General features: G+C 50.9%; 111 protein-coding genes, 4 tRNA genes and 1 pseudogene (2 of these 116 cut by a window edge). 73 read left to right on the forward strand and 43 right to left on the reverse strand.

The features are described 5' to 3' along the window. The 3 genes in view from RHOLA_RS00290 to RHOLA_RS00300 are tightly spaced (at most 34 nt apart) and all read left to right on the forward strand, a layout consistent with a single transcriptional unit that may run on beyond the window. Positions 1-314 carry the final stretch of a tripartite tricarboxylate transporter permease gene (locus RHOLA_RS00290; protein ID WP_038501546.1) on the forward strand. The gene continues 1180 nt to the left of window position 1, outside the view, so 314 of the gene's 1494 nt are visible here — the last part of the coding sequence; the start codon falls outside the window, past its left edge; it ends in the stop codon at positions 312-314. Between the two features lie 9 nt (positions 315-323). Continuing rightward, the gene (locus RHOLA_RS00295) at positions 324-1502 is read left to right on the forward strand and encodes an MFS transporter (RefSeq protein ID WP_038501548.1); all 1179 of its coding nucleotides are present in this window, start codon (positions 324-326) and stop codon (positions 1500-1502) included. A gap of 34 nt (positions 1503-1536) precedes the next feature. Then, complete coding sequence (locus RHOLA_RS00300) at positions 1537-2391, forward strand: DNA-methyltransferase (RefSeq protein ID WP_038501550.1); 855 nt, start codon at positions 1537-1539, stop codon at positions 2389-2391. On the opposite strand, the gene RHOLA_RS00305 is transcribed toward RHOLA_RS00300, so the two are convergent. From RHOLA_RS00305 to RHOLA_RS00315, 3 genes are all read right to left on the reverse strand, one after another. Further along, positions 2330-3970: an ABC transporter permease gene (locus RHOLA_RS00305; RefSeq protein ID WP_038501552.1), complete on the reverse strand. Its 1641-nt coding sequence runs from the start codon at positions 3968-3970 to the stop codon at positions 2330-2332. The two genes, RHOLA_RS00300 and RHOLA_RS00305, sit on opposite strands and share 62 nt — an antisense overlap. A gap of 19 nt (positions 3971-3989) precedes the next feature. Beyond that, on the reverse strand, positions 3990-5006 hold the full coding sequence (locus RHOLA_RS00310; protein WP_038501555.1) for a thiamine ABC transporter substrate-binding protein: 1017 nt from the start codon (positions 5004-5006) through the stop codon (positions 3990-3992). Between the two features lie 168 nt (positions 5007-5174). Further along, positions 5175-6842: an MDR family MFS transporter gene (locus tag RHOLA_RS00315; RefSeq protein WP_051636126.1), complete on the reverse strand. Its 1668-nt coding sequence runs from the start codon at positions 6840-6842 to the stop codon at positions 5175-5177. 50 nt (positions 6843-6892) lie between these two features. On the opposite strand from RHOLA_RS00315, the gene RHOLA_RS00320 reads away from it, so the two are divergent. Continuing rightward, entirely contained in the window at positions 6893-7666 is a 774-nt protein-coding gene (locus RHOLA_RS00320) for a M15 family metallopeptidase (RefSeq protein ID WP_051636127.1), read from the forward strand. Between the two features lie 73 nt (positions 7667-7739). Here RHOLA_RS00320 and pgm read toward each other — a convergent pair whose 3' ends face one another. After that, positions 7740-9362 carry a phosphoglucomutase (alpha-D-glucose-1,6-bisphosphate-dependent) gene (gene pgm, locus RHOLA_RS00325; RefSeq protein WP_038501557.1) on the reverse strand — a complete coding sequence of 541 codons (1623 nt, stop codon included), beginning with the start codon at positions 9360-9362 and terminating at the stop codon, positions 7740-7742. A 28-nt stretch (positions 9363-9390) separates the two neighbouring features. Between pgm and pheA the strand changes: the two genes are divergently transcribed. Continuing rightward, positions 9391-10344 carry a prephenate dehydratase gene (gene pheA / locus RHOLA_RS00330; protein WP_038501559.1) on the forward strand — a complete coding sequence of 318 codons (954 nt, stop codon included), beginning with the start codon at positions 9391-9393 and terminating at the stop codon, positions 10342-10344. Here the strand turns inward: pheA and RHOLA_RS00335 are convergent. Then, the gene (locus tag RHOLA_RS00335) at positions 10341-11318 is read right to left on the reverse strand and encodes a diacylglycerol/lipid kinase family protein (protein WP_038501561.1); all 978 of its coding nucleotides are present in this window, start codon (positions 11316-11318) and stop codon (positions 10341-10343) included. The genes pheA and RHOLA_RS00335 overlap by 4 nt on opposite strands. 96 nt (positions 11319-11414) lie before the next feature. On the opposite strand from RHOLA_RS00335, the gene RHOLA_RS07400 reads away from it, so the two are divergent. From RHOLA_RS07400 to RHOLA_RS00375, 8 genes are all read left to right on the forward strand, one after another. Continuing rightward, complete coding sequence (locus tag RHOLA_RS07400; protein ID WP_038501563.1) at positions 11415-11621, forward strand: hypothetical protein; 207 nt, start codon at positions 11415-11417, stop codon at positions 11619-11621. Continuing rightward, positions 11621-11992, forward strand: coding sequence for a type II toxin-antitoxin system death-on-curing family toxin (locus RHOLA_RS00345; RefSeq protein ID WP_038501565.1), 372 nt, complete (start codon positions 11621-11623; stop codon positions 11990-11992). Before RHOLA_RS07400 ends, RHOLA_RS00345 begins: the two co-directional genes overlap by 1 nt. 34 nt (positions 11993-12026) lie before the next feature. Then, positions 12027-13301, forward strand: coding sequence for a serine--tRNA ligase (gene serS, locus RHOLA_RS00350; protein WP_038501567.1), 1275 nt, complete (start codon positions 12027-12029; stop codon positions 13299-13301). A gap of 9 nt (positions 13302-13310) precedes the next feature. Then, on the forward strand, positions 13311-14153 hold the full coding sequence (locus tag RHOLA_RS00355; protein WP_038501569.1) for a Cof-type HAD-IIB family hydrolase: 843 nt from the start codon (positions 13311-13313) through the stop codon (positions 14151-14153). A gap of 65 nt (positions 14154-14218) precedes the next feature. Then, positions 14219-14307, forward strand: a tRNA-Ser gene (locus tag RHOLA_RS00360). A gap of 259 nt (positions 14308-14566) precedes the next feature. After that, positions 14567-15796, forward strand: coding sequence for an LCP family protein (locus tag RHOLA_RS00365; RefSeq protein ID WP_038501571.1), 1230 nt, complete (start codon positions 14567-14569; stop codon positions 15794-15796). Between the two features lie 53 nt (positions 15797-15849). Then, positions 15850-16671, forward strand: coding sequence for an HpcH/HpaI aldolase/citrate lyase family protein (locus RHOLA_RS00370; protein ID WP_227818781.1), 822 nt, complete (start codon positions 15850-15852; stop codon positions 16669-16671). Continuing rightward, entirely contained in the window at positions 16671-17597 is a 927-nt protein-coding gene (locus tag RHOLA_RS00375; protein ID WP_038501575.1) for a DMT family transporter, read from the forward strand. Before RHOLA_RS00370 ends, RHOLA_RS00375 begins: the two co-directional genes overlap by 1 nt. 24 nt (positions 17598-17621) lie before the next feature. Here the strand turns inward: RHOLA_RS00375 and RHOLA_RS00380 are convergent, their stop codons facing one another. Beyond that, positions 17622-18488 carry an IclR family transcriptional regulator gene (locus RHOLA_RS00380; RefSeq protein ID WP_038501576.1) on the reverse strand — a complete coding sequence of 289 codons (867 nt, stop codon included), beginning with the start codon at positions 18486-18488 and terminating at the stop codon, positions 17622-17624. Positions 18489-18647: 159 nt separating this feature from the next. Between RHOLA_RS00380 and RHOLA_RS00385 the strand changes: the two genes are divergently transcribed. Genes RHOLA_RS00385 through RHOLA_RS00430 form a run of 10 tightly spaced genes read left to right on the forward strand, consistent with a single transcriptional unit; the run spans position 18648 to position 28918 of the window. Next, a complete protein-coding gene (locus RHOLA_RS00385) occupies positions 18648-19310 on the forward strand; it encodes an ABC transporter permease (protein WP_038501578.1) in 663 nt (220 codons plus the stop codon). Then, positions 19303-20298 carry an ABC transporter ATP-binding protein gene (locus tag RHOLA_RS00390; RefSeq protein ID WP_038501581.1) on the forward strand — a complete coding sequence of 332 codons (996 nt, stop codon included), beginning with the start codon at positions 19303-19305 and terminating at the stop codon, positions 20296-20298. Before RHOLA_RS00385 ends, RHOLA_RS00390 begins: the two co-directional genes overlap by 8 nt. 2 nt (positions 20299-20300) lie before the next feature. Further along, entirely contained in the window at positions 20301-21089 is a 789-nt protein-coding gene (locus tag RHOLA_RS00395; RefSeq protein ID WP_038501583.1) for an ABC transporter permease, read from the forward strand. A 51-nt stretch (positions 21090-21140) separates the two neighbouring features. Continuing rightward, complete coding sequence (locus tag RHOLA_RS00400) at positions 21141-22070, forward strand: glycine betaine ABC transporter substrate-binding protein (protein ID WP_038501585.1); 930 nt, start codon at positions 21141-21143, stop codon at positions 22068-22070. Positions 22071-22116: 46 nt separating this feature from the next. Then, entirely contained in the window at positions 22117-22626 is a 510-nt protein-coding gene (gene fae / locus RHOLA_RS00405) for a formaldehyde-activating enzyme (protein WP_038501587.1), read from the forward strand. A gap of 32 nt (positions 22627-22658) precedes the next feature. After that, positions 22659-23762, forward strand: coding sequence for a mandelate racemase/muconate lactonizing enzyme family protein (locus RHOLA_RS00410; protein WP_038501589.1), 1104 nt, complete (start codon positions 22659-22661; stop codon positions 23760-23762). Positions 23763-23794: 32 nt separating this feature from the next. Further along, positions 23795-25303 (forward strand): aldehyde dehydrogenase, encoded by a 1509-nt coding sequence (locus tag RHOLA_RS00415; protein WP_038501591.1) that lies wholly within the window; start codon positions 23795-23797, stop codon positions 25301-25303. 14 nt (positions 25304-25317) lie between these two features. Beyond that, the gene (locus RHOLA_RS00420) at positions 25318-26232 is read left to right on the forward strand and encodes an NAD(P)-dependent oxidoreductase (RefSeq protein ID WP_038501593.1); all 915 of its coding nucleotides are present in this window, start codon (positions 25318-25320) and stop codon (positions 26230-26232) included. Positions 26233-26264: 32 nt separating this feature from the next. Beyond that, complete coding sequence (locus RHOLA_RS00425; protein WP_038501595.1) at positions 26265-27440, forward strand: iron-containing alcohol dehydrogenase; 1176 nt, start codon at positions 26265-26267, stop codon at positions 27438-27440. Next, the gene (locus RHOLA_RS00430) at positions 27437-28918 is read left to right on the forward strand and encodes an NAD-dependent succinate-semialdehyde dehydrogenase (protein WP_038501597.1); all 1482 of its coding nucleotides are present in this window, start codon (positions 27437-27439) and stop codon (positions 28916-28918) included. The genes RHOLA_RS00425 and RHOLA_RS00430 overlap by 4 nt, the downstream gene beginning before the upstream one ends. A gap of 9 nt (positions 28919-28927) precedes the next feature. Here the strand turns inward: RHOLA_RS00430 and RHOLA_RS00435 are convergent, their stop codons facing one another. After that, positions 28928-30349, reverse strand: coding sequence for a phytoene desaturase family protein (locus RHOLA_RS00435; RefSeq protein WP_038501599.1), 1422 nt, complete (start codon positions 30347-30349; stop codon positions 28928-28930). After that, complete coding sequence (locus RHOLA_RS00440) at positions 30349-31188, reverse strand: UbiA family prenyltransferase (RefSeq protein WP_038501601.1); 840 nt, start codon at positions 31186-31188, stop codon at positions 30349-30351. Before RHOLA_RS00440 ends, RHOLA_RS00435 begins: the two co-directional genes overlap by 1 nt. Positions 31189-31250: 62 nt before the next feature. Here RHOLA_RS00440 and RHOLA_RS00445 point away from each other — a divergent pair, with 62 nt between their 5' ends. Beyond that, positions 31251-32639, forward strand: coding sequence for an aspartate ammonia-lyase (locus RHOLA_RS00445; RefSeq protein ID WP_038501603.1), 1389 nt, complete (start codon positions 31251-31253; stop codon positions 32637-32639). A 51-nt stretch (positions 32640-32690) separates the two neighbouring features. Here RHOLA_RS00445 and RHOLA_RS00450 read toward each other — a convergent pair whose 3' ends face one another. The 4 genes from RHOLA_RS00450 to RHOLA_RS07000 form a co-directional block, all read right to left on the reverse strand. Beyond that, on the reverse strand, positions 32691-35294 hold the full coding sequence (locus tag RHOLA_RS00450) for a fibronectin type III domain-containing protein (protein WP_084321289.1): 2604 nt from the start codon (positions 35292-35294) through the stop codon (positions 32691-32693). A gap of 139 nt (positions 35295-35433) precedes the next feature. Beyond that, positions 35434-36528, reverse strand: a complete 1095-nt coding sequence (locus RHOLA_RS00455; protein ID WP_038501607.1) for a sensor histidine kinase — start codon at positions 36526-36528, stop codon at positions 35434-35436. Next, entirely contained in the window at positions 36529-37194 is a 666-nt protein-coding gene (locus tag RHOLA_RS00460) for a response regulator (RefSeq protein WP_038501609.1), read from the reverse strand. A gap of 70 nt (positions 37195-37264) precedes the next feature. Further along, a complete protein-coding gene (locus RHOLA_RS07000; RefSeq protein ID WP_144239010.1) occupies positions 37265-40060 on the reverse strand; it encodes an InlB B-repeat-containing protein in 2796 nt (931 codons plus the stop codon). A 101-nt stretch (positions 40061-40161) separates the two neighbouring features. Between RHOLA_RS07000 and RHOLA_RS00470 the strand changes: the two genes are divergently transcribed. Beyond that, positions 40162-40887 carry a dienelactone hydrolase family protein gene (locus tag RHOLA_RS00470; RefSeq protein WP_051636130.1) on the forward strand — a complete coding sequence of 242 codons (726 nt, stop codon included), beginning with the start codon at positions 40162-40164 and terminating at the stop codon, positions 40885-40887. 6 nt (positions 40888-40893) lie between these two features. Here RHOLA_RS00470 and RHOLA_RS00475 read toward each other — a convergent pair whose 3' ends face one another. After that, complete coding sequence (locus tag RHOLA_RS00475; RefSeq protein WP_051636131.1) at positions 40894-42087, reverse strand: ROK family transcriptional regulator; 1194 nt, start codon at positions 42085-42087, stop codon at positions 40894-40896. A 148-nt stretch (positions 42088-42235) separates the two neighbouring features. On the opposite strand from RHOLA_RS00475, the gene RHOLA_RS00480 reads away from it, so the two are divergent. From RHOLA_RS00480 to RHOLA_RS00520, 9 genes are all read left to right on the forward strand, one after another. After that, positions 42236-43057 carry a sugar phosphate isomerase/epimerase family protein gene (locus RHOLA_RS00480; RefSeq protein WP_038501611.1) on the forward strand — a complete coding sequence of 274 codons (822 nt, stop codon included), beginning with the start codon at positions 42236-42238 and terminating at the stop codon, positions 43055-43057. A 40-nt stretch (positions 43058-43097) separates the two neighbouring features. Next, positions 43098-44255, forward strand: coding sequence for a substrate-binding domain-containing protein (locus tag RHOLA_RS00485; RefSeq protein ID WP_038501613.1), 1158 nt, complete (start codon positions 43098-43100; stop codon positions 44253-44255). A gap of 104 nt (positions 44256-44359) precedes the next feature. Next, positions 44360-45928 (forward strand): sugar ABC transporter ATP-binding protein, encoded by a 1569-nt coding sequence (locus tag RHOLA_RS00490; RefSeq protein WP_051636132.1) that lies wholly within the window; start codon positions 44360-44362, stop codon positions 45926-45928. Continuing rightward, entirely contained in the window at positions 45906-46880 is a 975-nt protein-coding gene (locus RHOLA_RS00495) for an ABC transporter permease (protein ID WP_038501615.1), read from the forward strand. The genes RHOLA_RS00490 and RHOLA_RS00495 overlap by 23 nt, the downstream gene beginning before the upstream one ends. 23 nt (positions 46881-46903) lie before the next feature. Beyond that, positions 46904-48034, forward strand: a complete 1131-nt coding sequence (locus tag RHOLA_RS00500; RefSeq protein WP_038501617.1) for a hypothetical protein — start codon at positions 46904-46906, stop codon at positions 48032-48034. 129 nt (positions 48035-48163) lie between these two features. After that, positions 48164-49354 carry a levoglucosan dehydrogenase gene (locus RHOLA_RS00505; protein ID WP_038501619.1) on the forward strand — a complete coding sequence of 397 codons (1191 nt, stop codon included), beginning with the start codon at positions 48164-48166 and terminating at the stop codon, positions 49352-49354. A 64-nt stretch (positions 49355-49418) separates the two neighbouring features. Next, the gene (locus RHOLA_RS00510) at positions 49419-50519 is read left to right on the forward strand and encodes a Gfo/Idh/MocA family protein (RefSeq protein WP_038501621.1); all 1101 of its coding nucleotides are present in this window, start codon (positions 49419-49421) and stop codon (positions 50517-50519) included. A 24-nt stretch (positions 50520-50543) separates the two neighbouring features. Further along, positions 50544-51557 (forward strand): sugar phosphate isomerase/epimerase family protein, encoded by a 1014-nt coding sequence (locus RHOLA_RS00515; RefSeq protein WP_038501623.1) that lies wholly within the window; start codon positions 50544-50546, stop codon positions 51555-51557. A 1-nt stretch (position 51558) separates the two neighbouring features. Continuing rightward, complete coding sequence (locus RHOLA_RS00520) at positions 51559-51891, forward strand: putative quinol monooxygenase (protein WP_038501625.1); 333 nt, start codon at positions 51559-51561, stop codon at positions 51889-51891. A gap of 2 nt (positions 51892-51893) precedes the next feature. On the opposite strand, the gene RHOLA_RS07005 is transcribed toward RHOLA_RS00520, so the two are convergent. After that, complete coding sequence (locus tag RHOLA_RS07005) at positions 51894-52571, reverse strand: hypothetical protein (RefSeq protein ID WP_144239011.1); 678 nt, start codon at positions 52569-52571, stop codon at positions 51894-51896. Between RHOLA_RS07005 and RHOLA_RS00530 the strand changes: the two genes are divergently transcribed. Both RHOLA_RS00530 and RHOLA_RS07475 read left to right on the forward strand, forming a co-directional pair. Beyond that, complete coding sequence (locus tag RHOLA_RS00530) at positions 52553-52846, forward strand: dienelactone hydrolase family protein (RefSeq protein ID WP_038501626.1); 294 nt, start codon at positions 52553-52555, stop codon at positions 52844-52846. The two genes, RHOLA_RS07005 and RHOLA_RS00530, sit on opposite strands and share 19 nt — an antisense overlap. A gap of 77 nt (positions 52847-52923) precedes the next feature. After that, positions 52924-54984 carry a fibronectin type III domain-containing protein gene (locus RHOLA_RS07475; RefSeq protein WP_038501628.1) on the forward strand — a complete coding sequence of 687 codons (2061 nt, stop codon included), beginning with the start codon at positions 52924-52926 and terminating at the stop codon, positions 54982-54984. Here RHOLA_RS07475 and RHOLA_RS07010 read toward each other — a convergent pair. Beyond that, positions 54981-55670 carry a hypothetical protein gene (locus RHOLA_RS07010; protein WP_051636134.1) on the reverse strand — a complete coding sequence of 230 codons (690 nt, stop codon included), beginning with the start codon at positions 55668-55670 and terminating at the stop codon, positions 54981-54983. The genes RHOLA_RS07475 and RHOLA_RS07010 overlap by 4 nt on opposite strands. 94 nt (positions 55671-55764) lie before the next feature. Next, positions 55765-56877, reverse strand: coding sequence for a hypothetical protein (locus tag RHOLA_RS00545; RefSeq protein ID WP_038501630.1), 1113 nt, complete (start codon positions 56875-56877; stop codon positions 55765-55767). Positions 56878-56964: 87 nt separating this feature from the next. On the opposite strand from RHOLA_RS00545, the gene RHOLA_RS00550 reads away from it, so the two are divergent. Both RHOLA_RS00550 and RHOLA_RS00555 read left to right on the forward strand, forming a co-directional pair. Continuing rightward, the gene (locus tag RHOLA_RS00550; RefSeq protein ID WP_038501632.1) at positions 56965-57186 is read left to right on the forward strand and encodes a dienelactone hydrolase family protein; all 222 of its coding nucleotides are present in this window, start codon (positions 56965-56967) and stop codon (positions 57184-57186) included. A 134-nt stretch (positions 57187-57320) separates the two neighbouring features. Then, complete coding sequence (locus RHOLA_RS00555) at positions 57321-57953, forward strand: NYN domain-containing protein (RefSeq protein WP_038501634.1); 633 nt, start codon at positions 57321-57323, stop codon at positions 57951-57953. On the opposite strand, the gene RHOLA_RS00560 is transcribed toward RHOLA_RS00555, so the two are convergent. Both RHOLA_RS00560 and RHOLA_RS00565 read right to left on the reverse strand, forming a co-directional pair. After that, positions 57950-58375, reverse strand: coding sequence for a hypothetical protein (locus RHOLA_RS00560; RefSeq protein WP_038501636.1), 426 nt, complete (start codon positions 58373-58375; stop codon positions 57950-57952). The two genes, RHOLA_RS00555 and RHOLA_RS00560, sit on opposite strands and share 4 nt — an antisense overlap. Positions 58376-58396: 21 nt before the next feature. Then, positions 58397-59074 (reverse strand): hypothetical protein, encoded by a 678-nt coding sequence (locus RHOLA_RS00565; protein ID WP_038501638.1) that lies wholly within the window; start codon positions 59072-59074, stop codon positions 58397-58399. A 213-nt stretch (positions 59075-59287) separates the two neighbouring features. On the opposite strand from RHOLA_RS00565, the gene RHOLA_RS00570 reads away from it, so the two are divergent. The 5 genes from RHOLA_RS00570 to RHOLA_RS00590 are packed head-to-tail and all read left to right on the forward strand — an operon-like array spanning position 59288 to position 66011. Then, entirely contained in the window at positions 59288-60850 is a 1563-nt protein-coding gene (locus tag RHOLA_RS00570; RefSeq protein WP_038501640.1) for a type I restriction-modification system subunit M, read from the forward strand. Continuing rightward, positions 60847-61335, forward strand: a complete 489-nt coding sequence (locus RHOLA_RS00575) for a hypothetical protein (protein WP_038501642.1) — start codon at positions 60847-60849, stop codon at positions 61333-61335. The genes RHOLA_RS00570 and RHOLA_RS00575 overlap by 4 nt, the downstream gene beginning before the upstream one ends. Continuing rightward, on the forward strand, positions 61332-62450 hold the full coding sequence (locus RHOLA_RS00580; protein WP_038501644.1) for a restriction endonuclease subunit S: 1119 nt from the start codon (positions 61332-61334) through the stop codon (positions 62448-62450). The genes RHOLA_RS00575 and RHOLA_RS00580 overlap by 4 nt, the downstream gene beginning before the upstream one ends. Continuing rightward, complete coding sequence (locus RHOLA_RS00585; protein ID WP_038501646.1) at positions 62450-65467, forward strand: type I restriction endonuclease subunit R; 3018 nt, start codon at positions 62450-62452, stop codon at positions 65465-65467. The genes RHOLA_RS00580 and RHOLA_RS00585 overlap by 1 nt, the downstream gene beginning before the upstream one ends. A gap of 13 nt (positions 65468-65480) precedes the next feature. Then, positions 65481-66011, forward strand: coding sequence for a hypothetical protein (locus RHOLA_RS00590; RefSeq protein WP_144239012.1), 531 nt, complete (start codon positions 65481-65483; stop codon positions 66009-66011). An 11-nt stretch (positions 66012-66022) separates the two neighbouring features. On the opposite strand, the pseudogene RHOLA_RS00595 reads toward RHOLA_RS00590, so the two are convergent. Beyond that, positions 66023-66244 (reverse strand): annotated as a pseudogene (locus RHOLA_RS00595) (hypothetical protein); the annotation flags it as partial. A 163-nt stretch (positions 66245-66407) separates the two neighbouring features. On the opposite strand from RHOLA_RS00595, the gene RHOLA_RS00600 reads away from it, so the two are divergent. Both RHOLA_RS00600 and RHOLA_RS00605 read left to right on the forward strand, forming a co-directional pair. Next, positions 66408-67517, forward strand: a complete 1110-nt coding sequence (locus RHOLA_RS00600) for a hypothetical protein (protein WP_051636135.1) — start codon at positions 66408-66410, stop codon at positions 67515-67517. Further along, positions 67489-68349: a GSU2403 family nucleotidyltransferase fold protein gene (locus tag RHOLA_RS00605; protein ID WP_051636136.1), complete on the forward strand. Its 861-nt coding sequence runs from the start codon at positions 67489-67491 to the stop codon at positions 68347-68349. The genes RHOLA_RS00600 and RHOLA_RS00605 overlap by 29 nt, the downstream gene beginning before the upstream one ends. Positions 68350-68701: 352 nt before the next feature. On the opposite strand, the gene RHOLA_RS00610 is transcribed toward RHOLA_RS00605, so the two are convergent. Genes RHOLA_RS00610 through purS form a run of 4 tightly spaced genes read right to left on the reverse strand, consistent with a single transcriptional unit; the run spans position 68702 to position 73734 of the window. Continuing rightward, the gene (locus RHOLA_RS00610) at positions 68702-70435 is read right to left on the reverse strand and encodes a hypothetical protein (protein ID WP_038501651.1); all 1734 of its coding nucleotides are present in this window, start codon (positions 70433-70435) and stop codon (positions 68702-68704) included. Positions 70436-70465: 30 nt separating this feature from the next. Continuing rightward, the gene (gene purL / locus RHOLA_RS00615; protein ID WP_051636137.1) at positions 70466-72778 is read right to left on the reverse strand and encodes a phosphoribosylformylglycinamidine synthase subunit PurL; all 2313 of its coding nucleotides are present in this window, start codon (positions 72776-72778) and stop codon (positions 70466-70468) included. Beyond that, complete coding sequence (gene purQ / locus RHOLA_RS00620) at positions 72778-73473, reverse strand: phosphoribosylformylglycinamidine synthase subunit PurQ (RefSeq protein WP_038501653.1); 696 nt, start codon at positions 73471-73473, stop codon at positions 72778-72780. The genes purL and purQ overlap by 1 nt, the downstream gene beginning before the upstream one ends. A 12-nt stretch (positions 73474-73485) precedes the next feature. Beyond that, positions 73486-73734, reverse strand: coding sequence for a phosphoribosylformylglycinamidine synthase subunit PurS (purS, locus tag RHOLA_RS00625; protein WP_038501655.1), 249 nt, complete (start codon positions 73732-73734; stop codon positions 73486-73488). A gap of 159 nt (positions 73735-73893) precedes the next feature. Between purS and RHOLA_RS00630 the strand changes: the two genes are divergently transcribed. The 3 genes from RHOLA_RS00630 to RHOLA_RS00640 all read left to right on the forward strand — a co-directional run bounded on the left by RHOLA_RS00630 (position 73894) and on the right by RHOLA_RS00640 (position 75037). After that, on the forward strand, positions 73894-74193 hold the full coding sequence (locus RHOLA_RS00630; RefSeq protein ID WP_038503549.1) for a type II toxin-antitoxin system Phd/YefM family antitoxin: 300 nt from the start codon (positions 73894-73896) through the stop codon (positions 74191-74193). Beyond that, entirely contained in the window at positions 74180-74467 is a 288-nt protein-coding gene (locus RHOLA_RS00635) for a type II toxin-antitoxin system RelE family toxin (protein ID WP_227818782.1), read from the forward strand. The genes RHOLA_RS00630 and RHOLA_RS00635 overlap by 14 nt, the downstream gene beginning before the upstream one ends. An 84-nt stretch (positions 74468-74551) precedes the next feature. Beyond that, positions 74552-75037, forward strand: a complete 486-nt coding sequence (locus RHOLA_RS00640) for a hypothetical protein (RefSeq protein WP_038501659.1) — start codon at positions 74552-74554, stop codon at positions 75035-75037. A gap of 72 nt (positions 75038-75109) precedes the next feature. Here the strand turns inward: RHOLA_RS00640 and RHOLA_RS00645 are convergent, their stop codons facing one another. From RHOLA_RS00645 to RHOLA_RS00655, 3 genes are read right to left on the reverse strand one after another with little or no spacing between them, the layout of a single operon-like run. After that, on the reverse strand, positions 75110-76393 hold the full coding sequence (locus RHOLA_RS00645; protein ID WP_038501661.1) for an ATP-binding protein: 1284 nt from the start codon (positions 76391-76393) through the stop codon (positions 75110-75112). A gap of 32 nt (positions 76394-76425) precedes the next feature. After that, on the reverse strand, positions 76426-78060 hold the full coding sequence (locus RHOLA_RS00650; protein WP_038501663.1) for an FAD-dependent oxidoreductase: 1635 nt from the start codon (positions 78058-78060) through the stop codon (positions 76426-76428). A 2-nt stretch (positions 78061-78062) separates the two neighbouring features. Beyond that, positions 78063-78320 carry a metal-sensitive transcriptional regulator gene (locus RHOLA_RS00655; protein WP_038501665.1) on the reverse strand — a complete coding sequence of 86 codons (258 nt, stop codon included), beginning with the start codon at positions 78318-78320 and terminating at the stop codon, positions 78063-78065. A 43-nt stretch (positions 78321-78363) separates the two neighbouring features. Here RHOLA_RS00655 and RHOLA_RS00660 point away from each other — a divergent pair, with 43 nt between their 5' ends. The 3 genes from RHOLA_RS00660 (at position 78364) to RHOLA_RS07505 (ending at position 82407) form a co-directional block, all read left to right on the forward strand. After that, the gene (locus RHOLA_RS00660; protein WP_038501667.1) at positions 78364-78735 is read left to right on the forward strand and encodes a rhodanese-like domain-containing protein; all 372 of its coding nucleotides are present in this window, start codon (positions 78364-78366) and stop codon (positions 78733-78735) included. A gap of 11 nt (positions 78736-78746) precedes the next feature. After that, positions 78747-78914 carry a hypothetical protein gene (locus tag RHOLA_RS07385; protein WP_096334814.1) on the forward strand — a complete coding sequence of 56 codons (168 nt, stop codon included), beginning with the start codon at positions 78747-78749 and terminating at the stop codon, positions 78912-78914. A 292-nt stretch (positions 78915-79206) separates the two neighbouring features. After that, positions 79207-82407: a phosphoenolpyruvate carboxykinase (GTP) gene (locus RHOLA_RS07505; protein ID WP_084321295.1), complete on the forward strand. Its 3201-nt coding sequence runs from the start codon at positions 79207-79209 to the stop codon at positions 82405-82407. 13 nt (positions 82408-82420) lie between these two features. Here RHOLA_RS07505 and RHOLA_RS00670 read toward each other — a convergent pair whose 3' ends face one another. Then, the gene (locus RHOLA_RS00670) at positions 82421-83281 is read right to left on the reverse strand and encodes a phosphoribosylaminoimidazolesuccinocarboxamide synthase (protein WP_038501669.1); all 861 of its coding nucleotides are present in this window, start codon (positions 83279-83281) and stop codon (positions 82421-82423) included. Then, entirely contained in the window at positions 83281-84546 is a 1266-nt protein-coding gene (purD, locus tag RHOLA_RS00675; RefSeq protein ID WP_038501671.1) for a phosphoribosylamine--glycine ligase, read from the reverse strand. Before purD ends, RHOLA_RS00670 begins: the two co-directional genes overlap by 1 nt. A gap of 54 nt (positions 84547-84600) precedes the next feature. Here purD and RHOLA_RS00680 point away from each other — a divergent pair, with 54 nt between their 5' ends. The 5 genes from RHOLA_RS00680 to purM are packed head-to-tail and all read left to right on the forward strand — an operon-like array spanning position 84601 to position 88526. Then, the gene (locus RHOLA_RS00680; RefSeq protein ID WP_051636139.1) at positions 84601-85194 is read left to right on the forward strand and encodes a DUF305 domain-containing protein; all 594 of its coding nucleotides are present in this window, start codon (positions 84601-84603) and stop codon (positions 85192-85194) included. A 29-nt stretch (positions 85195-85223) separates the two neighbouring features. Beyond that, entirely contained in the window at positions 85224-85586 is a 363-nt protein-coding gene (locus RHOLA_RS00685; protein WP_038501673.1) for a sterol carrier family protein, read from the forward strand. A gap of 14 nt (positions 85587-85600) precedes the next feature. Beyond that, entirely contained in the window at positions 85601-85894 is a 294-nt protein-coding gene (locus RHOLA_RS00690; RefSeq protein WP_038501675.1) for a hypothetical protein, read from the forward strand. A 33-nt stretch (positions 85895-85927) separates the two neighbouring features. Beyond that, positions 85928-87436 (forward strand): amidophosphoribosyltransferase, encoded by a 1509-nt coding sequence (gene purF, locus RHOLA_RS00695; RefSeq protein ID WP_038501677.1) that lies wholly within the window; start codon positions 85928-85930, stop codon positions 87434-87436. After that, positions 87429-88526: a phosphoribosylformylglycinamidine cyclo-ligase gene (gene purM / locus RHOLA_RS00700; protein WP_038501679.1), complete on the forward strand. Its 1098-nt coding sequence runs from the start codon at positions 87429-87431 to the stop codon at positions 88524-88526. Before purF ends, purM begins: the two co-directional genes overlap by 8 nt. A gap of 23 nt (positions 88527-88549) precedes the next feature. On the opposite strand, the gene RHOLA_RS00705 is transcribed toward purM, so the two are convergent. The 4 genes from RHOLA_RS00705 to RHOLA_RS00720 all read right to left on the reverse strand — a co-directional run bounded on the left by RHOLA_RS00705 (position 88550) and on the right by RHOLA_RS00720 (position 93023). Beyond that, the gene (locus RHOLA_RS00705; protein ID WP_051636140.1) at positions 88550-89578 is read right to left on the reverse strand and encodes an ABC transporter ATP-binding protein; all 1029 of its coding nucleotides are present in this window, start codon (positions 89576-89578) and stop codon (positions 88550-88552) included. Then, positions 89578-91089: an ABC transporter permease gene (locus tag RHOLA_RS00710; RefSeq protein WP_051636141.1), complete on the reverse strand. Its 1512-nt coding sequence runs from the start codon at positions 91087-91089 to the stop codon at positions 89578-89580. The genes RHOLA_RS00705 and RHOLA_RS00710 overlap by 1 nt, the downstream gene beginning before the upstream one ends. Positions 91090-91138: 49 nt before the next feature. Continuing rightward, positions 91139-92170 carry an iron ABC transporter substrate-binding protein gene (locus tag RHOLA_RS00715; protein ID WP_038501681.1) on the reverse strand — a complete coding sequence of 344 codons (1032 nt, stop codon included), beginning with the start codon at positions 92168-92170 and terminating at the stop codon, positions 91139-91141. Between the two features lie 103 nt (positions 92171-92273). Continuing rightward, positions 92274-93023: a polyprenol monophosphomannose synthase gene (locus RHOLA_RS00720; protein WP_038501683.1), complete on the reverse strand. Its 750-nt coding sequence runs from the start codon at positions 93021-93023 to the stop codon at positions 92274-92276. Positions 93024-93107: 84 nt separating this feature from the next. Here RHOLA_RS00720 and RHOLA_RS00725 point away from each other — a divergent pair, with 84 nt between their 5' ends. Then, positions 93108-94472 carry an FAD-dependent oxidoreductase gene (locus RHOLA_RS00725; RefSeq protein ID WP_038503559.1) on the forward strand — a complete coding sequence of 455 codons (1365 nt, stop codon included), beginning with the start codon at positions 93108-93110 and terminating at the stop codon, positions 94470-94472. A 15-nt stretch (positions 94473-94487) separates the two neighbouring features. On the opposite strand, the gene RHOLA_RS00730 is transcribed toward RHOLA_RS00725, so the two are convergent. The 10 genes from RHOLA_RS00730 to RHOLA_RS00775 all read right to left on the reverse strand — a co-directional run bounded on the left by RHOLA_RS00730 (position 94488) and on the right by RHOLA_RS00775 (position 100008). Continuing rightward, complete coding sequence (locus RHOLA_RS00730) at positions 94488-94937, reverse strand: GNAT family N-acetyltransferase (RefSeq protein WP_038501685.1); 450 nt, start codon at positions 94935-94937, stop codon at positions 94488-94490. Then, on the reverse strand, positions 94903-95130 hold the full coding sequence (locus RHOLA_RS00735; RefSeq protein WP_038501687.1) for a DUF3073 domain-containing protein: 228 nt from the start codon (positions 95128-95130) through the stop codon (positions 94903-94905). The genes RHOLA_RS00730 and RHOLA_RS00735 overlap by 35 nt, the downstream gene beginning before the upstream one ends. Before the next feature lie 75 nt (positions 95131-95205). Beyond that, the gene (locus RHOLA_RS00740; RefSeq protein ID WP_051636143.1) at positions 95206-95556 is read right to left on the reverse strand and encodes a fluoride efflux transporter FluC; all 351 of its coding nucleotides are present in this window, start codon (positions 95554-95556) and stop codon (positions 95206-95208) included. Continuing rightward, the gene (locus RHOLA_RS07015; protein ID WP_051636144.1) at positions 95553-95933 is read right to left on the reverse strand and encodes a fluoride efflux transporter FluC; all 381 of its coding nucleotides are present in this window, start codon (positions 95931-95933) and stop codon (positions 95553-95555) included. The genes RHOLA_RS00740 and RHOLA_RS07015 overlap by 4 nt, the downstream gene beginning before the upstream one ends. A 2-nt stretch (positions 95934-95935) precedes the next feature. Next, the gene (locus RHOLA_RS00750; RefSeq protein WP_038501689.1) at positions 95936-97624 is read right to left on the reverse strand and encodes an MFS transporter; all 1689 of its coding nucleotides are present in this window, start codon (positions 97622-97624) and stop codon (positions 95936-95938) included. 32 nt (positions 97625-97656) lie between these two features. Further along, positions 97657-98553: an EamA family transporter gene (locus tag RHOLA_RS00755; RefSeq protein ID WP_038501692.1), complete on the reverse strand. Its 897-nt coding sequence runs from the start codon at positions 98551-98553 to the stop codon at positions 97657-97659. Between the two features lie 11 nt (positions 98554-98564). Further along, positions 98565-99614, reverse strand: coding sequence for an NAD(P)-dependent alcohol dehydrogenase (locus RHOLA_RS00760; RefSeq protein WP_038501694.1), 1050 nt, complete (start codon positions 99612-99614; stop codon positions 98565-98567). 92 nt (positions 99615-99706) lie between these two features. Further along, positions 99707-99779, reverse strand: a tRNA-Phe gene (locus RHOLA_RS00765). A 58-nt stretch (positions 99780-99837) separates the two neighbouring features. After that, positions 99838-99911, reverse strand: a tRNA-Asp gene (locus tag RHOLA_RS00770). Positions 99912-99932: 21 nt separating this feature from the next. Further along, positions 99933-100008, reverse strand: a tRNA-Glu gene (locus tag RHOLA_RS00775). Positions 100009-100133: 125 nt separating this feature from the next. Between RHOLA_RS00775 and RHOLA_RS00780 the strand changes: the two genes are divergently transcribed. Beyond that, entirely contained in the window at positions 100134-101339 is a 1206-nt protein-coding gene (locus RHOLA_RS00780; protein ID WP_038501696.1) for a C40 family peptidase, read from the forward strand. A 104-nt stretch (positions 101340-101443) separates the two neighbouring features. On the opposite strand, the gene RHOLA_RS00785 is transcribed toward RHOLA_RS00780, so the two are convergent. Further along, positions 101444-101929, reverse strand: a complete 486-nt coding sequence (locus tag RHOLA_RS00785; RefSeq protein WP_038501698.1) for an inorganic diphosphatase — start codon at positions 101927-101929, stop codon at positions 101444-101446. A 69-nt stretch (positions 101930-101998) separates the two neighbouring features. On the opposite strand from RHOLA_RS00785, the gene tilS reads away from it, so the two are divergent. The 15 genes from tilS to nrdE form a co-directional block, all read left to right on the forward strand. After that, a complete protein-coding gene (gene tilS / locus RHOLA_RS00790) occupies positions 101999-103039 on the forward strand; it encodes a tRNA lysidine(34) synthetase TilS (RefSeq protein WP_051636145.1) in 1041 nt (346 codons plus the stop codon). Next, positions 103040-103591 (forward strand): hypoxanthine phosphoribosyltransferase, encoded by a 552-nt coding sequence (gene hpt, locus RHOLA_RS00795; protein ID WP_038501700.1) that lies wholly within the window; start codon positions 103040-103042, stop codon positions 103589-103591. It abuts the gene before it with no gap. A 26-nt stretch (positions 103592-103617) separates the two neighbouring features. Then, positions 103618-105666 (forward strand): ATP-dependent zinc metalloprotease FtsH, encoded by a 2049-nt coding sequence (ftsH, locus tag RHOLA_RS00800; RefSeq protein WP_051636146.1) that lies wholly within the window; start codon positions 103618-103620, stop codon positions 105664-105666. Continuing rightward, positions 105663-106217 carry a GTP cyclohydrolase I FolE gene (gene folE, locus RHOLA_RS00805; protein WP_038501702.1) on the forward strand — a complete coding sequence of 185 codons (555 nt, stop codon included), beginning with the start codon at positions 105663-105665 and terminating at the stop codon, positions 106215-106217. Before ftsH ends, folE begins: the two co-directional genes overlap by 4 nt. 2 nt (positions 106218-106219) lie before the next feature. Then, entirely contained in the window at positions 106220-107086 is an 867-nt protein-coding gene (gene folP / locus RHOLA_RS00810) for a dihydropteroate synthase (RefSeq protein WP_227818783.1), read from the forward strand. 9 nt (positions 107087-107095) lie between these two features. Next, on the forward strand, positions 107096-107503 hold the full coding sequence (folB, locus tag RHOLA_RS00815; protein WP_038501704.1) for a dihydroneopterin aldolase: 408 nt from the start codon (positions 107096-107098) through the stop codon (positions 107501-107503). After that, complete coding sequence (gene folK / locus RHOLA_RS00820) at positions 107503-108000, forward strand: 2-amino-4-hydroxy-6-hydroxymethyldihydropteridine diphosphokinase (RefSeq protein WP_038501706.1); 498 nt, start codon at positions 107503-107505, stop codon at positions 107998-108000. Before folB ends, folK begins: the two co-directional genes overlap by 1 nt. 25 nt (positions 108001-108025) lie before the next feature. After that, positions 108026-108523, forward strand: a complete 498-nt coding sequence (locus tag RHOLA_RS07020) for a DUF3180 domain-containing protein (protein WP_051636147.1) — start codon at positions 108026-108028, stop codon at positions 108521-108523. After that, positions 108516-109223, forward strand: a complete 708-nt coding sequence (locus RHOLA_RS00830; protein ID WP_227818784.1) for a Rossmann-like and DUF2520 domain-containing protein — start codon at positions 108516-108518, stop codon at positions 109221-109223. Before RHOLA_RS07020 ends, RHOLA_RS00830 begins: the two co-directional genes overlap by 8 nt. Beyond that, positions 109223-110071: a pantoate--beta-alanine ligase gene (gene panC, locus RHOLA_RS00835; RefSeq protein ID WP_038501708.1), complete on the forward strand. Its 849-nt coding sequence runs from the start codon at positions 109223-109225 to the stop codon at positions 110069-110071. The genes RHOLA_RS00830 and panC overlap by 1 nt, the downstream gene beginning before the upstream one ends. A 10-nt stretch (positions 110072-110081) precedes the next feature. Further along, positions 110082-111602: a lysine--tRNA ligase gene (gene lysS / locus RHOLA_RS00840; protein WP_038501709.1), complete on the forward strand. Its 1521-nt coding sequence runs from the start codon at positions 110082-110084 to the stop codon at positions 111600-111602. A 36-nt stretch (positions 111603-111638) separates the two neighbouring features. Beyond that, positions 111639-111872 (forward strand): hypothetical protein, encoded by a 234-nt coding sequence (locus RHOLA_RS00845; protein WP_038501711.1) that lies wholly within the window; start codon positions 111639-111641, stop codon positions 111870-111872. Between the two features lie 186 nt (positions 111873-112058). Next, positions 112059-112286 (forward strand): glutaredoxin-like protein NrdH, encoded by a 228-nt coding sequence (nrdH, locus tag RHOLA_RS00850; RefSeq protein WP_038501713.1) that lies wholly within the window; start codon positions 112059-112061, stop codon positions 112284-112286. Between the two features lie 65 nt (positions 112287-112351). Beyond that, a complete protein-coding gene (gene nrdI / locus RHOLA_RS00855; RefSeq protein WP_038501715.1) occupies positions 112352-112753 on the forward strand; it encodes a class Ib ribonucleoside-diphosphate reductase assembly flavoprotein NrdI in 402 nt (133 codons plus the stop codon). Continuing rightward, a protein-coding gene (gene nrdE / locus RHOLA_RS00860) for a class 1b ribonucleoside-diphosphate reductase subunit alpha (protein ID WP_038501717.1) crosses the window boundary here: on the forward strand, positions 112753-113950 show its 5' portion. Its footprint extends 929 nt past the window's final position; the window shows 1198 of its 2127 coding nt (coding positions 1-1198); its start codon is at positions 112753-112755; its stop codon lies beyond the right edge, outside the window. Before nrdI ends, nrdE begins: the two co-directional genes overlap by 1 nt.

Consider the following 113950-nt stretch of genomic DNA (forward strand, 5'->3'; position numbering starts at 1 on the left):
GAATTCTGGTATTTGCCATGGTTGGTGCCTACTCGATCAAGAATTCAACTTTTGATCTTTTGGTTGCAATTGGTATTGGTGCGCTCGGAATGATTCTGCGCAGGTTTGGCTACCCAATTACTCCACTGATTCTTGGTGCGATTCTTGGGCCAATGGCCGAGACGCAATTCCGCCGGTCAATGCAATTGAGCCAAGGTGACCCAGGAATCTTCATCAGCACACCGTTCACGATTATTACTTACCTGCTGATGTTGGTTGCCCTTGGTTGGCCGTGGATCAATAAAGCAATCAAGAATTCTCGCGTAAAGAACTAGGCTCAACTAATGAGCAGCAAGACAACGAGTGGTGGCCATTGGCTGCCACTCGTTGTTTTCAACTCCCTGATGATTCAGGGGGGCATTTATGTGGTGCGCCCAATTGTTTCTTACAAAGCACTTGAGCTGGGCGCTGATGCGGCGATGGTTGGAATCATCGGTGCCACTTTTGCTCTGGCGCCCCTAATTTTTGCAATTAGATTCGGCCGGGCCGTGGATAAGGGCAAATCCGGATTGGCAATGTTGTTTGGATCAATCATCTTGGCACTCACATCTTTTGGTTTGCTTTTTGTGGATTCAATACCGTTGCTAATGATTGCAATGCCGTTACTTGGAATCGGTCACCTGCTCTGTATGGTTGGTGGTCAAACCATGATTGCTAATAGGTCCCAATCCAAACTCTATGAACGAAACTTTGGACTCTTTACTTTTTACGCTTCGCTTGGCCACGCTTTTGGCCCGCTAATTGGTGGTTGGCTGGCTGACTCTGGAGAGCAGCGTGTGAATGCAAATGCCGCATTCACATTTGCAATCGTGATTTTTATTCTTGCCGCAATAAGCGTCTTGAAACTTTCTACTCGGCGAGAGAACCAGCCAGTTCCAGAAAAGACCAGCGCAAAGATTACGGCGCGAGAGGTGCTGAGCGTGCCAACTTTCAAGTCAGCCATCTTTGTGGCCAGCGCAACAACTGCCGTCGTTGACGTGCTGCTGATCTTTTTGCCTTTGCTTGGGCGGGAGCTGGGCATTGGTGTGACAGAGGTTGGAATCTTGCTGGCGATCAGATCCGTTGCGTCAATGGCAGTGCGTGTGTTGCTGGGGCAGATTACCAATTGGCTTGGTTTGCGAAAGATCTTGATCTGGGGAGCATCTGTAACTCTGGTAAGCATGCTGGCTCTTGCCCTCACCGATAATTTCTGGGTGATTGCCTTGATTATGGTGGTCTCTGGCTTTGCGATGGGCATTGGACAACCGGCTACCATGGCCTGGGTCTCGCGGATTTCATCGGCCGACAGCCGCGGGCTGGCGATTGCAATTCGCCTGACTGCAAATCGTTTTGGCCAGGTGGCCATGCCGGCAGTTGCTGGTTTGATTGCGGTCGGCGGGGTTGCATCGGTGTTTTACATGTTGGCATTGGTTCAAGCAGGATCAATCTTGGCAACCGCCCGCGCGTTAAAGTCGGAAGATTAGTCGCTGGTTTAAATCGGCGATTAAGATTGGGCTCATGCCTAGCAATCAGCCAAAGACTAATCAGCTTCACTTTGGCGACAACCTAGGGATCCTTCGAAAGTTGCCCAGCGAGTCAGTTCAGCTGATCTACATTGATCCGCCGTTCAACACTGGGCGCACTCAGACTCGCGGCACCACAACAACAACCCGCACCGATGCCGGTAATCGCGTGGGCTTCAAAGGTAAGCGCTACGACGTGGTGCGTGAAACTGTGCTCTCTTACGACGATGAGTTTGAAGATTTCTGGTCATTCTTGGAGCCTCGCCTTGAAGAGGCCTGGCGCCTGCTAAACGAAACCGGAACGCTTTACCTGCACCTTGATTACCGCGAGGCGCACTATGCCAAAGTCTTGCTGGATGCGCTGTTTGGTCGAGAGTGTTTTTTGAATGAAATTATTTGGGCGTACGACTACGGCGGCAAAAGCAAAAATAAGTGGCCGTCAAAGCACGACACCATTTTGGTTTACGTGAAGAATCCGGCAAAGTATTTCTTCAATTCCTCAGAGGTTGATCGTGAGCCATACATGGCACCGGGGTTGGTGACTCCGGAAAAAGTTGAAAAAGGAAAACTACCAACCGATGTTTGGTGGCACACAATTGTTTCGCCAACCGGAAAAGAAAAAACTGGCTACCCAACTCAAAAGCCAAAGGGAATTTTGCGCCGCGTGATTCAGGCATCTTCTGAGCCAGGCGATTTGGTTTTGGATTTCTTCGCGGGTTCTGGAACAACCGGTGCGGTAGCGGCCGAGCTTGGTCGTAAATTTATTCTGATTGATCAGAATCCGGAATCTATCGGTGTGATTTCAAAGCGATTGAACGACGCCGGCGTGGAATTCGAGCTGAAGAGCTAAACACCAAAACAAAAGTCAGCACAATCATGATTGCCGACACCGCCATGGCCATGCCATAGTTGGTGGAACCCGGTCGCGAAATCAAAGCGTAGAGAACCGTTGGCAGAGTTGCTTGATCACCAAAGGCCAGCAGCGATGCCGCACCAAATTCACCAATTCCGGCAATGAGCGCAAAACCAATCGCGGTGAGAATCACATGCCGAATGATCCCAGACTCAATGTGCCACCAAGTTTGTCGTGAGTTGGCACCGGCAAGCGCCGCGGCCTCGCGATGATCGGCACCAATTGAAATAAGCGCCGGGTAGATCAGGCGAATCACCAGTGGCAGCGCCATCAGCGCTTGAACGATTGGCACGACCAACCAGCTGGCACGAATCGGCAGCGGCCCATCGCCAAAGGTAATCAGGTAGCCAAAACCAAGCACCACCGATGAAATTCCAATTGGGATCAGGAACAACAGATCAATGGTGCGATTTGAGAATCGAGCGCGGCGACTGCGGTGAGTGCGAGACAGCAGGTATGAAACCAGCGAACCAAGCACAACCGCAATGCTTGCCGAGATGGCAACGTTTCGCAGGGTATTCAGGGTGGCCTGCCAAACCGAGATATTTAGTAGTTCGCGATCACCACGACCGGCCAGGTTCATGAAGTTCTGCAGGCTTAGGCCACCGTCAAAGGTGAAGGCCTTGGCCAGCAACACAAGCATTGGTATGCCAATCATGCCGATTACAGCCAGAGCCGTGATGGCAACTGCTGGCCAATCTCGGGCATCCACCGCCGGCTTGCGAGTGCTCTCGTCAACCTGTTCGATGCCGATTGGGTGCTTGGCGATCGCCTCAGAGATACTGAAGGCAACCACCGTAATTAAGGTTTGCAATAGCGCCAGGGCCGCGGCCTTATTTAGGTCAAGAAATTGCAGGGCTGCGGTTGCAATTTGAGTCTCCACCGATTGCACCTGGCCGCCGCCCAGAATCAAGATTATGCCGTAGCTGCTGGAGCAAAACAAAAAGGTAAGCGCCGATGCCGAGACAATCGCGGGCTTTAGCTGTGGCAGGGTGATCAGCAACGTTGTGCGCAGTCGCCCGGCTCCGGCCAGGGCCGCGGCTTCCTCTGTTTCGTTGTCCATGGTGGCCCAGACTCCGCCGAGTGTGCGTACCACCAGTGAGTAATTCACAAAAACGTGCGCCGCGATTATCCAGTAGATGGAATTCTCAAAGAAGAACCCCAAACCAATCTGCTCGTAGATTTTGTGTTCTGCCCTGAATGACGAAAAGACAATGGCAACGACGATGGTCGGTAAAACCAGCGGCACAGTAATCAGCGCACGAATGAAGCGCTGACCAAAGAACCGCTTGCGATACAAAACGTAGGCGCCAGGTATGCCAATCACAAGTGCAATCAAGGTTGAAAGACCTGCCTGCCAAATGGTGAACCAAATTGCCTTTAGCGTGGCTGGTTCAAAATAAATTTCAAACCAATTGCTAGATAAACCAAGCCCAATAATCTTTAGCAATGGCCAGTAGAACAACACCGCAATAAAAAGCAGCGGGATTACCCAAAGCCAAAGTCGTTTAGACATTTTGAGTCATCACAAGTTTTTAGTTGACTGCGAAAATTTCAGACCACTTGTCTAACCAGGTCTTGCGGTTCTTTGCAATGTCTAGTGTGGCACCAACATGTTTTGTTGCCGCTGGGGCAAAGTCGGCCCAGGCTTTAGGTAATTCAACCGTGGCAAGAATTGGGTAGACGTACATGTTGTCGGCCAGAGTTTTTTGGAAGGCTTCAGTCAACATAAAATCGGCAAGCTTTTTTGCAGCCGCTGGGTTCTTGGCATTTTTCAAGACGCCAACGTATTCGGTTTGGCGGAAGCAGCCATCAAGAATGCTTGCGGTTTGAGATTCCCCGGCGTACTCACCGGAGTCGCGAACCTCAAATGCGGGTGATGAGGAGTAGCTCAGCACGATTGGGTAATCACCCTTGCCAGAGGATCCGCTGAACTCAGTAAAGTAAGCGTCTTCCCAACCGGCCGCAATCTTTACATCATTTGCTTTCAACGCGGTCCAGTACTGTTCCCAACCACTTTCGCCAAATACCTCAACGGTTGTGGCCAAGAAGGCTAGCCCCGGTGATGAAGTAGTTGGATTACTCAAAACGGTTAGCCCCTTGAAAGCTGGTTTGGTTAGGTCCTTGATTGAGGTTGGAGCAGGTTGCTCGTTGTTTGCAAACCAAGCTTTGTCGTAGTTAAAACAAACATCACCAAAGTTCACCGCGGCCAACTCGCCGTCGATGATGCCATTTTCAATTGCCACACCACTGAAGGTGTTGTCGATTCCGTAAACAGCATCGGCAATTGGAGAATCTTTAGTAAGAACCAATTTGTTAGTCATGGCTCCGGTGTCGCCGGCCTTGATCTGCTTAATGGTGATGCCGGTTTGCGCCTTGAATTCAGCAATTACCTCTTTGGTAAAGACGGCTGAGTCGTGAGTTGCAATGGTGACCTCAGTTGGGGTTGCATCGCCCGCCGGTGCACAGCCGGTTAGTGAAAAAGTAGCCAGGGTGATAGCCGCTAGGGTTGCGGCGGCGCGCATCGGTGTGAATTTATTGAAGTTAAACATTTAAAGTTCCTTCCTTCGCTGGCATTACCCAGACAGGTTCTACGGTCGAAGACTGGATGTCTTCCTCTCAGCTGGGTTTACCCGGCTCCCGTGTTCGCATGATTGCGTACCCCCTAAGGATAAGCGAAAACCCCCACCGATAGGCAGGGGTCCTCGGATTGCTTGGAATTAGTGCATGCTGGCCAATTTGGCTTCCTCTTCGGCTTTTGCTGCCACGCCAGACATCTGGCGAAGCGGAACTTCTTTGACGAACCATGTCAGCACGAAACCAACAAAGATGACCGCAGCGGCAGCCGAGAACACGGTAACTCCGGCCTCGGTGAAGGCAATCAGAATCGGCTTTGAGATCTCTGGTGAAATGCTCTGCAAGAACGACGAGTCAGTTGCCACCATGTCGGCGATGCCACCGGGCTGAGTGTTTTTCAAAATCGAGTTTTCAGGCAGGGTCAAAAGTTCTGGCTTGGCCATCAACACCGATTTAATCTGCTCGCCAATCCAAGAGCCCTTATCAGCCAAGGTTGCAAACAGAATCGAAAGGAATACTGCAACACCACCGGTTCCACCCATCTGGCGGAAGAAGGTTGATGAAGAAGTTGCCACACCAATGTCACGTGCATCAACAGCATTTTGTGCCGCGATGGTTAGTGTCTGCATTAGCTGACCCAAACCAAGACCCATCACAACCATGCCGATTGAGATCTGCCAGATCTCCCAGTCGTACTTCATTTGCGCGAAGTAAACGTATGAGAGGGTCATCATCGCGGTGCCCAGCACCATAAAGATTTTGTATTTACCGGTTCGCCCGGTGATGATTCCGGAACCCATTGATGCGGTCATCATTCCAATGGTCATTGGAATCATTAGCAGGCCAGCCTCGGTAGGCGAAGCACCCTTCACGATTTGCAAGATCAACGGCAGGGTCATCATGCCACCAAACATTCCAACACCAACAATCACACCAATACCGGTGCTCATTGAGAAGGTGCGTGACTTAAATAGCTTGAGCGGCAAGATTGCGTCGTCACCCATTTTGCGTTCGATAAACAGGAACGAAATAATTCCAATCGCTCCGGTCACATACATCGTGATGGCAAGTGAGCTGTTCCAACCCCAGTCGCGACCTGACTCAGCAACCAGCAACAGTGGCACAACCGCAACGATAATCGCAGCCGAACCAAGCCAGTCAATTTTTGATTTGCGTGGAGTGTGCGGCACGTGCAAGAACGAAACCACCATCAACATGGCAGCAATTCCAATTGGCAAGTTGATTAGGAAGATCCAGCGCCAGCCTTCAACAAATAAGAAGGTATCGATGTCGGCAAACAAACCACCGATAAGCGGACCAAGAACTGAGGATGTGCCGAACACCGCCATGAACATGCCCTGGTAACGAGCGCGCTCTCGTGGCGGCACGATATCGGCAAGGATTGTTAGCGAGAGTGTAAACAAACCACCGGCACCAATTCCTTGGAATGCACGCCAGGCAGCAAGCTCATACATTGAGTTAGAAAACGCAGCCGTGACAGAGCCGATTACAAAAACCGCGATTGCAAAAATAAACAAACGGCGACGACCAAAAATGTCACCGAGCTTTCCATATAAAGGAGTGGTCACGGTTGAGGTAATTAGGTAGGCGGTGGTTGCCCAGGCCTGAAGTTCAAGACCCTGCAGGTCATCGGCAATGGTGCGCATTGCGCTACCAACCACTGATTGGTCAAGTGCCGAGAGAAACATGCCGCTCATCAAGCCGACAAGTACCAACATGATCTGGCGGTGAGTCATCACACCGGTTTTGGCAGATTCTTCTGCTGCTGCTTTTCTGTCGGCGCGCGCCATGGGACTCGATTCGTTCGAATTATTTTTGAGGGGAAAGTTAGGCTGGGTCTATGCGTTTCCCGCGAGAGTTCAAGCCTAAGCCCACAAATTGGAAAGTAGTTCTAACTACTGCAATTGCTCTCGCTGCGCTGTTATTCCCTATTGGTGTGGCCGCTATGCCCGCTGGCGCCGTGGTTTCAACCGGAGACGTGCCCCGCGGAACCAGCGAAGTTGAGCGCAATACCAGCGATGTGCCGCGTACCTCTTTATACAACACCGATGCCGCCAGCTCGCTGCAGGTTGTGGTGAATAAGAAGCGTCCCCTGAACCCAATCGATTACCTACCAAAGGGCAAGGTTCAGATTGGTTATGCCTGGGTGGCCAAGCCTGCGGCCGAGGCCTACGCCAAGTTGAAGGCGGCGGTTAGCGCCAAAAAGCTGGGAACCCTGTGCATCAACAGCGGCTACCGCAGTTTCGCCAGCCAAAAGATTATCCACGCGGCTAAGGTGGCCCAGCTGGGTAAGGCCGCGGGCGAGCGACTTGCGGCCCGCCCCGGTCACTCGGAACACCAAACCGGTTTGGCCATTGACGTCTCAACCACCCAGCTTGGTTGCCGGATTGGCCCTTTTGGTTCCAGCCGAGCCTCAAAGTGGATTGCCCAAAACGCCTGGCAGTACGGATTCATCGTGCGCTATCCAAGCAATGCCAAAACATCGATAACTGGATACGTCTGGGAACCCTGGCACCTACGTTTTGTTGGCGTTGAACTTGCCACAGATATGAGATCTAAGAAGATCACAACCCTTGAAGAATTCTTTGGATTGCCGGCTGCGCCAAGATACTGAGCACCCTTAACCGGGTTGGCTAAGCCCATTTTCACGGAGAGTTAGAAAAAACGCTCCTAGCCCGCGTTTTTTACTAGGCCAGCACGTTGTCTACAAGAAGCTTTGCTTCAGATTGCACAGACTCCAGATGTTGCTGACCTAGAAAACTCTCCGCATAAATCTTGTAAACATTTTCAGTACCCGATGGCCTAGCGGCGAACCAAGCGTTTTCAGTTTCAACCTTGAGCCCACCAAGGGCTGCGCCGTTGCCTGGAGCGTGGGTGAGAATTGCGGTGATTTTTTCACCGGCAAGTTCGCTGGCGGTAACCGCATCGGCAGAGAGTTTTCCAAGCTTTGCTTTTTGCTCAAGGGTTGCCGGTGCATCGATGCGTTCGTAGGCCGGAGCACCAAACTCGGCGGTCAACTCTGCGTAACGCTGAGAAGGTGTCTTGCCGGTTACCGCGGTGATCTCGGCTGCTAGCAGAGCAAGAATTAATCCGTCTTTATCGGTGCTCCAGGCAGAACCATCAAGTCGCAAGAAAGAAGCACCCGCAGATTCTTCACCACCAAAACCAACAGAGCCATCAATCAGACCTGGCACAAACCATTTAAAACCAACCGGCACCTCAATTAATTTGCGGCCAAGTTTTTCAACCACGCGATTGATGATGCTTGAAGACACCATGGTTTTACCAACCGCAGCATCGGTACGCCACTGCGGACGATTGCGGTAAAGGTAATCAATGCACACCGCAAGAAAATGATTTGGATTCATCAAACCGTGATCACGAGTCACGATGCCATGTCGGTCGGCATCGGCATCGTTGCCGGTAGAAATATCAAACTTGTTGCGGTCTTCAATCAGTGAAGCCATTGCAAAAGGCGACGAGCAATCCATGCGAATTTTTTCATCCCAGTCCAGGGTCATGAAACCAAATTGAAAATCAACCGCAGGATTTACCACGGTGAGGTTCAAGTTATATTCCTCACCAATTGCGCCCCAGTAATCAACCGATGCACCGCCCATAGGGTCAGCACCAATTGACACGTTGCTGTCGCGAATGGCATCAAGGTTTAGAACATCGCCGAGCTGTGAAATGTAGTTCTCACGGAAGTGAAACTTGGTTGGCTTTGGCGCCGAACGCTTTACCCCTCGCATTCCGCCAAGAATAATTTCGTTGGCGCGGGCGGCAATCCAATTGGTGGCATCGCTGTCGGCGGGTCCGCCGTGTGGAGGGTTGTATTTGAATCCGCCATCGGTGGGTGGATTGTGACTTGGGGTGATCACCAGCCCATCGGCCAAGTGTGAATCGCCGGCCGGCTTGCCCTCATTGTGATTGATGATGGCCACCGATACCGATGGCGTTGGCACATAGCGGCCCTCGGCATCAACCATGGTGATTACATCGTTTCCGGAAAGAACCTCAAGAGCGGTTTGCTCGGCCGGTCCGCTCAACGCGTGGGTATCTTTACCCACGTAGATTGGCCCGTGAATATTTTGAGCGCGACGGTATTCCACGATGGCCTGGGTTATGGCGGCAATGTGATCCTCGTTGAACGAGCCGTTCAGACTGGTGCCACGGTGACCCGATGTTCCAAAAGCCACCTTTTGTTCCGCGGTCGTGACATCGGGGTGGATTTCAAAATAGGCCGCAAGCAGCTTCTCAATGTTGACTAAGTCAGATTGTTGGGCTTTTTTGCCGGCTCGCTCGCTCATAGACCTATTTTGCTCGTAACCTTGACCTATGTCATCTGCATCTCGTAACGGTTCTACAAAGAAGACCTACTCGTTCCTTGGCCCAATCGGCACCTTCACCGAGCTTGCTCTGGCCCAGGTAGCCGAGGCCAAGGGTGCCATCGCGCACCCGGTTAGCCACGTGCAGGATGCGATTGATGACGTGATTGCCGGCCGTGCGTTTCGCGCGATTATTCCGGTAGAGAATTCGGTTGAGGGTGGAGTCACCGCAACCAGTGATGCGCTGGCGGCCAACCCAAACATTCGCATCTACGGCGAGTACCTGGTGCCAGTGAAATTTGATTTAGTTGCGCGCCCCGGGGTTGCGCTAACTGATGTTCGCGTTGTGGCCACTCACCCGGTTGCTTACGCGCAGACCCGCGCTTGGTTGAGTGCCAATATAAAGAAGCACACTTACCTGCAGTCAACCTCAACCGCTGCCGCTGCCGCAGATCTTCTAGACACCGATGGTGATCACTCGATTGCCGACGCAGCGGTTGCTGCATCAACCATCACCAAGCACTACAAGCTAAAGGTGTTGGCAAAAAATATTGGTGACAACAAAAACGCACAAACCCGTTTCTTGCAAATTGGTTTAGCAAAGGGTGCCGCGCCAAAGGCCACTGGTAAAGATAAGACATCGGTAATTGTTGAATTGCCGAATGATCGCCCCGGTGCACTGCTAGAAATGTTGGAGCAGTTTGCTGCCCGCGGAGTTAACCTTTCACGAATTGAGTCACGTCCGATTGGTGACCAGCTTGGTCGCTACCGTTTCAACATCGATATTGAAGGCCACGTTGAAGACGCCGCGGTGGCAGAGGCGCTAAAGGGATTGCACCGCTTTAGTCCAAAAGTTATTTTCCTAGGTTCTTATCCACGCGCAGATAAAAAGAAGTCCGTGCATCAGGGCAACAACACAAACGCCGCGTTCGCCGCGGCCGAAAAGTGGATCGCGAAACTTTAGACGCGAACTGTAATTGCCTTCGGCACCACCACGAATTCAACTTCGCTAACCATGCCAAGCACATCACCATCTAACTGCAGGTGAACTGGTCGTTCCGGCTGCACGCGAATTCTGGCACCGGCAAGGTTTTCTATCGTTTTCACGTTTGCGGTGGCATCCATAAGTTGGCGGCCAAATTTATTTGGGCGAATGTTTTGATTGGCAAAACCAACCCGGCCCCAAAAATCAATCCAGTTCCAAAATCTGCGCGGACCAATAAATGCAAGGTCAAGTAAGCCGTCGTCCAGTCTGGCATCAGGCATTAGCGAAAGGTTTCCGGGTAACCAGCCGGCGTTGCCAATCAAAAGGGAAACCAGTTTTAGTTTTCGCGGTTCGCGATTATCAACGGTCACGTGCATGCGCTCAAACAAAGTTGGAATCGATCTGATTCCACCCTCAAAGTAGGCAACCCAACCAATTGCCTTTTTTAGTTTTGGATTGGTGTTTTGCATGATCTTGGCATCAAGACCCATGCCACCCATGACTGAAAAGTAGAACTCGGCCCGTTCACCGTCTGGGCGAATAGCCTTTGCCAAACCAAGATCAATTTCGTGACGGTTCCCCAGCAGTCCGCGCTTGACCGCAACGTTGATATTGCTTAGCTCCAACTTTAGGTTTCTGGCAAGTGCATTGCCGGTGCCGATTGGAATAATGCCAATGGTGACCCCGGTGATTTCTTCGCGGGCCAGGGCATCAAGCACTGATCGCACGGTTCCATCGCCGCCGGCAATAAGTAGGTGGGTGGCATTTTGAGCAACTGCGCGAAGGGCCTGTTGGCCGCCGGTTTCATCGGGGTTAGTGGGTAGCCACAGTGTGGGCTCCCAGCTCAGCGATGACAGGGTGAGGCTTACCGCGGCGTCAAGTTTTTTGCGGTCGATCCGGCCCGGAAAGTAGATGATGGCGGCTCGTTTGTGCTTGCCCCCGGTTGTGCTCATGAGCCCAGACTAACCGCGACCCCGATAATTGGCGAGGCCCGGGTTTTCCACAGAATTGAATCTTGACTCGTGGTACCAGATTGGTACCATTACGGTATGGCTATGACACTTAGATTGACTGAAGAGCAGGACGCAAAGTTAACCGAATATGCCGAGCGGGCCGGACTATCAAAGCAGCGCGCTATCGAGGTTTTGATTGAGACTGCCGACTACCAGGCGGACCGCGAGGCTCGCTTGAAGCAGATTTTTGACAAGGTGATGACAAGAGATGCCAGGCTCATGGAGCGCTTGGCAGATGCCTAATGGACTTCCTCACTTTAGAGGATGCGCTCTTTCAGATTGCGCTCTTGGGTTTTTATGTAAAAGATCCTGGGCTACTGGATAGTGCCCTGAGCCGCCCGAAAACGAGTGTTTTTGGTGAGTTTGCTTACCCATCGGTTGAAACCATGGCAGCGGCTATGCACCAATCTCTAGTCAAGAATCACCCTCTTGTTGACGGCAATAAGCGCACTTCCTGGATGCTGCTAAACACTTTTCTTGAACTCAACGGGTACGAGTTGGTCATGACTGACGACGAAGGCATGGACTTTACGCTTGGTGTGGCCGAGAGTCGGTACGACCTAGAGGCGTCCGCAAAAATCATCAAAGCACACCTGATCCCAGCCGGCGAATAGGCCCAAGCCATAGTTGGCAAGGTAACCTAGAGGGGTGATTGACCCAAACCTGCTCCGTGAAAACCCAGACGCCATCAAGGCCAGCCAGCGCGCTCGTGGAAACGATGAATCGCTAGTAGACCAGGCCGTTGCTGCCGACGCCGCTTGGCGCAAGGCCCTGCAGGAATTTGAGTCACTGCGTGCCGAGCAGAATGCAGCTGCCAAGGCAGTGGGAACAGCCAGTAAAGAGGAACGACCAGCGCTAATTGCTGCCGGTCAGGTAATGGCCGAAAAGGTAAAGGCCGCCAACGAGATTGCCGATGCAGCCCAGAAGCACCTTGACCAGATCATCTGGAAAATAGAGAACGTTGTCATTGATGGAGTACCTGCCGGTGGTGAAGAAAACTTCACCGTAGTTAAAGAGGTAGGCACCAAGCCAAAGTTTGATTTTGAGGCCCAGGATCACGTGGCCCTTGGTGAATCACTAGACATTATTGATATTGAGCGCGGCACCAAGATCGCCGGATCACGCTTTTACTTCTTGAAGGGCTGGGGTGCACGCCTAGAACTGGCCCTGATGAACATGGCGCTTGACTACGCCAGCAAAAATGATTTCACCGCGCTGATTACACCAACCTTGGTGCGTCCAGAGGTGATGGCCGGCACCGGGTTCCTAGGTGAGCACGCAGATGAGATTTACTACCTACCGGCAGATGATCTTTACCTGACAGGAACTTCAGAGGTTGCGCTCGCCGGATATCACCGCGACGAAATCATTGATCTTTCAAATGGACCACTGCGTTACGCCGGTTGGTCAACCTGTTACCGCCGCGAGGCTGGCAGCGCTGGCCGAGACACCCGCGGAATTCTGCGCGTGCACCAGTTCAACAAGCTTGAAATGTTCTCTTACATTGATCCTGCCGATTCAGAAGCAGAGCACGCAAAGTTGCTTGCGTTCCAAGAGGCAATGCTGCAGGCCTGCGAACTTCCTTACCGAGTGATTGACACCGCAGCCGGTGACCTTGGTTCATCTGCAGCGCGCAAGTTTGATGCCGAAGCCTGGGTGCCAACCCAAGAGACTTACCGCGAACTCACTTCAACTTCTAACTGCACCACCTATCAGGCACGCCGCTTGAACGTTCGCTTTAGAAATGCAGATGGTAAGACTCAAACCGCGGCAACCCTAAACGGAACACTTGCCACCACCCGATGGTTGGTTGCGATTCTTGAAAACCACCAGCAGGCTGATGGTTCGGTAAAGATTCCTGCGGCTCTGCGCCCGTACCTTGGTGGCCAGGAATTCATTACTGCGCCAAAGTCACGCGCCTAAGAAAAACTTATGACAATTGCAACCGGAGATGACCGCTGGCTCATTGCCATAGATATTGACGGCACACTTGTCACCGATGATGGTTTTCTCTCTGAACAAGTAACCGCAGAAGTAGCGCGCGTGCGCTCACTGGGTCACGAAATTATTGTTGCTACTGGCCGCAGCGCCGCCAATGCTTTTCCGGTGATCAAAGATATTGGAATTCAAACTGGGTACGCGGTTTGCTCAAACGGTGCGGTAACAATTGAATTACACGAATCTCACGAGCGCGGATTCAAGCCGCACGAGGTAATCACTTTTGATCCTGCCCCGGTACTTGGCGAACTTATCAAGGCCTTGCCAAACGCTCACTTTGCGGTTGAAGATGTTGATGGCACCTACCGATTCCACCGCGAGTTCCCTGCCTACGCGCTTGGTGATCTGAACCGTGAGACTCCGCTTGAAGAACTAACCTCACACCCGGTTAGCCGAGTTGTGGTTCTTTCTCCTGAGCACGACGCCGAAGAATTTGGCAACATGATTGACCGCCTTGGTTTGCACTCGGTTACCTATGCAATTGGCTACACCGCATGGTTGGACATTGCGCCAAGTGGAGTCAGCAAGGCTTCGGCACTTGAAAAGCAGCGCGCTGTACTTGGCATTAAGCCTTCGCAGGTAATCACCATCGGTGATGGTCGAAACGATATTCAGATGTTTGAGTGGGCACGTGAGCTAGGCGGATACGCATTTGCAATGGGTCAGGCTCCAGAAGAAGTCAAAGAAGCTGCCACCGCGGTAACCGCTGCGGTAGAAGATCACGGTGTTGCCCAGGTGCTTGCCGGCTTTGAAGGCATCGTTTACACGCTCAAGTAAGCAGATCAGTGGCTCTTGGCCTCGGGTGGCAATGCCGGCCAGTCTCGGGTAAAGTAGTCGGGTACGGAAGCGTGCCGGAGCGGCCGAACGGAACAGTCTTGAAAACTGTCGTCGTTAATAGCGACCGTGGGTTCAAATCCCACCGCTTCCTCCACAAATGACTAAACCCAGCGAATGCTGGGTTTAGTCATTTAAGGAACCGGCGGTGTTTCCACCTCCCGCATTCTTTGCAGTAATTAGGGCCTTGGCTAGTCTCGCCTAGCAGCAGCGATAACTTCGCTGCTAAACGCTAGGCTCCGGGTTCAAATCCCACCGCTTCCTCCACTTGAGACCCCAGTCATTGACTGGGGTTTTCTGTTTAACAAGAAATCCACAGGCAGCGAGGCCCGGTTTCTCGCTTAAACTAGAGGTTCATGGAAAACCAGACCCCAACCCCCAAACAAAGCAAACGCCAGGCTAAGAAATCGCGCGCTTTTGCTCGCCACGGTCGCATCAGAGTGCAGACCAAAGCCAGCGCAATCTGGGGCATCTTCTTCAAGGTTGTTGGTTTAGTTCTTGGCGCTGCCGTGGCCGTATCGGGCATTGCAATCGCCGATCTTTCAAACACCATCCGCACCAACGGAATCGTTCTTGCCGGGTCAACCAAACTTTCACCAGAGGACATCGCCGGCCCAATCAACATGCTCTTGGTTGGTAGCGATACTCGCGAGGGTCAGGGCGAGGGGTACGGCAACGAAACATCGGTGTTGGCTGACGTAATTATTCTTTTGCACGTTTCGGCAGACCGTAAAAGCGCCACCGCGCTGAGCTTTCCGCGCGACCTACTAGTACCGTGGCCAGCTTGCCCAAGCACTTCAATTCCGCCGGGCCCGGGCTACCTGCCGCAGTCACTTGGCCAAATTAACGCCACCATCGCCAACGGCGGGCCGGGCTGTACTTTGCTGACCGTTGAGGCGCTGACCGGGCTGAAGATTCCGCACCTGGCGATGATTGACTTCAAGGGCGTTATTGAAATGTCTAACGCGATTGGCGGAGTTGAAGTTTGTTTGACCAAGCCAATCAAGGACCAGTACACCTTCTTGAACCTGGCCGCCGGCAAGCACGTGTTGCAGGGCAAGGATGCGCTTAAGTTTTTGAGAACCCGCCACGGTGTTGGCGATGGCTCTGACCTATCGCGAATTTCAAATCAGCAGGTATTCCTAACCTCACTGGTGCGCAAGGTGAAAAGCGCCGGTGTGCTTGGAAACCCGATATACCTATACTCGCTTGCCTCGGCTGCGGCCCGCAACATGAAGTTGAGTGAAAGCCTGACTGATGTGAACGTAATGGTGGCAATGGCCGGTGCGCTAAAAGATGTTGAGCTAGACAAAATGGTTTTCTTGCAGGTTCCTAGCCGCGGTGGATTGCCTGCGCCTTATTCGGGACGCGTTGCACCAATCTACGAAAAAGCAAACATAATTTTTGAAAAACTGCGCAACGATGAGCCGCTAGTTTTGGCCGAGGCTAATGCTGGCCAAGGTGCGGTAATTGCGGAGTCACCGGCACCAAGTTCCAGCCCAAACCCAAGCGCAAGCCCAAATCCATCGGCGCTACCTGAGGGAATTCTTGGCACAACCGCCGACACCAAGACCTGCTCAAACTAAAAACAATTAGGCTGAAACCAAACGGTTCAAAGGTGAACCAGATTGGATTTGAATTGAACAGCAATTCAGAGATTTCACGTTCGTGGCTGCTAGTCAATGCAATGCGCGAAGAGCAGTTTGATGCTGCAGCAAAGAGTCGTGCCGACGAAATTATTCTTGACGTCGAAGACGCAGTGGACCCCAAGTTCAAGGGTGAGGCGCTGCAAAAAGTTATCGCTTGGTTAAACGGCGGCGGCAGTGCGTGGGTTCGCATCAATGACTACACCACAGATTTTTGGCGCCAAGATCTTGACGGCCTAAAAGGAGTCAGTGGACTCAAAGGTGTGATGCTCGCCAAGACTGAAACCGCAAGTCAAGTAACAGAAACCTATGCCGCTCTTGGTTCAACGCTGCCGGTGATTGCACTGGTTGAATCTGCGCTTGGCATTGAAGACTCGCGCGAGATTGCTTCGGCGAAGGGCGCGTATCGGTTGGCTTTTGGTAGCGGTGATTACCGCCGCGATACCGGTACCAGCGTTGATGATTTAGCGATGGCATATCCGCGTTCAAAGCTGGTTGTGGCCAGCCGCATTGGTAATCTGCCCGGACCGATTGACGGCCCTACCGTAGGATCCAACCACGCAGTCTTGAAAGAAAAGAGCGAGTTAGCGGTTGCACTTGGCATGACCGGAAAGCTTTGTCTTGATACCAATCAGCTAGCCGTGATCAACGAAACCATTTGCCCAACGGTTGCTGATGTGACCTGGGCTCACGATTTCATCACCGATTTTGAGGCTCGTGGTCGAGTGATTCGTGACGGTTCAGACTTGCCACGACTTGGTCGCGCTGAGAAGATCATGAAGCTCGCTAACGCTTTCAACATTTCGCCCAGGTAATGTCTAACACTAAGAAAAGCCAGAGCTGGCTTGGCCAGTACATTGCGCTTGGGTTAATTTGGGGCGCATCATTTCTGTTCATTGAGATGGGCCTACTGGCCTTTCCACCAGCCGGGGTAACCTTTTGGCGCTGCTTACTGGGCGCTATTACCCTGTGGGTTTTTGTGAAGGCAAAAGGCCTAGACACGAAAATCGATGGCAAGTTCAAGCTGAAAATTTTATTTGTGGCACTGGTTATGAACGCCATCCCGGGAACGCTTTTTGCGTTTGCTCAAGAGCACGTGAGTACAGTGATTGCCAGCATCATCAATACCGCAAATCCAATTACAACTTTAATTGTGATGCTGATTGCATTTAGAGATGAGAAACCAACGGTTCGCCAGGTAACTGGAATTTTTGTTGGTTTGATTGGTGCACTTTGGGCACTTGGAATTTCAAACGGAGACATCGGTGACAACGACCCCGTTGGCGTAGCCGCAATTGTATTGGCGGTTTTTTGCTACGGAGTCGCGATTCCTTTTTCACACAAGTATCTACTGGGTCAGGGCAGACGTTCAGAAGTGATTGCAACTTGGCAGGTAACTTTTGCTTCGGCGGCACTACTTCCTGCCTACCTTTTTGCAAATTTAATTCTTGGTCAAGAGTTAATTCGCAGCGCATTAACTTTTGAAATTATTGCGTCAATGGTTGTGATGGGTGCAATTGGTAGCGGTATGGCATACATCTGGAATCTGCAGTTGATTGATCGCGCCGGCAGTGCTATTGCAAGTTCGGCAAGCTACCCAACGCTGTTAGTTTCTTTGTTTATTGGTTGGCTGGTACTTGGTGAGCCATTCAGTTGGAATCTTCCGATTGGCGCGGTGTTGGTTGCAGTTGGTTCTGCAATTACTCAGATGAAATCAAAAACCGGAGAGCAAACCATTTAGTTGAGGGCTATTTTCTGCGGCCGTTTAGTAAGTAATTTTTGAGGCGCCAAGATAAAGCGAAAACTCCAAACCAACCTTGGCAATAATTTCACCAACCTGATCCAGATGTGAGCCGATTCTGGTTTTAGGTGCGCTGACATTCATCACACCGATAATTCGATTGGACTGATCGCGAATCGGCGCCGAGGCACCAACCAACCCCCACTCAAACTCTTCATCAACTTTGGCGTAGCCAACTTTACGAATCAGAGCGAGTTCCTTTTTCAAGTCCTCAACATTTTTAATTTTTCCAAGTCGTCGACTCTTATCTACCTGGGGCAACGCGCCTTCGTCTTGAAGTGAAGCACCAATGGTTGGACGAATAATCAAAGTGTCTTGTGCGTGCTCTGCGTACCACTCGTCAATCTCGGCATCGTTCCAGTCACTGAGTAGAGCACGACCAGATGAAGTACTGAGCGCAGCAACGCTGACTCCCTCCCAGCCCACGCCTCTAAATGCGTGAGTTGAAAGCTCACTCTTAAGCGTCAACACATTGCCGCCGCGAAGAACGCAAAGGTGAGTGGTTTCGTGGGTGAGGTTGACCACCTTGCGCAGAAAGCGACCAGCCTCTTCAACAAAGCGGGCTTCGGCAGTTCTTGAGGCAAGTGAGTAGAGCTGGAAACCAAGTCGATACTTGCCGGTGGCGCGATCGCGATCAACAAAGCCGGCGTCGGCCAGGGTGGCCAGGGTGCGCGAGATTTGTCCCTTGTCTCTGGCGGTGAGCTCGGCAACCCGGTTGACCCCAAGACCGTGGTTGCGCAGCGCCTCTGGAGTGCCCAGAACCTCAAGCACCTCTAGGTCGCGGCTTAGCCCGGCGGCGTTTCGGCGCTGGGTTGGCTTGGCCTCAGCCATAGGTTCCTCCTGACGAACACTGGGGGCGATTCCCTGTTTATCTGATTGTTATCGTATTTGGTTGACATACTACCAACTCTCGTTGCGGTATACACAACACATTTCTAGTTTGGAGTTAGCGCTAAAAAGCGCTGATTAGCTCTCAACGAGGAGGCCGGCATGGATTATGACCTTAGTTTGGTCCTGCCATTTCTAATCAAGAAAGCCGATGAAATTCTTGAGCTTTCGATCGAGCACATCACCGTGGTGCTGATTTCCCTGGTGATCGCGGCAATTATCGGTGTTGGCACCGGGCTTTTGGTCTGGGAGAAGCCAGTGGCTCGCTCCGCCGCCGTGGCTACCGCCGGAGTGATTTTGACCATTCCGTCGATGGCTCTGTTGACCATTCTGATTCCAATCATGGGACTTGGCTGGGCATCAACCGTATTTGCTCTGAGCATCTACTCGCTGCTACCGATTGTGCGAAACACCGTGGTTGGGCTTCGCGAGGTAGACGCGGCGGTAATTGAATCGGCCCGCGGAATGGGAATGAGCAAGACTGCCGTGCTTATGAAAATTCAGTTTCCAATTGCCTGGCCAGTAATTCTCACCGGCCTTCGCGTTGCGGCTCAGCTCTCTGTAGGTATTGCAGCAATTGCGGCATACGTGGCAGGTCCTGGAATGGGTGCCTACATCTTCAAGGGACTTTCAATGTTGGGTGCCGCCAACGCACTGAACTTTGCACTAACCGGCACAGTCGTGATTGTGATTATCGCGCTGAGCTTTGACGCAGTTTTTATTTTGATCAACCGACTAACAACCTCGAGAGGCATCCGTGTCTAAGTCAACCAGCGGCGCAAGCATTGAGCTAAGCAATGTAACTAAGTCGTATCCAAACCAGCCACAAGCGGCTGTTGAAAATTTCTCGATGAGCATCAACCCCGGTGAGCTAATTATGTTGGTTGGCCCATCTGGTTGCGGTAAGACCACCACCATGAAGATGATCAACCGCATCATCGAACCAACATCGGGTTCCATCAAGATTGACGGCGAAGACATTCTTTCGCTAGATCAAAACACTTTGCGTCGCCGCATCGGTTACGTGATTCAGCAAATTGGTTTGTTCCCACACATGACAATTGCCGAGAACGTATCGGTTGTTCCAAAGCTTTTGGGTTGGGACAAAGCAAAAACCGCAGCGCGCGTTGATGAACTACTTTCACTTGTTGATCTAGACCCAGCAAAATTTGCAAACCGATACCCAAAGCAGTTATCCGGTGGACAGCAGCAGCGCATTGGTGTTGCCCGTGCACTTGCCGCAGACCCACCGGTAATGCTGATGGACGAACCGTTTGGCGCAACTGACCCAATCACTCGCGAAAAACTGCAGGACGAATTTTTGAGACTGCAGGCAACAATTGGAAAAACAATTGTGTTTGTGACTCACGACTTTGACGAGGCCATCAAACTTGGTGACCGCATTGCAGTGCTTAGCGAGCGCTCACAGATTGAGCAGTTTGATACCCCGGCAAATATCTTGGCCAACCCAGCCAGTGATTACGTTTCATCTTTCATTGGTGAGGGTGCAGCGCTAAAGCGATTGGCGCTAATTCCAATTTCGTCGGCAAAGCTTGGTGCCGCTACAGCAAGTGGACCAGCCGTGATGGTGACTGAAAATCTTCGCGAGGCCCTAGACCACATCGTGCTAAACGGTGGTTCACCGGTGCCAGTAACTGACGCCAAGGGAAAGACCGTTGGCAGCATTTCTGTCAAAGAGATTTCAAATGCCCTGGGCGCAGATGCCTCAGCCCTTGGAATCAAAAAAGGCTAATCATGAGTATTCAAGCCGCATCAGATGTAAGCACCTCTTACAGTCAGCCATCTGACCGCAAGGGCCGCTTCTTCACAGCCAAGCGCTGGGGCACCCCGCTGCTGATCTTGGTGGCACTAACCGGTCTACTGGTTTTTCTAACCGTGCGCGGTGAGCCAGACAAGATTGAATCCTTTGCACTCAACTGGCCATACATGCTGGCCAAGGTTGATGAGCACATTCGTCTTTCAATCGCCGCAGCGCTACTGGTTGCAGCTATTGCCATTCCAGCGGGAATCTTGGTTAGTCGCTCAAAGTCAAAGATTGTGCGCGGCACCATTGTGGGAATCGGAAACGTTGGCCAGGCAACACCTGCCGTTGGTGTGATCATCTTGCTTGCTTTGATTCTTGGCATTGGATGGTCAACCGCAATCATCGCGTTGGTGTTCTACGGTTTGCTACCGGTGATTCGCAACACCATGGTTGGTATTTCACAAATCAACCCATCAATCATTGAGTCTGCAAAAGGTATGGGCATGACCGGTGGACAGATTCTTCGCAAGATCGAACTGCCGCTAGCAGTTCCAGTAATTTTGGCGGGGTTTAGAACAACCCTCGTCTTCAGTGTTGGTGTGGCAACAATTGCCACATTCATCAACGCCGGTGGTTTGGGGGAGGTGCTCGTGGTTGGTCTAAAGCTTTCACGAGAGGCCGTCACGCTGACGGGTGCAGTAGTGGTTTCATGTATCGCCTTGGGCATGGACTGGCTTGCCGGTCTGGTCGAAGACCTACTGAAGCCCAAGGGAGTATGAGTTCAAAGCTGAACTCAGCTGATTAATCGATTAATTAATAAGGAGCAGTAAATGAAAACCAGTCTAAAGACTGTACTGGCTGCAGTCGCCGTTGTCGGCAGCCTAACACTGACAGGTTGTGCACCTGCCGCAGAAGAAGCAACAAGCGATAACACAGCACTTGCTGGTCTAACCGGCGTTGTTGGTGCGAAGGACTTCTCTGAGCAGTACATCCTAGGAAACATGGTTAGCCAGCTACTAAACGCTAACGGTGCAGAGACTACCTACCAGACCATCGTTGGTTCTGCGAACGTACGTACCGCACTTGAGTCAGATGAATTCATGGGCTACTGGGAGTACACCGGTACCTCATGGTTGGCATACCTAGGTAACGACAAGCCGGTTCCAGGAGTTCAGGCTCAGTACGACGCAGTTAAGGCTGCAGACGCTGAAAAGGGTATTGCTTGGCTAGACGGTGCAGCGGTTAACAACACCTATGCATTCGCAATTCGTTCAGAGAAGGCAGCCGAGCTAGGCATCAAGACTCTGTCAGATGTAGCAAAGCTTCCAGCTTCAGAGCAGACCTTCTGTGTTGAGTCAGAGTTTGCTTCACGTCCAGATGGTTGGGAAGGCCTGAAGAAGACTTATGGCCTTACTGGCAAGACTGTAACTCTTGACACCGGTGCTATCTACTCAGTAACCGACAAGGGTGACGACTGTAACTTTGGTGAAGTATTCGCTACTGACGGGCGCATCAAGGCTCTTGACCTAGTGGTTATGGCTGACGACAAGGAATACTTCCCTGTTTACCAGGTTGGTTTCACCTTGAAGCAGAGCACCCTAGACAAGTACCCAGCGATTGCTGACATCATCAACAAGTTGACTGCAACTCTTACCGACGAGGTAATGCAGACACTTAACGCACGTGCAGACGTTGACGGCGATGAGCCAGCTGACATTGCTCGTGACTACCTAATCGAGCAGGGATTCATTACCGAGTAATTACTCGATAATTTATCCAAGCTTCAAATAAACAAAGGAACCTGAGATGGCACTTCAGATGCAGATCGGTGAATCATTCATCGGCGAAGGCGTAAACGCCGCACACATTAATACCGTGTTCGGGCATCGTGAAGGTCCAGCGGGAGTGGCCTGGGCAACAGCCCTGGCCACTCCTTCTCAGGGGCACGTTCCATACGTAGTGGTGCTTAAGCCGTCACTACCGGTCAAGCCATTGACCCTATTTGTCACCAAGGCAGCTCCGGCCAACGACACTCACGGCACCATGATTTGGGGTGCGGCTCAGGCCGGTGTGGCAGGCGGAGTGGCCGATGCCGTGGCCGAGGGCTTCATCAAAAAGAGTGACCTAGACGACACCGTGATCATCACAGCCGTTTGGGTAAACCCAGGTGCCGATGACGCCGATGCGGTTTATCACAACAACCGTCAGGCCACCAGAAATGCGCTGATGAATGGCGCCCACAATCTTCCGAGCATTGAAGACGTGCTCGATAACCGTGCTTTACCGCACAACCCGTACTACACCGCTAAAAACTAATTTTCTAAGCCAGATTTCTAAAGGACCAAGTCGTGAAAATCACCGATATCAAGCTAACCCGCATGCGGTTACCGCTTGACCCACCATTCAACGCAGCCTGGGATCCAAACCCTCGTCGTGAATTCACCGCAACTTTGGTCACCGTGGAAACCGATGCCGGTATCACCGGCTATGGCTCTGGCGACACAATGGATGGCTTTGAGGCATATCAACACCTATTTATAGGTACCGATCCAATGCAGATCGTGAACCAGGTAAAGCGCATCGAGACCATTAACTTTCACGGCGGCCGCTACTGGCCACTCGAGGTCGCGCTTTGGGACATCATCGGAAAAGTTGCCAACCTGCCGGTAGCCACTTTGTTTGGTGGTGCTAGCGATCGGTTGGCCGCTTATGCGTCATCGGGTGAATTAAAAGCTCCGGCCGCTCGCGCAGATGCAGCGGTCGCTGCAAAGGAACTTGGCTTCAAGGCCATGAAGATTCGTATTGCGCGTCACCAACTTAAAGAAGGAATTGCCGCGGTTCGTGCAGCGCGTGAGGCAGTTGGCGAAGACTTTGAACTGATGGTTGACATGAATCAGATGTGGCGAATGTCTGGTGACATTGAACCGGCGTTGACCCTAAGCAAGGTGCACTCAGTTGCAAAAGAACTACACGAACTAAAAGTTCTTTGGATTGAAGAACCACTACCGCAGGCAGATATTGAAGGCATGAAGCGCGTGCGTCAAGAAGTTGGCGTACAGCTTTCCGGTGGTGAGATGGTTCGCTCAATGGGTGAGCTTGCGCACCTGATTGAACAAGACGCACTGGATATTTACCAACCCGATGTCGTTCTTGCAGTTGGCATGTTGCGCGCACGCCAGGTGGCCGAGGCCGCGGCACTGAAGCACCGCCAGTTCACTCCGCACTCATGGACCAACGGCATTGGTGTGCTTGCCAACCTACACGTGGTTGCCGGTGTTGGTGGCGGCCCGTACTTTGAATTCCCATTTGATCCACCGGGTTGGACAGTCGAGCGTCGTGACTTCTTTATCAAGCCGGTTAACGTTGATAAGAACGGTGACGTGGTTGTTCCTAATGCACCTGGATTGGGAATTGAGCTTGATCACGAAGCGGTTAAGCGTTACACAATTTAGTTTCAACCAGCAATCAAGAAGGACAGGCCCAATTGGCTAAGAACTGGGTACAGCAGGCCAAAAGCCTGAAACCAAAGAACGATCTGTTCATCGACGGCAAGTTTGTGCCGGCGGCAGATGGTGAAAGATTTGAAACCCTTGCCCCGCGCGATGGATCGGTAATCACCACCGTTGCCAGAGGCAAAGCGGCCGATGTTGATAAGGCAGTGAAGTCTGCTGCCGCAGCATTTGATTCAGGGGTTTGGTCTCGCGCTGATGTTCGCCACCGCCAGCAGGTGCTGATTCGCTTGGCTGAACTGCTGCTTGAAAACAAAGACGAACTTGCTCTACTTGAATCGATTGAAACCGGTCATCCAATCGGCGACTCACTAAATGTTGATGTTCCGTCGGCCGCCAGAAGTTTTCGCTGGTATGGCGAGGCCCTAGACAAGATCTACGACGAGATTGCACCAACCCCAAACTCGGCACTGGCCCTGGTCACCCGTGAACCACTTGGTGTTATTGGTGCGGTTGTGCCTTGGAACTACCCACTAATCATCTCTTCTTGGAAGTTGGCCCCGGCCCTGGCCGCCGGAAACTCAGTGGTTTTGAAGCCTGCCGAGAACACCAACCTGGCCTCGCTGCGCTTGGCCGAACTAGCGATTGAGGCTGGCCTGCCGGCTGGCGTCCTGAACGTAGTTACTGGTCTTGGTGCCGAAGCCGGTGCTGCACTTGGCCGTCACCCGCAGGTAGACAAGATCACCTTCACCGGATCCCCTGCGGTTGGGCGCATGTTCCAGGAGTATGCCGGCCAGACCAATGGCAAGCAGGTTGCGCTGGAACTTGGTGGCAAGTCACCGCACATCGTCTTTGACGATGTTGAAGATATTGAAGCGTGTGCGGTGTCGGTTGCCTGGGGAATTTTCTACAATGCCGGTCAGACCTGTCACGGTGGTTCACGCTTGCTGGTGCACGAGAGTGTGCACGACAAACTTCTTGAGGCAACAATTCGCGTGGCAAAGTCACTGAAGCTTGGCGACACTCTTGATGAGTCAACTCAAGTCAGTGCAATCGTCAGCGAGAAGCAACTAGAGCGGGTGCTTGGATATCTTGAAATTGCAAAACAAGAGAATGCAAAGGTAGCCATGGGTGGCTCGCGCTTTACTCCGGCGGCTGGCCTTGAAAACGGATACTTCGTTGAGCCAACAATTCTTGACAACGTTGGTAACTCAAGCCGAATTGGCCAAGAAGAAATCTTTGGCCCAGTGCTTGCGGTAACAACATTCAAAACCGTTGCCGAGGCAGTGCAGCTTGCCAACGACACCGAATACGGTTTGGCAGCCAGCGTTTGGACGAAAGACATTTCTCGCGCGCACAAAGTTGCTCGCGCGGTTCGCGCCGGAACAGTTTGGGTAAACACTTTTGACGTTGCCGACATCATCGTTCCATTTGGTGGCTTCAAGTCATCTGGCTTTGGTCGCGACAGATCACTGCACGCACTTGATTCATACACCGCACTAAAGACCACTTGGATCAACCTTGGTTCACAGGAAATTTCATAATTAGAAAGCAGCAAATGTTTAACAAAGAAACAACCACCGTAGGTTTTATTGGCCTGGGCAACATGGGTTCTGGCATGACCAAGAACCTGCAGCTAAACGGTTTCAAGTTGGTAGTGAACGACGTGCGCAAAGAAGCCGCAGAGACACTAATTGCTAACGGTGCCGAGTGGGCCGCAACCCCAGCTGAGGTCGCGGCAAAGAGTGATGTTGTCATCACCATGCTGCCAACTCCAAAGCACGTGGATATGGTGTCGATGGGTGAAAACGGAATTCTTTCAGGAATTAAAGATGGCGGCTACTGGGTAGACATGTCTACCTCTGTGCCTGAAGTTACCGAGCGCGCACGCAAAACCAGCGAGGGCCGCAACCTTAACATCATGGACGCACCGGTATCGGGTATGTCTGTAGGTGCAGCAAATGGAAAGCTGCAGATTTTTGCCGGTGGTACCGCCGAGCAGTTTGCCACCATGAAGAATGTCTTTGAAGCCATGGGTGACCCACAGCGCATTTTGCACGTGGGCAAGGCAGGCGCCGGTTACGCGGTGAAGCTTGCGATCAACCAACTTTGGTTCTCACACCTGGTTGCTACCGCCGAGGTACTTAGCGTTGGCGTCAAGGCTGGGGTAGACCTAGAGGTGCTGCGCCAGTCGCTGATCGCCAGCCCAGCCAACTCAAACTTCGTTGAGAATGACGTGTTATCGGTGTTGAAGCACGGCGATTACGACGAAGGCTTTGCGATTGCCCTGGCCTGCAAGGACCTTGGCCTACACACCGATCTAGCCCGCGCGGTAGGTGTGCCGGTTGAGCTTTCGGCCCAGGTGGAGCAGATTTTCCGTCGTGCGAAGGCCCAGTATGGCGACCTAGCCGGCGAGATGACTCCAATGAAGCTGTACGAAGACCTAATTGGCCAGACTCTTCGTGTTGAGTAATCCCGCAACTCTATAAATAGGAATAAGCACAAATGTCTGAGACCAGAAAACTTTCAAGCTACGAACTAGTTCTAGACCCAAAACCGGCGGCACACTTTGGTGTTGGTGCCGTTTCAAAGGTGGGTGAGCTGGCAGCAGCGCAAGGTGCCAAGAGTGCACTGATTATTACTGACCCGTTCCTAGGTGCGTCTCCGATTTGTGCCGAGGTGCGGGGCAGTTTAGAGGCCGCCGGCCTCGCGGTATCTGTGTTTGATGGTGTTACTCCCAACCCAACAACTGCCTGCGTTGACGCAGGTTCAGATGCAGGAGCTGCCGCCAAGTGCGACATTTTGATTGCACTTGGTGGTGGCTCATCAATGGACACCGCCAAAGGCGTTTCACTTGGTGCCGTAAATCCTGAGCGTGGTGTTGCGCTGGATTACTCAACAGAGTTTAAGAATTCTGGAATTCCAATCATCGCTATTCCAACCACCGCAGGAACAGGTTCAGAGGTAAATGCGTTTGGAGTAATCACCGATGAAATTACCCACAAGCGTTTCTACGTTGGCCACTCAAGTGCGCTGGCCAAGGCCGCGATTCTTGACCCCAAGCTAACCGTTGGTTTGCCGGCTAAGGCAACTGCCGCAACCGGCATGGATGCACTGGTGCACGCAACCGAGTCTTATATTTCTGCACGACCAAATCCATACAGTGATGGAATTGCACTGCAGGTAGTTGAGATGGTTTCACAAAACATCGTTACCGCTTGCACCAAGGGTGATGACATTGAGGCACGTTCACAAATGTTGCTGGCCTCACACATCGCCGGCGTTGGTTTCTCACACACCGGACTTGGACTTGTGCACGGCATTGGTCACGCACTTGGTGGCCAGTTCAATATTCCTCACGGTGTTGCGCTGTGCCTAGTGCTTGAAGAAGTGCTCAAGTTTAATTTGCCGCACCGCGTTTCACGTTTTGCCCGATTGGCGTTCGCGCTTGGCGTTGGCGACACAGCCAAGAATGATGCACAAAATGCCGATGCCGCAATTGCGCGCATTGCCGAGCTGGTCAAGCAGGTTGGCCTGAAGGGCAAGCTATCGGATTTTGGAATCACCCACGAAAATCTTTCATCGCTAGCCAATGACGCAGTTGAAGATGCAGTAACAAACAACAACCCAGTTGCACCAACTCGCGAGCAAGTCATCGCAATTATGGAGAAGACACTATGAGCATCACCCCACAAGACGAAGCACGCGTACTAGATCTAGTTCCAAAGGGCATCTACGTAAACGGCGAGTGGCGTGACTCAAGTGACAAGTCAGTCATTGATGTGATTGACCCGGCAACCGGAAAGGTGTTGGCGCAGGTTGCCAACGCAACCCCGCAAGATGGTCAAGACGCATTGACCGCAGCTCACAACGCGCAGGCTGCCTGGGCCAAGACCTCACCGCGTTCACGTGCCGAGATTCTGCGCAAGGCCTTTGACAAGGTCACTGAGATGGCCGATGAATTCGCTATTTTGATGGCTCTTGAAATGGGCAAGCCGGTGGCCGAGGCCCGCGGAGAGGTTGCCTACGGCAGCGAGTTCCTGCGCTGGTTCAGCGAAGAAACTACTCACCAGGCTGGCCGCTTTGCCACCGCCCCGGACGGCAAGATGCGCATCATGGTGCAGAAGCGCCCGGTTGGCCCAAGCCTTTTCATTACCCCGTGGAACTTTCCGCTGGCTATGGCAACCCGCAAGATTGCCCCGGCAATCGCCGCCGGTTGCACCATGATCATCAAGCCAGCCGCGCTAACACCAATGACCACCTTGCTATTTGCCAAGGTGCTTGAAGAAGTTGGCCTGCCAAAGGGTGTGCTGAACGTAATTCAGACTCAGAGCGCAGGTGCAGTAACTGGTCCACTGATCAAGGACTCACGCCTACGCAAGCTTTCATTCACCGGTTCAACTGGGATTGGACGACGCTTGATTGCAGATTCAGCTGATCAGGTGCTGCGTGTGTCAATGGAACTAGGTGGAAACGCACCGATAGTGATTTTCGAAGATGCCGATATGGAGAAGGCATTGGCCGGCACCATGCTGGCAAAGCTTCGCAACATGGGTGAGGCCTGCACCGCAGCTAACCGTGTGATTGTGCACGAGAGCATTGCCGAGGAATTCTCAACCAAGTTGGCAGCGAAGATGGCGGCGCTTAAGGTTGCCCGCGGAACAGAAGACGGCGCAAACATTGGTCCAATGATTGACAGCAAGAGTCGCGACAGCATTCACGAGTTGGTGCAAGATGCTGTTGATAAGGGCGCCAAAGTTTTGACCGGTGGTTCTGTTCCTGCAGGTGAAGGTTACTTCTACCCACCAACTGTTTTGGCATCGGTACCTAAGAACGCCCGCATTCTGAAAGAGGAAGTTTTTGGTCCGGTTGCACCGGTAATAACTTTCAAGACAGAGTCCGAGGCAATTGCACTTGCCAACGACACCGAGTTTGGATTGGTTGCCTACGCGTTCACCAAAGATCTGAACCGCGGTTTGCGTTTGGCGGAATCACTTGAGGTTGGCATGTTTGGTTTGAACACTGGAATTGTTTCAAACCCTGCTGCACCGTTTGGTGGAATGAAGGCTTCGGGCCTTGGTCGTGAGGGCGGTAAAGAAGGTATTGAGGAATACCTTGAGACCGTTTACATCGGTATTGCTGATCCGTTTGAGGACTAAGTCAAACAGTTAGCTGCCGGGTTTTAGATCTCGCAAGGAAATTAGGGTTCCACCAAGCACGGCTGGAATACCGCCACCCGGGTGAACCGATGCACCAACTCGGCGAAGCCAAGGCTTGAAGATGCTGCGGTACTGCGGGTTGTGGAATGGGCCAGACATCCAAAGCGGATTGGTCTTGCCATATAGCGCACCAAGTGCCGAACCCCACTCGCCAAAGTACTCTGGCGTCAAAATGATGTGGTCTTCAAACAGTGAATCAATCGGTGCATTAAGACCCATAACCTTTGAGATGCGTTCAACCTCAGTACGAACCCAAGGGCTGTTTAGGTCATAAGTCTTGCCATCGGCCGGGGCGGTAAGTAGCACGGCAACGGTTGGCTTTTCGTTTGGGTAAACCTCACCAGCCTTGTAGTAATTCACAAACGCCATGGTCTGCTTTGGTGGTACGGCGGCCTCAAGCGCGGCATAAAGATCGGCGGGTTCATCGGGCATCACCACAGAGTGGGTGACGGTGCCCGCAGGCAAGGGCTGCTTGAGCACGGCATAAATTGCCACACCAGAACAAGAACGCTTACCGGTTGGCGGCTTTGGCTTTTTGCCAAGCAACACCCGCAGCACCTCAGGGTCCAGCGAGCTAACCACTAGGTCTGCAGGGTATTCGCCATCTTGAGTAGTGACTAAACCCTTTTTAACACCGATGACCCGCTCGCCCAAACGAATCTTGGCACCGGCCGCTTCTGCAAGCTTGGCAATGGTCTGCGGAATTTCATTTACTCCGCCAACAGGAACAGAGATTCCTTGAGTGGCCATGGCCGCGGTCATTGATGCGTAAATTGCCAGGGTTTGCTTTGGTGAGACACCTGCGTTCAAAGTGTGAATTGCGATTACCTCGCGAAGACCGGCGGGCATCCAGTTGAGTGACTTGATGTAGCTCTGCGTGGTCAAGCGCGCGCCATAAACCTTGAGCATCTTGCCAAGTGCCGGCACCGCCTTTGGATCAAAAGGATGTGCGGTCAACAGAGTTGAAATTGACGAAGTGATTTGATCGTGCTGTTTTTGAAAACGAGTCCAGGCTGCAAACCACTCGTGATTTTCTTTTACCGGCAGATCAGTTTCGTGCTCGCGAAAAAAGTAACGACCAACTTCGTTTAGTTTTGTAAATTCAACTTTTGCAACTGATGCGTTTTTTATCGGCGCCGACTTAGTTGCGCCAAGCGCATCATAAGTTGCCAAGAACTGCTGCCAAACTTCAGGAAAGGTAACCAGTGCCGGACCGGTATCCATGCGCTGACCACTTACTTCAACGCGTCGAGACTTGCCACCAATCCAGGTGTTGCGTTCTAAAACAGTTACTTGGTAACCAGCTTGCGCCAGCAGTGCCGCACTTGCCAGCCCAGAGATTCCGGCGCCAAGTACAACGGCTTTTTTCACTAGTACCAACCCATGAAGATTGCGGTTACCAACTGCACACCGGCAACTGCGCCAGCAACGTAAGGGAAAGTAATTGAATACTTGTAAAGGTCGTGCGCAACTTTGGGCGTTGGGTTCTGCCAGACCTTGATCACCAAGTATCCAGAGATCAGCAGGTTCACAAACGCAACTGGCACATTCACCATTGCAAACAGCACGGTTGCAACCAACCACCAGAAACCACACCAAATCAAAGTTTTCTTAACGCCCAGGTGCACGGCGGTGGTGACGATGCCGGTGTCAGAGTCCTGCGGAATATCTTGAATCGCATCGTAGGCGTGCTTTGCAATTGACCAAGCCATCAACGCAAACACCGCTAACCAAATTGGCTCTTTACCAAGTGCAAGAGGCACGAAGGCCAACGGAAAGGCGTAATCGGTGTTGGAAAAGCTATCTAGGTAAGCGCGGGCCTTTAGGCGAAGCGGCGGGGCAGAGTAGAAGGTGAAGAACAGGGCATAGGCCAGCATCCAGGCGGTGGCCTGCCACGGCAGGGTCAGGGCAAAGTAACCCAGGAACGGCAGGTTGGTCAGCGCCACACCCCACCAGATTGGCTTTACCTCGTTTGGGTAAATGTGTGCGCCCTCGTAGCCGCCCTTGCGAGCGTTGATGTTGTCTGTTTCTTGGTCGAAGATGTCGTTGATGCCGTAGATAAGAAGGTTAAAAGGCAGCGTGACCCAAATCAGAATTGGCAGCACGCGCCAGTCCCACAGGAATCCGGCCAACCACATGCCCATCACGGTGGTACCGATGGTGTTGATCCAAAGGACAGGTCTTGAAATAACTACTAGGCGTCTTAGCACCCCTTTAGCCTACGCTCAGTTGCCTGTTAGTCTTGGGCGTATCCGACAGAAATGGTTTAGCAATGAGGCTAGAACATGACCTTTTAGGTGAGCTAGAAGTTCCCGAAAGTGCATATTGGGGAGTTCACACCGCCCGTGCCGTGAAAAATTTCAACATCTCCGGCGTATCAATCGGCCACTATCGGTCGTTCGTAAGAGCCCTTGGCTACATTAAAGAAGCCTCAGCACTGGCCAATCATGAGCTGGGCGAGCTTTCCACTGATTTGTTTGAGCCAATCAGGCAGGCCTGCATTGAGGTGCGCGACGGAAAATTCGACTCCGAGTTTGTTGTAGACGCAATTCAAGGTGGCGCTGGTACGAGCACCAATATGAATGCCAACGAGGTGATTGCTAACCGCGCCCTTGAAATAGTTGGGCACAAAAAAGGTGAGTACCAATTTATTCATCCGTTAAACCATGTGAACATCTCGCAATCAACCAACGACGTGTATCCAACGGCCATCAAGGTTTCGTTGATCATTGAGCTCAATGCCCTACTTGCCGAGATGAAATTGCTGCGTGAATCGTTTGCAGCAAAGGCTAGCGAGTTTGCATCGGTGATCAAGATGGGTAGAACGCAGCTGCAAGATGCAGTGCCCATGACGCTTGGTCAGGAATTTTCAACCTACGACATCACCATGGGTGAAGACGAAGCGCGTATTCGAGAGGTTATTCGGCTACTGAGTGAAATTAATCTTGGTGGCACAGCCATAGGCACTCAATTAAACACCCCCGATGGCTATGCCAGATCAGTAACCAAGCATCTTTCGCAAATTACCGAGCACGAATTTCTGTTGGCAGAAAATCTGATTGAGGCTACTCAGGACACCGGTGTATTTGTTAGCGCATCTAGCGTCATGAAACGCGTTGCCGTGAAACTATCAAAAATTGCAAACGACTTACGTTTGCTATCCAGCGGACCACGAGCCGGATTTGGTGAAATCAATTTGCCACCCCAACAGGCAGGCTCGTCAATCATGCCTGGAAAAGTAAACCCGGTAATTCCCGAGGTGGTAAATCAAATCGCCTTTACTGTAATTGGCAATGACCTAACGGTGACCATGGCATCTGAGGCTGGGCAGTTAGAGCTAAATGCCTTTGAACCGATTATTGCCAGATCGCTAATGATGAGCATCACCTACCTGCGACGGGGTTGTGCAACGCTTAGAACTTTGTGTGTTGATGGCATCACGGCAAACGTTGAGTACCTCCGCATGACTGTTGAAAATTCAATCGGGTTAGTAACGGCCATATCGCCGCGCATTGGTTACGAGAACGCCACCGCGGTGGCTAAAGAAGCGCAGGCAACTGGAAAATCGGTGCGCGAGGTAGTGCTGCAAATGAAACTGCTCACCAGTGAAGAGTTTGACGCGATTCTTGGCGATGTAAATCGCCTAACTGGAAGAAGATAGCGCGAGTCAGCGGCACCCGCCAAAGACTCCAGAGCCGGCACAGAAAATCTCCTAGAAGGTGATGGTCACCAATGCCCGGCGATACGCCCCGCTGTTGTACTTTGTGGTCACTGACTTTGAAGACAGTTTGGCAACAGCTGGGTTCACCTTGGCTAGGTAGCTGCACACATTTCTTGCGCGGTTTCTGGCCAGTGCTTGATCGCCCCTCAAAATGGTTGGGCCCATGGTGTAGCCCACGCAGGAAACATTCTCAATTGAACTTGATGTCTTGGCGAACTTGCTGATTGCCTTCTTCATGCTGCTTGAAAGCACCGATGAACCTGGCTTGAAACCGGTCACCTTCAATACTTTGTTTTGTTTCACGACCGGTGGCGCTTCAACCACTGGAACAGGCGCAGTGACAACTCCGCCACCCCCACCGCCCGATGATTGCTGTGGTGCCGCAATCGTGGCCGAAACAGTTCCGGTTTGATAGGTGGAGTTCAAGAAGTTTCTCTGAGTCACAGTTGCCGATTGACCAACGGTCAAACCGCTCACCTTGAGTTTTCTGATGTTGCCCACGGTTGAAACAATTTCTACTGTTCCAGCTGAAACGGTTGGAGCATCCCAGCCGTAGGTTGAGTCGTAGTTGGTGATGTCTACCTCAAAGCCAGTGGTTCCAATTACTGGGGTACTGAAAATTGGCATTGGCGATACGTTGGCCGCGGTAATTACCGGGTCCTCGGTGAAGTTTAAAGCCAGGACTCCGTCTTGCACAGACTTTCCGATTACACGAACATCGTCACCAATAATCTGCCAGGCGGTTGCACCGTTGACGATAGATGAGTTGGTAATGGTGATGGTCAACGGAGTAACCGCATCTTGCACGGTCTTTGGTGTGGTCACGTCATCACCGATTGACCAACTGACCGCCATGTTCACGAAGTAGCTGTTGCTGCTATTGATCTTTGATTTAGCCAGTTCATCGTTTACCAAACGCCAGAAGATAACTTCCGTTCCAGCGGCAAGTGCGTTTGCAGGAATCTGGATGCGAACCGAGTTATTGGCACCGGCTGAAACCGTGGTGTCAATTGCTTCGTTGGCCACGATGTTCCAAGTCAGCACCCGCGACCTGCCGGCAGCACTTGTGCCCAGCAAAGAGTTTTGCGTCCACTGGGCGGTGAGAGTGGGGTTTCCGGCACCAACCGTGTAGGTATCGCCTGGGCTGTAGGCAACCGTTCCGTCTTTCCAACCGGTGAAAGTAAAGTTGCTTCTGGTTGGCCCGGCAGCAACTGTAAAGGTGTCACCCGCGGTAAGGGTTGCACCGGCTGGCAGGTTGGTCACGGTGGCAAGGGTTCCGGCCGCGTAGGTCAATGTGCGAGTGGCCACGATTCCAGCCTTGACGCTAATTGGCAATGAGATATCACCAGCACCAAACGGGTTTATCGCCCGCAGCTTCACCGAGTAGGTTGTGCCGTTGGTTAAACCACCGATGGTAATCGGCGACGAAGCGGAGGCCGGTGAGCGAGTGATCCAGGTTGCCCCGTTGTCTGTTGAGTAGGCGTAGTTAGTCACCGCCATGCCGCCATCGTTTTCTGGTGGGCTGAAGTTGATTGAAACTGATCCATCACCGGCGCTGTAACTTTGGTTTGCCGGCCTTGATGGCGTACCGGTTGGAACCACAGATCTACCAAGTGATGACGCTGAACCTGAAACGTTATTGGCAGTTACGCGAAGTGTGTAGGCAATACCGTTGGTCAAACCGGTGACGGTTGAAGTTCTAACGGTTCCCGCAACAGTTGCAAAAGTTTTGAACGATGCATCTGGTTCGCTAGATTCCTTGTATTCAATTAGGTAGTTATCAACTGCACCGCCAGCCTGTGGATCTTTCCAAGTTACGGTTACTTGGCGATCACCTGGTGATACCGGGAGGTTTGCGTTGCTAAGTGGGTAGCGGAACAGTGCGGCCGCACCATCGGGAATATTCCAAGCGCCATTCGGAATTGCTGGTGAGAACATTCCTCCGTTGCAAGAAACAGAGCACGAGTTTTTAATTACGGTTCTGGTTGGGTGATTGTTTCTGAGTGCCGGTGCCCAAATTAGATTGCGGCTTGCCGGTTGCATATCTGCAAGGGTTGCACTGAAGTCACCGTTAGCGATGTTTCCTGCTGAAGTTTCAAACCCTGTGATGTGCTTGTGAATCATCAGCATGTCTGAGTGAAACAGATCCTTGGCGTCTGAAACTCTGCGGTTCACGGCAACCTCTGCGCCTGGATAGTCAAGCAGTGGAATGCCATTCAAGACACCATTCCAGTCTTCTTCACCGCCAACATCCCCGGTTCGCCCGTCGTCGGCTGTGTAGCCACCGTTGCCACCCATTGGCAACACGTAAATGTAGGTCTCGCCGCTCTGTGGGTAAACGTCAATAGTTTGAATATTGCTGATCTGCTGTGGCCAGCTGACGTTATTTTGATAAAACAGGCGAGTGATCTCTAGGTCATTACCCATGAAGACGGCAAAGTCGTTATCGGCAACGGCCTTTAGTTGCACCTGGTTGAATACCGGGCCGGCTGGCGGCAGTGGCGCCGAAGCGCTGGCAGATAGTGGGCTTAGCAGGTGGGCAACACCAAAAATAGCTGCTAGAAATATGACCCTGAGTCTCATTAATGCATCCATCTGATCGACTTATTTGCGAATTTGCTTCGCATAGACGAACAGTACACGCGGGAACCTGCGGATAACCGAACACCATACATTTGTTCGTTGCTGGTTTGTACCCCCCAGACGGATGCCGGGTCAGCCCATAAGGCCCGGTTTACTGGGCGATAGGGAACTCGGCCCAAAGCGTGGTGTTTGTATCTACCTTTTTAACAGTCCACTGGCCCCGATACTGGCTGACCCAGGTATCGATGATGGCAAAACCCGCCCCGGCCACCAATTGCTGGGCAAGCTCGCGGCCGTCGTTGGTGACCCAAATTCTGATCATGTCGTCTTCGATTTTGACGACGATCTCAATGTTTCTTGGGCTGCCGTGCTTTGCGGCATTTAGCAGCGCCTGCTCCACGATTCTGTAAATGGCCAAACGCTGTTGTTTGGTGATCTTTTCTTTTTGATCAACCTGGATCTTGACATCAAACACCGATAAATACTGCCGACTCAAGTCATTCAGAGCCGGAGCAATTCCGGGACCATCAAGCTCGGGGGCAAGCGCTCTGGATGCCTCGCGCACATCAATCTGCCGGATTCTTTCGATTTCTTCTACGAAGGCATTGGCAACTTCTTTAGATTCAACCGGCATTGATTCGGTAGCACGGTTAATTTGGATGCCGAGCACCACTAAGTCTGATTGCAGCCGGTCGTGTAAAAAGTCAGCAATTTCTTTTCTGGTTTGTTCCTGCGAATCAATTAGTCTGCCACGCTGAACCTCAAGAGCAGCCTTAGCCTCTTTGGCCTGCTTTGCCTCTTCAGCAATTCGCGAGTTAGAGATGCCAAATGAAGCGTGCAAAAAGTAAAACAAGAATATGACGACCACAAAAAGTCTAATTTTGCTAATCGGTTCCTGCCAATAATCTGGGGTGGTATCGCTGGTCAAGATTTCGCGAACCAAAACTGTGATAGCTGAGAAGGCGATTGCGGTTAGGTGATATACCAGCGCATACATTTTCTTAAGTTTTTTGGAAATCAAATCACCCAAATAAATTACGCTGTACCCAAATCCAAAACACAGAGCAGCCATTGCAAAAATCCATGGTGCATTTTGCCCCCTTGCGCCTACTCCAGATTGCTCACTTAGCGAAACAACGACCGCGCTGACCACCATGAAAAGGAACGCGGTGGTGACTGTGGTCACCGCAACTGGCTTGAATGGCCAAGGGGAAAAAGCAAACCTAAGATTCTTCAATATCTTCATTTAGTCCAAACCAGACCTTGTGTCGCGAAGATACTTGAGCACCGCGGCGGTGCGTAAATCGGTGCCAGGTTTTGGATTTGGAATCAGAACCTTGTAGCACTTTGAAAGTTCTTGCCGTACAGACACCGAAGCCAAGTTCAAATGCTTAGCAATTTCAGTTGCGTCTAGTCCGGTGGCGGCAAGGGCAATCACCTGATGCTGGCGCTTGGTGAGCTTGGCCGAAAGGTTGGCATTATCTTCAACGCCAATAGAAGTGTTGGGGTCAACCACTGTTTTTCCTTTGGCGGTGTTTTCTAAAACATCCACCAAGTAGTCAAAAGAAAGAGTTGCTGATTTCTGAATCGCAGACCAGCCATAGCCAAATTGGTCTGGCAATGAATTTAGGTAGCCGGCCGAAATGTGCTGAGACAGCAAGACAATGCCCAGGTGCTCGTTCTTGGCCCTGAGTTCAAGTGCCAACTCAACACCCGTCAACGAGGATGGGCCCAGTGAAACGTCAAGCAAGGCAGCGTCAAAACGATTGGATTCGGCAACTTCTAGGGCCTCGCTGCTGTTGCGGGCGGTAACCAGCTGATCGACTTTAGGGTGCAGTCTGATGGACTGACCAAGCAAGCCAAGTAGGGCCTCGTCGTTCTCGACGTAGAGCACCTTAAGTCCCCGGCTCATCTTGGCTCCGATCGTATGGGTCAATTGAAATTACCACGAAGTAAGTTGGCCCAGACCGGCCAGACTTTACCTAATCGTCAGAGAGGGTGAGGGTCACTCTTGGTACGGACTGTGACTTTATGGCCTTTAGTTTCTTGACCGAGCTAGCCGGTAATTTAAACGACTGCAAAAGAGAGCTGGCGTATCTTGCAACGGAGTTTGCCCGGTACTTGGCTAACAACTCGTGCCGATTCAAAACCTTTTTCCCGGCGGTGAAGCCCAGTGCGCTGACATTTAGGTATCCATTGTTGGTGGTCATGAACTGTCTAATCTTTAGCTTCATGTCTGCAGTCAATTTGGTGGCTGTCTTCTTGAACCCAGCAATAGTCAAACTGACTGGAGGCTTTGTTGGTTTTACGGCCGGGGGTTGTGGCGCGGTGTAGTTTGAGCCGCCGCCACCCACAGAAGCAATACGAGTCCACTGCGCGAATAGAACCGTATCGCTACTCAGGGCCACATTTGATTGAGCCGGGGTGTAGGCAACACCTGAGCCATCATCGGCAGTATTCCAGCCTGCAAATGTGTAGCCATCTTTTGCAAGGCCACCGATGTTATCCCTGACGTTAACGGAACTTCCGTAGGTGAATGTTTGCGCCGCTGGCTCACTGCCAGCTGATGCTCCGTTGCCAGAATAAATCACAGAGTAGGTTGCGGGAGTCCAGTGAGCATAGAGCGTGCGCGCAGTTGAAAATTTCACGCTGCTGGCACCAAGAGCGTATGGTGTTCCAGTGCCGTCATCGGCGGTGTTCCAACCCGCAAGGCGGTAGCCACGCTTCACCAAGTTGCCAGAGTTTAGCGGCAAATTAATTCCTGGTGATCCTACATATGTGTTTTGTGAAGAAGGGGCAGAGCCAGAGTCAGCACCGTTGGCGTTGAAGGCGATAGTAATGTTTTGACCCCACTGGGCATACAGAGTAATTCCCTCAGCGAAGCTGTAAATGTAGTTGCTTTGGTACCTCACCCCGGTGCCGTTTGCCAGCGTGTTCCAATTTAGAAACGTGTGATTGTCTTTCACAAAACTATTGGCAGAAAGCCGTGTGCTATTGCTGGCTGTTTGATTTGCCATTGAGCCACTGGTTGAGGTGTTTCCATTGAAGACGATGTCGTTGTTTGCCTGCGCCACCCAAATGGCGTAGAGGTTTTTATCGGTGGTAAATGAATATTTTTGACCATCTTTAAATGTGGCCGTAGAGGCACCGTAGTTTTCATTCCAGCCTAAGAAGTTGTATCCGGTCCTGGTGAAGCCATTTAGATTCAGAGCCGTTGAACTTGAAGCGGTTTGAGAAGCGGTTGAACCACCAGTTGCCGCGTTTCCATAGAAGGTCACTTTGTAGGTGGCCACGATTGCCTCCCATTGAGCGTAGAGAGTGACGTCATCGGCAAAGCTGTAGATGGCTTGATTGTCATAGGCAAACCCGGTGCCATTTGCGTTGGTGTTCCAACCGGCAAAGGTGTAGCCAGAGCGGGTCATGGTGTTGGGTGAGAGATTGGTTGAGGTTCCAGAAACCTGATTCTCCATAGTCCCCGTGCCGCCATTGTTATTAAAGGTAACGGTGTGGGTCACCCCCGCAAGCCACTTGGCATACAAGGTGATGTCTTGCGAAGTAGTGAAAGCAGATTGATCGTCATAAATGGTTCCGGTGCCGTTGGCCAGGGCAGTCCACCCGCTGAAAACATATCCCGTGCGTGCAAAGGTGTTTGCACTGAGTTGAGTCTCTACACCGGCTGCAACATTCTGAGTAGTTGTGCTGGCACTTGAAGTATTTGAGTTGAAAGTAATTGTCTTGAGGTTGGTGTTGGAAACCCAGCGGGCAATAACAACACCGGAGCCACCGTCGCCAGCATCAATATCTTCCGGGTCCGTCCCACCGCCACCACCGCCGGTGTTAGGTGCACCATCGGCTGCGTTTGCCTTACCTGAGGCGCCGCCGGCACCATAGGAACTTCCATAGCCACCGCCGCCAAGACCACCTTGACCACCACCAGTTGTGAGTGGTGTTTGCCCGTTGAAGACTAAGTTGCCATCTGAGTCGACACCAACATATTGACCGTGGTTGTTGTTGATACCGCCACCGCCACCGCCGCCGTAGTAAACACTTGAACCGGTGATGTCAGAAGCTAGACCAATGCCACCATTACCACCGATGTAAGTTCTGGTTGTGTTGAAACCGGCACCGCCGGCACCACCGCCACCGCCACCTGCGCCATAGCTGTTGTAGGTTGAGTAACCACCGTTGTTACCTTGACCAGTTACACCAGATCCGGCAGGGCCAGAACCACAGGTTGAAACTGTGCAGTCAAATCTGGATCCACCACCTGAACCACCGTTAACGTTTCCGTTTACGTTCTCGGTTCCGCCGGCGCCACCACCTTTGGCAGTGATCGCGCCAAACTTTGAATCATCACCCTTGGTTGCCGCAATTACTGTTCTGCGACCACCAGAACCACCGGTTCCACCTCTACCCACTGTGACAGAAATAGCGCTGCCGCTAACCACGGAGTAGTCGTTTTGTTTCAGCACGCCACCGCCACCGCCACCGCCAGATCCTCCACCGCCACCGCCGGCAACTACTAGGTAATCAATTTTTGAAATACCGATGGGCACAGTGAACGAATAGTCAGAACCAACAGTTTTGAATTTGGCAACGCAGTAGATACCAGAGAGTGTGATTTCAACATCAGTTTCACTGGCGGGTGATCCACCCTTTGTGATTGAAACTGAACAGCCTGTGGGAACAGCGGCTGAAGCTACCAGGGGCGTGAGGGATGCTCCACTAACAGCTAAAACTAACCCGGCTACCATGCCGAAAATTGATTTGGACTTCATTTCCGCAATGCCCTCCGATTGCTGGAAGTATAAGTAGGTAACGTTTACAAGCATCAAAAATTTCACACTTGTATTTAGACCGCACCGGCTAACCTGAAACCATGAACTCAACCACTGGGGTCCTGCAAGACATTCAGATCACACCTGAATTGCGCGGAGTTATTGCCACCCCGCCAGCCAGTGCAGGCCCCGGCCCGTTCCCCGCAGTTGTGATGGTGCACGAGGTATTCGGCATCGATGCCGCAATGCGAGCACAAATCACCCGACTAGCCCAAGCCGGCTACGTGGTTCTAATGCCAGATCTGTTCAGCCGTGGCGGTGCCCGCAAGTGCCTAACCGCAACCTTCAAAGCGCTAACCGCGGGTAAAGGCCAAGCCTTTGACGATGTTGAAGCTGCCAAAGCCAACCTGCTCGCTCGCACTGACACCACGAAGAAAATCGGTGTGATTGGTTTCTGCATGGGTGGTGGCTTTGCGCTGTTGCTGGCTAATCGCGGCTACGACGCATCGGCTGTGAATTACGGCATGATGCCTAAAGATCTTGATGCCGTGCTCGAGGGCGCGTGCCCGATTGTTGGTAGCTTCGGCGCCAAAGACAAGCAGCTGACCGGTGCCGCAACCAAGCTTGAGCTGGCGCTAACTAAAAAGAAGATTGCGCACGATATAAAGGAATACCCCGATACCGGTCACGCCTTTATGAACCCGCACCAGGCGGGTGGCCCAGTGTTTGGAACCCTGCTGCGAATTTCCGGAGCTAAACCCAACCCCGATGCCGCCGCAGACGCATGGTCTCGCATTGAGAAGTTCTTTGCAGAACATCTGGGTTAGAAATTTTTATTTAGTAATTAGTGCATTGACCATTGAGTCAATAGTTTCGGCGTCAAGAACATAATCAATTGCCATTACGTTGGCGCCAATAATTCCGCCTTCTTTGCCAACTTTACTTTGAACAATCAAAAGATTTTCGCTAGCCAACGGCATTGAACGGGCATAAACGACTTCACGCACGCCAGCGATTAGATGTTCACCAGCAGATGCTAGAGATCCACCAATCACAATCACGGCGGGGTTAATCAAACTTACGCAGGTACTCAGAACTTCACCAATGTCACGACCGGCTTGACGCACTGCTTGAATCGCTTCTACCTTTGCGCGCTTAGTTGCGTCAATTAGATCAGAGCTGTTTCTTATTGGTAAGCCATCAGCAACTAGCTTCTTGATAATTGCCGGCGCACTTGCAACTGCTTCAAGGCAACCAAAATTACCGCAGTGACAAGATACACCTCCACCGCTTGATACACGCACGTGACCAATGTCACCAGCGGTACCTTGAGCACCACGCTGTAACTGGCCACCAGAAATAATTCCTGAACCAATTCCAGTTGCTGCCTTTAGAAAAATTAGGTGATCAACATCTGGATACGATGCGTAGCGTTCGCCTAGAGCCATAACGTTTACATCGTTGTCTACCAAAACTTTTGCATTGAAGTCTTGATTCACGCGTGCAGGAACATCAAAAGCATCCCAACCCATCATGATCGGGGGGCTTGCGGGTTTTCCGGTTGAATGTTCCACCGGGCCGGGCAAACCAATTCCAATTGCTAACAAATTTTCTTCTGCTATTCCTTGCCCTGCTAAAAGGTGTTTAAGTTCCGCAATCATCCAGCGAAGGCAGACCTCAGGTCCATCAGAAATTTGACGTTTAGTTTCAATTGAGGCCAGGATTTTTCCGCTGAAGTCGGCCAGCGAGGCAACCGCGTGAGATGCGCCAAAGTCAACACCAGCAACCACAAAGGCGCGTTCGTTCAAAACCAATTGCGTGGAGGGGCGGCCGCCGGTTGAAGAGTTCTCTGCCGCAGGCGAAATGACGCCAAGCTCAATCAGAGGGTCAAGTCGCAGTGAGATGGTTGACCGGGCCAGACCGGTTAGTTCGGCTAATTCGGCCTTGGTGTGGGGCTGGCCATCACGGAATAGCTGAAATAGTTGGCCAGAACTTAGCCCAAAACTACTTCTGTTGATTTCAACCATTCATAAAGCATAAGCACAAAGATTTGAGGACTTTCGAAATAAGACTGTCACAAATCCATAACGTTATGACGAAACTCGACATAAGTACGAAAATTGGCGTCATTATGTACTTAGGTAATAAGCGACACCGGATTTAGGAGATTGAACAATGAAGTTTGGATATCAAACCATTACTTGGGGCGGAGTGGTTGGCCACCCAGGCGGCGTCACCAGCATCAAGGACTTGTTCTACATGACTCACGGTGACACCCAGGCCGCGATTCGCGATATCGCTAGCGTCGGTTACCAGGGCGTTGAGGTTTTTGATGGCAACCTAGCCGAGTTCGCCGATAAGGCTGAGGAACTGTTATCGGTGCTTTCTGAGACCAACACCGAACTTGTTTCTGTCTACACCGGGGCTAATTTCATCTACGACGAAATCCTGGACGACGAGCTCTACAAGATTGAGCAGGCAGCCACCCTGGCCAAAAAGTTTGGAGCCAGCCGAATTGTGTTGGGTGGTGGGGCAAAGCGCCCCGATGGCCCAAAGGCCGATGATTTTAAAAAGGTTGGCCGCGGGCTAGACATGGCCGCCGACATTGCTCGCAAGCACGGGCTAGAGAGTAGCTATCACCCTCACCTAGGCACCATCTCTGAAACCCTTGACGGCTTTCACCAAATTATGGACTCGTGCTCGATTGGCTTTTGCCCGGATACAGCACACCTGACTCTTTCTGGCATTGATCCAGTTTCGGCGATCGATCGATACGGCGACCGTCTAAAGCACATTCACTTCAAAGACGTCTCTAACAAGACAGGAAACTTCACCCCGCTTGGCGAGGGTGACATTGACTTCAAAGAAATCCTTTCGGCTATCAAACGAGCTAACTACGACAGCTGGCTAATGGTTGAACTGGATTCCTACGAAGGTGATCCAAAGAAAGCAGCAGAAATCAGCAAGAGGTATCTAGAGCAATTATTTGCTAACTAGAAGAACCACCCATCCATCAAAATAAAAGGGAGTTACCTTAATGAAGAGATCAAAATCAATAGCCGTGAGTCTTGCGGCAATTTCAGCCCTACTTCTTGCGGGATGTAGCTCACCTGGAACAGAGGCATCATCGAGTACAGACTCGAAAGCCATTGTTCTGGATGCCGCATCACTCACTCCAAATGGAATAATCGGAAAAGGCAAGAATGGTGAAGAGCCAGCCAGCGTCGACGCTCTCCAGCTCACCGACGAAGAGAAAGCAAAAGTCAAGGCCGGAAAGTTTACCGCAGCTATAGCAATGCAGACGATGGACATCGACTGGTCACGACTAACTCTAAAAGGTATTCAAGATACATTCGATTCACTTGGCATCAAGGTCGTTGGCGTTACGGACGCTAAATTTGATGTTCAGCAACAGATCGCTGATCTTGAGAACTTGATTACTAAGAAGCCCGACGTCATCATCAGTATTCCTGTTGACGACGTGGCGACCGCGGAGGCGTACAAAAAGGTCTCAGCAGCCGGCATCAAACTCATTTTCATCCACATGCCAGCTTCTGGACTAAAATACCCAGCGGATTACCAGGCTGTTGTCGCTCCTGACAACCAAGGAAACGGTGAAATCGCGGCCGCCGCTTTGTCTAAGTACATTCCGGAAAACGGCGTAGCGGGAATCGTTGATTTTGCTGTTGATTTTTACACAACGAACCAACGAACTCTTCGCGTCAAGAACTGGTTCTCTGAGAATCGTCCAGACGTGAAAATCAAAGAGGTTGGTTTCACAGACACCACAGCAGTCGGACCAATCACGGCTAACTTCGTCACGGCGAACCCAGATGTCAACGGCCTATTTATCATTTGGGACTCACCGGCCATGCAGTCGGTTGCCGCACTTCGAAGTGCTGGCGTGACCTTGCCGATAACCACGATTGACCTGGGAACTGAAGACGCAGTTGACATGGCAGGAGATGGCTACATCAAGGCTGTTGGCGCGCAACGTCCATACGACCAGGGAGTAGCGGAAGCGTTGGCTGCGGCAAATGCACTTCTCGGGAAAAAGGTTCCAGCTTGGGTTGCATTACCAGCAGTTGCTGTGACACCCGGCAATCTTCTTGAGAGCTACAAGAGCATCTTCGGGACTGAAGTCCCCAAGGAAATTGTCGATGCATGTAACACCTCTGGAATCTGCGGAAAATAAAAGAAATTGGACTTCCCTGGGCCGTACATTTTGCGGCCCAGGGAGCCCTTATCCTCACCTAGGCCTTTCGAACAGCAAACAGTTCACAAGTAGGAAAGTTTCAGATGACTAAGACAAAAACTCCTCAGAGTGGGGCCCACGAGGAAGTAGACAGCCTCATGCGAGCCACTCGTGTAAGCAAAGCTTTTAACGGAATTTACGCCGTCAAGGATGTCGATTTCGAGCTAAAGCCCGGAGAGGTGCACGCCCTACTAGGACCGAATGGTTCCGGTAAATCGACGCTTATTAAAATGCTCGACGGAGTCCAACCCCAAGACGAAGGAACTATTGAAGTATCTGGGCGCTCACGAAACTCAAAAGATGTCGCTACTGTGTTTCAGGAGCTAAGCCTCATACCTTCACTTTCTGTCGCTCAGAACATTTTCCTAGGAAACGAACTTCGTAACAGTCTTGGCCTGGTTCAAACTCGCGAAATGAATCGGATCTCCAGACAACTCACTGAGCGACTTGGGTTGAACCTGAGCCCTGACGAACTTGTAGAAAACCTGTCTGTCGCATCACGCCAGCTTGTTGAAATCGCAAAAGCGATACACAGAAGCGCAAGCGTTCTAGTGCTTGACGAGCCCACGTCGACTCTGACGACTGATGACCAGATATTACTTTTTAAAAGCATTCGAGACATTCAGAAAACGGGAGTTGGAATCATATACGTCACTCACCGACTTGGCGAGGTGTTTGAGATTGCAAATCGAGTCACAGTCTTGCGCGATGGGAAAAAGGTGCTCACCGCAAAGATTTCCGAAATTGACATGGCGTCGCTCGTTGAGGTAATCACAGGCACGGCTTATCCTGCCGGGGAAGTTTCAAACGACGATAAGGAAACGGTTGCAAGTGCGAAGCGCGGATCAATTCAATCAAAACCCCGTCTGGAAATATCAAATCTTTCAAGTGACAAATTCTCGAATATTTCATTACGCGTAAATTCTGGCCAAATTATCGGGGTGGCTGGTCTTACGGGCACTGGACGAACTGAGCTGCTTGAGACAGTCTCGGGCATCAGAAGCAGAACCGGCGGAGAAATCAAAATCGATGGCAAACTCACTTCATTCAAAAATGTCTCGGAAGCGGTTCGAGCTGGAGTGGCACTTGTTCCGGAGGATCGGCATGGGTCTGGAATTTGCCTGGAACACTCAATCAGCAGGAATCTTCAGCTGGCACACGCTAAGGCTCTGAGTCGAGGACCATTTTTGAACACCCAATCTGCCCAAGAATTAGTCGGCAATCTGATGAAAACCCTTCAAATAAAGGCCGCGTCGCCCTTAAGTGCCGTGCAGTCATTGTCGGGGGGCAATCAGCAAAAAGTGGTATTTGCGAAATGGATGCAACCAAGTGTCAAAGTTTTGTTGCTGGATGAGCCGACACAGGGCGTTGATGTTGGTTCACGCAAGGAGATTTATAGGGTTATCCGTCGTTTCGCAGATGAAGGCGTCGGAGTGCTAGTTGTTTCCTCCGACTTTGTAGAGCTTCAGCAGTTGTGCGACGAGATTTATTTCATGACATCCAGTTCAATTAGCGCTCCTGAGTCGGTTACTGAGCGCGTGACGGAACACTACATCTACTCAAAATTAAGCGAAAGGGTGACTTCTGGCCATGAACAGCAAAAAATCAACTAAATTTAGGCTTTTCCCTTCAGGCGTAAAATCAGCTCCTGATTTTTTCCGAGGTTACTTTGTTTACCTTGCCCTAACAGCACTGATCATCTTCTTTTCCCTAGCATCGCCATACTTTCTAACGGCCCAAAACCTGTTCAACATAGGCAGGCAAACTACGGCAGTCTCAATAATTGCTGTTGGCATGACGTTCGTGATAATCAACGCTCAGATTGATTTATCCGTCGGCAGTGTGTTTGCACTTTCTGGAATGACGTCGGCCCTGGTGATGCAGTACGTAAATAACTTTTGGCTGCTAGGCGCTCTTGCCGCAATTGCTGTGGGTGTTGTCATTGGATTTATCAACGGCTGGGTCACAGTGAAACTTGGCGTCCCCAGTTTTCTAGTGACACTGGGAACTCTAGGGATTGCTAGGGGGATAGCACTGATTATTACCGACACTAAGCCGGTATTAATTTCAAATCCTGCATATTTTCAACTATTCGGAGACAGTTCGTTTCTTGGCATCCCAATTGCTGTGATCTGGACTCTTGTAATCGTAATTGCTGGATTTATTGTCTTGCACAAAACTACCTTCGGCCTGCGAGTCTTTGCTACAGGTGGAAATCCTCAAGCTGCTCGTTTTACGGGAATCAACACCCATCGCACGATAATAGCTTCCTTCATGATTGTGGGTGCGTTGGCGGGGCTTGCTTCGTTGCAATTCACTGCTATTGCTCGAGCAGCCCGCCCAGACCTTGCCGCAGGGCTCGAACTGGACGTAATCGCAGCGGTGATTCTAGGAGGGGTGAGTCTTTTTGGTGGCCGCGGAACAATAGTTGGCGCGCTGGCCGGATCACTAATCATCGGCGTCATGAACAACGGGCTTGTGTTACTCGGAGTGAGCTCGTCATTCCAGGAAATTATCAAAGGAATCATAATCATCGCCGCTGTTTCACTAGGCAAAAAGAAATAACAAGAGAAGAAATGAGAGGAAAAATGTCAAATTCAACAACTACTTCACGTCGATTCTTTAGCGTGGGTCAAACAAAAAATGGAAATTGGAGTTTTATCGATCCAGAGGGTAAGCCTTTTGTTTCGCTCGGAGTAAACCACATTGATGATTCCGACCTCAGGTATCCACACAACGTTGAAGTTTGGGATGCAAAATATGGCTCTCGCCAAAACTGGGAAAGGGCCGTGGTTCAAGACCTGACCTCATTAAACTTCAACACAATTGGCTGGACCTGTCAGTACATCAGTGGTGGTTGGGGCGAGGCTCTCGACTGGTTTGGAGATCCGGTAGACCTTGGACACTCTTACCCTTGGCCCGACCAAGACCTGCTGGAGGCAAATATGCCTTACGTTGTTCAAATACGAGTACAGGAAATTGAAGACTGGAATGGTCATCCGGCCTATCGCGACGTCTATAGCGAAGACTTTGCTAAATATGCGGATTGGATAGCCAGAAGAATGACTTCGGATCACAAGAACAGTACAAATTTGATTGGCTATTTCCTGGTGGATATCCCAGGCTGGATTCCTCACGCAGCTGGACGTTTTTGGCCAGGCTTCGAGGGGTTGTCTAAAGCTGAGCATGACGAAAAGTTATTTGATGTCGCCAAGACCTACTACAAAATAATCACCGAAGCCATACGGCGTTACGACCCAAACCACCTGATTCTCGGTGACCGATACAACGGTAATAAAGGAATCCCTGAAGTTGTGCTCCAAGCAATGGTTGACCACGTGGACGTTTTGTCGGTCCAATACTTCACAGGAAAGTCTGCCGAGGAATACGAGACCATGATTTCAGATCTTCGAGGTTGGCACGAAATTACAGGAAAGCCGGTGCTTATTGCCGACATTGGCAACTGGGTTCCAACCGAAATGAACCCGCATCGCACAAGCGACATGTCTACTCATGACGAACGCGGGCAAGATTACGCCTACGGGCTTTCACGAATCATGAGCGAACCTTGGATCATTGGTTGGCACTGGTGTGGCTTCATAGAAAATCTCGGCCGCGGTTGGGGGATGAAAGATCCGCAAGATAACTTCTACACAGCAATGACCGACAAGATGGCCAAAGCTAACGCCGAAGCCAACGCAGCAATAGCGAAACGCTAGACATCGCCTTGTGGAGCTGCCGGTGAACATTTCATGACCACCGGCAGCTCCGCAGGTTCACCCATCCATCATTAACGGGTAGGCGTCAAGCCTATCTAGATTCAACTGCTTTGAGGAAAAGGAAAAACAATGAAGAAAATCCACGTCGGCTTAATAGGTGGCGGTTTTATGGGCAAAGCACATTCACTCGCCTATTCGGCTGTGCCAATGTTTTTTTGGCCAACCGAACTGGTGCCAGTGAAACACACGATTGCCGAAGCTACAGCTGGGCTTGCAGCGGATGCTGCTGCGCGTTTCGGCTTTTCTAAGTCAACGAGTGACTGGCGTTCAATCATTGAAGATCCGGAAATTGATCTAGTAGACATTGCTACCCCCAACAATCTGCACGCCGAAATTGCCATCGCGGCACTTGAGGCAGGGAAGCACGTTATCTGCGAAAAGCCGATTGCTCGAACTGTTGAAGAAGCAGCCAGGATGTACGAAGCTGCCAGAGCAACTGACCGGGTTCACATGGTGGCCTTCAACTACCGACGGACCCCAGCCGTTGCCCTGGCAAAACGTTTCATTGAAGAAGGGGCAATTGGTCGAATTCTAAACGTTCGCGCAACCTACCTACAGGACTGGTCAGCAGACCCAAACTCACCACTTTCTTGGCGTTTCAAAAAGGCAGTTGCCGGATCTGGCGCTGTGGGCGACATTCTGACTCACGTTCTAGACATGGCTCGCTATCTAGCCGGTGAAATTACCGAAGTGAGCAGCCTTACAGCAAACATTATTACCGAGCGCCCACTTCAGCAGGGTGGCGCTGATTCACTAGGAAACACTAAAAATGACAACGGTCCGAAGGGACCGGTTGATGTCGAGGATGAGGTTCTTTCGTTAGTCAAATTTGCGAGTGGAGCTATTGGCTCTGTCGAGGCAACCCGAAACGCTTGGGGCCGAAACAATTTCATCACTCTTGAAATCCATGGCTCCGAAGGGTCTATCGCCTTCAACTACGAAAACAGAGACGAACTACAAGTGTGCTTTAAAAATGACGGAGATGATCGTCGTGGCTTCCGCACGGTTTACACGGGTCCGAATCACCCCAATGGTGCAAACCTTTGGCCGATTCCGGCACTTGGAATTGGTTACGGCGAAACCAAGATTATTGAAGCCCATGACCTATTCCAGGCCATCGCGGGTGGTGAGCCAGTTCGCCCAGACTTCGGTGACGGATACCAGGTAGCTCTAGTCGACAACGCCATTCTGGAATCTGCAGCAACGGGACAGTGGGTTAAGGTTCCTCAGTTGAATCGTGAGACCGGAAAGGTTGCCTAGTTTCGATGACTATTTTCAGAATTCAAGTAGCCGAAGTTCTGAGCTAAGAGATGTTGATGTTCAAATGAAAAAAGCAACCATGCGCGCCGGAATTCTAGGCGGTGGATTCATGGCAGAAGTGCACTCGCGAGCTATACGTGCAGCAGGGCACGAGGTCGTTATGATTTCGAGTTCGTCACCTGAAAAATCAGCTGAGGCCGCTCGACGACTAGGGATAGAGCACATCGCATTAGACAATCGAAGCCTCATCGAATCGGAATTAGTGGACGTAGTTCATGTCTGCACCCCTAATTTCTTACACAAGACCCAAACGGAACAGGTTATAAATTACGGCAAACCCGTAATTTGCGAGAAGCCATTGGCAACAACTTTTGCAGATGCACAAAGTTTGTTTGACCTCTCTGTTGCCACGTCGATTCCAACTGGAGTGCCGTTTGTGTATCGGTACTACCCGGCCGTTCAGGAAATCCGCGACCGGATATCTCGGGGTGACAATGGCGAACTCCACCTGCTTCACGGTGCATATCTCCAGGACTGGCTGGCCAAACCGAGTTCCACTAACTGGCGCATTGACAGGCAAGTTGGCGGAGAATCGCGCACTTTTGCCGACATTGGGGTGCACTGGTGTGATCTTATGGAGTTTGTGACAGGCCATCGTATTACCAAGCTCGTTTCATCTCTCGCGACAATTCACCCTGAGCGAGGGTCAACCGAGGATGCTGCATCGATACTGTTTGAAACCGATAGAGGAGCGTTTGGAACTTTACTTGCAAGTCAGATATCACACGGCCGAAAGAATGAACTTAAGTTTTCATTTGACGGAGAATTTGAGTCGTATCAATGGAACCAAGAGCGACCTGGAAGATTCAGTGCATCCAATTCGCAAACTGAAATCATCATAGAGGTCGGATCCAACTCGATGAATTCTGTGGCGGCTCAAAACCTCGCATATCTGCCTGCTGGTCACCCACAAGGATATCAAGATGCCTTTAACGCATTTATGAAAGACTGCTACCGATCATTTGCTGGCGAATCAGTTGATGGATTGCCAACTTTTGAAGACGGACTCAGAGCTGCCCAAATAACCGAGGCAGTTTTGCAATCTTCGGATTCAAGGCAATGGGTCGAAGTGGCAACCCTAGCAAGTGCCAAGGCAAGCTTGTAAATTTGGCCCAACTTAGGAGAAATAATGACACGCCCAGTAACGCTTTTCACCGGCCAGTGGGCCGACCTGAACCTCGAAGAAGTTGCTAAGCTCGCGAGCGAGTGGGGATATGACGGGCTCGAAATCGCATGCAGCGGTGAACACTTAGATGTGGAGCGCGCAGCCACTGACCCGGCCTATGTTGCCGAACGTCTAGCAATTCTCGAGCGACACAACCTGAAACTATTCGCTATCTCTAACCACCTCACTGGGCAGGCGGTTTGCGACAACCCAATCGACTTCCGTCACCAGGGCATCCTGAGCTCGAAGATCTGGGCTGATGGCGAAGCCGAGGGAGTGCGAACCCGCGCTGCCGAAGAACTAAAGCAAACCGCCATCGCCGCCCGCAACCTTGGCGTTGATACAGTGGTGGGTTTCACGGGCTCTTCGATTTGGCAATACGTTGCCATGTTTCCGCCAGTTTCGGCTGAGGTAATTGAGGCAGGGTACGAAGACTTTGCCAAACGCTGGAATCCAATCATGGATGTGTTTGACGCAGAGGGCGTGAGATTTGCACTTGAGGTACACCCGTCTGAAATTGCCTACGACTACTACACAACCGTGAAGACTTTGCAAGCAATTGATAATCGCCCAGCCTTTGGTTTGAACTGGGACCCAAGCCACATGCACTGGCAAGACATTGACCCGGTGAATTTCATTCTTGATTTTGCTGACCGTATTTACCACGTGGATTGCAAAGACACCTTTGTGCGAAAGCTTGATGGCCGGGTTGGCCGCCTAGGCTCTCACCTTTCTTGGGATGACCCTCACAGAGGCTGGACTTTTGTTTCTACAGGTCGTGGCCAGATTGATTGGGAGTCATCATTCCGCGCACTGAATTCGATTGGCTACGATGGCCCAATTTCAGTTGAGTGGGAAGACGCCGGTATGGATCGCTTGCACGGTGCTAAAGAAGCAGTTGGTTTTGTGAAGTCACTGCTGTGGAATGTTCCGGCTCAATCTTTTGACGCGGCATTCAAGAAAAACTCAGGAGCCTAAAATGACCGATATCTGCACAGTGGTAGCCATCTTCACACCAAAGCCAGAGTTTGAGCAAGACGTCAGAGATGTTCTCTATCGCGTCACGCCATTGGTTCACGAAGAAACAGGTTGTGAGTTTTACTCAATGAACCGTGACGTTGAGGGGCGCTACATTCACATTGAGGCCTGGACCACCAGACAGGACTGGATTGATCACATGGAGCAGCCAACCGTGAAAGAAATCTTGGCCGGTGTTGAAGGCAAACTCCAGAAAGAAGTAGAGGTCTACGAACTGTATAACGTGCCAACTGGGACTAGTGGCAAGGGTTCCTTGGCGGCTGCTGCCGTCTGAGATTAGTTAGGCCGCTTAGGCTCCAAAGCTCGATACTGCTCCAAATACCCACGAGCAACCTCAAGCGCCGCCTTCTTGCCACCATTGGCATAAGCCACCGCAACCTCAAGCAGCACACCTGGCTGTACATGAAACACACTCTCGGCATTGAGCCCAGAAACCTTCTGCCGATTAGAAACAGAAATCATTACCTGCGTTCCGTTATCGCCCGAATTGAAATCCACCAGCTTGTCGAACGCCCATTCGCGCGTCTGTGCCTGACCACCAAACACCACGCGCTGATTGGTAAAGGTGGCATCGCCGCTGTCGATCACGCTCAGGGCATCGGGGTTGCGAACTAACTGACCACGATTCGCACCAACCCGATACGACAAACCCTTAGCAATGTGAATACTCACACCTTGCGATCCACCCTGGTAGCTACTGCCCGTGCTGCGATACTCCAGCAACTTAGTCGGCACCGAGTCAATGGCCACCTCACCCTTTTTGAGCATTGTCTGCACTAGCCCCGCCGGCACACCGTCTTCAAGCTTCTTGACCAAACCCTCAAGCCCAGTAACCAGCGCCTGCCAGTTATCGTGCAGAGTGTGACTTGTCTTGCGCTTCTGCAGCCACACCGCCAGCACAATCGCAGCAATGGCCAATATGCCAACCAACACCGATGTTGCGTTCTCGTCCATCTGACCCCCTAGGTTCTAGTTTCAGCGTACTTGGCGCCAAAGACAAGCAGCTGACCGGTGCCGCAACCGAGCTAGAGCTAGCGCTAACTAAAAAGAAGATTGCGCACGATATAAAGGAATACCCAGATACCGGTCACGCGTTCATGAATCCGTACCAGGCAGGTGGCCCAGTGTTTGGAACCCTACTTCGCATTACCGGTGCTAAACCCAACCCCAATGCCGCCGCGGACGCATGGTCTCGCATCGAGAAGTTTTTTGGCGAGCACCTGCACTAATTCAAAAGGACTTCAATGGGCTTGTAGAGTTAGACTGAGGCTAAACGAAATTTTACTAGAAATTAAATGGGGGCATAGTGAAGAAATACATCGCAAAGTCTCTATGCGCCTTAATCTCAATTTCTTCACTTTGGATGATTCCTCTTTCACCTGCATCTGCTGCTCAAGTAACAGCCGAAGTGGTTAACGTAGATTTCACATCAGCCACCCAATCCGGATCAACTATCTCTAACGCAGCAGTAGGCAAGTTGGCCGACATTACTGTCCATGGCACTCCGTCGCTAAATGGAACTACTGGAGCAACTTTTGCGAACACCAGCTCAGGCTCGACCGGAAATTACCTAACTGGAAATCTGGGCACAACCACTGACATGTCAAAAATCACAGTTGAGTTTTCTGCGAAATTTACCGATGCCGGGTGTGCAGCACAAAACTCAGGCTCAATGGTTTTTGGCCTTGGTGGCAGCCAGGGGTATGCCTACTACAACGTCTACCGTCACTCGAACTTTATTGGCTTCAACACTTTCAACAGTGACATTTTCGGTGTTGCTCTTCCAGATAACTCAAGCTTTCACACTTACAAGTTCGTATTGCTTCCTTACCCAGCAAACGCAAACAGCCTTCAAGAAATTTGGATTGACGGCGTAAAGCAAACACCTTCCTTCAAAACAACTTCTGTTGCTGTAGGGACTTGCTCGTTAATTAGTGGAACAGGCGAAAGCGCGTCTGAGCGTAAATTCACTCGAAGCAGTTATAACAACGGTGATTTTATGCTGATGACACACCCGCTTGGACCAAGCACGTGGGGCACCACGGGTTCAATTCAAAACCTAAAGATTACAACTGTAGTTACGACAGCAACTGTCGTTGCGCCTGATGCGCCAACCATAGGTTCAATAACTGGGGGCAATACCCAGCTTTCGGTTCCATTTACCGCGCCGGCAAATAACGGTGGCGCATCAATCTCCGATTACAAGTACTCAACCAATAATGGAAGCACTTGGGTAAGCGCCGGAACGACTTCTAGTCCAATTATTATCACCGGACTAACCAATGGCACCGCCTACAACATCAAGCTTCTTGCCGTAAATTCAGCAGGTGACGGAACCCCATCAACGGCAGTTTCGGCAACGCCAGTCACACCAATAACCGTGCCGGCTGCGCCAACAATTAGTGCAATAACCGCTGGTGATGCACAACTTTCAATCGCGTTCACAGCTCCGAATTCTGACGGTGGCGCAGCTATCACGGATTACAAATACTCAACCGATAACGGCACCACGTGGACCAGCGCCGTGACCAGAACAAGCCCGATCGTGGTGACCGGCTTAACCAATGGCACCGCCTATAACTGCAAGCTTCGCGCTGTGAATTCAGCCGGAGATGGAACGGCGTCGTCTGCAGTGGTTGGCACCCCGGTGCAGCCGGCATCACAAGGAAGCTCCTCTGGCCCAGCACCTGTTCCCGGTCCAACGGCGCCACCAGCTCAGGTGGAATCGATTGCAATTACCAAGGCAGTGGGCAAGAGTGGCAGCTTGCTGAAGGTAAAACTAGATTCACAAGCTGGCGTCAATGTTGGCTCAAGTGTTCAGGTTCGACTACTTGATCTAAAAGGAAAACTGATTCAAGTTTTGACTATTCCGGTAACCGCAAGCACTTCAGTCATTGAGGTTCCAGTAAGTCTTACCCCTGGAAACTTCACCGTTGAAGCAGTTGCAGTCAACTCAGTGGGTGCTTCGCAGACAGTTGCCACAACACCTACTTATTTACCGCAGCCTTTCTTCACCGTAAAGCCAGGGTCAAAAGCTCCGGTACTTGAAGGTAAAAAAGTTGCTGATCCGGTTTACTTCCAAGCTGACTCGGCAGTGCTCACTTCGGATGCAAAAGCCGCTTTACTTTCGGTGCTTGCAAAGGTGACCAAGCCTGGCTCAAGAGTGGCAATCACTGGTTTCACCGCCAGCCGAAACATGGGCACAAGCCTTGAAAAGAAACTTGCTGCCGCCCGAGCACTTCAGGTAGCCAAATTCCTTAAGGCAAATAAACCGGGCATCTGGATTTATTACGCGGGCTTTGGTGCCCTAAAGGGTGCTCAAACTTACGCAGCAGCGCGCAAGGTTGAGCTAAGAATTATTAACTAACTAACTTTTACCTCAGGGCGCTTTGGCTCCAACGCCCGATACTGCTCTAAATACCCACGCGCAAGTTCTAGCGCTGCCTTCTTGCCGCCGTTGGCGTAAGCCACCGCAACCTCAAGCAGCAAACCTGGCTGCACATGAAACACACTCTCGGCATTCAATCCGGAAACTTTCTGCCGATTAGAAACTGAAATCATTACCTGAGTGCCGTTATCGCCCGCGTTGAAATCAACTAGTTTGTCGAAGGCCCATTCACGTGTATGCGCCTGCCCACCAAACACCACGCGCTGATTGGTAAACGTGGCATCGCCGCTGTCGATCACGCTCAGGGCATCGGGGTTGCGAACTAACTGCCCACGATTCGCACCAACCCGATACGACAAACCCTTAGCAATACGAATACTCACACCTTGCGAACCACCCTGGTAGCTACTGCCAGTGCTGCGATACTCCAGCAACTTAGCCGGCACCGAGTCAATGGCCACCTCACCCTTTTTGAGCATGGTCTGCACTAGCCCCGCCGGCACACCATCTTCAAGCTTCTTGACCAAACCCTCAAGCCCAGTGACCAGCGCCTGCCAGTTGTCGTGCAGAGTGTGACTTGTCTTGCGCTTCTGCAGCCACACTGCCAGCACGATCGCAGCAATAGCCAAGATTCCAACCAACACCGATGTTACGTTCGCGTCCATGCGACCCCCTAAGTTCTAGTTTCAGCGTATTGGGCAACTAGGACATGGAACCGGGTTGGTTTTGAATCAGACTCAGGAGTTAATTGCCTAAAGGTCACTTTGGGCAGATAACAGACGCTTTCCCCTTGAGTAGATGTTTGTTTGCCGTAAAACCCGGAACGTGCATAAACGGGATTTTCTTGAAAGTTTTAGCACCTGCTGGGTAGTTCTGGGATTTCGAAATGCCAGCCTCAAAGTATTTGTTGAGGGACGCACACGTCTTGAATTTAGTCAGGGACCGTTTTTCACTAATCTCCCTCATTGTGCTTTTGGGCGCAAGAGGATTAGCCGCAGTTAAGTAAGGCTTGAATTCAATAACAGCCAATCCACGTACGTCATTGCCGTCGTTAATTTTGCTACCAATTTCAAGCTCATCGATTGTGCTCCAATAATTACCTGCAAGGTTTAGCTGTAAAGGGTTGCTTTTATTCATGGCTGAGAATAGAAAGCCAGTATTTGCTGGCTTGTTGAAAGTGTTGCCAGAAACCCTTATAGTCACACCATTATCTCGGGGTGAATACCTGTCGCTAATTGCGCACCCTTTTGCATATAGGTAATTGTCACTAAATACGATCGTAGCGTTCTGGTAGCTAGAAAAGATAGGGCACACGTTGTGCAAGGCATTTCTCTCAATAGTCACCACTGCAGGATTTCGAATCGCGGTTCCACTCACGTAGGTACTTGTGCCGACGGCGTTAATCTGTAGCGGACCTGTTCGGTAGAAATCTGAGTCTCGGATAGTGAAGTTTCCAAACCGACTTATGTCTAGACGAAGATTTTCGATAATCGCGTGGTCTATTTGAACATTTAGAAAGTTGTTTGCGGGATATTCGTAAGTGTCATAAAGTGCCGTGTTGCCCTGTAGCCCGATGATTCGCACAGGCTCAGAAGCAGTTCCAGCAATTGTTAGATTTCCCTTAAGTTCGACTAGATATCGAACGCTCAAAACGGCAACTGGGTCAGCAATAATTGAAACGCCTGCCTCAATAATGAGTGTCTGCCCAGCGGGCACGATGATGGGCTGAGTGATTACATAAGGACTTCCAGCTTTGGTGAGAATGCCACTTGGAGGCATCTCCCCTCCAACGTATACATTCGCGGCGGAAGCCGGCGCTAACCCCATAAATGTCATACCTGCAGAGATAAGTAGCGCAAAAAGCTTTTTCATGGTTCCCCCTAAGTTATTCAGTAAATGGTAGCAAATCGGCTATGCAGCCTACGTGGGTGCTGAATAAGTTCGGGCAGCACAGCAAACATGTTCGAGCTTGCTTTTACTAAAAAGAAGATTGCGCACGATATAAAGGAATACCCAGATACCGGTCACGCCTTCATGAACCCGCACCAGGCAGGTGGCCCAGTGTTTGGAACTCTGCTGAAAATCTCAGGTGCTAAACCCAACCCCGATGCCTCCGCAGACGCCTGGTCTCGCATCGAGAAGTTCTTTGGGGAGCACTTATCCACAGTTTCAAAAGGTTAATTATTTGAAATTCATATGCCTGAAAGACTTTGAATTGTCAGGCCTGACAAATACTATATAAGTGAATCTTCCCTTGCATTTAGGTGCGAGCCCCCGGTCGCCTGCGCGGCCGGGTTTTCACATTAAGGCACAAATTGCAAAAACGCGTAGTTGCTTTTATTGATGGTTTCAATGTTTACCACTCTGTTAACGAATTGGGTCCCAGGTCAAATTCGCTCAAGTGGCTGAATCTTTATTCTCTTGTTAGCGCTCTTATTCATCCCACCAAAGACACACTCGCAAGCGTTGAGTATTTTTCGGCCGAAGCGCATTGGAACACTAATGAAAAGAGAAAAAGACATACGGATTACGTTGCAGCTTTGGAAATTTCCGGTGTAAGCACACACATTGGCTCATTTAAGTCGGTGAAGAGAAAGTGTAAGAAATGCCATAAAACTTACAAAACCTTTGAGGAAAACGGAACGGATGTAGCGATTGCTGCTGCAATGATTAAATTTGCCCACGAGGACAAGTTTGATAAAGCATTACTTTTTTCTGCAGATAGTGATTTGGTTCCTATCATTCGAAGTCTGCGAGCGAGTCATCCAGAAAAAGAAGTATTTATAGTCACGACGTCATCGAGGATCAGAAACGCTAAGGACTTGAGGAAGATTTCCAATGGATTCATTTCAATTGGAGCCAAAAATTTTGAGAGAAATCTTTTTGGATCTGAAATTTCAAACGGCACACAGTCAGTCTTGAGGCCGAAATACTACGACCCTATTTAGAGCCCGGCCTCACCAGTCGGCAACGCATAAGTACAACGCACATCACCAATTGCAAAGTATTCAAAGTCCGCGCGGTTCACACCAAGCTCTACCAGCACTCCGCCGTGCTTACCTGGTGAGCGCATCACGGTAGAAGCAGCTGCAACCCAGTCTTCGTTTACATCTTCTAATCGCATAGGCACAAGAATCTGATCTGCACAGCGAGCGGTGTCGTATATCTCAATGAACTGGCACCGCTCGTAAAGATCACAAACGGCTTCATCGGCCCAATCCCAATACAGGTAATCGGTGTCTGCATACTCGGCTACCTGCGCAGAAATCTCTTCATCAAGAGTAGGTTCCTGCAAAGCCACATAGGCACTAAGGGCACCGGTGGTTACCAACAACACCGAAACAAACCCGATCTTCCACCACTTAGGCATGTATTTTTTTAGGGAAGAAATTTAAAGAGCAGCTCTTGCAATTTGCTCACGAATGAACGCATTTTGATTGTCAAGCTTTATGAGACGTTTCTTCGCCTCAACAGGGTAAGGTTGAGCCCGGTACGTCTCAATTCGCCTATAAAGTTCGAATGGAATAGGACGAGTTTTGTCCTTTTTATCCAGATTCTCTGGAGCAATCAAGCCATATTTGACGGTATTTCTGTCGCATTCCAGTGTAGAAATAGCCCACATTTCTTCTTCGGATTGCCAATCTCGGCTCTGCAGCATCACAAGAGTCAACCCAGTCCTATAAGCATTTGACATCGCATGTATGAACTCGCGTTCCAACATGGGCATGGACCAGTACCAATAAAAGTCATCGGGAGTAACAGAATCAAGTTCTCGCTGTGGCTCGTATTTCTCAATTATTTTTATAAATAATTGCCCATAGGGGGTCTGTGGTTCTCTGCCTGAAAGGTACAACTCAGCCAGATTCTCGCCCTCAGACATGCCCCTCAAATTTGACACTTTGTTCTCAAGTGCCTGGTTTGCGAACTGTAACCCGTAATTTGTCGCGGTACCTCTATCAAGACCCCAGAGCATCATTGTTTCAGCAAGTTCGGATGCAGCTTCTTTTACTCTTTTTGAATCAGACTTTTTACCAAACATAAATCCCCCAAAGTGTGTTTGGCCCAGCATACAGCCGGATCCTGCCTAAATCCGAGATCTCATCAAGGGTTAGTTGGTTTGGCCATTGTCAATACAACCTGGGTTAGGCCGGCCGATGCCACGGTTAGCAGTCGTTTACCTTTACAAGGGGAAATATGGCCCCGGGCATGCTGCAATTTTCAGTTTTGTCTCCCTGTCCGCCCCGTCCTTTATCCTTATAAATAGAGAAAACGGGGGCCAAAGGTGTCATCAGAAGCACAGCGCGCAGAGCTGCACAGAACCATCTGGAAGATCGCTAATGATCTTCGCGGCAGCGTCGACGGCTGGGACTTCAAGACCTACGTGCTTGGCATGCTCTTCTATCGCTTTATCTCTGAGAACCTCTCCGGCTACCTAAACGAGCACCAGCGTCGCGCCGGCGAAAAGGATTTCGAGTATTCAAACCTCACCGATGACAAAGCCGAATTTGGCCGCAAAACCACAGTTGAGCAAAAAGGTTTCTTTATTTTGCCAAGCGAGCTTTTCGTCAATGTTCGAAAGAATGCTAAGAATGACTCGAACCTGAATGAAACCCTCTCACGCGTATTCGCCAACATTGAGGGCTCAGCAGTTGGCGCTGCTTCAGAAAATGATCTCAAAGGCCTCTTCGAAGACCTTGATGTAAATAGCAACAAACTCGGCCCAACAGTTATTAAGCGCAACGAAGTGCTCGTGAAGTTGCTTGATGCTATTGGAGATCTAGATTTCGGAAACTTCCAAGACAACAAGATAGACGCCTTTGGAGACGCGTACGAATACCTAATGTCTATGTATGCCTCTAGCGCAGGTAAGTCAGGTGGAGAGTTCTTCACCCCCCAAGAGGTTTCCGAACTACTCGCCCGAATCACACTTATCGGCAAAAAGTCAGTAAACAAGGTTTACGACCCTGCCTGCGGCTCTGGTTCACTATTGCTCCAGTACGCAAAAGTCCTAGGCAAAGACAACGTTCGCGAGGGTTTCTACGGTCAAGAAATCAACCTGACCACATATAACCTCTGCCGTATCAACATGTTTCTGCACGATATCAATTACGAAAAGTTTGATATCGCCCATGGTGACACTCTTACCGACCCACATCATTGGAATGACGAACCTTTTGAGGCCATCGTCTCCAACCCGCCTTACTCCATCAATTGGGCTGGTGATTCAGACCCGCTCTTAATCAACGATGACCGCTTTGCTCCTGCAGGTGTGCTTGCCCCCAAGAGCAAGGCAGACCTTGCCTTCACATTGCATATGCTCCACTGGCTAGCAGTGAACGGAACAGCCGCAATCGTTGAGTTTCCGGGCGTTATGTACCGTGGCGGTGCCGAACAAAAAATACGCAAGTACCTTGTTGATAACAACTACGTGGATGCAGTAATCCAGCTGCCGCAAGACCTATTCTTCGGAACTTCTATCGCCACCTGCATCTTGGTGTTGAAAAAGTCCAAGAAAGAAAACTCAACACTATTCGTGGATGCTTCTGCGTTATTTACTCGCTCACAGACCAAGAATCGTTTGACCTCTGAGCACATTGATCAGATTCTGCAAACTGTTGATAATCGTTCTGACACCGACTACTTCTCGCGGCTCGTTGACAATCAGGATGTTGCCTTAAACGACTACAACCTTTCTGTTTCAAGCTATGTTTCAGCCGAGGATACTCGCGAAGTTATCGACATCCAGCTGTTGAACAAAGATATTGAAGGCATTGTTGCTCGTCAGGCTGAACTACGTAAACAAATCGATTTAATTGTTGCTGATTTAGAGGACCAGGAATTGTGAGCACATTCAATCCCGATCAAATTCGCAGTCAGACTCAGATAGCCTTGCCAAGCGATGATCAATATCTCTACAGACTAGGGGTAGCTCTTTTCGGTTTTTCTTCTGTAACAAATTTTATGATCGAGGTAACCTGTTACTTGGATCCGACAGTTTCCAGAACTAACCTCCAAGAACGAATGTCAGGTGAAGTTCTCGATGCATTCAGGCATAGCGTGAAGATTGGAATTAAATCCTGGCCTCAGTTGAAAACCGTTGGTGTGCAAACTGCAGATGACTATGAAAAAGTAAATACAGAGAGATCTGATTTTGTACATGCATATCCAATTACTAGTGCCACCGGCCAACAAATTTTGCACCGGAGGCAAGACAATAAAGGCAAGTATTTTGAGGCCTCCGATGGTTTTCTAGATAACTTCATTAGACAGTTGGATCGGGTTTGTGTGGGGCTATACGAAATTCGGGAAATAGCGAGGCCGATCCAATGAGTCATCTTGGCGCATTAGTCAATTCCCTGTGTCCTGAAGGGGTAAAATTTCAGCCTCTCGAAGAACTAATCTCGTACGAGCAACCAACGAAGTATCTTGTAAATTCTGTGAATTATGATGACTCTTTCACAACGCCAGTACTGACAGCCGGCCAAACATTTATTTTGGGTTATACGGATGAGCAGGGCGGCATATATTCTGCAAACCCCAACAGCCCAGTGATTATTTTTGACGACTTCACTACTGCTTTTAAGTGGGTTGATTTCCCTTTCAAAGCAAAATCATCTGCGATGAAAATGTTAACTTTAAAAAACGGAGAAATTTCATCACTTAGGTATGTTTATTTCGCTATGCGCTGCATCGGATATGCCCCCCAGGATCACGCAAGGCACTGGATTAGTCAATATTCTCAATTCCGTATACCGGTACCGCCACTCAAGGTTCAAGAAGAAATTGTGCGAATTCTTGACACCTTTACAGAGCTAGAAGCAGAGCTAGAAGCAGAGCTAGAAGCCCGTAAAAAGCAATACGAACACTACCGAAACAAACTACTGTCAACGCAGCTTCCTTCAAGCGTTGAGTTCAAGACATTGGGCGAGTTACTAGGCCCCATAGCTCGCGGAAAGCGACTAACCAAGTCAAATTTGGCTGATGATGGTTCGATTCCTGTATTCCACGGTGGTCTGAATCCAATTGGGTATCACGACGAATCGAATATGCCTGGGGAAACCGTAATGGTTATCAATACAGGTGCTTCATCAGGAAGAGTTGGGTGGTCGAGCGAACCATTTTGGTGTTCAGATGGTTGCTTTGCTCTTCCCCATTCCGATGAGATTTCATCGAGGTTCCTGTACCATTACGCGTCACTAAAAGAGCAATTTTTCACGGACAAAGTTAGAAAAGCAGGCATCCCAACCCTGGCCTCTGCTCCAATTCTCTCATTGCCAATCCCAGTATTACCATTGTCCAAACAATTGGAGATTGTCGGAATTCTGGATGCATTTGTTGAACTAACATCAAATCTTTCAATGGGTCTACCTGCAGAGATTGAAGCGAGGCGCAAGCAATATGAGTGCTACCGCGAAAGGCTTTTCACCTTCAAGGAACTTGCCTAATGAGCATCCCAAGAGTTGAGCCAATTGCTGTCACAAATGAAAGCACTGTAGTTGCCGAGTATCAAGCCGATACCCGCACAGAGCAGGCTTACCAATCTGAGGCTCAACTCGAAAAGGCTTTTATAGACCTCCTCCAAGGTCAAGCGTATGAGTACCTGCCAATCACAAATGAAACGGATTTGCTGGGTAATCTGCGGAATCAACTTCAACTTCTAAACAAAGTTGAGTTCACTGATTCAGAGTGGGATCGACTCTTCACAGACAGCATTTCATCCGCCAACGATCGAATGATTGATAAGACCATTCGTATCCAAGAGGATTACATCCGAGTTCTCAAGCGTGACTCTGGTGAGACTAAAAACATTTATCTGATTGATAAGTCCAACATCCACAACAACCGCCTGCAGGTAATAAATCAGTATGAGGCTGAGGGAAATTATCAGAACCGATATGACGTAACAATTTTGGTCAACGGCCTTCCTATGGCGCATGTTGAATTGAAGCGTCGTGGAGTTGACCTGCGCGAGGCTTTCAACCAGATAAAGCGCTATCAGCGAGACAGCTTTTGGGCTGGCTCGGGTCTTTTTGAGTATGTTCAGCTTTTTGTGATCAGCAACGGAACCCTGACCAAGTACTACAGCAATACCGTGCGGGAAACCCGTGTGAAAGAGTCAAACGGAAACGAGCGTACGAGGAAGACATCAAACAGTTTTGAGTTCACCAGTTGGTGGGCCGATGCCAACAACAAACCGATTTTGGACCTTATGTCTTTCGGTAAAACTTTCTTTGCCAAACACACGATTTTGAACATTCTTACCAGGTACTGCGTCTTTACTGAAGAGCAGCTTTTGCTGGTTATGCGTCCATATCAAATCGTTGCAACTGAACGTATTTTGCAGCGAATTCTGGTTAGCGAAAATTCAAAAACTCTTGGTTCGTTGGCTGCTGGTGGATACATTTGGCACACAACCGGATCTGGTAAAACCTTGACCAGCTTCAAGACAGCACAGTTGGCCAGTCAGATGCCATCGGTGGACAAAGTTTTATTTGTTGTGGACCGTAAGGACCTGGACTTCCAGACGATGAAGGAATACGACAGATTCCAGAAGGGTGCGGCAAACTCAAGTGCCTCAACTGCTGAGTTGAAGAAGCACCTTGAGAACCCGGACTCGCGAATAGTTATCACGACTATTCAAAAGCTCAGCAAATTTATTGAAGGCAACAAAGACCACCCAATTCAACGCAAGCGCGTGGTTTTGATCTTTGATGAATGCCACCGTTCGCAGTTCGGTGATATGCATTCGTCAATTCGCAAAGCCTTCAAGAACTACAACCTTTTTGGTTTCACCGGAACTCCTATTTTTGCTGCAGGAGCGTCAACAGGCGGAAACCCAGACCTAAAAACTACCGAGCAGGCTTTTGGTGACAAGCTGCACACCTACACAATCGTTGATGCGATTACTGACAAGAACGTATTGCCATTCCGCGTTGACTACGTGAACACAATGAAGACGGTTGAGTCATCCGCCGATAAGCAGGTATCTGCCATAGATACCGAAGCGGCACTACTTGCACCTGAACGTATCTCCAAAATTGTGAACTATATTCTGGAGCACTTTGACCAGAAAACTCGCCGGAACGAAAGTTACTCAATAGACAAGAAGCGCGTGCAAGGCTTCAATTCGCTGATGGCAACGCAGTCAATCGCTGCCGCTAAGTCGTACTATCAAGAGTTCAAAAAGGCTCAGGCCGATTTGCCAGAGGCACAGCGACTCAAGATAGCCACGATCTTTAGCTTTGCGGCAAATGAGGCGGAATCTGATGGATTGATGCCCGAGGAAGGCTTTGAGGTAGACGCACTCGATGTTCCATCACGCGACTTCCTTGAATCAGCCATCTCTGACTACAACAAAATGTTTGGGACCAGTTTTAGCACAAGATCTGACAAGGATGGCGGCTTTGAAAACTACTACAAAGACTTAACAAAGAAATTGAAGTCTCGCGAACTGGACCTCGTTGTGGTCGTAAACATGTTCCTGACCGGTTTTGATGCCACAACACTGAATACGCTTTGGGTTGATAAAAACCTGCGTCAGCACGGCTTGTTGCAGGCCTACTCTCGTACGAACAGAATCCTGAACTCAGTAAAGACCTACGGAAATATCGTTTGCTTTAGAGATCTTGAAAAGCAGACTCAAGAGGCGATTACTCTATTTGGCAACAAGGAAGCCGGCGGTATCGTGATTCTCAAGCCTTACGGTGAGTATTACGAGGAGTACTCGGCTACCGTCTCTGAATTCCTGGCGCGCTTCGCGACAAACGAAGTACCAGTTTTAGAAGACGACAAAAAACTCTTTATAAAACTTTTCAATGGGATTCTCCGACTCAAGAACATCCTTGTCTCGTTCGATGATTTCAAGGGCAACGAAATTCTCACTCAGGCACAGCAACAAGATTGCCAAAGTGTATATTTCGAGATCAAGCAGCAACTAATCCCTATGTGGCCAGAAAAAGACTCGATCGTTCAAGATGTCATTTTTGAACTTGAGCTAATCAAGCAAGTAGAAATCAACGTTGACTATATCCTCGATTTGATTCGCAAACTCAAAGACTCGGGTGCTGATCTGAATGCCGATAAAGAAATTAAGGCGTCCATTAGCCGTGCTGTCGACTCAAGTTCAGCTTTGAGAAGCAAAAAAGACTTAATCGAGAGATTTATCCAGTCAGTCAACATCGACGCGAACATCGATGACTCCTGGGTGCAGTTTCTAAAAGAGCAACGTGTCATTGAGCTCGAACAGCTGATTGAGGATGAAAACCTCGACCCGGCTTCGACTCATACCTTTGTTGACCAATCATTTAAGAGCGGTTCGATCCAAACCTTTGGCACAGGTCTAGCTCGGCTTATGCCAGCAGTGAGTATCTTTTCGCCAGCGGGCGAGCATGAAGCGCAGCGCGGTCGTGTAATTGAAAAACTACAAAACTATTTTGAGCGTTTCTTCACCCTGGGAAGCTGAGGTGAATTTGCAAATGTCAAAATTCAATGACTCTTTGAGGCCCAAAAAATTTCAACTTGGCCTCGATGTTGAGCAGTTGCGAATGGTGGGCGAAATAGTTCTCCTAGCAAGTTCCCTTGAATGGTTGATCGCTAAAGCATCGCAGATTGATTTCTACTCGAGTAAGTCCCATTCGCCTGTTGATTACGGGCAACAGAGGGTCGCCATTTTTAAAGCATTGAATATGAAATTGAAAGATTTTGAAGAAAATTCCCGGTTACATAAACTCACAAACTGGAGACAGTTGTCAGGTGACATGAAGAGACTTCTAGATGTGCGTGACACCGTGGTACACGGTTCAATCGATCACAGCAACCCGAATTTTTTTCAGTTCATTAATGTGAAGGACGGCACTTCCGTGTCAGCAGAAATAACGAGCCTCGAGCACCTAAAGAATGAAATTTACGCCAAGGTAGAGCTTTTGGTAACTATTTGTGAAGTGCTTCAAAAACACGACACGGACTCGGGCGAGTGGGCGGTATACGCCACGAAGAATAAGAAATAGCTGAGAGAGAGCTAGCCAAAAAGCTCAGGCAAAGTAGCCTCGTGAGCACCACGCAGATCATTCAGCTGCCAGGTTGCAACATCCTGAATCTCTAGCTCGCCCGAGTTATCGGTGACACCAATGCGCAACACCGGAATACCGCGTGCCTCGCATAGACCAACAAACTTCACGTCATCTTCACGACCAACCGATACCAACACGCGACCAGTTGACTCTGAGAACAGAGCACAAGCTTGTTAAACGCCAGGGGAGTGTTTAAAACTACTTTTTGACACGGCACGGTCCTCAAGGCCCGCATCAGGCAAGTGATAAAATCGAACACGTGTTCGAGTAATAGTTACATAAATCCGTTAATTACTATTGTCCACATTCTTCCGTACATGGTAGAATAAGAGGATGAATAGCGAAGCATCTAAGAACATCTCCCCTCTCGAGCGAGACGAGGAAATCTTCACGCGCGTTGCAGAGAAAATCAGGGCAGCTATCCCAAAAGACTTTAATGTGCAGATGAGTGCTTTGATTCAACCGTTACTCAAAGATAGAAATCTTGATGCGATTCTGGAGATTAAGATCCCTAACATTCCACCTGTGGAATTCGCCACAGAAGTCAAGAGGATACTGAACAGACCTCAAATGTTGGCGGCATTGGACCAGCTAAGTCGTATCACAAATGACAACTACAACAAACTCGTAGCGGCCAAATATATCCCCGAGCCAATCCAAAATGAACTAAAAGACAGAGGTGTTTCGTTTGCGGATGCCACCGGTAATGTATCTATAAATCTACAAAATCCACTAATGGTTATTAACTCTCGCGGTGCGACTACCGACCCATGGAAAGGTCCGGGAAGACCAACGCAATCATTAAAGGGAGTGCCGGCGGGGCAAATAGTGAGAACATTGTGTGACTACGGTTCACCAATAAAAATCCAGAAACTAATAATTGAATCAGGCGCGTCTAGAGGTTCGGCGTATCGCATGATTGATTTTCTGACGGCAAACAAATTTGCCACCAAGCAAGTTGGATCCCAGGTTTCTGTAAATGATTGTAAGCAACTATTACTTGCGTGGAGCAAGGAAGTAGATGTTTTTGGCAGCGGTGTTACTAAAAGCTACATAAATCCGCGGGGACTCAATGAATTGCAGTCGAAATTAGCAGAGATTGATTCAAGGAAATATGTACTTACAGGTTCGTTAGCCGCAGAAAAGTATTATGCATACGCCGACCCGTTTACCGCAATGATCTACACAACAAATATTGATGAGCTGGCATTGGAGCTCGGTTTCCTGGAGACGAATAAAGGCGCGAACGTGATTCTATCTTCACCTAATACTCCAGTAGTTTTTGATCGTACCTCGATCTATAAGGGTATGAATATTGCGGCACCTTCACAAATAGCCGTGGATCTCCTCGGGGGACCTGGAAGAAATCCCGAAGAAGGAAAGACGTTATTAGATTGGATGGAGGCTAACGAAAATGTTTGGCGAATCAAACCTGATAATTGAAGCGCGTGAAGCACTCATTGATGCAGTTGAAGCCTTAGGTACGCAAGCCAAGTCTCTGATTCTGGTAGGGGCACAGGCTATTTATCTTCACACTGATCAATTAGAACTTGTCGTTGCCCCCGCAACTAAAGACAGTGACTTCGCCATAGATTCGCGAAGCCTGGACGACGATCCCGTTCTCGAGGAAAAACTTTCAGCCGCAGGGTTTATGAGGGACCCAATTTCAAGAAACCCAGGAGCGTGGATAAATGTTAAAGGAATCCCTGTTGACTTCATGGTCCCTGCCAAATTAGTTTCGACAAAAAGTAGACGGTCTGCAAATCTAAACCCTCACGCGGATTATGTAGCAAGGAAAACCGAGGGTCTTGAGGCTGCCCTACTAGATAACGATGTTCGTGAAATCAAATCATTCAGTCCATTATCAAGCAGGAGCTGCAGGGTGGCAGTAGCTGGACCTGCTGCTTTGCTAGTAGCAAAACTGATAAAAGTCGGAGAACGGATAGATCAATCAAGAATTAGTTCAGACAAAGACTCATACGACATCTTTAGGATCTTCGAGGTAGTTGATATTGCCAACCTTGTTTCAAAGTTTGTTGAATTTTCAGAAAACGAGTTAACAGAAGTTGTTGTTGGAAAAGCTTTAGAAGTTCTTGCTTTGCATTTTGCATCTTCACAGGAAGCATATGGACCAGCGTCTGCTGGTCGTGTGGAGTATGGAATTGGCAATCCAGACGAGATATCAGCAAGATTGTGGGCGTATTCCGTACAGTTTTTACAAATCCTAGAAAAAAATAGTTCAGCAACATCTGGTGTGACACGGGATTCAAAATAGATTTAGCTTCAAAATCTGAAGCTAAATATGAAAGAAAGATGGTGAAATTTTGGAAAAGTTCCAAATAACACTTCTAAGCAACTCGAAATATAAACCGAAGGGCCTTCTCAGGAGAAGGCCCTTCGTGGACATATATATTGCAGAAAAATGGGCTAAGTAAAAAATAAGTCCAGCAGGTCAGCCGTTCGAGCGGCTGGCCTGTATTCACTTTAAGGCATGAGTAGCCTACGTTTTGACATATTTGACAGTTAGCCAAAAGCTCAGGTCAAGTAGCTTCGTGAACACCACGCAGATCATTTAGTTACCAGGCTGCAACATCCCGAATCTCGAGCTCGTCAGAATGCTAAGTGCTCTAATAAAGCCTTGAAGATGCAATTGGGGTACAAGGAAATTCGGTAAGGGACTCAAACACCATATCCAACTTGTCCGTAAATGTGTTAACGAAGGCACCTGGTTTAAAGGATTCTCGACTTTGTTGCCACTTGAGCCAAATATCCAACTCCTCCATAGCCTCCAATTGCCTACCTACAGGGTTAGTGGTTCTGAATCCTACATAGGCAATAAAATCATTTACCGAGATATCCACTACAGAAATAATTAGTAGATCGTGCAAACTCAGAAACCATACATCAGAATCAATATCGACGTGGTTTTCTAAGTATCTACGATATGTGGTGCCGATTGTCCCTAGGTTGTCTAGTGAAACCACGATTTTGAGACTCTGCGAGTCCGGGGCCCAGTCAATTTTGCCGTACGGTGTTTCTCTAATTTCATTTGACCTAAGGAAATTCGCAAATTTTGATGCCTGGCGTGATCCGCCTTGCAATGTTTCCCGCAGTGCTCTTTTCATTAGGTGTAACTTACCTAAGTTTGTTGTCCTCTCGATATCGCCAGCTTTGACTTCGACAATAAGGTATCGAGCGTTGTCTTCGAACAAAAGGTCTACTTCACCATTTGATTCTTTCGAGGTGAATTTAAAATTAGATAGCAAGGGGCTTTTTTTAAAAATGCGTGAAATAGCTTCACTCGCAATTCTCTCAGTAATTTCACCACGTGCTCGGCTATAGGATTCGAACTGTTCCTCATCAGACTCGAGTAGAAGATCTTCAAATGAATCCCTAAAAGTATCTTGGCCAAGTCTGCTTGGTGTAAGTTCAAGGTACTCATCTTCGATCCTTAGTAGCTTCCCGAAAAGCGGCGGTGAAATATTTTTTAGATATTGATGGACGGCAACTGATGGAATTAAAGTTTGAAAGTCAACTGAGAAGTGCTCAAGAATTAGATTCACAATCGAACTCGGAATTAGAGTCTTATCGGCGATACGTCCTGGGCTTATCCTCAGTGGATTAATGAGTAGTTCCTTAGGCTTTAATTCTTCCCGAAACTGAACATTCCGATCAGAAAAGCTTTTAACAAGATCCTCTAATCGCTGGAAATCCTCTATTCGAAGTTCAACGATTGCGTCACGGACAATTTTAAAATCATGGTAAGAAAAGTTCATAGTTTCAAAGAAAATATTCGCAACCTTTGGATTCGAGAATATTTGCTCGTACAAATATTCTTCGATAACGATGTACTGCTTCCCTCTAATGCCTAAGGTCTCCGACTCAATTCGCCCTTTGACTTTGTGCGCATCAAATTCGGCGGGGACACCTTTGTTTCTCTCTAGAGTCAGAATGTTGCCTAGAGTCAATATGCTTGAGGCGAGACCCATTGCTTTATCTATAGCGGATCTGATGTCAATTTCAGAGGGTGGTTTGATATTCTCAGATCCCCTCGAGAGTGCCACCAAACCTATAATTTCGAGTATGGCTCCTGACGAGGATGAGATGCTCTCAGGCAATTTTATTTTTTGTGCAAAGGTCTGCCGGCAAAGCAGAATTACATATTCCGCTGGAATTCCATCGAGGACTTGTCTGATCTCTGACGCATAAAATGAAATTTTTTCAAGAATTCCCGAATAACTCAGCCCCATCACCTCGTCTAGAGTTCTACGCATAAATGAAAGGGAGGCATTCTCAGCTTCCTTGGAGGCATAAGTCATGCGTTGCGCAGCCTGATTTAATAGCGATTCAAATTCATTCATCGCATCCTCAAACTGCGTAAAAAGTGAGTGCTAGCCAAAAAGCTCAGGCAAAGTAGCCTCGTGAGCACCACGCAGATCATTTAGCTGCCAGGTAGCAACATCCTGAATCTCTAGCTCGCCAGAGTTATCGGTGACACCAATGCGCAACACCGGAATACCGCGCGCCTCGCATAGGCCAACAAACTTCACGTCATCTTCACGACCAACCGATACCAACACGCGACCAGTTGACTCTGAGAACAGAGCACAGGTGCGGTCAACGCCATCGCGCTCTTGAATCTCGCCAAGCCAGATGCGGGCACCCATGCCAAAGCGAAGCACGCTCTCAACTACTGCCTGAGCCAAACCGGCCTCAGACAGGTCGTGAGCCGAAGCCAAAAGGCCCTGCTCGCTGGCTGCATTTAGGGCCTCGGCCAACTGCTTCTCAAAAGCTAGATCAACCACTGGCGGGCGGCCACCCAGGTGTCCGTGAACAACCTCTGACCAAACCGAACCATCGAGTTCGTCTTTGGTGGTGCCAAGAAGGTAGATGTTGTGGCCTTCGTCTTGCCAGCCTGAAGGAATGCGGCGAGCAACGTCGTCAATCACACCAAGCACACCAACCACTGGGGTTGGGTGAATAGCTACGTCACCGGTTTGGTTGTAGAAAGAAACGTTTCCACCGGTAACTGGAATACCAAGTTCCAAACAACCATCGGCAAGACCGGCAGTTGCCTGCTTGAACTGCCACATGACCTCTGGGTTTTCTGGTGAACCAAAGTTCAAGCAGTTGGTAACTGCAACCGGAGTTGCACCTGATACTGCAACGTTGCGATAAGCCTCGGCAAGTGCAAGACGTGCGCCCTGGTATGGGTCTAGGTAGCAGTAGCGACCATTGGCATCTGTTGCCAGTGAAATTCCAAGACCAGATTCTTCACTGACGCGAATCATGCCCGAGTCATCTGGCTGTGCCAGTGCGGTGTTTCCGCCAACGTATCGGTCGTATTGGTCTGTTATGTAGTTCTTGCTGGCCTGGTTAGGTGAAGAAACAATCTGCACCAACTGCGCAGCCAACTCGCTGGCGTTGTCGTTCTGACGATAAAGACCGCGAGCGTGAACGCTGTCGTTGTTTAGTGCGTCTTGGTATGAAGGGAACGCAACTGGGCGCTCGTAAACCGGGCCGTCGTGTGCAACGGTGCGCGGTGGAACGTTCACGATTTCTTCGTGACCCCAGTTGATGTAAAGACGATCCTCGGCGATTACTTCACCAATGACTGAGAACTCGACTTCCCACTTGTCAACGATGGCCTTGAACTTCTTGAAGTCCTTCTTTGGCACGATGCCCATCATGCGCTCTTGCGACTCTGACATCAGAATTTCTTCTGGAGTCAAAGATTCATCGCGCTTTAGAACATCTTGCAACTGCACACGCATACCGGCGCCACCGTTTGATGCAAGCTCTGATGTTGCACAAGAAATACCGGCACCACCAAGGTCTTGAATACCGGCAACAACCTGCGCTGCATAAAGTTCAAGACAGCACTCGATCAAAACCTTCTCGGCAAATGGGTCACCAACCTGAACGGCTGGGCGCTTTGCTGGGCCGGTGCTGTCGAAAGTTTCAGATGCCAACACCGATACGCCACCGATGCCGTCGGCACCAGTGCGCGCACCAAAAAGAATTACTAGGTCGCCAGGGTTTGATGCCTTGGCAAGCTTTAGATCTTCGTGACGAAGTGCGCCAACGCTTAGTGCGTTGACCAGTGGGTTGCCCTGGTAGACCTTGTCGAAAACGGTCTCGCCACCAATGTTTGGCAGACCTAGACAGTTGCCGTAGAAAGAGATTCCGTCGACGACGCCGTGTACTACACGAGCGGTATCGGGGTTAGATGGTTCACCAAAACGAAGTTGGTCCATCACTGCGATAGGGCGGGCGCCCATGGTGAGGATGTCGCGAACGATACCGCCAACACCGGTTGCTGCACCCTGGAAAGGCTCAATGTATGAAGGGTGGTTGTGTGACTCAACCTTGAAGGTCACGGCCCAGCCCTCGCCGATGTCTACAACACCAGCGTTCTCGCCCATACCAACCATTAGGTTCTTGTTCATTTCTGGAGTTACCTTTTCGCCAAACTGACGAAGGTAAATCTTTGATGACTTGTATGAGCAGTGCTCTGACCACATAACCGAGTACATGGCAAGCTCTGAAGAAGATGGGCGGCGGCCGAGGATATCGCGAATGCGTGCGTACTCGTCGTCTTTCAGGCCAAGTGCAGCGTATGGCTGAACTTTGTCTGGAGTGTTTGCGGCTTCGGCGGTGGTGTCAACGCCCGATGCGATTTTCTTTTTACCAAACAGGCCCATTATGCGTTTACCAAACTGTTGATTACTGATGTGAAGAATTTAAGACCGTCAACTCCTGAGCGCATTGCGATCTTGGTGTCTGGACCAAAGCCAGGCTCAACCGCGTGTTCAGGGTGAGGCATTAGACCAACAACGTTGCCACGCTCGTTGCGAAGACCGGCGATGTCGTTCATTGAACCATTCGGGTTTACCTCTTTATAGCGGAAGGTAATTAGTCCTTCGCCTTCTAGGCGCTTCAGAGTTTCATCGGTTGCGATGTAACCACCCTCACCGTTCTTAAGTGGAATGGTGATTTCTTCGTTCAGGCTGAATTGATTAGTCCACGCGGTGGTGTTTGACTCAACGATAAGTTTTTGATCGCGGCAAATGAAGTGCTGGTGTTCGTTGCGAATTAGTCCGCCAGGTAGCAGGTGTGATTCCACAAGAACCTGGAAGCCGTTGCAAATACCAAGAACTGGAAGGCCGCCCTTTGCTGCCTTGATGATTGATTCCATAACCGGAGCCTGTGCTGCGATTGCGCCACAGCGAAGGTAGTCGCCGTATGAGAATCCACCAGGAAGCACAACTGCATCAACCTTGTGCAGGTTGGTGTCTGCGTGCCAAAGGCTTACGGCCTCGCCGCCAGCTAGGCGAACAGCGCGTGCTGCATCGCGGTCATCAAGGGTGCCAGGAAAGGTGACTACACCAATCTTCATGTTCGGCGCCCCTTAGTTTTCTGAAGAGATCTTGACGACGTCTTCGATGACACCGTTTGACAGGAAGCCTTCACCGATTTCGCGGGCCTCTTCGAGGTCTTTATCGGTGATTGGACGATCAAAGTGAAGCTCAATGCGCTTGCCAATGCGGACGGCGGTGATGTCTTTGTGGCCCTTGCGGTGCAGGGCGTTGTTTACAGACTTGCCGGCTGGGTCAAGAAGGACCTCTTTTGGCATAACTTCGACGATGATCTTTGGCATGTTTGCTCCGATTGTTGGGAGTTTGCGGGGGCGGCTTTAAGGGCCGTTTTTGGTGATTTTTGGTGTCGACGTCGTTGCCGGACACCTTTATTTTACTGGGGTCTAGGCCGGTGCTCTGGACGGTAGACAGATGTCGGTGTGATGTACATACTTAAGTACATGAAGTATTTTTCTGTGGCCGAAGCCAGGGCCAAACTGGCTGCGATTCTGGATTCTGCTGTTAAATCACGCGAACGCACAGTTATCACCAGAAATGGTGAACCTGCCGCCGTGATCATGTCTTTGGACGACTATGAGTCCATGAATGAAACCTTAGACATACTGGCCGATCCCGAGCTAGCAATAGATTTGCTGACGTACCTGCAAAACCCAGACGCCGAAGAGACCTTCACCTTGGAGCAAGTTCAAGCCGAAATAGAAGCACGTCGAAACGGCGAGGGTAATCGTGAAGCAGTATGAGCTAAGGCTTCGCGGTAAGGCTAAATTGGCCCTCGCCGAAAAGGTGCCGGCTAAATTAGTGGACGTCATTACCTATTTCATCTACGGGCCCCTTTTAGAAAACCCCCGTCGTGTTGGCAAGGCACTAGATTCGCCATTTTTAGGTTGTTACGCCGCAAGGCGTGGTGATTACCGGGTGATTTACCTAATTGATGACGAAAAATCCAGGATTACCGTGCTTGATGTCTCTCATAGATCCCACGTCTACGCCGTAAAGCTCGCAGATCGAGATTAGACCGGTCTAAATAGGGTGCTGACCTCGCTATTTTTAGGGGTATTTCTGAACATTTGATACCTTTAAGGGATCAAAAATGTTGGTTTGGACGAATCATTCCAGTTCATGAAGGCCAATTTGGGGGTATTTTCAGTGAACCTTTTCGGCAATCAGCCGCGAATGGATCAAGACAGCGTTGATCGCTACTTGGCCCAGGGCATTGACGACCCGCGCGCTGTGCTGAGAACCCAATCTGGCGAGTTTCACCTTAGGGTTCATGGTCAAACCAAATACGCGGTAATCCGCGAGAACCTGTTCAACACCGCCCAGCGCTCTGGCGCAAAGTTTTGGCAGGGCAAGGTTTTTCTTGAGACCAGACTGGTCACTGAATGGGGCAACACCACCAAGACCATTTTCGTGATTCTTTTCAACGATGTGCCGATCGGTGAAATTAGTGAGTTTGATTTGAAGGCCAAGGACCTTTTGGAATTCAAACTCGATGCGCGCTACTACGGGCGAGCGGTAATTCAAGACGATTTGATCGGCAATATTGTCCATATTTTTGTGGACCCGGTAAATAGACTTTCCTAGAAAACCCACTCCTGAAATGTGAATAAGGTCCCGGTGGAAAAACGGGACCTTATTTGCTTAAGTTGCAGTTCGTTAGAGTCGGCCGATGCTTTGAATATCTTGTTCGAACTCGGCGATTACCTCGTCGCTTACGGTGCGGCGAGTGTTGCTGATAGCCCAAAGGTAATGCTCTGTAGCTGTGGTGGAATTTTCTTTGGTTGCCACCTGGGTTTCGTAAATTGCTTGCTCAAGTGCTCGCTGCGATGCTTTGCGTGCGGCGTACTCGATGTCGGCGGGTGAAAAACCCTCACTGCGCTTTACCAGTTCTGCAACATCAATACTTTCAAGTGCCAGTGCTGGAATGTAGCGTGACCAAATTGAGTGACGTGCCTCGGCATCTGGCAAACCGATAGGAATAACGTAATCAAAACGTCCGTGGCGAAGGAAAGCATCGTCAAGTGCGCGAATGTAATTAGTAGCCACAATAAGTAGGTGCCCTGGCTTTTCGCGGAAGGTTGGAATTAACTTCAGCAGTTCGTTGGTGACGCCCTGGGTTGGTGACGGTGGGTCACCTTTTCGCTTTGAGGCAATTTCTTCAACCTCGTCAATGAAAACCACAACGTTCTCTAGATCATCAATCGAGTTAAAGATTTCGCGAAGCCCGCCGGCTAATCCGTTCTGATCTCCCGCGAGTCTTGAGGGAAAGACTTCAACAAATGGCCAGTTGAGTCTTGATGCCACCGCTTTAGCGAATGTGGTTTTACCGGTTCCAGGCGGACCAAACAAAACAATCGCCTTTGGCGGTTCGACTCCGAATGTCTCGGCCAGTGCGGCATCTGAAAGTGGTAGCACCAGTCGGCGCTCCAACAATTCTTTTTCATTTTTCATGCCGGCGATTTTGCCCCAGAGGTTTCTTGGCATCAGTGCACCGCCAAGATTTTTGAGCACCTCGCGCTCCTGCTCACTCACCGATACCGGGCGTTCAAAATAGTTCAGGTGCTTCAGAGCTTGGAAGCCAGCTTTTTCTAGGACGCCACTCTTGCCGTCATCGGCAACCAGCATGGACATCTTGGTAATGCCGGCCTTAGACATCTCAATTTCAAGTTCACCCAATAGGCGTCCGCCCAAACCTTGCCCCTGATGTGATTGGGCAACGGTTAGCAAGACAACCCAGCCCTGTTCGTGTGCAGCGCGGCCCACGGCGGTGCCAATAACTAGATCGCCATCGCAGGCAACAATTGCAAAGTCTTTGGTGCACGACGCAAGTACTTCAGCCAGTGAGTAAACCGGTTCAAAACCTGCGTTTCGCGCTTCGTCCCAGAGGGCGAGCAGGGCATCGGTGTCTACTGGCTGGAAATTGCGGAATCTGATGCTCATGGACCACTCCTTCGTGGGTATGGCTATAACAACTAGTGTGCCAGTGATTCCATTCCTGCTGCCCAGGTGAGGTAGCCGCCGTCAAGGTTGCGCACCTTGGCGCCATTGGCCTTGAGGATCTGCGTTGCTATGTGGCCGCGCTGGCCAACCTGGCAGTAAACCACCACGTCTTCTACTTGGATTTCGCTTAGCCGATCGCGAAGTTCTTCAACTGGAATGTTGACCGTGCCCGGGATGTTTGCGAAGCCATGTTCGCCAGCCGAACGCACATCAACAACCTGAGCCCCATTGGCGCGGGCGGCCTCTAACTGGTGCCACTGCACGGTTGGGGTGGTGCCGTTGAAAACGTTGTTGCCAACGTAGCCGGCGATGTTTATGGCGTCTTTAGCTGAACCAAATTGTGGTGCGTAGGCCAGCTCAAGATCCATTAGGTCGTCAATGGTTAACCCGCCATGCATTGCTGTGGCAATTACATCAATACGTTTATCAACACCATCCTCACCGTTTGCCTGAGCACCCAGAATCTTGCCGGTTAGCGGATCAAAAAGTACCTTCATGGATAGGCGCTTTGAACCCGGGTAGTAACCCGCGTGATTGTTTGGGTGGATGTGAATTATTTCGTGAGCGATGCCGGCTTTCTTTGCGGCTCTTTCACTTAGGCCAGTGATTCCAACCGCGTGACCGAATGCTCCAAGAATTACAGTGCCCGTTGCGTTGTGAGCGCGAACTTCACGACCGGCGATTACGTCTGCGATTAGGCGGCCGTGACGATTAGCCAAGTTTGCCAGCGGAACAAGAGTTTGCTCGCCGGTTAGTTGACCGTGCTTTTCAACAGCATCACCGGCTGCAAAAATATTGGGGTCGCTGGTGCGCTGTTGGTCATCAACCCAGAGCCCACCGGTGCTTCCTATTTTTAGCCCGGCAGCTTTGGCAAGTGAGTTGTCAGGATCAACACCCGCCGCGGTGAAGACTAACCCGGCATCAATCTTGCGACCATCTTTTAGAACAACCTGGTCTTTGGTGATGTGATCTGCTTCTGCGTTCAAAATAATTTTTACGCCGTGCTTTTCAAGTTTTGCCTGCAGTGGCTGAACCATCTCTGGATCAAACTGACCAAGAATGCTGTTGCTGCGTTGAATGATTGTCACTGGGATATCTATGTGGCGAATGTTTTCAGCAAGTTCAATGCCGATGAATCCGGCACCAAGAATCGCCACAGTTTTGTTCTCAGCGTCTTGTAGCGCTTGCTTAACTGAATCAGCGTCAGTTACGTTTCGCAACCAAAGGGCGCGTTCGATGCCAGGCACATCAAGTTTGCGCGGGCGAGCGCCGGTTGCAATCACTAACTTGTCGTATGTGTCATTGGTGATTTTGCCGGTTGCTAGGTTCTTTACCTCAACGGTCTTTGCTTCGCGATTGATTGCGGTGACCATGTGCTGAACCTTGGCCTTGATGCGGAATCTGTTCCACAGAGCATCAGGCGTTTGCAGTAGAAGATTGTCGCGGCGTGAAATGACATCGCTCACAAAGTAGGGAAGGCCGCAGTTGGCGTAGCTGACGTGTTCGCTCATTTCGTAGACGGTAATTTCAGCTTGCTCATCTAGGCGGCGAAGTCGGGCAGCAGCTGACATTCCAGAGGCAACGCCTCCAATAATTACAACCTTCATAATTAGGCCAGAGACATGAACGCTTTTTCAAGCGCCTCACGGTTCTTGACTCCCTTGGCATCTGAGCCACAGTGCTGCATGCCAGTAGAGATGATGGTGAAGCCGGCGCGGGTTAGCGCTGTGTTGGCAGCCGCCAATTGGGTCAGCAGCTCTGTGCAGTCGCGACCCTCGTCAAGCATCTTTACGATTCCAGCGATTTGACCCTGAACTCGGACCAAACGATTTCTTGCGGCTTTTAACTCTTCTGGTTGAATTTTCATAATTTTAAGTATACCCTAGGGGGTATACGAAAGGAAGACGAAAATGTCTAAACTCTTCAAGTTTCTAGCAGCATCACTAATTGCGGTTTTTGCTGTTGGTTCACTTAGCGCCTGTTCAACATCGGCACCGGTTGACATGAGCACCGTTGCAGAAGTTATTGACGTTCGCACCCCAGAGGAAACCGCGGCTGGTTACCTAGAGGGCGCTCTGCTGTTTGACATCAATGGCGGAAATTTTGCCGAGCAAATCAGCACTCTTGATAAGTCAGCCAACTATTTCATTTACTGCCGTTCGGGTAATCGCGCCGGTGGCGCTATCGACCAGATGAAGGCCGCCGGTTTCACGGGTGTGCTCACAAATGGTGGTTCATTGGCTGAAGCGGCTAGTGCCACCGGTCTAGCGATAGTTCAGTAGGGGCGGCAAGCATGTGCTCAAAAGTCACCTGCCGCAAGTGTGGTAAAGCAACCTGGTCCGGCTGTGGCCAGCACGTAAACGAAGTGATGCGCGGCATTCCAAAATCACAACAGTGTGCCGGCCACGCTAATGATCCAAAAGAACCTGGATTTTTCGCACGTCTATTTGGCAAGAAGTAAGAAAGGAAAACAACCATGTGTTCACCAGCTTTATGCGAGAACTGCAACAAAGTAACTTGGACAGGCTGTGGCGGTCACATTGAGGAGGCGCTAGACGGCGTTCCTCAAGATCAGCTTTGCACCTGCAATAACTAAACAGCTTTCTCAACTTAGGGGCCTCGAGTTATCGGGGCCTCTTTTGTTTGGAAAATATTTCTCCAATTTGAAACTGGAAACGCTTACATACTTTTGCGTTTGTTAGCCTGTAAAAGTACCCACAAAATGAAGTCTTTCAACGGCGAAAGAAGGAAAATTGGGAAATCACCCACTTAAGAGCACCCTCCCGCAAGAAATCGGCCTGGAGAAGTGGGTGAATCAAGTAGCAGAGCTAACCCAGCCAGACCAAATTGTTTGGTGTGACGGCTCAGCTGCTGAGTATCAAGCTCTTTCACAAAAACTCGTTGATCGCGGTACCTTTATCCCGCTGAATCCAGCCAAGCGCCCGGAATCATTTTTGGCACGCACTGACCCGGCAGACGTTGCCCGAGTTGAAGAGCGCACCTTTATCTGTTCCGCTCAGCAGATTGATGCCGGCCCTACAAATAACTGGATGGCGCCGGATGAGATGAAAGACCTGTTGCTGCCTTTGTTTGCGGGCGCGATGCGTGGTCGAACGATGTACGTAATTCCTTTCTCGATGGGCCCAGTGAATTCGCCGCTGGCCCGTTTTGGTGTTCAGATCACCGATAGCGAGTACGTGGTTGTAAACATGCACCTGATGACCCGGGTTGATGTAGCGGTCTTTGAGCAAATTAGATCTGGTGCTAACTGGGTTGCCACCATGCACTCTGTTGGTGCGCCTAACGACAACAGTGTTTGGCCAAGTAACCCGGAAAAATACATTTCACACTTCCCTGACACTCTAGAAGTTTGGTCATTTGGATCCGGCTACGGCGGCAACGCCTTGCTGGGTAAGAAGTGCATGTCTTTGCGAATTGGTTCTGTGCTTGCTCGCCGCGAAGGTTGGTTGGCCGAGCACATGTTGATCATGCGGATGATTAGCCCGGAGGGTAAGAAGTTTCACTTCAGTGCGGCTTTTCCATCGGCTTGTGGAAAAACCAACCTGGCAATGTTGCAGCCAAGTATTCCCGGTTGGAAAGTTGAAACCCTTGGTGATGACATTGCTTGGATTGCCCAGGCGCCATCGGGGAAGCTTCGTGCAATTAATCCTGAGAACGGGTTCTTTGGCGTGGCCCCGGGAACCAGTGTTAAGACAAACCCGGTTGCTATGGAGCTGGTTGCTAAGCAAACCATTTTCACTAACGTGGCACTTACAGCTGACGGCGATGTTTGGTGGGAGGGAATGTCTAAAGAGGTGCCAGATGGTTTGACCAATTGGCGCGGTGAGCCACACGATAAAAATTCAGGCAAGCCTGCCGCTCACCCGAATGGCCGCTTCACATCTCCTGCGCGAAACTGCCCAACCATTTCAAGTGATTGGGACGACCCAGAGGGCGTTGAGCTAGATGCCATTATTTTTGGTGGTCGTCGTGCAAAAGATGTGCCTTTGGTGACTGAGGCATCTTCTTGGCAGCACGGTGTTTTTCTTGGTGCAACTATGGCCAGTGAGCAAACCGCTGCTGCCGAGGGCCCAGTTGGTGAAGTGCGTCGTGACCCATTTGCGATGCTGCCTTTCACCGGCTACAACATGGCTGATTACTGGAGGCACTGGCTGAGCTTTGCCGAGCGCGAGGGTGTGCAGCTGCCAAAGATCTTCCGAGTTAACTGGTTCTTGAAAAACGATGAGGGTCAATTTGTTTGGCCCGGTTTCAGCGAGAACGCTCGTGTGCTGCGCTGGATAGCCGAACGCTTGGATGGCAAAGTTGAGGCCAACGAAACGGCCATCGGTAATTTGCCAAACCTAGCCGATCTTGGTGTTGACGAGTTAGGCCTAGACGATGCCAGCAAGCAGCAACTGTTGGCCTGGAACAAAGATGCCGTGGTGAAGGATCTGGAATCTATTCAGCGCTACCTTGGTGCCTTTGGTGAACGCACCCCAGCCGAGCTAAAGATTGAAGCGGAATCACGTTTGGCGTCGCTTAGCCCAATGTGGGAGCAATCACTAACCGCGGCCGAGGCAATGGTGCCACTGATTGGCCGCCTGTACCGCAGCAATGGAGTGTTGTTGTCTGTGCACGGTCGAACGCTGATTAATCGCACACCGATTCAGTTGATCAAGGCCATGAAGTACGCCCGCCACATTGATGGTGAGCCGCTGGATATTCACCACGCACTGTCACTGATTAAGTTGCTTGACCGTATGGGGTTGGGCCCTGCATCAATTGACGTTGCCAGGATGCTGGCTAAGCAAAAGAGCTCAGGCCAGCAGTTGAACGAATTCGTTCGTGAAGAGTTGCGTGAGTTAGCCCAGATGGTTTCAATCATCACCGAGTCTGAGCGCGATGTTGTGCTCTACGGTTTTGGACGCATTGGCCGCCTGGTTGCAAGAATTTTGATTGCGCAAGACGGTGACCGCCGCGGTTTGAAGTTGCGTGCGATTGTTGTTCGCAAGGGTGCCGAAGATGACTTGACCAAGCGTGCAGGATTGCTTCGTCGTGATTCAGTGCACGGCATGTTTGAAGGAACCATCTCTATAAACGAGGAGCGCAATTCAATTATTGCCAATGGAAATGAAATACGAGTTATCTACTCGAATGATCCGGCAACAGTGGATTACGAAAGCTATGGCATCAACGATGCCCTGCTGATTGATAACACCGGTATCTGGCGTGACGAGGCCGGCCTGAGCCAGCACCTAAAGAGCAAGGGAATCTCAAAGGTTCTGCTTACCGCTCCGGGTCAAGGCAACTTGCCAAACGTGGTTTACGGTGTGAATCACAGCGAGATTACAGCCAATTCCAAAATCATCACGGCAGCTTCCTGCACCACAAACGCTATTGTTCCGGTGCTGAAAGTTTTGAACGATGCCTTTGGTGTAAACCATGGCCACGTTGAAACCGTGCACTCGTTCACCAACGATCAAAACCTGATTGACAACTACCACAAGGGTGATCGCCGAGGCCGCTCAGCGGTGTTGAACATGGTAATAACAGAAACCGGTGCGGCAAAGGCGGTTGCCAAAGCGCTTCCGGTTTTGGCCGGAAAGCTAACCGGTAATGCCATTCGCGTGCCAACCCCGGATGTGTCAATGGCCATTCTGAATCTGGACTTTGCACGTGATGTTTCGCGCGAGGAGCTAAACAAAGTCTTGATGAAGGCTGCGCAGAGTCCAGAAACCCGCAACCAGGTTGATTATGTTGAATCGCCAGAGGTTGTCTCTACGGACTTTGTTGGATCAAACCGTGCCGGAATCGTTGATGGTTTGGCAACGGTTGGTGAGGGAAATCACGGAGTTGTATACGTTTGGTACGACAACGAAAACGGTTACTCACACCAGGTTGCTCGCATCGCTGAGAAGATGATGCTGCAAGAGAGGCCGTCGTACCCCAGATAGTTTCTGGTTTCGCTTAGGAAATCTCAGAAGTTAGTCGCTCAACCAGTTCGGCATATTTGTCGGCTGTTTGGGCGACTATTTCTTTGGGTAGCTCAGGCGGAGTGCCTTGCTGATTCCAATTTTCGGCAAGCCAATTGCGAACGATTTGTTTGTCGAAAGAATCTTTTCTTTCACCACGATCCCAGGCCGCTTTGCTCCAGAACCTTGATGAGTCCGGGGTTAGCACTTCGTCACCCAAGGTAATCTCACCAGTTGCCGGGTCAATGCCAAATTCAAACTTGGTGTCGGCAAGAATCAGTCCGGCCTGTTCGGCAAGTTCAGATGCTCGGTTGAATACCTTGATGCTTAGGTTGCGAAGCGCGGTTGCGTTGTCTTCACCAATCAGTTTGATTACCCGCTCAAACGTAATGTTTTCGTCGTGCTCACCCATCGGTGCTTTGTAGGCGGGGGTGAAAATGGGTTCAGGAAGCTTCCCGCCAAAGTGCAAACCCTTAGGAAGTTTGATGCCACAGACTGTGCCATTGGCTTCGTATTCTTTCCAGCCGCTGCCGCTAATGTAACCGCGCACAACGCACTCGATTGGAAACATCTCAAGTTTTTTTGCGATGGTGCCACGACCTGCAACTTCTGCAGGAACTGCAATTTCATTACTGGTGTGATTTGGAACATCAAGACGATCGAACCACCAGTTGGTCAGGGTGGTTAGGTACTTGCCCTTGTTTGGGATTGCCGGTTCAAGTACGTGGTCAAAAGCGCTCACGCGATCTGAGGCAACAACCAAGATTAGGTGGGCAAGTTTTGGATCTTCTGATTCGTAAAGGTCGCGAACTTTGCCGCTATATGTGTGGGTCCAACCGCGAATTTCGATAGCCACTAGTTGCTAACTTTCGCCGCGATGTCTTTGCGATAGTGCGAACCCTGCAACTGAATCTTTTCAATTCCTGCGTATGCCTGGGCACGAGCGCCAGCAAAATCTTTTCCGGTTGCAACCACCGATAGCACTCGGCCGCCAGTGGCCATCAATACTTCTTCGCCATCCTTGTTTCCTGCAAACTGCGTAGCTGCATGACAGATTTCGATTCCGGTAGCTTCCGCTTCACCAAGTCCATAGAGCGGGCGGTTAGGTGCCGAGGTATCGGGGTAACCCTCTGATGCCAGCACCACGGTGATTGCAACGTCCTTGCTGAACTCTGGATCGCTCACACCTTCAAGGTGCCCGGTGGCTGCCTTGTAGAGCAAGTTACTCAGCGATGAGTTCAAGCGGCGAAGAACAACCTGGGTTTCCGGGTCACCGAATCGGGCGTTGAATTCAATCACGCGAATGCCGCGCTTGGTAATGATGAGCCCGCAGTAAAGCAGTCCAACAAAGGGTGCGCCAAGACGAGCCATTTCTTGAATTGTTGGCAGCGCAACTTTTTCTTCTACCTCTTCAACAAATCCTGCTGGCAACCAAGGCAGTGGTGAGTAGGCACCCATGCCTCCTGTGTTAGGACCTTCATCGTTGTCGTATGCGCGTTTGAAATCTTGCGCGGGGGTCAGCGGAACAACAGAGGTTCCATCAGATAAGAAGAACAATGAAACTTCTTGGCCATCAAGGAATTCCTCAACCAGGATTCCCATGGCAATAAATTTTTTGGCGTGATCAACGGCAGCATCGCGATCTGAGGTGACGATTACACCTTTACCGGCGGCCAGGCCATCTGCCTTAATTACGTATGGAGCACCAAAGTCATCCATCGCGCTGATTACTTCTTCAAGGGTGGTGCATTCACGAGCCATGCCGGTTGGCACACCTGCGGCTGCCATTACCTCTTTGGCAAAAGATTTTGAACCTTCAAGTTGCGCGGCCTCTTGAGATGGGCCGAACACTGCGATTCCCTCAGAGCGCAGAGCGTCTGAAACACCGGCAATCAACGGAGCCTCTGGGCCAATGATGGCAAGCTCGGTGCCGTGTTCAAGGGCAAACTTCACCACATCAAGTGGCAGGTTTGGGTTAAGGTTTGGCTCGCAGCGCACATCAAGAGCGATTCCCGCATTGCCCGGGGCCACGATGATGTCACTTGCCGGGGTGCCGGTGCGCACTAGAGCTTTTACAATTGCGTGCTCTCTGGCACCCTGACCCAAAACAAGTATCTTCACACGCTCAATGTTACTGGCAGGTAATTCTCAGGTTCATTTCTTAGCATCGCCGGTATGAGCGCATCTAAATCCAAACTTGGTTTCGTAGGTTTAGCACTTGTTGGTTCACTGACCCTATCGGGGTGCAGTATTCCGCTGCCGGACATTGGTCTTGCCGATATTCAGTCCGGAGTAGAGGACATTCAAAATCTTGCCAGCGGGGCCACCGAATTTTCGGCCAATGATTTGATGTATGCCCAGATGATGATCCCTCATCACGAGCAGGCGGTGGCCATGGCTGAGCTAGCCACCACAAGAACCTCTAACCCTGAGGTTTTGGCAATCGCCAAGAAGATCAAATCTGCTCAGGCCCCGGAAATTGCCGTGATGGCAGCTTGGCTGGGTGGTAAGGCTGCCGAGCTGCACTCCGGGCATGACATGCCTATGAATGGAATGATCTCAGGCGCTCAATTTGAGGAACTCAAGAACTCTGTTGATGACACGTTCGACAGCCTGTTTGTGAAGTATATGATTGCCCACCACGAGGGGGCAATTGAAATGACTCAGGGCATTTTGGAGTCAGAGAACATCATCGTGAAGAAGTTTGGTGAAAAGGTGGTCAAAGACCAGACCGCAGAAATTGCCGAACTAAAGAAGATTCAGGGCTAGTCGAGCATTTGCCATGGCACACTGGGGTCATGGCCAGACGCAGAATCAAACAACCCGATGGTGCCGCGGCGATTGCTGCCGTAAGGGCATCGGGGTTGGATTCGGCCGATGAGGAAACCCTGGCCACTGCCAGCCGATACCTATTAGAAGAATTGGCCGAGCGTGCTCCCGGAAACAGCGTGGAAGTGCGCGTGCCTCCTTATGGGGCAACCCAGTGCATCGAGGGTCCGCGGCACACCCGCGGCACCCCGCCCAACACCGTTGAAATGAACCCCGATACCTGGTTCGCGCTGGCAACCGGTGAGCTGAGCTGGTCGCAGGCGCTCGCCGAAGCCAAGGTTCTGGCCTCAGGAACCCGGGCCGACCTGTCGGAAGTTTTGCCTCTTTTTTAGTGTTGGATTGTGACATGGCTCAAACACCAGAGAAAAAGACAATCATCAAGACCCAGCAGGTCAAGATTCGCCGCTCACCTAAGTACTTGCCGTTCCTGATTACCGGGGCGGTTATCGGTGTGATTGTTGCGGTTATTTTGGGACTTACTATTCCGGCTGAGTCTCGCACTGCGGAGCCAATTGTGACCTACCTGATTGGCTATTTGGGCGCGATTGGAGCGGCCCTGGGAATTGTGACCGCGGTGGTTGTGGACCGCATTGGGGTGGCCCGGGCCAAGACCCTTGAGGCCACTAAACTAGAGGGGTAAACACCGCTCCCACCACAACCCAAAGGATTCACCTTGCTTCGTGGCGATGGAAAACTGAATCTCGATATTGCAGTCAGCGATAGCGACAAAGCACCGCAAGATCAATGTGGCGTATTCGGCGTCTGGGCCCCGGGTGAAGAAGTTGCCAAGCTAACTTTCTTTGGTCTTTACTCTCTGCAGCACCGCGGGCAAGAATCCGCCGGTATCGCCACCTCTGATGGCAAAAAGATTTTGGTCTACAAAGATATGGGATTGGTCTCGCAGGTTTTTTCTGAGTCTGCGTTGGAATCACTAGTTGGTCACATTGCAGTTGGCCACAACCGATACTCGACAACCGGCGCATCGCACTGGCGAAATGCGCAACCAACTCTTGGTCGCACCTCGGCCGGAACAATTGCGTTGGCACACAACGGAAACCTAACCAACACCGCAGATTTGTTGGACATGTTGAAGGAACGCTATCCGGATCAGGGAACCAACGAGATCACCGGTGGAAACACAACTGACACCGCGGTGCTAACCGCATTGATGGCCGGCGATCTTGATCACACACTTGAAGCAACCGCTCTTGAACTTCTTCCGAAGGTTAAGGGCGCTTTTTGTTTGGTGTTCATGGATGAGCACACACTTTATGCAGCGCGTGACCCGCAGGGTGTTCGCCCGTTGGTGCTTGGTCGTCTTGAGCGCGGCTGGGTGGTTGCATCTGAAACCGCAGCGCTAGATATTGTTGGTGCAAGTTTTGTGCGCGAGGTTGAACCTGGCGAGCTAATTGCAATTGACGAAAACGGTTTGCGATCTACTCGTTTTGCTGAGGTCAAGCGCGCCGGTTGCGTTTTTGAATACGTTTACCTGGCACGACCTGACACCTCAATCAACGGTAAGAACGTTTACGACGCTCGCGTTGAGATGGGTCGCACACTTGCTCGCGAATACCCGGTTGAGGCTGACCTAGTTATTCCAACTCCTGAGTCTGGAACCCCGGCAGCCATTGGTTACTCGCAGGAATCTGGAATTCCTTTTGGTCACGGGCTAGTCAAGAACGCCTACGTTGGCCGAACCTTTATTCAGCCATCACAAACCATTCGCCAGCGTGGTATTCGCTTAAAGTTGAATCCGCTGAAAGAAGTTATTCAGGGCAAGCGCATCATCGTGATTGACGACTCAATCGTGCGCGGCAACACTCAGCGCGCACTGGTGCAAATGTTGCGCGAGGCCGGAGCCGCCGAGATTCACGTGCGCATTTCTTCGCCGCCAATCACCTGGCCTTGCTTCTACGGAATTGACTTTGCGACTCGCGCCGAATTGATTGCAACCGGTATTGGTGTCGATGACGTGCGTCAGTCCATCGGTGCTGATTCTCTTGGTTACTTGACCAAAGACGGCATGGTTGCGGCAACCGGTCAGCAAGAGCGCGAACTTTGCACCGCGTGTTTCACCGGCAAGTACCCAATTGAGTTGCCGATGGCGGATCGTCTTGGCAAGAACTTGCTTGAAAAAGGCGTGGCCAGTATTCCAGGAGAGAGCGTTCACCTACATGACTAATGCCTATGCAGCATCTGGCGTAGACACAGAAGCCGGCGACCTAGCCGTAGAACTTATGAAGCGCGCGGTTGGCGCAACTCACAACGACCTAGTGATGGGTGGCCTTGGTGGCTTCGCCGGCATGATGGACGTTTCGTTTCTGAAAAAGTATGACCGCCCGCTGTTGGCAACCAGCACCGATGGTGTTGGCACCAAGGTTGCAATCGCTCAGGCAATCGACAAGCACGACACCATTGGCCAAGATCTAGTTGGCATGGTGGTTGATGACATCGTTGTGGTTGGCGCGAAGAGTTTGTTCATGACCGATTACATTGCCTGCGGAAAAGTTGTGCCAGAGCGCATTGCAGATATCGTTCGCGGAATTGCCGAAGCATGTAGCGCGGTTGGTGTTGCACTGGTTGGTGGCGAGACCGCCGAGCACCCGGGACTACTTGGTGTTGACGATTACGACGTTGCCGGAGCCGCAGTTGGTGTGGTTGACGCAGCTAAGTTGCTTGGACCACAGAACGTTCGCGTTGGTGACGTTGTGCTTGGCATGGAGTCTTCTGGTTTGCACTCAAATGGTTACTCGCTGGTTCGCAAGATCGTGAGCGACAGCGGACTGGATTACAAGAAGAATGTTTTGGAATTTGGCGACCGCTCGCTTGGCGAGGTTTTGCTTGAGCCAACCAAGCTTTACACCGGTGTTTTGAATTCACTTTTGGAATCTGATCTCGGCAGTGCGGTGCACGCGATGAGTCACATCACCGGCGGAGGAATCGCGGCCAACATTGCGCGCGTATTGCCGCAGGGTGTTGCGGTTGATATTCACCGATCCACCTGGACCCCGCACGAGGTTTTCCAAGTGTTAGCCGGCTGGGGCAAGTTCTCACTAGAGAGCGTTGAGTCAACTTGGAACCTTGGCCTAGGCCAGGCAGTTGTGGTTGATGCGGCCAAGGCCGATGAAGTTGCCGCCGCACTTACCAAGCTTGGTGTGCACACCTGGACTCTTGGAGAAATTGAAGCAGCCCCGGCAGACTTGTCTACTTACGTGCAGGGTGCCAAGGGTGTTGACGGCGGAGCCGTTCGCCTAGTCGGAGAATACAAGTAACTAGTACAGGCTTCTTACGCTGGTTAATCGGTGTAGAAGTTAACTTGGCCGCGCACCCAAACAGTCACCTTCATGCCCAGCTCTGGTGCAAAGGGTCCATTGGCTCTGGCCTGAATCACAAGCGTAGGCAACTTAACCTCAACCAGCGCATCGTGACCAAAGTACTGGCGGCCAATCACCTCGCCATCACCATTTGGATTTGGCTGCAGGTAGAAATTCTCTGGCCTGATTGCAACTCGGCCGGTAGCGCCATTGACCACTTTGTTAAGTGGGGTTAGCAGACCAAGGTCCGTCACGATTTTTTCGTTCTCAATCACACCGTTGATAATCACCGAATCACCCAAGAAGGTGGCCATTTCAATATCTGTTGGTGACTGATAGATCTCGCTTGGGTTTCCAATCTGGGCAAACTCACCATCGCGCAAAATCGCCACGCGGCTTGCCATTGAAAGCGCCTCTTCTTGATCGTGGGTCACCATGATGGCGGTGATGCCAGCCTTGGCAATAACTTTGCGCACGTCTTCGCGAAGGCGCACGCGGAGTTCGGCATCAAGTGAGGAAAAAGGCTCGTCAAGCAGAATCAAATCTGGTTTGGGTGCTAGCGCACGGGCAAGAGCCACGCGGTGGCGCTGACCGCCCGATAGTTCGTGTGGCATCCGCTCTTCAAATCCCACCAGGTCAACCAGTCGCAAGAGTTCTGTTACTCGGGCTGATCGCTCGGTGGCGCTGAGCTTGGTCAAACCAAATTCAATATTTTTAGATACCGATAGGTGAGGGAATAGAGCTGCATCCTGCGGCACAAAACCAACCCGTCGTTCCTCGGCAAGCACGTTGATGCCCTTGCCAAAGACCACGCGGTTATTGATGTGAATTTCGCCAGAGTCGGGTGAGTCAAAGCCAGAGATTAATCTGAGCAGCGTGGTCTTACCCGAACCGCTGCTGCCGAGAACCGCCAGAAATTCTTTTTCGTGCACATCTAGGTTCAGATTAGAAAGTACAGGCTGACCGGCGAAGGTCTTATTAACCGATTGAAGCGAAAGCACAACAGGCACTATTCACGCTCCATTCTTTGGTTAATTTCAAAGCGCACGCTCTGGCGAACTTGTCGATTCAATAGCCACGCAGGAATTCCGGCTACAACTACCAAAAGTAATGCATACGGAGCAGCGGCGGCATAGGCCGATACAGAGGTCTCATTCCAGAGGCGGGTGGCCAGTGTTTCAACACCGGTCTCTCTAAGCAGCAACGTTGCCGGTAGTTCCTTCAAGACTGCAAGCGATACCAGGGCGGCTCCGGCCAAGATCCCTGGGCCAGCTATTGGAATCAGCACTCTTCTTATTGTGTCTAGACGAGAGGCGCCAAGGCTTGCTGCAACTTCATCTAGCGAGCGTGGCACCTGACTGATTGGAGTTTGCATGGCCGCGATGGCGTTGGGTAAGAACAGAATCAGATAGGCAATCAAAACCAAAACACTGGTCTGGTAAATCTGCGGAAGTAGGCGATTGCTTAGGAACACTAGTGACAGCGCAACCACGATTCCCGGCACCGCGTGAGTTACCCAAATGGTGCGATCAAAAATCAAAGAGAGCCTTGAGCGAAATCTAACGGTGAGCAAGGAAATTGCCACACCAAAAATAATTGCAATCACACCACCGGCAAAGGCATAGCTCAGTGAATTTGCCAGTGCTCGTGAAATCTCGTCGATGTCAACTTGTGATAGACCGATTTGAGTTGCTCTAAAAAGACTGAATGCCGGAAGCAACAGACTCATGCCGGTCCAGAGGGCAACGAATGCAAAAGCTAACGGCTGAAGTTTGCCAAGTTGAATGAGTGAGGTTCGGCGAGTACGGCCATCGGTTGGTAAATTTTTGCCGCGCAGGGTTGGTTCCACAATTAGCAGGGCAATCGTTAGCACCACAAGAATGACCGCAAGGCTGGCGGCCCCCGAGCGATCAAAGCTGGATCGGTAGGCACTGTAGATGGCACGGGTGAAGGTGTCAAAGCTCAGAATGGAAACCGCACCAAAATCGCTAAGTGCATAGAGGGCAGAAAGCATTGCGCCAGAAACCGCCGCGGGTCTAACCGCAGGCCAGGTTACCCGGCGAAAGACGTTCCACTTTCCGGCACCAAGTGAGCGAGCAACTTCTTCTGTTGCGGCGTCTGTGCGCACCAGAGTTGCCGAAACCGCCAGGTAAACATATGGCGCGGTGCCGATGGTGAGCACCAACCAAGAAGCGGCGAATCCCTTGAAGCCAGGGAAAAGGGCTGTGAAGGTATACGCAGTCACATAACTTGGCATGGCCAGCGGCAGCGCGGCCAGAATTGCAAAAAGCGAGCGGCCCCTGATGGTGGTGCGCACACTTAGCCAGGCCTGCAGGCTGCCGATAATTACCGCCGACACGGAAACGCAAACGGCTAACAGCAATGAGTTGCCAAGTAGTTCAAAACTTCTTGGTCGCAAAACGTTGGCAAGGAACTTGTCAAAACCAAAATCAGACAGCCGCACCAATAGATAGGTAACCGGAGCCAGTGAAATCAAAACGGCAACAACCGCCAGCACCACTAAGAGTGCCGGTGGTCGTTGCCGAAGTGAATTTTTCAGAATTAACTTTCTAGTCGGTCAGTCCGGCGTCGCGAATTAATTCAAGTGTCTTGGCTAGCGGAGCCAATGCACTCAGGTCAATCTTTGCGGCCGGAAGATCTTTCAAAGCTGGCAAATTGTCCTGGGCTGGAATACCAGTCAGTGAATACTCGGCGGTCTTTTCAACGAAGTAGGTTTGAGCGGTTTCGCTAAGTAGCCATTTTGCAAAAGTCTGAGCCTCTGGCTTATCACTCAAAACCCCAATGCCCGCCACGTTGATTAGGTTTCCGGCGTCGCCCGCTTGGAACCAAGCCATCTTTGAGGTCATCTTGTCTTCGCCAACTTCGGCAGCGCGCTCGTACCAGTAGTAGTGGTTGATTAGGCCCGCTTGAATTTGCCCGGTTTCAACGGCCTCAAGAATCTGACCATTCTTTTCAAAAAGCACGGCGTTGGTCTTCATGGCTTTCAACCAAGCGGCGGTGGCGTCGTCACCCTTGAGCACACGCATTGCGGTCACCGCAGACTGGAACGAAGCGTTGGTAGGTGCAATGCCAATCTTTCCTTTCCAGCGCGGGTCGGCAAGATCAAAAATGGACTTTGGTAAATCAGCCGCACTGACCTGCTTTGGATCATATGAAAAAACTCGACTACGGCCAGAGACACCTACCCAGGTGTTATCTGCTGAGCGATACTTGGCATCAACTAAATTGCTGATGTCTGGGTTGATGGTCTTGAAGGCCCCAGCCTCAGCTACTGCGCCAAGGGCGCCGGCATCCTGTGAGAAAAATACGTCAGCCTGGACGTTGTTGCCCTCTTCAAGAATTTGTGCCGCCAACGATGCGGAATCTGAGTAGCGCACTTCAACGCCTATTCCAGTTTCCTTCGTGAAATCTTTGAGTAGATCTGCAATTAGATCTTCTGAGCGACCCGAGTAAACCGTTATGGTTGCTTCTCCGGTGGTGGGGGTGGTTTCTTTTGCGCAACCGGTAAGGGTGGCTGCTGCGAGTGTTGCCGCTAGGGCAAGGGCGCCAATTTTTAGGGCGCGCTTAGATGCGATATTCAATTTATTCCTTCAGTTTCGTACTGGATGGTAATTCCAGCCGTCTGTTGTATTGACCCGATTGAGTCACTTCAAAAATAAGCCAAATACTCCGATAGAACAAGGGTTAATTAGCTTGAGCGACGTGATTTGAGTCGAAGTGACGATCAATTCCCAACATGCGCTTGAGGCCCAGCTTGGTTACCAGCCACATTGCCTCTAAAACTATAAATTTGCTCATTTTTGAGACACCATGTTCACGTTCAACGAAGGTGATTGGTACTTCTTTGATGCTTGCACCGATGCGTTCGCATTTGCGAGTCATTTCAACTTGAAAGGAATATCCGTGAGCGGCTAAATCTTCTAGGTGCAGTCGCTCAATTAATTGCGCCTGATAGACCCGGAATCCTGCCGTCATATCTTTAATCTTTGAGCCCAACATTAATTTGGCATAGGCGTTGCCCCCGCGCGAAAGAGCCAGGCGATAAGCCGGCCAGTTCTGCACGCTGCCACCAAAAACCCAGCGAGAACCGATCACCAGTTCGTGCGCATTTGCCTCGGCGATTAATTTTGGTAGATCCTCAGCTCGATGACTGCCATCGGCATCCATCTCAACCAGGTAATCAAATTTTTGTTTTAGGCCCCAATCAAATCCCGCCTTGTATGCGTTGGCTAATCCGGTCTTGGCAGTTCGGTGCAGCACGCTGATTTGATTATTGGCAGCAGAAAGTTGGTCGGCAACTGCGCCGGTGCCATCGGGGCTGGCATCATCAACGATCAACAGGCTCACCCCAGGGTTGTGCTTGAAGAGCTCGGTCACCGAGTGCTCAAGGTTCATTGCCTCGTTGTAGGTCGGCATGATTACCAGTGTCTTCACATTTTGAGTCTACTTTTTAGGATTTGTGCTGCACAGCGCAGCCCCATTTGGGTGGGCTCGTGGGGTGCTGTAAATTGGTCAGTAATGTCTAAACACCTAAAAGTCGCCATAATTGGCGCCGGTCCGGCCGGTATCTACGCGGGAAATATCCTGAAAAATCAGCACCCCGATGTTGAAATCGACCTATTTGATTCGCTACCTGCGCCCTACGGTTTGATTCGCTACGGAGTTGCTCCGGATCACCCACGAATCAAGGGAATCGTCAACTCGCTGCACGAAATGTTGGCCGAGGGCACGATTCGTTTTTACGGCAACGTGACTTTTGGTACCGATTTACACCTAAAAGATATTCGCGAGCACTATCACGCGGTGATTTTTGCGACCGGTGCAATTAAAGATGCTCAGCTAAACATTCCGGGAATTGAACTTGACGGTTCATACGGTGCAGCGGATTTTGTTTCTTGGTACGACGGCCACCCAGACTACCCACGCACCTGGCCGCTGGTGGCTAAAGAAGTTGCCGTGCTCGGCAACGGAAACGTGGCCCTAGATGTTGCGCGCGTGCTTGCCAAACTGCCAGATGACATGCTGAGCACAGATATCCCTGCCAACGTTTATGAGGGACTCAAGAATTCACCGGTCACCGATGTGCACGTCTTTGGACGTCGCGGACCAGCAAGCATTAAATTCACACCGATTGAATTGCGCGAACTTGGTGAAGTTAAAGATGTTGACATTGTGGTTTACGAAGAAGACTTTGCCGCGCTGCCTGGCAAAGACTCCTGGTTTGATGAAGATGCCGAGGGCGTTACCAATCAGCACAAGGTGATGGCGCGAATCATGAATGAGTGGCGTGAGCGTGAACTAACCGGCGCACCGAGACGACTACACCTGCACTTCTGGCACAAGCCGGTTGAAGTTCTTGGCACCGATGGAAAAGTTTTTGGCATGAAGTTTGAGCGCACAGCAGATGCTGGCGCAGGCGCAATTTCACACACCGGTGAATTCCGTGAATACGCGGTGCAGGCTGTTTACCGTGCGATTGGTTACTTTGGTTCGGAGTTGCCAGGAATTCCGTTTGATGAAAAGTACGGTGTGATTCGCAACGATGGTGGTCGCGTAGTTGATGAGCACGGCAAGCGCATTACCGGAATGTACGCAACCGGTTGGATTAAGCGCGGACCCGTTGGTCTGATTGGTCACACCAAATCGGATGCCATGGAAACAATTGCAAACTTGGTTTCGGATATTGAAACCCTGGTTGACCCAACTGAGGAAAGCGTTCTAACCAAACTCATTGAACGCGGTGTTGAATACACCGATTGGTCTGGCTGGTTAAAGTTGAACGAACACGAACTCTCTCTCGGCGCAGCCGACACCTCACATGTTGATCGCGAGCGCGTGAAAGTTGTTGACCGCGATGAGCAAGTCAAAATCAGCCGCAGCTAACTCAGCTTTCCTGGCTTAAATATTTTTCTCGTAAATCACAAATTCTGACTTGGTTGCCAAAGCGTCATAAAGTCTCTGCGCAGTGGTGTTGTCTCGATGAGTTTGCCAATAGAGTTTTTTCGCTCCACGCTCTTTGCCAAAGTTTGCGGTGGCTTCAATCAACGCCCGGCCAAATCCCTGGCCACGCACACTTGGGTCAACGAACAGATCCTCTAGGTACAGGTCTTGATTTTGGCTCCAGGTTGAATGAGTGAAAGATGCGTGGGCGATTCCAACAATTTGTTCGTCAACCTCAAGCACCAAACCGTAAATTTCGTAATCGGGATTGGTCAAACGGTCAAAAGTTATTTGGGTTTGTTCTTCGGATAGTTGGTGCTGGTAGAAAACCAGGTACTGGTCCCAGAGTGGGCGCCACTGCGGGTAGTCGGTTTTACTTAACGCGCGAGTCTTCATCAGACTCTTCATCCTCGTCTTGAGTTTCCTCGTCAGCGTCGCTGTCTTCTGGGTAGAGGTCTGCCCACTTGTCGACATACTGGTCATCGGTGTCTGACGGGTGTCCGATTTCCTTTTCAAGCGCAGTTAGGTCAGTGCTTGGGCTGAAGTACTTCAGCTCGCGAGCCACCTTGGTGTGCTTGGCTTTTTGACGGCCACGACCCATGTCGAGCCCCCTAACGAATGATTGAGCGCGCAAAACACGCTGGAAACATAAGAAATCTAACGCCTATTTTAGCAGTCAGGTTGCCAGAGCTTGCCCAAGCAGCACAGCTGTGGATGAAAGCACCAGGTTGGTCAAAATGTTCAAAAGCCCCTGGGCCAGCCGACCGCGACGCATAAATTCAACCGTTTGAGCCGCAAAGCTACTGAAGGTTGACAGACCCCCGGCTAGGCCAGTGATCAAGATGATGGCCCAAAAAAAGTTTTGGCTGCTGGCCATTACGCCCACCAAAAAAGAGGCGGCCACGTTGCCGGCAAGGATTCCCCAGGGCAATTTACCCTGCCACTTGCCCATATAGAGGCGAAGCACCGATCCAATGCCGCCGGCAATCGCCACTGCAAAAATCAACAGCACAAATTCCAGGCTCATTTGGTGTCACCTTCCAAACGATTTTTGGAACGTGAAATCACAAAGGCAAACCAATAGGCGCCAAGTCCAAGACCGGTGATGAGCAATGTTCCAACAATTGCAACCCAGCCGATGCCCTGAGTGTAGAGAACAATCAGTGCCGCAAAACTACTCATGGTGGTGAAGCCGCCGGCAAAGCCAACTTTCCAGAGCGCGTTCAGGGTATCGGTGTCGTATTTTTTATTGCCATTGAGCCAACCGATAAGAGCTGCACCAGCCAGGTTTACAAAAACGATCGAAGGCAAATCACCAAAGGTAAAAAACAAAACGAAACGGATCAACGTGCCAAGCGCCCCACCTAAAAAGGTAAGGCGAATGGTCGTGCTGTTGATTTGCATGGTTACTCGGCGTCAGCCTTAGTTTCTGGCTTTGCCTTTGCACGAGTCTTGCGGACTCCGGCAACTTCTTTTGACTTTGTGCCCAGGTTGTAGGTTGAGGCAAGACCAAGCAGCAAGAAGAAAGCTGCGGCCCAACCGGTTGCCTTCATGCCATCGGTGAATCCATCGGCTGCGGCTACGGTTACCTGGTTTGCAACATCCTGAGGCATGCCCTGTGAAGTTAGGAACTGTGGAATTGCAATGATCGCGGCACCGGCAGAGTCGGCAACTGGTCCGGCAATCTGCTCGGCAATTATTTGACGAGTTGGTTCGTCAACGACTGACAATCCTGGCAGGTCAACAATGCGAGTCTCGATTGAGGCCTGGGTAGAGGTGAAAAGTACGGTACCCAAAACTGCAATGCCGAGTGCCGAACCAATCTGACGAACGGTTGACTGCGAACCTGAAGCCTGGCCGGTTTTTTCCAGTGGCACATCAACCATGATCACGCCGGTTAGCTGCGCGGTGGCCAATCCAATTCCAATTCCGTAAATTGCTAGGAATGGCGCGATGCCTTGCCAGCCACCAGATGTTGACGCAATAAACGCGATTCCGGCAACGGCAATCAGTTCTAGAAATACACCGATGCGAACGGCATTAGTTGCAGAAAGTTTTCCGCTTAGTGCACCGCCAACTGCAGAGGCTAGGAATGCTCCACCGGCAAGCCACAGCAAGACGAGCCCAGATGAAATTGCGCTGAGTCCCTGAACGTTCTGCAACCAAAGTGGAATCGCGAAGAGCAAACCAAACTCACCCATTGAGATGATTCCCGCGGCAATCGAACCGTTTCTAAAAGAAGCGATGCCGAACAGGCCGAGGTCAAGAATTACATTTTTCTGAGCCTTCTCGCGTGAGCGTTCCCAAAGAACAAACAGCACGGTTGAAATTACGAAGATGGCTAGCGATACCGGAATCACAGAGATGCCGGTGGTTGGCCACTTGAAGTCACCAATCGCAAACTGGTTTGCCGGGTTCACGTTCCACCAGCCGTAGGCACGACCCTCAATCAGACCAAAAACCAGGGTAGAGAACATGATTACCGAGATGCCGGCACCAACCCAGTCAATTCGACCCTCGCGCTGCGCTTGCTTTGATTCGGTAGCAAAAATCAAAAGACCGATGATGATGATTAGCCCAAGCGGAGCGTTGATGTTAAAAGCCCAGCGCCAATCAAAATCGGTGGCAAGCCAACCGCCAAGCACCGGACCAACCGCAACCATTCCACCGATGGTTGAACCCCAAACCGCAAATGCGATTCCACGTTCTTTGCCTTGGAAGGTTGCGTTTACCAGTGACAGCGTGGTTGGTAGCACCATCGCGCCACCAACACCTTGAGCGATGCGAGCCAAAATCATTGTTGAGGCATCGGTAGAGAAACCAGCCCAAATTGAAGCCAGGGTAAAAATGAAAATACCGATAATCAAAAGCTTGCGGCGACCAATGCGGTCACCGATTGTTCCCCAGACCAAAAGCAGTGATGCAAAGACCAGCACGTAGCTTTCCTGCACCCACTGGACCTCTGTTGAACTTAGTTTCAGATCGGCGATGATTGACGGAAAAATTGTGTTGACGATGGTTCCGTCAATGATGACGAGTGAAATCGCCATGGAAATAAAGACAAGACCGATCCAACGGTTTGGGGTTTTAGACATAGCCTCAGACTACCGGCTGAGTTGAGCCTTTCTTAGGCCAAAGCAAGCAAAAGGCTGGCACTTAGAGTCAGCGCAATGCCAATCTTCTGAGTGGTGGCCACGTGTTCTTTCAGCACCAGGCGAGCCAAAAGGATTGTGCCCAGCGGGTATAGCGCGGTAAGCACACCAACAACCGTGAGCGCACCGGTGCGTGAGGCCAGCGTGAAGAAAATATTTGCACCGGCATCTAAGGCGCCGGCCGCCATGATGGTCAAGAAAATCTTTGAGGTGATTGGCCCGTGTTCTGCTCGACCAAAACTTCCTGCCTTAATTTTGCGATTACGCAACACAGTAATTAGCACCACTGACCCAAGCAAAATTGCCGCAGTGGTGCGCATCACGATTATGGGTGCGATTCCAGAGTCGTGCGGAGACCTAGCCAGGCTGGTCACCGCGATTCCGATTCCGGTACCGGCGATGATTGCCAAAAGAATTGCTCGTGGCTTTGGCATTTGCACAATCTCACCGTTTTTTGATGTTGGTGGCACGAAACCCACCAGCACCACGGCAATCAGTGCAATCGCAATTGCCACCCAGCCGATTGCCGAAAAACTTTCGCCTAGCAGACTAACCCCGATGATTGCCGGAACGATTGCCGACACCAGCGCACCCAGTGGCGAGATGATTGAGATTGGCCCAAGTGCCAGCGAGGCGTAAAGCGCTAAGAGTGCAACAACTGAGCTAAGCCCGCCCATTAGCCCCCAGAAGAAAGCCTGCTCAGAGAAATCACCGCCCATAAATGGCAACAGCAAAACCAAAACCATGAGGCCAGACATTGAGGCCAGAGCGGTAACCGTGACCACTCGAATTTGGCGTGAGGCAATCGCCGCAAAAAAGTCAGCGGCACCGTAGGTCACGGCAGTGAGTAATCCCAGGATCGCGGTGATCATTTTGGTTTTGACTAGATGGTGCTTGCGTCAATCACAAAGCGGTAGCGCACATCGGCGGCCACTACACGATTCCAAGCGGCATCGATAGTCGCTGGGTCAGTTGCGTCGAGCATTTCAACTGAGGCGCCGATTTTGTGTTTCGCGGCAAAATCCAACATCTCTTGAACTTCAATCTGGCCCCCAACCTGTGAACCACTGATTGAACGGCGGTTTCCGGTAACGCTAAATACGTTGAAGCTTTGGCTATCAACTGGCAGACCAACAAACACGAGTGCGCCATCAAGCTTGATCATGCCCAGCAGTGAATCAACAGGAATGTCTGCGCTGGTGGTGTTCAAAATGAAATCAAATTTATTCTTTAGGTCAACAAAAGTTTGCTGGTCTGAGGTTGAGCGATAGTCAACCGCACCAAAAGAAAGCGCATCTTCTTTTTTACTGAGCGAGTGACCAAGCACGGTTACCTCGGCGCCAAGTGCAACGGCAAACTTAACTGCAAGGTGACCAAGACCACCCATGCCAAGAATCGCAACCTTTTTACCCGGTCCAGCTTTCCAGTGCTTCAATGGCGAGTAAACGGTAATACCTGCGCAAAGCAGTGGCGCGCATTCGGCAAGGTTTACGCCATCGGCAATGTGCAGCACGAAGTGTTCATCGGTGACAATTTCTTTTGAATAGCCGCCGTACTCAACGTCACCGTTGTATGCGTATCCGTTGTAGGAACCAACCGGACCCTTCTCGCAGTAGCTCTCAAGATTTGATTTGCAGGCATCGCATTCGCGACACGAATCAACAAAAACTCCCACGCCAACGGTTTGACCAATTTTGAACTTGGTTACCTGGTCACCTACTTCAATAACCTCACCGATAATTTCGTGGCCCGGCACCATTGGGAAAATATCGTTGCCCCATTCGCTGCGTGCTTGGTGGACATCGGAGTGGCAAATGCCGGAATAGCTAATTGCAATTCGAACATCTTTGGCGCGCACCGCACGGCGCTCAATGGTGCCCTTAGTAATAGGTGCATTGGCCTGGTTAATTAGAAGCGCATTAGTTGTGGTCATGGGTTCAGCCTAAGCCGAGGCGAGTTCAAATAAGTACCCGGTTAGGCGAACCCGGATAAAGCAAAACCCTCTCCGAAGAGAGGGCTTACTTGTGGCTCCGACCGGCATCGATCCGGTGACCTAACGATTTTCAGTCGTTCGCTCTACCAACTGAGCTACAGAGCCTCGAGCAGTTACCTGCCCGATTTACTAAAAGCCCCTCTAATGAAGGGCTTTAGTAAAGCGATCCTGACGGGACTTGAACCCGCGACCTCCGCCGTGACAGGGCGGCGCTCTAACCAACTGAGCTACAGGATCTAGTTGCTACTAGCCATCTATTGGTGACCCCAACGGGATTCGAACCCGTGCTACTGCCGTGAAAGGGCAGCGTCCTAGGCCACTAAACGATGGGGCCTACAAAGAGATACTTCATAGCACCAAGAGCCAAGAATACTGGGTGAGATGGCCGATGGCAACCCGAGAATCATTCACAGGTAGCCTTCAGCCTCTTATAAAGGGGCGCGTGTTAGTTTCGAAACTATGACAATCCGTGTTTCTCGCGCCCTGATCGCTGCATTTGCGGTCTCTGGGCTGATTTTCACCGGTTTGACCGTGGCCCCTTCTTTTGCGGTGCCCAGCTATCCGTCGGCTGCCGAGGTAGCTGCCGCCAAAAATAATGTGACCAAAAAGAAGGCGATGATTGCGCGGCTTGAAAAAATCATTGCCGACCTTGCCGCCGAAGCCGCCGACCTGGGTCGCACCGCTCAGATAAAAGGTGAGACATTTAACCAGGCCCAAGAAAAAGTAGACATTATTTCTGCCAGGGTAAACAGTTTGCAGTCGCAGGCTGACGCCGCAAATGCCGCAGCCGATGAAGCGCAGGCACAGCTTGGCAAGATTGCCGCGCAGATGCAAAAAGATGGTGCCACCGGCGGAACCGCCATGACTCTGTTTTTGAATTCCGGTGAAGCAGACAACTTGCTTTACCAACTTGGCGCACAAGAAAAAGTTGCCCAGCAGTCAGATGTGATTTACCGCCGCTCGATTGAGAAGCAACAGTATGCGCAATCGGTGACCGATGAACTTAATGTTGCCAAAAAAGAATTAGCAGCAACCGCCGCAATTGCCAAGGCCGCTTTCGTTGAAGCGCAAAACGCAGCGAACGCGGTGCAGGCAAAAGTAGATGAAAACAATCGTCTAAACAAAACTTTCTACGGCCAACTTGCTAGCTTGCGAAACACCGCTGCCGATCTTGAGCGTCAACGTGCGGAGGGTCTTGCTGCCGAAGCGCGACAGAACGCTGGCAAGACAATGCCAACCGCGCCAGAACTTTATGATGTTGGTCCGGCAAATGCTGCAAAGGTTGATGGCGCATTCGCATTTGCCAAGCAACAACTTGGTGAGCGTTACGTACTTGGCGGAATGGGGCCAGATGTTTGGGACTGTTCCGGAATCACCAAGGCATCGTATGCAGCAGTAGGTGTTTACATTGGTACGCACTCGGCAACCAATCAGTTCCGCACCATGGCTTATGCCAAGAAGCTGATTCCGTTGCAGCAAGCGGTGAGCGGTGACCTGATGTGGTACACCGAGTCCAGTTCTTTTGACGGCGATAAATATCACGTAGTGCTCTACATGGGTGGTGGCATGATGCTTGAGTCGCCGAACCCAGCGCGAACCGTGCGAATTGTTCCGCTTCGCTACGGTGAACTTTTCCCATACGCTGGGCGACCAACCGCAAACTAATTTAGGCAGCAAAAAGTACTCACACAAAGACTGAAGGGTCCCCACTGGGGACCCTTCTTTCAAAAAACTTAATCGACACCAGTGGCGGCTTCGATTAGAGCGTCCTAGTGGCCGCTCTCGAATCTCGCGTACGCCTCTTTGATTAGACGCTCAGCAACATCTTTACCCTGCCACTCGCCAACCTTTACCCACTTGCCCGGCTCTAGATCTTTGTAGTGCGAGAAGAAGTGATGCAGTTCTTTCTTTAGCTGCTCAGGAACGTCGTTGATGTCCTGGATGTGTGCGTAGCGAGGGTCCTTGGTCTGCACGCAGATAACCTTTTCGTCGATGCCCCCATCGTCTTCCATGGGAAGCACGCCAACCGGGCGAACATCAACAACCACACCGGGGAACACCGGGAACTCAAGAATTACCAGCGCGTCTAGTGGGTCGCCATCGCCACCCAGGGTCTTATCGAAGAAACCGTAGTCAATTGGATAAACAAAAGGAGTGAATAGAACGCGGTCGAGGTGCACGCGACCGGTCTCGTGATCAACTTCGTACTTATTGCGTGATCCGCGAGGAATTTCAATTACTGCTTCGTAACCCATGGGTCTCCTAAATAGGCTTATGGCAAGAGGTGCTTGCACAACTTCTAAAAGATTACCGAAAGAACACCGATGCCCGAATCGCGACCAAGACTTACCCCGGCAATTGCCGATGTGCGTCGAACCGTGCGCGAATGTTTAGAGCAAGCCGGAATTCAAGCCGATGACCTGGTGCTGGTGGCCTGCTCGGGCGGTGCCGATTCGTTGGCACTGGCCGCGGCCGCGGCATTTGAAGGCCCAAGATTTTCGGGAAGAGCCGGCGAAAGCAATGGCGTGCGAGTTGGCGCGGTGGTCATCGATCACGGCATGCAACCGGGTTCCGCCGAAATTGCCGCAGAGACCGCACACAAGTTATCGGTGTTGGGTTTGTACCCGGTTGAAATTCGCACGGTGACTGTGGGCACCGATGGCGGACCCGAGGCAGCTGCCCGAACCGCAAGATACGCGGCCATCGATAAAGTCGCCGAAGAGACTGGCGCGAACGCGGTGTTGCTTGGCCACACCTTGAACGATCAGGCCGAAACAGTGCTGCTGGGTTTGGCTCGTGGCTCAGGTGGCCGAAGCCTGAATGGCATGGCGGCGGTTTCTGGCAACTACCTGCGCCCGCTGCTTGGAATCACTCGGCAAACCACAGAAGCCTTTTGCACCGATAGTGGCCTGGAGCCATGGCACGATCCGATGAATAAGGATCAGGCCTACACCCGGGTGCGGGTGCGCGAAAATCTGATGCCAGCACTAGAGGCCGAGCTTGGCCCGGGCATTGCCGAAGCGTTGGCCCGAACCGCCGAAACCCTGCGCGAAGACGAAGAGGTGCTAGCCGAGCTGGCTCTAGACGCTTATAAGAGGGTTGCCCAAGAGCGGGCCACGAGAATCGATATCGGTGTTGCAGAATTTAGGGCGCTGCCACTGGCCATTCGTCACCGCGTGATCGCGCTCGCCGCATTGGTTTTGCAAGCGCCGATGCTGGCCCGGGTGCATATTTTGGCTGTGGATGCCCTTGTGGATGACTGGCACGGACAGAAACCGCTGACTCTGCCAGGCATTAGAGTTGAACGCACGGGTGAAACCATTGCCCTACACACCACAAAAACTCTCAAAACAGGAGCCTGCTAAGTGGACCTTTCGAAGGTAAGCGACCAAATTACAAAGGTGCTCGTCACCGAGGAACAAATCAACGAAAAGGTTGCTGAACTAGCGGCAGAGCTAGATAAGAAGTACGCCGATAAAGATGTTCTGCTGGTTGGTGTGTTAAAGGGTGCGGTCATGTTTATGGCTGACCTATCGCGCGCGATGCAGATTCCGGTGCAAATGGACTGGATGGCCGTATCTTCCTATGGTTCAGGAACCGTTTCTTCAGGTGTAGTGCGCATTCTTAAGGATTTAGACGCCGATGTGCTTGGACGTCACGTTGTAATCGTTGAAGACATCATTGATTCAGGCCTGACCCTCAGCTGGTTGGTTGGCAATCTTGAGGCCCGCGGTGCCGCCAGCGTTGAGGTTGTGGCATTGCTTCGTAAACCTGCTGCGGCAAAGGTGGAAGTAAATGTGGGTCTTGTTGGTTTTGATATTCCGAATGAGTTTGTAGTTGGCTATGGACTCGACTATGCCGAGAGATACCGCACGCTAAAGGGCGTTGCAGTTCTTTCGCCAGCTGTTTATTCATAAGAAAGGTATGAGGCACCGCCTCGATTATGAACTTCAAAAAAATTCTTGCTGGTCCATTTGTTTGGATCTTCGTTGCCGTCATGGTGTTGCTAATTGGCTCAAACATGGTCAATGGCAACAGCATCAAGACCGTGGATACCGCCTACGGACTCAAGCTGATTCAGCTTGGCCAGGCTAAAGAGGTCACCGTGCTAGGCACCGATCAGCGCGTTGACGTGGTGCTTGATTCACCGGACCCAAAGTATGGCGACCACATTCAGTTCTATTACGTGGCACCGCGCGGCGTTCAGGTTGCTGAGATCATTGCCCAGTCTGAAATCACCGATGGCTACAACGATGACGTGCAGACCACCCCGTGGTACCTGGCGCTGCTTGGCACACTTTTGCCGTTCGTCATCATCGGTGCAATTTTCTGGTTCCTGATGTCAGGTTTGCAGGGTGGCAACAGCAGGGTTATGAACTTTGGAAAGTCAAAGGCAAAACTGGTCACCAAGGAAACTTCAAACGTGACCTTTGCCGATGTTGCCGGTAGCGACGAAGCGCTCGAAGAGCTAACTGAAATCAAAGAATTTTTGAAGGAACCAGAGAAGTTCCAAAAGGTGGGAGCCAAGATTCCACGCGGTGTGCTGTTGTATGGTCCGCCGGGAACCGGTAAGACACTTTTGGCCAAGGCGGTTGCCGGTGAGGCCGGGGTACCGTTCTTTGCAATCTCAGGTTCTGACTTTGTTGAAATGTTTGTTGGTGTTGGTGCATCTCGCGTGCGCGATTTGTTTGAGCAGGCCAAGCAATCAGCGCCGGCAATTATTTTCGTCGACGAAATTGATGCGGTTGGTCGTCACCGCGGTGCCGGAATTGGTGGCGGAAACGACGAACGCGAGCAGACCCTGAACCAGTTGCTGGTTGAGATGGATGGTTTTGATTCCAAGACCAACGTGATCTTGATCGCTGCAACAAACCGACCTGACATTCTTGACCCGGCATTGCTGCGCCCAGGTCGTTTTGATCGCCAGATTGGTGTTGGCGCACCGGACCTTCTTGGTCGCGAGCAAATCTTGAAGGTGCACGCAAAGAACAAGCCAATCTCTGACGAGGTAGACATGGCCAGCGTTGCACGACGCACACCTGGCTTCACCGGTGCCGACTTGGCAAATGTTTTGAACGAGGCAGCGTTGTTGACCGCGCGTCAAAACGAAAAAGAAATTTCTGCCGCAACCCTTGACGAGGCGATTGACCGCGTTATCGGTGGACCGCAGAAGAAGTCGCGACTCATGCAAGACCGCGAGCGTCTGAACACCGCGTACCACGAGGCAGGTCACGCACTGGTTGCCGCATCTTTGAACAACAGTGACCCGGTTTCAAAGGTGACAATTTTGCCGCGCGGTCGTGCGCTTGGTTACACCATGGTTTTGCCACTTGAGGATCGCTACAGCGTTTCACGCAACCAGTTGCTTGACCAGATTGCTTACGCAATGGGTGGCCGCGTTGCCGAAGAAATTGTTTTTCACGACCCAACCACCGGTGCGTCAAACGACTTTGAGAAGGCCACCAACATCGCTCGCGACATGGTGATCAAGTACGGCTTCTCGGCCAAGCTTGGCGCCACTTCGTTCGGCAACAGCGGCGAGGTTTTCATTGGTCGAGACATGGCTCAGGCTCGCGAATACTCTGAGGCAACAGCCCAGCAGATTGACGCCGAGGTTCGCCTGATTCTTGATGCTGCTCACGACGAGGCCTACAAGGCACTGATGACCAACCGCAAGGTGCTTGATGCCATGGCCAAGGAGCTAATGGAGCGCGAGACTCTGCAGGCCGAGGACATCGCCAAGATTTTCAAGCCAGTCAAGAAGCTACCTAAGCGCCCACAGTGGTTGAGCAAGAAGTCGCGCCCAGTTTCAAAGCAGGGTCCGATCGCAATTCCAGACAAGGGTTCCAATGCGGCGCGCGCTCGCGTAGCCAAGGCTGAGGCTGCCGCCAAGGCAAAGTCAGTGGCCAAAAAGCCAGCGGCTAAAAAAGCTTCGGTAAAGAAGGTCGCTGCCAAGACGCCGGTCGCAAAGAAACCCGTTAACAAGAAGTGATTGATGCCGAACGCGTAAAAAAGGCGGTTGTTGAATTAATTTCGGCAATCGGTGAAGACCCAACCCGTTCGGAACTGTTAGCCACTCCAGAAAAAGTTGCTGTTGCCTACGGTGAATTCTTCAAAGGCGTTGGCGTAGATGAAAAAGAAGTTCTTGCAGAAACATTTGCTGCGGAGCACAACGAGGTTGTAATTCTCAAAGACATCGATTTTGTATCGATGTGTGAGCACCACCTATTGCCGTTTACCGGTGTCGCCCACGTGGCCTACCTGCCGTCGGATCGCGTGATTGGTTTGGGTAGATTACCCAAGCTGGTTGAGCTAGTTGCGGCTCGCCCGCAATTGCAAGAAAACCTAACCGCGCAAATCGCCGATGCACTTGAGCAGGGTCTGGGTACCAAGGGTGTGGTGGTAGTAATTGAAGCTCGCCACCACTGCGTAATTTCTCGTGGCGCAAGACAACCAGAGGCTAACACCATCACAATGGCTGCCCGCGGTTGCTACTCAGAGCCCGCATCGCGTGCCGAGGTAATGGCACTTATTTCTAAGTAAATATGCAGACCAATAATCCGGCACCAAAAATTATGGGGGTGCTAAATGTCACCCCAGATTCATTTAGCGATGGCGGCCAATTTGATTCGCTTGCTGCCGCGCTTGATCACGCACGCGTGCTGATTATCGGTGGAGCAAATATCATTGATGTTGGTGGTGAATCAACCAGACCTGGTGCGCAGCGAATCAGCACCGATGAAGAACTCGCCAGAGTGATTCCGGTGATTGAGGCCTTGAGTGCCGAGTTGCTAAACACCGGTCGCAACGACGTGCAAATTTCTATTGACACCATGAACGCATCAACTGCTTTGGCCGCGCTGGCCGCCGGTGCAAAAATCATCAACGATGTTTCTGGCGGTTTGGCCGACGAAAAAATGTTCTCGGTGGCCGCTGCTACCGGTGCAACGCTTGTGATTTCGCACTGGCGTGGTTTCAGCACTGAGATGGATCAACTAAATCAGTATCAAGATGTTGCCCGCGAAGTTGCCATTGAACTAAAAAACCGAATCGATGTGGCTCTGGCTACCGGGGTCAGCAAGGGAAAAATTGTGATTGACCCGGGTCTTGGTTTTGCCAAAGACATGGATCAGAACTGGAAGCTGGTGGCCAGGCTAGATGAGCTGGAAAAGCTTGGCTATCCAATTCTGGTTGGAGCCTCACGCAAGCGATTCATCGCCGGTGCGCTGGATGCCGACCTAGAGGTATCAGATTCCGGAGCAGGAACCATCTCAAATAATCGTCGCGATCTGGCAACCGCCGTGCTGACCGCACTGCTGATGCAGCGCAAAATGTGGGGAGTGCGGGTGCACAATGTGGTGGCCACCTCAGACGCAATTGCCATCGTTCAGGCACTGCGCGACTCCAATTAGGCTTTAGCCATGGCCAAAACCCTAAAGATAAAGCTCACCGGGCTTAGGGTTTTCGCGCACCACGGGGTTTTTGATTTTGAACGCCAAAACGGCCAAGACTTTTACATCGATGCAACCGTTTGGGTGGCTGCCAAGGGCCTGGATTTCAGCGATGACCTCAGCCGCACGGTGCACTATGGCGATCTGGCCAAGGCGCTGGTCGACAACGTCAAGACCCAGCCGGTTGACCTGTTGGAAACCCTGGCTCAGCGACTTTTGGATTTAGTGCTCAACTGGGGCGGCCCGGCCGGTCCGGTTGCCAAGGCAAAAATTACCGTGCACAAACCCAACGCTCCCATCGTTTACGAATTCAACGACGTCTCAGTCACAGTGAAGGGCAAGCGCGAGGATTCATTTAAATCTGGAGACGAAAACTAATGGCCGAACCGGTTCGTGCAATTTTGGCGATTGGTGGCAACCTCGGCAAGCGCCGCAAGACAATCCGCTCGGCACTCAAGGCACTAGCGGTCACACCCGGAATCAAAAAGGTGATTTGCTCACCGCTGGTTGAATCGTCGGCAGTCACGGCTGATGGCGTTGATGAATCTAAGCCAAATTATTTAAACGGTGTGGTGCAAATTCAAACCACGCTAAAGCCTAAAGAATTGCTCGAAGAAATTCGCCGCATAGAAACAGAGCACGGTCGCGTGCGATTGGAGCGTTGGGGTTCACGCACCCTAGACATTGACATCATTACCTACGGTGACGTGCTCAAGGCTGGAAAGGAATTGACCATTCCTCATCCGCGGGCATTTGAACGGGCATTTGTGTTGGTGCCCTGGGCCATGTTGGAACCCGATGCCGTTCTGCCGGGCCACGGTTATGTGAAAGAACTGGCTGCACCGATGCAGAGCGAAGTCTGGCTAGCAAAATGAGCTATCAAAAGTTAGCGCTAGAAAAATGAAGCCAACAAAAATTATGACTCTGATTGGTTGGGCGGTCTCAGCTACCACCGCCGGTTACCTGCTACCAAAACTTTTAGTGAATTCCGGCGGAGCCATCCCCATCTCGCCGTGGAACATCATCATCACGCTGCCACTAATTGGAATCGTATTGATCGTGGTTGCGATACCAATGTTTAAATATCGCAAGGCTCTGATTTCGCGAGCTAAGGATGCGGCCAAACCAAGACCCATGCCAATGAATCCGTTTTTTGCCGTGCGCTTGGTTTTGCTTGCCAAGGCGATTTCAATTTCTGGAGCAATCTTTAGCGGTTGGCACTTGGGTGTGGTCTGGTTGCAACTCACATCTCCGGTGGTTCCGTCATCCACCTTGCAAAACGTGTTGGGCCTGATTGGCGCGCTGCTCATGACGATTTGCGCAATCATCGTGGAAAGAATTTGCCGCATTCCCGATGACGGCACCGCCACTGCAAATTTGGAGTTACAGGTTGACTAGCGGCCGACTCAGCGTAGGCGTAGTTGGAGCGGGCCCGGTGGGTGCGGTGCTTGGCCAAGCTCTTGCTGCTGCAGGGCATCAAATCGTTGGCATCGCCACCACCGATGCGGCAAACATTGAGCGCGCTGAAGCACTGCTGCCGCAGGTGGCAGTTATTCCCGTACCGCAGATTATTCAGCAGTCTGATTTAGTTTTGCTGGCCATTCCCGCGGAAGAAATTGAAAAGACGGTCGCAGGCATTGCCGAGGCCGGTTTGTTTAGAGCTGGCCAATTGTTGGCGCATACCGCGGGTGAGTTTGGTTTTGGAATTTTAGAGCCCGCCGTCAGCAAGGGTGTGATTCCACTCGCGATTCACCCAGCCATGACTTTCACCGGCACCTCTGTTGATTTATCGCGAATTCGTGAGAGCTTTTTTGCAGTAGCCGCACCCAATGTTGCGTTGCCGATCGCCCAAGCGCTGGTGATTGAGATGGGTGCTGAGCCCATTGTGATTTCCGAACAAGACAGAAAAACCTACTTTGAGGCAATCAGCGTTGCGAACAATTTCTCAAAGCTCATCGTTAATCAATCAATTGGCTTACTAGAGTCAGTGGGAGTAGAAAACGCGCGATCGGTTTTGGCACCGGTGATTCGAAGCGCGGTAGAAGAAGCCTTAGCCGAAGGTCACGTTCCAATCGACCCAGAGGAATTGCTGAACTAATGCAAAGAGTGTCCGGCATCAACGAACTCACCGCCGCGGTTGAAGCCGCTAAAAAAGATGGCCTAGAAGTTGCATTTGTGCCAACCATGGGAGCACTGCACGAGGGGCACCTCTCTCTAATTAAAGAAGCACGCAGGCACGCAGCTTTTGTGGTGGTTTCAATTTTTGTGAACCCATTGCAGTTTGGCGCCGGTGAAGATTTTGAAAAGTATCCGCGGGCAATTGAAGAAGACGCCGAGAAGCTTGATGGCATCGGGGTATCGGTGTTGTTCACCCCAACCGTGAATGACCTGTACCGCGGAAATTTGAATGTCAGCGAAAGCGCCGGGCACATCGGCGAACTTTACGAGGGGTCCGCCCGGCCAGATCACTTTGACGGAATGCTCACCGTGGTGGCAAGACTCTTTGAGGCGGTGAAGCCAAATTACGCGGTGTTTGGCGCCAAGGATGCGCAACAGGTTTACCTGGTCAAGCAGTTGGCCGCACAAAAATTTACCGGCATCGAAATAATCGTTGCGCCAACAATTCGCGAATCAAACGGTCTTGCGCTTTCAAGCAGAAATCGATATTTGAGCCCAGCCGATCACAAGGTGGCCGAACACATTTCGGCCGCGCTGCGAAGTGCACAGCAGGCTGCGAGCACACCGGGTGGCTCGCCACAGTCGGTGCTCCAGGCAGCTACTACAGAGATGACTAAGGCACCTGAGGCTAAACTTGATTACATCGCCCTTGTCGACGCCGACACCTTTGAGGCCGTCAACGACGGATTCACCGGCCGGGCAATTTTGCTCATCGCAGCCGTGGTGGGCGAGACCCGATTGATCGACAACACCGAAATCACGTTTTAGGAGCACCCGCATGAGCCAGGACACAAACGCCACTGGCAGTGTCAACCCAGACATTGAGCAAGATTCAGAACAGGATCTGCCAGAGCAAATCGCGGTTCGCCTTGCCAAGCGAGAGCGCCTCAACGAGATGGGCGATGCTTACCCGGTTAGCCTGCCAATCACCCACACCATCGACGGAGTTCGTGCCGCCTACCCAGATCTAGACACCGATGTTGCCACCGGTGACAAGGTGGCACTGGCTGGTCGAATTGTTTTTCAGCGCAACACCGGAAAGCTTTGCTTTGCAACCCTGCAGGCCGGTTCTGGCCAGCGCATCCAGGCCATGCTGTCTCTCGACAAGGTGGGCGAAGCCCGCCTGGAACAGTGGAAAGAACTGGTTGACCTTGGCGACCACGTTTTCGTTGCCGGCGAAGTAATTACTTCAAAGCGCGGCGAGCTTTCGATTCTTGCCGACGAGTGGCTAATGGCTGCTAAGACCATTCGACCACTCCCTAACCTGCACAACGAACTAGGCGAGGAATACCGCGTTCGCCACCGCTACATTGACCTAATCGTGCGCGATCGTGCTCGCGAGGTAGTGCAGATTCGCTCAAAGGTTATGCAGTCACTGCGCCGCACCTTTGAACAAGAGGCATTCCTTGAGGTTGAGACCCCAATGCTGCAGACCCTGCACGGCGGTGCATCGGCTCGCCCATTCAAGACCCACTCAAACGCCTTTGATACAGAGCTATTCCTGCGTATTGCACCCGAGCTGTTCTTGAAACGAGCGGTGGTTGGTGGCATTGACCGAGTGTTTGAAATCAACCGCAACTTCCGCAACGAGGGTGCCGACCGCACCCACTCACCGGAGTTCGCCATGCTTGAGGCCTACCAGGCGTACGGCGACTACAACTCAATTGCCGATCTAACTCAGAAGCTAATTCAGAACGCGGCGATGGATGTTTTTGGAACTCATCAGGTGGTTCTGGAAGACGGCGAAATCAACGACCTAGGCGGCGAGTGGCCACGCATCTCAATGTATGAGTCATTGAGCGAAGCTTGCGGTCAGACCATCACACCAGAAACACCGATATCCGAGCTCAAGAAACTGGCAGCATCGGTGGAAATTGAGATTGAACACCCGCTAGCTGGTAAGTACGTTGAAGAACTATGGGAGCACTTTGTGAAGGGCAATCTAGTAAAGCCAACCTTCGTAATTGACTTCCCGGTTGATACCTCACCGCTAACCCGCGATCACCGCTCCAAGAGTGGCGTGGTGGAAAAGTGGGACCTCTACATTCGCGGCTATGAACAAGCCACTGGCTACTCGGAGCTGGTTGACCCGGTTATTCAGCGCGAGCGTTTTGTTGAGCAGGTGACTTTGGCCGCGGCCGGAGACCCAGAGGCAATGAAGCTTGATGAGGACTTTTTGAAGGCACTGGAGTTCGGCATGCCACCATCGGGTGGAATGGGAATGGGTATCGACCGCCTGCTAATGAGCCTTACCGGCCTTGGCATTCGCGAGACCATCATGTTCCCGCTGGTCAAATAGCAAGTAATTCTCAGCATCGAAAGTTAAGGTCAAGTCATGGATCTACAAATTCTTTGGGACGCCCTGCTCTCAATAATCCCACCAGCCCTGGTTGGAGTGCTGTTTTACGTGATTATGCGCGGGATTTTTCGTGCCGATGCCACCGAACGCAAGGTTTACTCGGAGATTGAGGCCGAGATGAGAGCCGCCCGGGATGCCGAAGTTGTGGCCAAGGCACCAAAATCAGGCCCAAAATCGGCCCAAAAAGTGACCAAAACGACTAAAAAATAGTCTTTGGTGCGACACGCCGATACGCATTGCGATAACTACATCTAGTGGCATAAACTCAAGGAACAACTAAATAAGCCATTTTTCGGGGGAAATCAGTGAAATTCTGTGCCATTCCGCCACCTCTTGCCTCAAATAGACGCGGAGATCCTGATTACTGGCCTAAAAGTACGTTTTGAGGAGATTTTTATGAGCATCACCGTTTACACGTTGCCATCATGCGTTCAGTGCGACAGCACCAAGAAGCTGTTGGATCGCAACGAACTTGAGTACGCAGTTATCGACATGAGCCAGGACGAAGCAGCATTGGAGCTAGTTAAGTCACTTGGTTATGCGGCTGCACCGGTTGTTATCGCAGGAGACAGCCACTGGTCGGGTTTCCGTCCAGACAAGATCTCTGAAATCGCAGCAGCCTAAGCGGCCCGCTCGATTCAAGCTGATCAGATTCAAAATAGCTAAGACTCAAACCGACTAGATATCTTGTGTTCGACATCGTTTACTTCTCAAACGTGTCAGAGAACACAAAAAGATTTGTCGACAAGTTAGGGATTCGGAACTTTCGAATCCCTCTCTACGCGACAGACGAACACCTTCAAGTTTCGGCTCCATATGTTTTGATCTCTCCGACCTACGGTTTGGGAGACGACGAGACAAGTGTTCCGAAGCAGGTAATTCGTTTTTTGAACGACCCCGTCAACAGAAGTTTTTTGAAGGCAGTTATCGGTGCCGGAAACACAAACTTTGGTGACAAGTACTGCAGAGCTGCTGAAGTGATCGCAAGAAAAACTTCAGTTCCGCTGATTTACAAAATTGAATTATTGGGTACGCCGAATGACGTAGCCACCGTAAAAGAAAAGATGGAACTCCTTTGGAAACTACAGTGATGCCAAAGCCTCGCGGCAACTACAGCTACCACGAGCTAAACGCGATGCTTAACCTTTACGATGCCAACGGAAAGATCCAGTTCGATAAAGATAAGGAAGCTGCCCGCGAGTACTTCCTAGAGCACGTAAACATGAGCACCGTGTTCTTCCACTCGCTACGTGAGCGCCTTGACTACCTGGTCGAGCACGAATACTACGAGCCAGGGTTCCTACAGACTTATTCATTTGAGTTCATCGAAGAGCTCACCAAGCTTGCTTACTCATACAAGTTCCGCTTCCAGTCATTCTTAGGCGCATACAAGTTCTACACCTCATACGCGCTTAAGACTTTTGATGGCGCACGCTACCTAGAGCGTTTCGAAGACCGCGTGGTAATGGTTGCGCTAACCCTTGCTGAAGGTAATGAAGAAACCGCACGCATGTTGGTAGATGAAATGATCACCGGTCGTTTCCAGCCGGCAACACCAACTTTCCTTAACTGCGGCAAGGCGCAGCGCGGCGAGTTCGTATCTTGCTTCTTGCTACGCACCGAAGACAACATGGAGTCAATCGCTCGCGCGATTAACTCATCACTGCAGCTTTCAAAGCGCGGTGGCGGTGTTGCGCTATCACTAACCAACATTCGCGAATCTGGCGCTCCGATCAAGAAGATAGAGGGACAGTCATCGGGTGTTATTCCAGTTATGAAGATGCTCGAGGATGCATTCTCTTACGCCAACCAGCTAGGTGCGCGTCAGGGTGCGGGTGCGGTTTACCTAAACGTTCACCACCCAGACATCATGAAGTTCCTGGACACCAAGCGTGAGAATGCCGATGAGAAGATTCGCATCAAGACCCTGAGCCTTGGTGTTGTTGTTCCAGACGTGACCCTTGAGTTGGCTAAGAATAACGACGATATGTACCTGTTCTCTCCTTACGATGTTGAGAAGGTCTACGGCGTTCCGTTCAGCGACATCTCAGTTACTGAGAAGTACCAAGAGATGGTTGACGATGCACGCATCAAGAAGACCAAGATCAAGGCGCGTCAGCTTTTCGAGACAATTGCCGAACTACAGTTTGAGTCTGGATACCCATACATCGTTTACGAAGACACCGTAAACCGTGAGAACCCAATTGAGGGTCGCATCAACATGTCGAACCTTTGCTCTGAGATTCTTCAGGTGAACACCCCAACTACCTACAACGCAGACCTGAGCT

Source organism: Rhodoluna lacicola (genome assembly GCF_000699505.1).
Taxonomy (GTDB): Bacteria; Actinomycetota; Actinomycetes; order Actinomycetales; family Microbacteriaceae; genus Rhodoluna; species Rhodoluna lacicola.

What these genes read in the sequence shown, in the direction of transcription:
- RHOLA_RS00295 (WP_038501548.1), top strand. Translation starts at nt 324, where the DNA reads ATGAGCAGCAAGACAACGAGTGGTGGCCATTGGCTGCCACTCGTTGTT.
- RHOLA_RS00315 (WP_051636126.1), bottom strand. Translation starts at nt 6,842, where the DNA reads ATGGCGCGCGCCGACAGAAAAGCAGCAGCAGAAGAATCTGCCAAAACC.
- folK (WP_038501706.1), top strand. Translation starts at nt 107,503, where the DNA reads ATGGCCGAACCGGTTCGTGCAATTTTGGCGATTGGTGGCAACCTCGGC.
- RHOLA_RS00460 (WP_038501609.1), bottom strand. Translation starts at nt 37,194, where the DNA reads ATGAGCCGGGGACTTAAGGTGCTCTACGTCGAGAACGACGAGGCCCTA.
- purS (WP_038501655.1), bottom strand. Translation starts at nt 73,734, where the DNA reads ATGCCAAAGATCATCGTCGAAGTTATGCCAAAAGAGGTCCTTCTTGAC.
- RHOLA_RS00400 (WP_038501585.1), top strand. Translation starts at nt 21,141, where the DNA reads ATGAAAACCAGTCTAAAGACTGTACTGGCTGCAGTCGCCGTTGTCGGC.
- RHOLA_RS00355 (WP_038501569.1), top strand. Translation starts at nt 13,311, where the DNA reads ATGACAATTGCAACCGGAGATGACCGCTGGCTCATTGCCATAGATATT.
- RHOLA_RS00505 (WP_038501619.1), top strand. Translation starts at nt 48,164, where the DNA reads ATGAAGAAAATCCACGTCGGCTTAATAGGTGGCGGTTTTATGGGCAAA.
- RHOLA_RS07400 (WP_038501563.1), top strand. Translation starts at nt 11,415, where the DNA reads ATGGCTATGACACTTAGATTGACTGAAGAGCAGGACGCAAAGTTAACC.
- RHOLA_RS00445 (WP_038501603.1), top strand. Translation starts at nt 31,251, where the DNA reads ATGAGGCTAGAACATGACCTTTTAGGTGAGCTAGAAGTTCCCGAAAGT.
- purQ (WP_038501653.1), bottom strand. Translation starts at nt 73,473, where the DNA reads ATGAAGATTGGTGTAGTCACCTTTCCTGGCACCCTTGATGACCGCGAT.
- RHOLA_RS00725 (WP_038503559.1), top strand. Translation starts at nt 93,108, where the DNA reads ATGTCTAAACACCTAAAAGTCGCCATAATTGGCGCCGGTCCGGCCGGT.
- RHOLA_RS00685 (WP_038501673.1), top strand. Translation starts at nt 85,224, where the DNA reads ATGGCCAGACGCAGAATCAAACAACCCGATGGTGCCGCGGCGATTGCT.
- RHOLA_RS00755 (WP_038501692.1), bottom strand. Translation starts at nt 98,553, where the DNA reads ATGATCACCGCGATCCTGGGATTACTCACTGCCGTGACCTACGGTGCC.
- RHOLA_RS00580 (WP_038501644.1), top strand. Translation starts at nt 61,332, where the DNA reads ATGAGTCATCTTGGCGCATTAGTCAATTCCCTGTGTCCTGAAGGGGTA.
- RHOLA_RS00565 (WP_038501638.1), bottom strand. Translation starts at nt 59,074, where the DNA reads ATGCTGGGCCAAACACACTTTGGGGGATTTATGTTTGGTAAAAAGTCT.
- purM (WP_038501679.1), top strand. Translation starts at nt 87,429, where the DNA reads ATGACTAATGCCTATGCAGCATCTGGCGTAGACACAGAAGCCGGCGAC.
- RHOLA_RS00560 (WP_038501636.1), bottom strand. Translation starts at nt 58,375, where the DNA reads ATGCCTAAGTGGTGGAAGATCGGGTTTGTTTCGGTGTTGTTGGTAACC.
- RHOLA_RS00650 (WP_038501663.1), bottom strand. Translation starts at nt 78,060, where the DNA reads ATGAAGGTTGTAATTATTGGAGGCGTTGCCTCTGGAATGTCAGCTGCT.
- RHOLA_RS00470 (WP_051636130.1), top strand. Translation starts at nt 40,162, where the DNA reads ATGAACTCAACCACTGGGGTCCTGCAAGACATTCAGATCACACCTGAA.
- pheA (WP_038501559.1), top strand. Translation starts at nt 9,391, where the DNA reads ATGTCATCTGCATCTCGTAACGGTTCTACAAAGAAGACCTACTCGTTC.
- RHOLA_RS00660 (WP_038501667.1), top strand. Translation starts at nt 78,364, where the DNA reads ATGTCTAAACTCTTCAAGTTTCTAGCAGCATCACTAATTGCGGTTTTT.
- panC (WP_038501708.1), top strand. Translation starts at nt 109,223, where the DNA reads ATGCAAAGAGTGTCCGGCATCAACGAACTCACCGCCGCGGTTGAAGCC.
- RHOLA_RS00385 (WP_038501578.1), top strand. Translation starts at nt 18,648, where the DNA reads ATGGATTATGACCTTAGTTTGGTCCTGCCATTTCTAATCAAGAAAGCC.
- RHOLA_RS00630 (WP_038503549.1), top strand. Translation starts at nt 73,894, where the DNA reads ATGAAGTATTTTTCTGTGGCCGAAGCCAGGGCCAAACTGGCTGCGATT.
- RHOLA_RS00305 (WP_038501552.1), bottom strand. Translation starts at nt 3,970, where the DNA reads ATGTCTAAACGACTTTGGCTTTGGGTAATCCCGCTGCTTTTTATTGCG.
- RHOLA_RS00845 (WP_038501711.1), top strand. Translation starts at nt 111,639, where the DNA reads ATGGATCTACAAATTCTTTGGGACGCCCTGCTCTCAATAATCCCACCA.
- RHOLA_RS07005 (WP_144239011.1), bottom strand. Translation starts at nt 52,571, where the DNA reads ATGGACGAGAACGCAACATCGGTGTTGGTTGGCATATTGGCCATTGCT.
- RHOLA_RS00490 (WP_051636132.1), top strand. Translation starts at nt 44,360, where the DNA reads ATGACTAAGACAAAAACTCCTCAGAGTGGGGCCCACGAGGAAGTAGAC.
- RHOLA_RS00750 (WP_038501689.1), bottom strand. Translation starts at nt 97,624, where the DNA reads ATGTCTAAAACCCCAAACCGTTGGATCGGTCTTGTCTTTATTTCCATG.
- RHOLA_RS00550 (WP_038501632.1), top strand. Translation starts at nt 56,965, where the DNA reads ATGTTCGAGCTTGCTTTTACTAAAAAGAAGATTGCGCACGATATAAAG.
- RHOLA_RS00730 (WP_038501685.1), bottom strand. Translation starts at nt 94,937, where the DNA reads ATGAAGAGTCTGATGAAGACTCGCGCGTTAAGTAAAACCGACTACCCG.
- RHOLA_RS00760 (WP_038501694.1), bottom strand. Translation starts at nt 99,614, where the DNA reads ATGACCACAACTAATGCGCTTCTAATTAACCAGGCCAATGCACCTATT.
- RHOLA_RS00420 (WP_038501593.1), top strand. Translation starts at nt 25,318, where the DNA reads ATGTTTAACAAAGAAACAACCACCGTAGGTTTTATTGGCCTGGGCAAC.
- RHOLA_RS00610 (WP_038501651.1), bottom strand. Translation starts at nt 70,435, where the DNA reads ATGAATGAATTTGAATCGCTATTAAATCAGGCTGCGCAACGCATGACT.
- folP (WP_227818783.1), top strand. Translation starts at nt 106,220, where the DNA reads ATGCAGACCAATAATCCGGCACCAAAAATTATGGGGGTGCTAAATGTC.
- RHOLA_RS00485 (WP_038501613.1), top strand. Translation starts at nt 43,098, where the DNA reads ATGAAGAGATCAAAATCAATAGCCGTGAGTCTTGCGGCAATTTCAGCC.
- RHOLA_RS00645 (WP_038501661.1), bottom strand. Translation starts at nt 76,393, where the DNA reads ATGAGCATCAGATTCCGCAATTTCCAGCCAGTAGACACCGATGCCCTG.
- RHOLA_RS00510 (WP_038501621.1), top strand. Translation starts at nt 49,419, where the DNA reads ATGAAAAAAGCAACCATGCGCGCCGGAATTCTAGGCGGTGGATTCATG.
- tilS (WP_051636145.1), top strand. Translation starts at nt 101,999, where the DNA reads ATGCCCGAATCGCGACCAAGACTTACCCCGGCAATTGCCGATGTGCGT.
- RHOLA_RS00690 (WP_038501675.1), top strand. Translation starts at nt 85,601, where the DNA reads ATGGCTCAAACACCAGAGAAAAAGACAATCATCAAGACCCAGCAGGTC.
- folB (WP_038501704.1), top strand. Translation starts at nt 107,096, where the DNA reads ATGGCCAAAACCCTAAAGATAAAGCTCACCGGGCTTAGGGTTTTCGCG.
- RHOLA_RS00515 (WP_038501623.1), top strand. Translation starts at nt 50,544, where the DNA reads ATGACACGCCCAGTAACGCTTTTCACCGGCCAGTGGGCCGACCTGAAC.
- RHOLA_RS07015 (WP_051636144.1), bottom strand. Translation starts at nt 95,933, where the DNA reads ATGCAAATCAACAGCACGACCATTCGCCTTACCTTTTTAGGTGGGGCG.
- RHOLA_RS07385 (WP_096334814.1), top strand. Translation starts at nt 78,747, where the DNA reads ATGTGCTCAAAAGTCACCTGCCGCAAGTGTGGTAAAGCAACCTGGTCC.
- RHOLA_RS00475 (WP_051636131.1), bottom strand. Translation starts at nt 42,087, where the DNA reads ATGGTTGAAATCAACAGAAGTAGTTTTGGGCTAAGTTCTGGCCAACTA.
- RHOLA_RS00480 (WP_038501611.1), top strand. Translation starts at nt 42,236, where the DNA reads ATGAAGTTTGGATATCAAACCATTACTTGGGGCGGAGTGGTTGGCCAC.
- RHOLA_RS00590 (WP_144239012.1), top strand. Translation starts at nt 65,481, where the DNA reads ATGTCAAAATTCAATGACTCTTTGAGGCCCAAAAAATTTCAACTTGGC.
- RHOLA_RS00320 (WP_051636127.1), top strand. Translation starts at nt 6,893, where the DNA reads ATGCGTTTCCCGCGAGAGTTCAAGCCTAAGCCCACAAATTGGAAAGTA.
- RHOLA_RS00785 (WP_038501698.1), bottom strand. Translation starts at nt 101,929, where the DNA reads ATGGGTTACGAAGCAGTAATTGAAATTCCTCGCGGATCACGCAATAAG.
- RHOLA_RS00345 (WP_038501565.1), top strand. Translation starts at nt 11,621, where the DNA reads ATGGACTTCCTCACTTTAGAGGATGCGCTCTTTCAGATTGCGCTCTTG.
- RHOLA_RS00335 (WP_038501561.1), bottom strand. Translation starts at nt 11,318, where the DNA reads ATGAGCACAACCGGGGGCAAGCACAAACGAGCCGCCATCATCTACTTT.
- RHOLA_RS07000 (WP_144239010.1), bottom strand. Translation starts at nt 40,060, where the DNA reads ATGAAGTCCAAATCAATTTTCGGCATGGTAGCCGGGTTAGTTTTAGCT.
- fae (WP_038501587.1), top strand. Translation starts at nt 22,117, where the DNA reads ATGGCACTTCAGATGCAGATCGGTGAATCATTCATCGGCGAAGGCGTA.
- RHOLA_RS00735 (WP_038501687.1), bottom strand. Translation starts at nt 95,130, where the DNA reads ATGGGTCGTGGCCGTCAAAAAGCCAAGCACACCAAGGTGGCTCGCGAG.
- RHOLA_RS00585 (WP_038501646.1), top strand. Translation starts at nt 62,450, where the DNA reads ATGAGCATCCCAAGAGTTGAGCCAATTGCTGTCACAAATGAAAGCACT.
- RHOLA_RS00600 (WP_051636135.1), top strand. Translation starts at nt 66,408, where the DNA reads ATGAATAGCGAAGCATCTAAGAACATCTCCCCTCTCGAGCGAGACGAG.
- lysS (WP_038501709.1), top strand. Translation starts at nt 110,082, where the DNA reads ATGAGCCAGGACACAAACGCCACTGGCAGTGTCAACCCAGACATTGAG.
- purL (WP_051636137.1), bottom strand. Translation starts at nt 72,778, where the DNA reads ATGGGCCTGTTTGGTAAAAAGAAAATCGCATCGGGCGTTGACACCACC.
- RHOLA_RS00425 (WP_038501595.1), top strand. Translation starts at nt 26,265, where the DNA reads ATGTCTGAGACCAGAAAACTTTCAAGCTACGAACTAGTTCTAGACCCA.
- RHOLA_RS00780 (WP_038501696.1), top strand. Translation starts at nt 100,134, where the DNA reads ATGACAATCCGTGTTTCTCGCGCCCTGATCGCTGCATTTGCGGTCTCT.
- RHOLA_RS00530 (WP_038501626.1), top strand. Translation starts at nt 52,553, where the DNA reads ATGTTGCGTTCTCGTCCATCTGACCCCCTAGGTTCTAGTTTCAGCGTA.
- RHOLA_RS00450 (WP_084321289.1), bottom strand. Translation starts at nt 35,294, where the DNA reads ATGGATGCATTAATGAGACTCAGGGTCATATTTCTAGCAGCTATTTTT.
- RHOLA_RS00380 (WP_038501576.1), bottom strand. Translation starts at nt 18,488, where the DNA reads ATGGCTGAGGCCAAGCCAACCCAGCGCCGAAACGCCGCCGGGCTAAGC.
- pgm (WP_038501557.1), bottom strand. Translation starts at nt 9,362, where the DNA reads ATGAGCGAGCGAGCCGGCAAAAAAGCCCAACAATCTGACTTAGTCAAC.
- RHOLA_RS00300 (WP_038501550.1), top strand. Translation starts at nt 1,537, where the DNA reads ATGCCTAGCAATCAGCCAAAGACTAATCAGCTTCACTTTGGCGACAAC.
- RHOLA_RS00520 (WP_038501625.1), top strand. Translation starts at nt 51,559, where the DNA reads ATGACCGATATCTGCACAGTGGTAGCCATCTTCACACCAAAGCCAGAG.
- RHOLA_RS00605 (WP_051636136.1), top strand. Translation starts at nt 67,489, where the DNA reads ATGTTTGGCGAATCAAACCTGATAATTGAAGCGCGTGAAGCACTCATT.
- RHOLA_RS00365 (WP_038501571.1), top strand. Translation starts at nt 14,567, where the DNA reads ATGGAAAACCAGACCCCAACCCCCAAACAAAGCAAACGCCAGGCTAAG.
- RHOLA_RS00455 (WP_038501607.1), bottom strand. Translation starts at nt 36,528, where the DNA reads ATGAAGATATTGAAGAATCTTAGGTTTGCTTTTTCCCCTTGGCCATTC.
- RHOLA_RS00655 (WP_038501665.1), bottom strand. Translation starts at nt 78,320, where the DNA reads ATGAAAATTCAACCAGAAGAGTTAAAAGCCGCAAGAAATCGTTTGGTC.
- RHOLA_RS00375 (WP_038501575.1), top strand. Translation starts at nt 16,671, where the DNA reads ATGTCTAACACTAAGAAAAGCCAGAGCTGGCTTGGCCAGTACATTGCG.
- RHOLA_RS00500 (WP_038501617.1), top strand. Translation starts at nt 46,904, where the DNA reads ATGTCAAATTCAACAACTACTTCACGTCGATTCTTTAGCGTGGGTCAA.
- RHOLA_RS07010 (WP_051636134.1), bottom strand. Translation starts at nt 55,670, where the DNA reads ATGGACGCGAACGTAACATCGGTGTTGGTTGGAATCTTGGCTATTGCT.
- RHOLA_RS00740 (WP_051636143.1), bottom strand. Translation starts at nt 95,556, where the DNA reads ATGAGCCTGGAATTTGTGCTGTTGATTTTTGCAGTGGCGATTGCCGGC.
- ftsH (WP_051636146.1), top strand. Translation starts at nt 103,618, where the DNA reads ATGAACTTCAAAAAAATTCTTGCTGGTCCATTTGTTTGGATCTTCGTT.
- RHOLA_RS07020 (WP_051636147.1), top strand. Translation starts at nt 108,026, where the DNA reads ATGAAGCCAACAAAAATTATGACTCTGATTGGTTGGGCGGTCTCAGCT.
- RHOLA_RS00395 (WP_038501583.1), top strand. Translation starts at nt 20,301, where the DNA reads ATGAGTATTCAAGCCGCATCAGATGTAAGCACCTCTTACAGTCAGCCA.
- nrdH (WP_038501713.1), top strand. Translation starts at nt 112,059, where the DNA reads ATGAGCATCACCGTTTACACGTTGCCATCATGCGTTCAGTGCGACAGC.
- RHOLA_RS00680 (WP_051636139.1), top strand. Translation starts at nt 84,601, where the DNA reads ATGAGCGCATCTAAATCCAAACTTGGTTTCGTAGGTTTAGCACTTGTT.
- RHOLA_RS00495 (WP_038501615.1), top strand. Translation starts at nt 45,906, where the DNA reads ATGAACAGCAAAAAATCAACTAAATTTAGGCTTTTCCCTTCAGGCGTA.
- RHOLA_RS00310 (WP_038501555.1), bottom strand. Translation starts at nt 5,006, where the DNA reads ATGTTTAACTTCAATAAATTCACACCGATGCGCGCCGCCGCAACCCTA.
- RHOLA_RS00545 (WP_038501630.1), bottom strand. Translation starts at nt 56,877, where the DNA reads ATGAAAAAGCTTTTTGCGCTACTTATCTCTGCAGGTATGACATTTATG.
- RHOLA_RS00430 (WP_038501597.1), top strand. Translation starts at nt 27,437, where the DNA reads ATGAGCATCACCCCACAAGACGAAGCACGCGTACTAGATCTAGTTCCA.